This window comes from Pantoea sp. At-9b, assembly GCF_000175935.2.
Taxonomy (GTDB): Bacteria; Pseudomonadota; Gammaproteobacteria; order Enterobacterales; family Enterobacteriaceae; genus Pantoea.
Genome location: NC_014837.1, coordinates 230,687 through 346,029, shown reverse-complemented (window position 1 = coordinate 346,029; position 115,343 = coordinate 230,687). Strand labels below are relative to the sequence as shown.

88 protein-coding genes, 7 tRNA genes, 6 rRNA genes and 2 riboswitches (2 of these 103 running past the window's edge) are annotated in these 115,343 nt (G+C 55.0%); of the genes, 32 read left to right on the top strand and 69 right to left on the bottom strand.

The annotated features are described in order from the left end of the window. Both ubiA and ubiC read right to left on the bottom strand, forming a co-directional pair. Window positions 1–105, bottom strand: partial view of a 4-hydroxybenzoate octaprenyltransferase gene (gene ubiA, locus PAT9B_RS01505; RefSeq protein ID WP_190274650.1) — the beginning only. It extends 762 nt beyond the left edge of the window; only the first 105 of its 867 coding nucleotides appear in the window; it begins with the start codon at window positions 103–105; the stop codon falls past the left edge of the window. A 29-nt stretch (window positions 106–134) separates the two neighbouring features. Beyond that, on the bottom strand, window positions 135–647 hold the full coding sequence (gene ubiC, locus PAT9B_RS01500; protein WP_013507482.1) for a chorismate lyase: 513 nt from the start codon (window positions 645–647) through the stop codon (window positions 135–137). A 147-nt stretch (window positions 648–794) separates the two neighbouring features. On the opposite strand from ubiC, the gene PAT9B_RS01495 reads away from it, so the two are divergent. Continuing rightward, window positions 795–2,831, top strand: a complete 2,037-nt coding sequence (locus PAT9B_RS01495) for a prolyl oligopeptidase family protein (protein ID WP_013507481.1) — start codon at window positions 795–797, stop codon at window positions 2,829–2,831. Window positions 2,832–2,920: 89 nt separating this feature from the next. Here PAT9B_RS01495 and psiE read toward each other — a convergent pair whose 3' ends face one another. Beyond that, a complete protein-coding gene (gene psiE / locus PAT9B_RS01490) occupies window positions 2,921–3,331 on the bottom strand; it encodes a phosphate-starvation-inducible protein PsiE (protein WP_013507480.1) in 411 nt (136 codons plus the stop codon). A gap of 70 nt (window positions 3,332–3,401) precedes the next feature. Continuing rightward, window positions 3,402–4,100 carry a UTRA domain-containing protein gene (locus tag PAT9B_RS01485; protein WP_013507479.1) on the bottom strand — a complete coding sequence of 233 codons (699 nt, stop codon included), beginning with the start codon at window positions 4,098–4,100 and terminating at the stop codon, window positions 3,402–3,404. A gap of 225 nt (window positions 4,101–4,325) precedes the next feature. Between PAT9B_RS01485 and PAT9B_RS01480 the strand changes: the two genes are divergently transcribed. The 6 genes from PAT9B_RS01480 to PAT9B_RS01455 all read left to right on the top strand — a co-directional run bounded on the left by PAT9B_RS01480 (window position 4,326) and on the right by PAT9B_RS01455 (window position 10,575). After that, complete coding sequence (locus PAT9B_RS01480) at window positions 4,326–5,387, top strand: ABC transporter substrate-binding protein (protein ID WP_013507478.1); 1,062 nt, start codon at window positions 4,326–4,328, stop codon at window positions 5,385–5,387. A 10-nt stretch (window positions 5,388–5,397) separates the two neighbouring features. After that, window positions 5,398–6,216: an alkaline phosphatase family protein gene (locus PAT9B_RS01475; protein ID WP_013507477.1), complete on the top strand. Its 819-nt coding sequence runs from the start codon at window positions 5,398–5,400 to the stop codon at window positions 6,214–6,216. Next, window positions 6,206–7,051: an ABC transporter permease subunit gene (locus PAT9B_RS01470; protein ID WP_013507476.1), complete on the top strand. Its 846-nt coding sequence runs from the start codon at window positions 6,206–6,208 to the stop codon at window positions 7,049–7,051. The genes PAT9B_RS01475 and PAT9B_RS01470 overlap by 11 nt, the downstream gene beginning before the upstream one ends. Window positions 7,052–7,061: 10 nt before the next feature. Then, window positions 7,062–7,847 carry an ABC transporter permease gene (locus PAT9B_RS01465; protein ID WP_013507475.1) on the top strand — a complete coding sequence of 262 codons (786 nt, stop codon included), beginning with the start codon at window positions 7,062–7,064 and terminating at the stop codon, window positions 7,845–7,847. Between the two features lie 2 nt (window positions 7,848–7,849). Next, window positions 7,850–8,842, top strand: a complete 993-nt coding sequence (locus PAT9B_RS01460) for an ABC transporter ATP-binding protein (RefSeq protein WP_013507474.1) — start codon at window positions 7,850–7,852, stop codon at window positions 8,840–8,842. 107 nt (window positions 8,843–8,949) lie between these two features. Further along, window positions 8,950–10,575 carry a Na/Pi cotransporter family protein gene (locus tag PAT9B_RS01455; protein ID WP_013507473.1) on the top strand — a complete coding sequence of 542 codons (1,626 nt, stop codon included), beginning with the start codon at window positions 8,950–8,952 and terminating at the stop codon, window positions 10,573–10,575. 103 nt (window positions 10,576–10,678) lie between these two features. On the opposite strand, the gene gntU is transcribed toward PAT9B_RS01455, so the two are convergent. The 3 genes from gntU to gntR form a co-directional block, all read right to left on the bottom strand. Beyond that, complete coding sequence (gene gntU / locus PAT9B_RS01450) at window positions 10,679–12,019, bottom strand: gluconate transporter (protein WP_013507472.1); 1,341 nt, start codon at window positions 12,017–12,019, stop codon at window positions 10,679–10,681. 2 nt (window positions 12,020–12,021) lie between these two features. Further along, on the bottom strand, window positions 12,022–12,558 hold the full coding sequence (gntK, locus tag PAT9B_RS01445; protein ID WP_013507471.1) for a gluconokinase: 537 nt from the start codon (window positions 12,556–12,558) through the stop codon (window positions 12,022–12,024). Window positions 12,559–12,697: 139 nt separating this feature from the next. Further along, a complete protein-coding gene (gntR, locus tag PAT9B_RS01440) occupies window positions 12,698–13,693 on the bottom strand; it encodes a gluconate operon transcriptional repressor GntR (RefSeq protein ID WP_013507470.1) in 996 nt (331 codons plus the stop codon). Between the two features lie 331 nt (window positions 13,694–14,024). On the opposite strand from gntR, the gene PAT9B_RS01435 reads away from it, so the two are divergent. Next, window positions 14,025–14,516 carry a GNAT family N-acetyltransferase gene (locus PAT9B_RS01435; RefSeq protein WP_013507469.1) on the top strand — a complete coding sequence of 164 codons (492 nt, stop codon included), beginning with the start codon at window positions 14,025–14,027 and terminating at the stop codon, window positions 14,514–14,516. A gap of 728 nt (window positions 14,517–15,244) precedes the next feature. On the opposite strand, the gene ggt is transcribed toward PAT9B_RS01435, so the two are convergent. Further along, on the bottom strand, window positions 15,245–16,996 hold the full coding sequence (gene ggt / locus PAT9B_RS01430) for a gamma-glutamyltransferase (protein WP_013507467.1): 1,752 nt from the start codon (window positions 16,994–16,996) through the stop codon (window positions 15,245–15,247). Between the two features lie 190 nt (window positions 16,997–17,186). On the opposite strand from ggt, the gene PAT9B_RS01425 reads away from it, so the two are divergent. Further along, window positions 17,187–17,462 carry a DUF2756 domain-containing protein gene (locus PAT9B_RS01425; RefSeq protein WP_013507466.1) on the top strand — a complete coding sequence of 92 codons (276 nt, stop codon included), beginning with the start codon at window positions 17,187–17,189 and terminating at the stop codon, window positions 17,460–17,462. On the opposite strand, the gene ugpQ is transcribed toward PAT9B_RS01425, so the two are convergent. From ugpQ to PAT9B_RS01375, 10 genes are all read right to left on the bottom strand, one after another. Continuing rightward, a complete protein-coding gene (gene ugpQ, locus PAT9B_RS01420) occupies window positions 17,459–18,202 on the bottom strand; it encodes a glycerophosphodiester phosphodiesterase (RefSeq protein WP_013507465.1) in 744 nt (247 codons plus the stop codon). The two genes, PAT9B_RS01425 and ugpQ, sit on opposite strands and share 4 nt — an antisense overlap. Beyond that, on the bottom strand, window positions 18,199–19,272 hold the full coding sequence (locus tag PAT9B_RS01415) for a sn-glycerol-3-phosphate import ATP-binding protein UgpC (RefSeq protein ID WP_013507464.1): 1,074 nt from the start codon (window positions 19,270–19,272) through the stop codon (window positions 18,199–18,201). The genes ugpQ and PAT9B_RS01415 overlap by 4 nt, the downstream gene beginning before the upstream one ends. A gap of 1 nt (window position 19,273) precedes the next feature. Continuing rightward, window positions 19,274–20,119, bottom strand: a complete 846-nt coding sequence (gene ugpE, locus PAT9B_RS01410) for a sn-glycerol-3-phosphate ABC transporter permease UgpE (RefSeq protein ID WP_013507463.1) — start codon at window positions 20,117–20,119, stop codon at window positions 19,274–19,276. After that, window positions 20,116–21,006 carry a sn-glycerol-3-phosphate ABC transporter permease UgpA gene (ugpA, locus tag PAT9B_RS01405; RefSeq protein WP_013507462.1) on the bottom strand — a complete coding sequence of 297 codons (891 nt, stop codon included), beginning with the start codon at window positions 21,004–21,006 and terminating at the stop codon, window positions 20,116–20,118. The genes ugpE and ugpA overlap by 4 nt, the downstream gene beginning before the upstream one ends. A gap of 60 nt (window positions 21,007–21,066) precedes the next feature. After that, complete coding sequence (ugpB, locus tag PAT9B_RS01400) at window positions 21,067–22,383, bottom strand: sn-glycerol-3-phosphate ABC transporter substrate-binding protein UgpB (RefSeq protein ID WP_013507461.1); 1,317 nt, start codon at window positions 22,381–22,383, stop codon at window positions 21,067–21,069. A gap of 290 nt (window positions 22,384–22,673) precedes the next feature. After that, a complete protein-coding gene (gene livF, locus PAT9B_RS01395; protein WP_013507460.1) occupies window positions 22,674–23,387 on the bottom strand; it encodes a high-affinity branched-chain amino acid ABC transporter ATP-binding protein LivF in 714 nt (237 codons plus the stop codon). Window position 23,388: 1 nt separating this feature from the next. Then, window positions 23,389–24,156 carry a high-affinity branched-chain amino acid ABC transporter ATP-binding protein LivG gene (gene livG / locus PAT9B_RS01390; RefSeq protein WP_013507459.1) on the bottom strand — a complete coding sequence of 256 codons (768 nt, stop codon included), beginning with the start codon at window positions 24,154–24,156 and terminating at the stop codon, window positions 23,389–23,391. Beyond that, window positions 24,153–25,424 carry a high-affinity branched-chain amino acid ABC transporter permease LivM gene (locus tag PAT9B_RS01385; protein WP_013507458.1) on the bottom strand — a complete coding sequence of 424 codons (1,272 nt, stop codon included), beginning with the start codon at window positions 25,422–25,424 and terminating at the stop codon, window positions 24,153–24,155. Before PAT9B_RS01385 ends, livG begins: the two co-directional genes overlap by 4 nt. Next, window positions 25,421–26,347, bottom strand: a complete 927-nt coding sequence (gene livH, locus PAT9B_RS01380; protein ID WP_013507457.1) for a high-affinity branched-chain amino acid ABC transporter permease LivH — start codon at window positions 26,345–26,347, stop codon at window positions 25,421–25,423. The genes PAT9B_RS01385 and livH overlap by 4 nt, the downstream gene beginning before the upstream one ends. Before the next feature lie 119 nt (window positions 26,348–26,466). Then, window positions 26,467–27,594 (bottom strand): branched-chain amino acid ABC transporter substrate-binding protein, encoded by a 1,128-nt coding sequence (locus PAT9B_RS01375; RefSeq protein ID WP_013507456.1) that lies wholly within the window; start codon window positions 27,592–27,594, stop codon window positions 26,467–26,469. Between the two features lie 404 nt (window positions 27,595–27,998). Between PAT9B_RS01375 and panM the strand changes: the two genes are divergently transcribed. Then, entirely contained in the window at window positions 27,999–28,385 is a 387-nt protein-coding gene (gene panM / locus PAT9B_RS01370) for an aspartate 1-decarboxylase autocleavage activator PanM (RefSeq protein ID WP_013507455.1), read from the top strand. A 54-nt stretch (window positions 28,386–28,439) separates the two neighbouring features. Here the strand turns inward: panM and rpoH are convergent, their stop codons facing one another. The 4 genes from rpoH to ftsY all read right to left on the bottom strand — a co-directional run bounded on the left by rpoH (window position 28,440) and on the right by ftsY (window position 32,557). Further along, window positions 28,440–29,297, bottom strand: a complete 858-nt coding sequence (gene rpoH / locus PAT9B_RS01365; protein ID WP_013507454.1) for an RNA polymerase sigma factor RpoH — start codon at window positions 29,295–29,297, stop codon at window positions 28,440–28,442. A 248-nt stretch (window positions 29,298–29,545) separates the two neighbouring features. Continuing rightward, on the bottom strand, window positions 29,546–30,529 hold the full coding sequence (gene ftsX / locus PAT9B_RS01360) for a permease-like cell division protein FtsX (RefSeq protein WP_013507453.1): 984 nt from the start codon (window positions 30,527–30,529) through the stop codon (window positions 29,546–29,548). Further along, window positions 30,519–31,187 (bottom strand): cell division ATP-binding protein FtsE, encoded by a 669-nt coding sequence (gene ftsE / locus PAT9B_RS01355; protein WP_013507452.1) that lies wholly within the window; start codon window positions 31,185–31,187, stop codon window positions 30,519–30,521. The genes ftsX and ftsE overlap by 11 nt, the downstream gene beginning before the upstream one ends. 5 nt (window positions 31,188–31,192) lie before the next feature. Then, a complete protein-coding gene (ftsY, locus tag PAT9B_RS01350) occupies window positions 31,193–32,557 on the bottom strand; it encodes a signal recognition particle-docking protein FtsY (protein ID WP_013507451.1) in 1,365 nt (454 codons plus the stop codon). 230 nt (window positions 32,558–32,787) lie between these two features. Between ftsY and rsmD the strand changes: the two genes are divergently transcribed. Together rsmD and PAT9B_RS01340 are read left to right on the top strand one after the other, a co-directional pair. Next, window positions 32,788–33,378 (top strand): 16S rRNA (guanine(966)-N(2))-methyltransferase, encoded by a 591-nt coding sequence (gene rsmD / locus PAT9B_RS01345; protein ID WP_013507450.1) that lies wholly within the window; start codon window positions 32,788–32,790, stop codon window positions 33,376–33,378. Further along, window positions 33,378–33,647: a DUF1145 family protein gene (locus PAT9B_RS01340; protein WP_013507449.1), complete on the top strand. Its 270-nt coding sequence runs from the start codon at window positions 33,378–33,380 to the stop codon at window positions 33,645–33,647. Before rsmD ends, PAT9B_RS01340 begins: the two co-directional genes overlap by 1 nt. A 13-nt stretch (window positions 33,648–33,660) precedes the next feature. Here the strand turns inward: PAT9B_RS01340 and PAT9B_RS01335 are convergent, their stop codons facing one another. After that, window positions 33,661–34,017 carry a DUF2500 domain-containing protein gene (locus PAT9B_RS01335; protein ID WP_013507448.1) on the bottom strand — a complete coding sequence of 119 codons (357 nt, stop codon included), beginning with the start codon at window positions 34,015–34,017 and terminating at the stop codon, window positions 33,661–33,663. A gap of 164 nt (window positions 34,018–34,181) precedes the next feature. Between PAT9B_RS01335 and PAT9B_RS01330 the strand changes: the two genes are divergently transcribed. Beyond that, entirely contained in the window at window positions 34,182–34,811 is a 630-nt protein-coding gene (locus PAT9B_RS01330; protein ID WP_013507447.1) for a lysoplasmalogenase, read from the top strand. Between the two features lie 94 nt (window positions 34,812–34,905). After that, entirely contained in the window at window positions 34,906–37,170 is a 2,265-nt protein-coding gene (locus PAT9B_RS01325) for a zinc/cadmium/mercury/lead-transporting ATPase (RefSeq protein WP_013507446.1), read from the top strand. A gap of 17 nt (window positions 37,171–37,187) precedes the next feature. On the opposite strand, the gene tusA is transcribed toward PAT9B_RS01325, so the two are convergent. Next, window positions 37,188–37,439 (bottom strand): sulfurtransferase TusA, encoded by a 252-nt coding sequence (gene tusA, locus PAT9B_RS01320; protein WP_013507445.1) that lies wholly within the window; start codon window positions 37,437–37,439, stop codon window positions 37,188–37,190. Between the two features lie 193 nt (window positions 37,440–37,632). On the opposite strand from tusA, the gene PAT9B_RS01315 reads away from it, so the two are divergent. Then, entirely contained in the window at window positions 37,633–38,298 is a 666-nt protein-coding gene (locus PAT9B_RS01315) for a 7-cyano-7-deazaguanine/7-aminomethyl-7-deazaguanine transporter (RefSeq protein ID WP_013507444.1), read from the top strand. 117 nt (window positions 38,299–38,415) lie between these two features. Then, window positions 38,416–38,973, top strand: coding sequence for a DcrB family lipoprotein (locus tag PAT9B_RS01310; protein ID WP_013507443.1), 558 nt, complete (start codon window positions 38,416–38,418; stop codon window positions 38,971–38,973). Window positions 38,974–39,043: 70 nt separating this feature from the next. Here PAT9B_RS01310 and glgP read toward each other — a convergent pair whose 3' ends face one another. The 6 genes from glgP to asd form a co-directional block, all read right to left on the bottom strand. Beyond that, window positions 39,044–41,491, bottom strand: coding sequence for a glycogen phosphorylase (gene glgP / locus PAT9B_RS01305; RefSeq protein ID WP_013507442.1), 2,448 nt, complete (start codon window positions 41,489–41,491; stop codon window positions 39,044–39,046). Window positions 41,492–41,512: 21 nt separating this feature from the next. Next, window positions 41,513–42,946, bottom strand: coding sequence for a glycogen synthase GlgA (glgA, locus tag PAT9B_RS01300; protein WP_013507441.1), 1,434 nt, complete (start codon window positions 42,944–42,946; stop codon window positions 41,513–41,515). A gap of 61 nt (window positions 42,947–43,007) precedes the next feature. Continuing rightward, window positions 43,008–44,303: a glucose-1-phosphate adenylyltransferase gene (gene glgC, locus PAT9B_RS01295; RefSeq protein WP_013507440.1), complete on the bottom strand. Its 1,296-nt coding sequence runs from the start codon at window positions 44,301–44,303 to the stop codon at window positions 43,008–43,010. Between the two features lie 10 nt (window positions 44,304–44,313). Then, on the bottom strand, window positions 44,314–46,293 hold the full coding sequence (gene glgX / locus PAT9B_RS01290; RefSeq protein ID WP_013507439.1) for a glycogen debranching protein GlgX: 1,980 nt from the start codon (window positions 46,291–46,293) through the stop codon (window positions 44,314–44,316). Continuing rightward, on the bottom strand, window positions 46,293–48,476 hold the full coding sequence (gene glgB, locus PAT9B_RS01285) for a 1,4-alpha-glucan branching enzyme (protein ID WP_013507438.1): 2,184 nt from the start codon (window positions 48,474–48,476) through the stop codon (window positions 46,293–46,295). Before glgB ends, glgX begins: the two co-directional genes overlap by 1 nt. Before the next feature lie 353 nt (window positions 48,477–48,829). Beyond that, window positions 48,830–49,939, bottom strand: coding sequence for an aspartate-semialdehyde dehydrogenase (gene asd, locus PAT9B_RS01280; RefSeq protein WP_013507437.1), 1,110 nt, complete (start codon window positions 49,937–49,939; stop codon window positions 48,830–48,832). 212 nt (window positions 49,940–50,151) lie between these two features. Between asd and PAT9B_RS01275 the strand changes: the two genes are divergently transcribed. Then, the gene (locus PAT9B_RS01275) at window positions 50,152–50,745 is read left to right on the top strand and encodes a YhgN family NAAT transporter (RefSeq protein ID WP_013507436.1); all 594 of its coding nucleotides are present in this window, start codon (window positions 50,152–50,154) and stop codon (window positions 50,743–50,745) included. A gap of 84 nt (window positions 50,746–50,829) precedes the next feature. Here the strand turns inward: PAT9B_RS01275 and panS are convergent, their stop codons facing one another. The 3 genes from panS to lysC form a co-directional block, all read right to left on the bottom strand. Further along, on the bottom strand, window positions 50,830–51,747 hold the full coding sequence (panS, locus tag PAT9B_RS01270) for a ketopantoate/pantoate/pantothenate transporter PanS (protein ID WP_013507435.1): 918 nt from the start codon (window positions 51,745–51,747) through the stop codon (window positions 50,830–50,832). Window positions 51,748–51,925: 178 nt separating this feature from the next. After that, window positions 51,926–52,618 (bottom strand): aquaporin Z, encoded by a 693-nt coding sequence (gene aqpZ, locus PAT9B_RS01265; protein ID WP_013507434.1) that lies wholly within the window; start codon window positions 52,616–52,618, stop codon window positions 51,926–51,928. Window positions 52,619–52,879: 261 nt separating this feature from the next. Further along, window positions 52,880–54,235 (bottom strand): lysine-sensitive aspartokinase 3, encoded by a 1,356-nt coding sequence (gene lysC, locus PAT9B_RS01260; RefSeq protein WP_013507433.1) that lies wholly within the window; start codon window positions 54,233–54,235, stop codon window positions 52,880–52,882. Window positions 54,236–54,348: 113 nt separating this feature from the next. Then, window positions 54,349–54,543: riboswitch (Lysine riboswitch) on the bottom strand. 418 nt (window positions 54,544–54,961) lie between these two features. On the opposite strand from lysC, the gene pgi reads away from it, so the two are divergent. From pgi to PAT9B_RS01235, 5 genes are all read left to right on the top strand, one after another. Next, the gene (gene pgi, locus PAT9B_RS01255; protein ID WP_013507432.1) at window positions 54,962–56,608 is read left to right on the top strand and encodes a glucose-6-phosphate isomerase; all 1,647 of its coding nucleotides are present in this window, start codon (window positions 54,962–54,964) and stop codon (window positions 56,606–56,608) included. A gap of 515 nt (window positions 56,609–57,123) precedes the next feature. After that, window positions 57,124–57,372 carry an exopolysaccharide production protein YjbE gene (gene yjbE, locus PAT9B_RS01250; RefSeq protein WP_013507431.1) on the top strand — a complete coding sequence of 83 codons (249 nt, stop codon included), beginning with the start codon at window positions 57,124–57,126 and terminating at the stop codon, window positions 57,370–57,372. A gap of 75 nt (window positions 57,373–57,447) precedes the next feature. Then, complete coding sequence (locus tag PAT9B_RS01245) at window positions 57,448–58,095, top strand: YjbF family lipoprotein (RefSeq protein WP_013507430.1); 648 nt, start codon at window positions 57,448–57,450, stop codon at window positions 58,093–58,095. Beyond that, window positions 58,092–58,829, top strand: coding sequence for a capsule biosynthesis GfcC D2 domain-containing protein (locus PAT9B_RS01240; RefSeq protein WP_013507429.1), 738 nt, complete (start codon window positions 58,092–58,094; stop codon window positions 58,827–58,829). The genes PAT9B_RS01245 and PAT9B_RS01240 overlap by 4 nt, the downstream gene beginning before the upstream one ends. After that, window positions 58,829–60,919 carry a YjbH domain-containing protein gene (locus tag PAT9B_RS01235; protein WP_013507428.1) on the top strand — a complete coding sequence of 697 codons (2,091 nt, stop codon included), beginning with the start codon at window positions 58,829–58,831 and terminating at the stop codon, window positions 60,917–60,919. The genes PAT9B_RS01240 and PAT9B_RS01235 overlap by 1 nt, the downstream gene beginning before the upstream one ends. A gap of 103 nt (window positions 60,920–61,022) precedes the next feature. Here the strand turns inward: PAT9B_RS01235 and metH are convergent, their stop codons facing one another. Continuing rightward, window positions 61,023–64,754 (bottom strand): methionine synthase, encoded by a 3,732-nt coding sequence (metH, locus tag PAT9B_RS01230; RefSeq protein WP_013507427.1) that lies wholly within the window; start codon window positions 64,752–64,754, stop codon window positions 61,023–61,025. A 149-nt stretch (window positions 64,755–64,903) separates the two neighbouring features. On the opposite strand from metH, the gene iclR reads away from it, so the two are divergent. Then, window positions 64,904–65,734: a glyoxylate bypass operon transcriptional repressor IclR gene (gene iclR, locus PAT9B_RS01225; protein WP_013507426.1), complete on the top strand. Its 831-nt coding sequence runs from the start codon at window positions 64,904–64,906 to the stop codon at window positions 65,732–65,734. Here iclR and aceK read toward each other — a convergent pair. From aceK to metA, 4 genes are all read right to left on the bottom strand, one after another. After that, entirely contained in the window at window positions 65,731–67,464 is a 1,734-nt protein-coding gene (gene aceK / locus PAT9B_RS01220; protein ID WP_013507425.1) for a bifunctional isocitrate dehydrogenase kinase/phosphatase, read from the bottom strand. The two genes, iclR and aceK, sit on opposite strands and share 4 nt — an antisense overlap. A 48-nt stretch (window positions 67,465–67,512) precedes the next feature. Beyond that, window positions 67,513–68,817: an isocitrate lyase gene (gene aceA, locus PAT9B_RS01215; protein ID WP_013507424.1), complete on the bottom strand. Its 1,305-nt coding sequence runs from the start codon at window positions 68,815–68,817 to the stop codon at window positions 67,513–67,515. A gap of 16 nt (window positions 68,818–68,833) precedes the next feature. Further along, the gene (gene aceB / locus PAT9B_RS01210; protein WP_013507423.1) at window positions 68,834–70,432 is read right to left on the bottom strand and encodes a malate synthase A; all 1,599 of its coding nucleotides are present in this window, start codon (window positions 70,430–70,432) and stop codon (window positions 68,834–68,836) included. A gap of 265 nt (window positions 70,433–70,697) precedes the next feature. Next, complete coding sequence (gene metA / locus PAT9B_RS01205; RefSeq protein WP_013507422.1) at window positions 70,698–71,627, bottom strand: homoserine O-succinyltransferase; 930 nt, start codon at window positions 71,625–71,627, stop codon at window positions 70,698–70,700. Window positions 71,628–72,135: 508 nt separating this feature from the next. Here metA and PAT9B_RS01200 point away from each other — a divergent pair. Next, window positions 72,136–73,458, top strand: a complete 1,323-nt coding sequence (locus PAT9B_RS01200) for a carbohydrate porin (protein WP_013507421.1) — start codon at window positions 72,136–72,138, stop codon at window positions 73,456–73,458. Window positions 73,459–73,556: 98 nt separating this feature from the next. On the opposite strand, the gene rrf (PAT9B_RS01195) is transcribed toward PAT9B_RS01200, so the two are convergent. From rrf (PAT9B_RS01195) to PAT9B_RS01175, 5 genes are all read right to left on the bottom strand, one after another. Further along, window positions 73,557–73,672: ribosomal RNA gene (gene rrf / locus PAT9B_RS01195) — 5S ribosomal RNA — on the bottom strand. Window positions 73,673–73,816: 144 nt separating this feature from the next. Beyond that, window positions 73,817–76,719 (bottom strand): 23S ribosomal RNA (locus PAT9B_RS01190). 194 nt (window positions 76,720–76,913) lie between these two features. Further along, window positions 76,914–76,989 (bottom strand) — tRNA-Ala (locus PAT9B_RS01185). A 144-nt stretch (window positions 76,990–77,133) separates the two neighbouring features. Beyond that, window positions 77,134–77,210 (bottom strand) — tRNA-Ile (locus PAT9B_RS01180). Window positions 77,211–77,284: 74 nt separating this feature from the next. Continuing rightward, window positions 77,285–78,827, bottom strand: a 16S ribosomal RNA gene (locus PAT9B_RS01175). The 16S, 23S and 5S rRNA genes sit together here with 2 tRNA genes alongside, the layout of an rRNA operon. Before the next feature lie 602 nt (window positions 78,828–79,429). Here PAT9B_RS01175 and purH point away from each other — a divergent pair. Continuing rightward, the gene (gene purH / locus PAT9B_RS01170; protein ID WP_013507419.1) at window positions 79,430–81,019 is read left to right on the top strand and encodes a bifunctional phosphoribosylaminoimidazolecarboxamide formyltransferase/IMP cyclohydrolase; all 1,590 of its coding nucleotides are present in this window, start codon (window positions 79,430–79,432) and stop codon (window positions 81,017–81,019) included. 18 nt (window positions 81,020–81,037) lie between these two features. Beyond that, the gene (purD, locus tag PAT9B_RS01165; protein WP_013507418.1) at window positions 81,038–82,318 is read left to right on the top strand and encodes a phosphoribosylamine--glycine ligase; all 1,281 of its coding nucleotides are present in this window, start codon (window positions 81,038–81,040) and stop codon (window positions 82,316–82,318) included. Between the two features lie 39 nt (window positions 82,319–82,357). Here purD and PAT9B_RS01160 read toward each other — a convergent pair whose 3' ends face one another. The 6 genes from PAT9B_RS01160 to nudC all read right to left on the bottom strand — a co-directional run bounded on the left by PAT9B_RS01160 (window position 82,358) and on the right by nudC (window position 86,756). Beyond that, window positions 82,358–83,023 (bottom strand): DUF1481 domain-containing protein, encoded by a 666-nt coding sequence (locus PAT9B_RS01160; protein WP_013507417.1) that lies wholly within the window; start codon window positions 83,021–83,023, stop codon window positions 82,358–82,360. A gap of 67 nt (window positions 83,024–83,090) precedes the next feature. Further along, window positions 83,091–83,363: a nucleoid-associated protein HU-alpha gene (gene hupA / locus PAT9B_RS01155; protein WP_013507416.1), complete on the bottom strand. Its 273-nt coding sequence runs from the start codon at window positions 83,361–83,363 to the stop codon at window positions 83,091–83,093. Between the two features lie 188 nt (window positions 83,364–83,551). Beyond that, on the bottom strand, window positions 83,552–84,142 hold the full coding sequence (locus tag PAT9B_RS01150; protein ID WP_013507415.1) for a YjaG family protein: 591 nt from the start codon (window positions 84,140–84,142) through the stop codon (window positions 83,552–83,554). Between the two features lie 62 nt (window positions 84,143–84,204). Next, window positions 84,205–84,873, bottom strand: coding sequence for a deoxyribonuclease V (nfi, locus tag PAT9B_RS01145; RefSeq protein WP_013507414.1), 669 nt, complete (start codon window positions 84,871–84,873; stop codon window positions 84,205–84,207). A 2-nt stretch (window positions 84,874–84,875) separates the two neighbouring features. Then, window positions 84,876–85,943 (bottom strand): uroporphyrinogen decarboxylase, encoded by a 1,068-nt coding sequence (gene hemE, locus PAT9B_RS01140; RefSeq protein WP_013507413.1) that lies wholly within the window; start codon window positions 85,941–85,943, stop codon window positions 84,876–84,878. A 39-nt stretch (window positions 85,944–85,982) separates the two neighbouring features. Further along, on the bottom strand, window positions 85,983–86,756 hold the full coding sequence (nudC, locus tag PAT9B_RS01135; protein ID WP_013507412.1) for an NAD(+) diphosphatase: 774 nt from the start codon (window positions 86,754–86,756) through the stop codon (window positions 85,983–85,985). Between the two features lie 63 nt (window positions 86,757–86,819). On the opposite strand from nudC, the gene PAT9B_RS01130 reads away from it, so the two are divergent. From PAT9B_RS01130 to thiE, 3 genes are all read left to right on the top strand, one after another. After that, on the top strand, window positions 86,820–87,326 hold the full coding sequence (locus PAT9B_RS01130; RefSeq protein ID WP_013507411.1) for an Rsd/AlgQ family anti-sigma factor: 507 nt from the start codon (window positions 86,820–86,822) through the stop codon (window positions 87,324–87,326). Between the two features lie 88 nt (window positions 87,327–87,414). Further along, window positions 87,415–87,515: riboswitch (TPP riboswitch) on the top strand. Between the two features lie 77 nt (window positions 87,516–87,592). Then, on the top strand, window positions 87,593–89,518 hold the full coding sequence (gene thiC, locus PAT9B_RS01125) for a phosphomethylpyrimidine synthase ThiC (protein ID WP_013507410.1): 1,926 nt from the start codon (window positions 87,593–87,595) through the stop codon (window positions 89,516–89,518). Beyond that, complete coding sequence (gene thiE, locus PAT9B_RS01120; protein WP_013507409.1) at window positions 89,515–90,150, top strand: thiamine phosphate synthase; 636 nt, start codon at window positions 89,515–89,517, stop codon at window positions 90,148–90,150. Before thiC ends, thiE begins: the two co-directional genes overlap by 4 nt. Before the next feature lie 23 nt (window positions 90,151–90,173). Here thiE and PAT9B_RS01115 read toward each other — a convergent pair whose 3' ends face one another. Next, the gene (locus PAT9B_RS01115; protein ID WP_013507408.1) at window positions 90,174–91,616 is read right to left on the bottom strand and encodes a PLP-dependent aminotransferase family protein; all 1,443 of its coding nucleotides are present in this window, start codon (window positions 91,614–91,616) and stop codon (window positions 90,174–90,176) included. Window positions 91,617–91,790: 174 nt separating this feature from the next. Between PAT9B_RS01115 and PAT9B_RS01110 the strand changes: the two genes are divergently transcribed. Continuing rightward, complete coding sequence (locus PAT9B_RS01110; RefSeq protein WP_013507407.1) at window positions 91,791–91,979, top strand: DUF1127 domain-containing protein; 189 nt, start codon at window positions 91,791–91,793, stop codon at window positions 91,977–91,979. A 61-nt stretch (window positions 91,980–92,040) separates the two neighbouring features. On the opposite strand, the gene rpoC is transcribed toward PAT9B_RS01110, so the two are convergent. From rpoC to PAT9B_RS01045, 13 genes are all read right to left on the bottom strand, one after another. After that, window positions 92,041–96,264, bottom strand: a complete 4,224-nt coding sequence (rpoC, locus tag PAT9B_RS01105) for a DNA-directed RNA polymerase subunit beta' (protein ID WP_013507406.1) — start codon at window positions 96,262–96,264, stop codon at window positions 92,041–92,043. Between the two features lie 81 nt (window positions 96,265–96,345). Next, complete coding sequence (rpoB, locus tag PAT9B_RS01100) at window positions 96,346–100,374, bottom strand: DNA-directed RNA polymerase subunit beta (RefSeq protein WP_013507405.1); 4,029 nt, start codon at window positions 100,372–100,374, stop codon at window positions 96,346–96,348. Window positions 100,375–100,702: 328 nt separating this feature from the next. Beyond that, window positions 100,703–101,065, bottom strand: a complete 363-nt coding sequence (rplL, locus tag PAT9B_RS01095; protein ID WP_013507404.1) for a 50S ribosomal protein L7/L12 — start codon at window positions 101,063–101,065, stop codon at window positions 100,703–100,705. Window positions 101,066–101,125: 60 nt separating this feature from the next. Next, the gene (rplJ, locus tag PAT9B_RS01090; protein ID WP_013507403.1) at window positions 101,126–101,623 is read right to left on the bottom strand and encodes a 50S ribosomal protein L10; all 498 of its coding nucleotides are present in this window, start codon (window positions 101,621–101,623) and stop codon (window positions 101,126–101,128) included. A gap of 352 nt (window positions 101,624–101,975) precedes the next feature. Further along, a complete protein-coding gene (rplA, locus tag PAT9B_RS01085; RefSeq protein WP_013507402.1) occupies window positions 101,976–102,680 on the bottom strand; it encodes a 50S ribosomal protein L1 in 705 nt (234 codons plus the stop codon). A gap of 3 nt (window positions 102,681–102,683) precedes the next feature. Next, window positions 102,684–103,112: a 50S ribosomal protein L11 gene (gene rplK, locus PAT9B_RS01080; RefSeq protein WP_013507401.1), complete on the bottom strand. Its 429-nt coding sequence runs from the start codon at window positions 103,110–103,112 to the stop codon at window positions 102,684–102,686. Between the two features lie 145 nt (window positions 103,113–103,257). Further along, window positions 103,258–103,803: a transcription termination/antitermination protein NusG gene (nusG, locus tag PAT9B_RS01075; RefSeq protein WP_013507400.1), complete on the bottom strand. Its 546-nt coding sequence runs from the start codon at window positions 103,801–103,803 to the stop codon at window positions 103,258–103,260. 1 nt (window position 103,804) lies between these two features. Next, complete coding sequence (gene secE / locus PAT9B_RS01070) at window positions 103,805–104,188, bottom strand: preprotein translocase subunit SecE (RefSeq protein WP_013507399.1); 384 nt, start codon at window positions 104,186–104,188, stop codon at window positions 103,805–103,807. A gap of 228 nt (window positions 104,189–104,416) precedes the next feature. Further along, the gene (gene tuf / locus PAT9B_RS01065; protein WP_013507398.1) at window positions 104,417–105,601 is read right to left on the bottom strand and encodes an elongation factor Tu; all 1,185 of its coding nucleotides are present in this window, start codon (window positions 105,599–105,601) and stop codon (window positions 104,417–104,419) included. Window positions 105,602–105,708: 107 nt separating this feature from the next. Beyond that, window positions 105,709–105,784: transfer RNA gene (locus PAT9B_RS01060), tRNA-Thr, on the bottom strand. 5 nt (window positions 105,785–105,789) lie between these two features. After that, window positions 105,790–105,864, bottom strand: a tRNA-Gly gene (locus tag PAT9B_RS01055). 187 nt (window positions 105,865–106,051) lie between these two features. After that, window positions 106,052–106,136, bottom strand: a tRNA-Tyr gene (locus PAT9B_RS01050). A gap of 7 nt (window positions 106,137–106,143) precedes the next feature. Next, a tRNA-Thr gene (locus tag PAT9B_RS01045) sits at window positions 106,144–106,219 on the bottom strand. Window positions 106,220–106,547: 328 nt separating this feature from the next. Here PAT9B_RS01045 and PAT9B_RS01040 point away from each other — a divergent pair. Together PAT9B_RS01040 and coaA are read left to right on the top strand one after the other, a co-directional pair. Beyond that, on the top strand, window positions 106,548–107,105 hold the full coding sequence (locus PAT9B_RS01040; RefSeq protein ID WP_013507397.1) for a GNAT family N-acetyltransferase: 558 nt from the start codon (window positions 106,548–106,550) through the stop codon (window positions 107,103–107,105). 203 nt (window positions 107,106–107,308) lie between these two features. After that, complete coding sequence (gene coaA / locus PAT9B_RS01035; protein WP_041525719.1) at window positions 107,309–108,259, top strand: type I pantothenate kinase; 951 nt, start codon at window positions 107,309–107,311, stop codon at window positions 108,257–108,259. Window positions 108,260–108,340: 81 nt separating this feature from the next. On the opposite strand, the gene birA is transcribed toward coaA, so the two are convergent. The 6 genes from birA to PAT9B_RS01005 form a co-directional block, all read right to left on the bottom strand. Then, the gene (gene birA / locus PAT9B_RS01030; RefSeq protein ID WP_013507395.1) at window positions 108,341–109,303 is read right to left on the bottom strand and encodes a bifunctional biotin--[acetyl-CoA-carboxylase] ligase/biotin operon repressor BirA; all 963 of its coding nucleotides are present in this window, start codon (window positions 109,301–109,303) and stop codon (window positions 108,341–108,343) included. Next, entirely contained in the window at window positions 109,300–110,337 is a 1,038-nt protein-coding gene (gene murB / locus PAT9B_RS01025) for a UDP-N-acetylmuramate dehydrogenase (RefSeq protein WP_013507394.1), read from the bottom strand. Before murB ends, birA begins: the two co-directional genes overlap by 4 nt. 202 nt (window positions 110,338–110,539) lie before the next feature. Then, window positions 110,540–110,655: ribosomal RNA gene (gene rrf, locus PAT9B_RS01020) — 5S ribosomal RNA — on the bottom strand. Between the two features lie 221 nt (window positions 110,656–110,876). Further along, a 23S ribosomal RNA gene (locus tag PAT9B_RS01015) occupies window positions 110,877–113,778 on the bottom strand. Between the two features lie 214 nt (window positions 113,779–113,992). Continuing rightward, window positions 113,993–114,067: transfer RNA gene (locus PAT9B_RS01010), tRNA-Glu, on the bottom strand. 90 nt (window positions 114,068–114,157) lie between these two features. Next, window positions 114,158–115,343 (bottom strand): 16S ribosomal RNA (locus PAT9B_RS01005); it runs 356 nt beyond the window's last position.

The window sequence follows — 115,343 nt, the reverse complement described above, 5'->3', positions numbered from 1 at the left end:
CATGCCTGATAACCACAACGCCCACAGCGTGGGCCACAACAGCAGTAACGTGCCAATCGGTTTATCAATACGCATCAGGCGGCTGTAGGCCTGTAATTTATTCATTCCCAGGGTCTTTTGCACAATCCTTATCCTTAATCCAGCGCGCGATAGAGCGGTGACGCCGGTAAAAACAGTTCAGTTAACAACAGCGGCTTACCGGAGAGACGTAAACGCGAGCGGCGTCCCCACAACGCGCCCACCTGACCGGGATCGATAAAATCACGTGTCAGGGTGGAGTCGGCAAACAGATAGCGTCCGAGCGGGCGTGTGCCAAGCTGCTGGAGCATCTGCTCCGGGCCATTAAGCGTGCTTTCCGGCACCAGGGTACGGCCAGCCAGCCAGGGCACATTATCGCCACATAGCAAAATTTCCCGCAGCCAGAAGCGCTGATCGGCAGGTAATAACTCGCCTTCTTCTTCCAGTTCACTGGCATCGACAAAGGCTTCGCGTACCAGTTGTACCGTGACGTGCTGGCAATGCTGCTCAAAGCGCCGCGTCATTGAGTCTTCCTCCAGCAGCCAGTCGAGCAGTGGCGCGGAAAGTAACGGGGAGGAAGCGGGCAGCCAGTGTAGCGCGCGCAATTGCGCCAGCGCATCCTGAGACATAAAAACTCTCCACAGAAAAAAGTGTCCCAGTGTAACGCACCGCCGCCGTTGCGCGAATAACGAAGCGTTGCCGCAAATGCGTTGTAAGTTAATTCCCTGTAAAACCGTTATGCTTGCTGCTGTTCACCAGTCCACTAAGGATATGACATGACATCCCTACAACATCAGGATCTGTTAAACGCGCTGGAACAACCACTTAACGAACAGGCACTCAGTTGGGTCGCCACTCAAAACAGCCTTACCACCGCCCAATTCGCCCAGGGCAGCCGCTTCCAACAGGCAAAGCAGACAACGCTGCATTGGCTGAACGACAAATCCAACATTCCGTGGGTGACCCACTATCGCGATAGCCTGTATAACTTCTGGCAGGATGAGCATCATCCGCGCGGTATCTGGCGGCGCACGAACGCGGTCTCTTATCAAAGCGCCGAACCCGAATGGGAAACTGTGCTGGATCTGGATCAACTCAATCAGCTGGAAGGCAGCCACTGGAGTTTCCACGGTGCGCAGCCACTCTACCCCGACTATACGCGCGCGCTGATTTATCTCTCCAGCGGAGGGGATGCCTGCGAGATTCGCGAGTATGATCTGGTCGGCAAAGCCTTTATCACTGATGGCTTTTTTCTGCCTGTCAGCAAAAGCCGGGTGAGTTGGGTCGATGAAAACACCTTGTTACTCAGCCTGGATGCCGGTGGCGATACCTTGACTGCCTCCGGCTATCCCCGCTGTGTGCACCGCTGGCAGCGCGGCACCTCGCCCGCATCAGCGCCGTTAATTTACGCGGGCGAGGTTGATGATCTCTCGGTTTCGGCCTGGCGAATTCACACCCCAGGTTTTGAGAAAGAGTTGGTGTACCGCGGGATCGATTTTTACCGCCATCAAACCTGGTTGCTGCGCGATCGGGATCAGCTTGAACACATCGCCATCCCGGACGATGCCACTGCCGGTTTTTTCAAAGAGTGGCTACTGATCACCCTGACCACCCAGTGGCAGATAGCGGATGAGGTCCACCCGGCAGGTGCGCTGCTGGCGATTAACCTTGAGGATTTTCAACAGGGAAAACGCCACTTCACCACCCTGTTTACGCCAGATGCCCACACCTCGCTACAAAGTTACTCCGCCACGCGTGATTATCTGCTGCTGGATAAGATCCACGATGTGGTGGAAACCGTCAGCGTGATGACGGTGGCAGAGGGTCAATGGCGGCAGGTTGAAGATATCACCCTCGCGGATGCCACCAATGTGTTCGCGCATGGGCTGGAGAGTGAAAGCAACCGCTACGCGCTGATCAGTCACGGCTTTTTACAACCACGGCGTCTGAGCTACGGTGATTTTGATCGGCACACGCGGGTTGAAGTGAAGCAGGACCCGGCCAGCTTTGACGCTACAGAGTTTGCCGTGACGCAGCATTTTGCGCGATCGCTGGATGGCACCCCCATTCCGTATTTCCAGGTTAGTGCCAAAAATCTGCCGCTGACCGGCGATCACCCGACATTGCTCAATGGCTACGGCGGCTTTGAAGTCTCTCTGACGCCAACGTACCTTGGCGCGAAAGGGGCCACCTGGCTGCAAAAAGGCGGTGTTTACGTCGTGGCAAACATTCGCGGCGGTGGTGAATATGGTCCGCAGTGGCACCAGGCGGCGTTAAAAGAGCATCGCCATCGTGCTTATGAGGATTTCGCCGCCGTCGCTGCCGATCTGGTTACACGCGGCATCACGTGTCCGGCACGCCTCGCGGCACGCGGTGGCAGCAATGGTGGATTGCTGATTGGCAATATGTTGACGAACTATCCCGCACACTTCGGTGCGCTGGTGTGCGAAGTCCCGCTGCTGGATATGGCGAACTATCACCGTTGGTTGGCAGGGGCATCGTGGATCGCTGAATATGGCGATCCTGAAAAGCCGGAAGAGTGGCAATGGCTGCAACACTATTCCCCTTTCGACAACGTACAGGCGGATAAAATCTACCCACCGACCTTGTTCACCACCGGAACCCGCGACGATCGCGTCAGCCCGGCACACGCACGCAAAATGGTAGCGCGCATGCAGCAGCAAGGACATCAGCAGGTCTGGCTGTATGAAGAAACCGAGGCCGGACACGGCAACGCGCCGGAGAAAGGTCAGATTGCATTCAAATCGGCGTTGGTGGAGGAGTTTTTGTGGCAAATGCTAATGGGTAACTAATGGATGCGTAGCGGCGCGATTTATCGCGCAATTTCGTGCGCGCTGCAGGAAAAGCCCGCGCGATAAGTCGCGCCGCTACGAACGTGAAATTACTCGCGTTTCAATCTGTTGCTGTTCGCCAACCACAGCGTCACCACCAGAATAAGAATGGCAGCCGAGTAGCACAGCGTGTCGAACGGGTTTTTGTGGTCGACAATGATCAACCGAATAATCGCGGTGATGCCGATATAGACGAAATAGCGCAGTGGGAAATGATAGCCCGACTGGAAATATTTCACGATCAGCGCGATAAATTCGAAATAGAGAAAGTAGATCACAATCCCTTCGATCAGCAGAAATGATGATGCCTGTTCGCCGGTGCTAAACAACACATTGGCCAGATGAATGGTTTCCTTGCCAAGAAACACCACCAGAATGATCGCCAGGATCACCAACCCGAGGTTCAGCACCCATTGCAGAGCCGTGGCAATCAGTTGCCCCGCCGCTGATTTTTCAGTCATTTTTGCGCCTTAATAAAACGAGTTATCTCTGGCGCTATCATGCGGTAGTGTGATCAAAATCACAATATGGTCAGACATCGACATCCACGCACAGCGCGTCATAGCGCCAGTATTCACAGTCACAGTCGATGACGCGTTTGTGCTGATCACGGTTGGTGCGGGTGATCAATAATCCGGGGGTACCGCTGGCCACATTCAATGCCGGCGCGGCACGCGCCGGTAATGGCCCCGGCAGAATGGTAAATCGAGCGCCGCCGTAACGAATGCCATAACGCTGGTTATAGAGGTCGGTCAGAGAGCGAGTGAGATCCTCGTCGAGCAGGCCCGGAAAATAGTGTGGGTTAAGATAGTGCTCCACATACAACACGGCGCGCCCATCAATACGGCGCAGACGACGAATCAGGTAAACCTCATCACCTTCGGCCAGTTGCAGTTGCTGCGCCACCGATGATTGCACCGGTGCCTTGCGCGCTTCAATCACCTCGGTGCTGGCGATACGCCCTTGCTGGGCCGCCATGGCGTGGAAATGGCTGTGGTGCAGCGGGTTATACACCAGTCTCGGCGGGGCGAGAAACCAACCACGGCGCAGTTCACGATAAATAACGCCCTGCGCTTCCAGCAACCCCAGCGCTTCGCGTAGGGTGATGCGCGTAGTGGAATATTGTTCGCTCAGGCTACGTTCAGCCGGTAAGCGCCCGCTGGCGAACTCTCCTGCATCAATACGACTGTGCAGCGCGGCTGCGATTACGTCCGCCGTTTTCGACGACATCTTTAAAGCCTCATTTTGGGGCGAAGCTGCACTATGACAGTTCGATGACAATCTGGTGACACGCTTACCGTGGCACGATTCCGTCGCAGCATGACATGTGGATCAGCGCGCCACACCACATTTTACCGCCTCAGTCATAAAACCTTCATATGCAAAGGCTACATTGGCTCGGTTCTTGCTGGACTAGACCAAGATGTCCCTCAACTTACACCGGGAGCAACTGAGATGAAAGCGTTAATCGCCTCTGTAGTAGCCAGTGCTGTACTGCTTGCGTTGCCAGCCGCGCAGGCTGCCGACAACGACCTCGCCGCGCTGGAAAAAGCCGCGCGCAGCGAAGGTCAAATCAACAGCGTCGGTATGCCAGATAGCTGGGCTAACTGGAAAGATACCTGGAATGACATCAGCAGCAAATATGGCCTGAAACACAGCGATACCGATATGTCATCGGCGCAGGAGCTGGCGAAATTTGCCGCAGAGAAAGAGAACGCCAGCGCCGATATCGGTGACGTGGGTGCCGCATTTGGACCGGTGGCCGTCGCGAAGGGGCTGGCACAGCCTTACAAACCGACACACTGGGATCAGGTGCCGGACTGGGCAAAAGATAAAGAAGGTAACTGGATGCTGGCCTATACCGGCACCATCGCGTTCCTCGTCGACAAACAGCAGATCAAAGATATCCCGCATAGTTGGGCCGATCTGAAAAAAGGTAAGTATGTGGTCACTATCGGTGACGTTGGCGTAGCTGCTCAGGCGGCTAACGGCGTACTGGCGGCCAACTACGCGCTGGGCGGTGATGAGAAGAACCTGAAACCGGCACTGAACTTTTTTGCTGACCTCGCCAAACAAGGCCGTCTGGGCGTGACCGATCCGGTGATTGCCAACATTGAGAAAGGCGAAATCCAGCTGGCAGTGGTGTGGGACTTCAACGGTCTGAACTACCGCGATCAGATCGACAAAAGCCGCTATGAAGTGGTGATCCCTTCTGACGGTTCCGTAACGTCCGGCTACAGCACCATCATCAACAAATACGCCAAGCACCCGAACGCCGCCAAACTGGCACGCGAATATATCTTCTCTGATGCCGGTCAGACTAACCTGGCGAAAGGCTACGCTCGTCCGATTCGTGCCAAATACCTCACGCTGCCAGCTGACGTGCAGGCCAAATTGCTGCCGGAATCTGAGTATAAAAATGCCCGTCCGATTAAAGACCAGGCTGCCTGGGATAAATCGTCAAAAGCACTGCCGCGTCTGTGGCAGGAGAACGTGATCATCAATATGCAGCAGTAAGGAGAAGGGGATGAAAACAATCCTGGTGGTACTGGATGGGCTGAGCAATCAGGTGGCGCAGCATGCAATGGGTTACCTGTTTGCCGAATGCGCGCAGGGCAATGGCCAATATTACACCCTGACCTGCGAGCTGCCGTCGCTGTCGCGTCCGCTGTATGAATGCATTCTCACCGGCATCCCGCCGGTGCGCAGCGGCATTATTCATAATGGCGTCAGCCGATTGAGCAACGAGCGCAGCATCTTCCATTATGCCCGCGCCGCCGGTTTAACCACCGCCGCTGCGGCCTACCACTGGGTGAGTGAGCTGTATAATCAGACCCCGTTCAACGCAGCGCGCGACCGGCATACGGTCGCGCCTGACCTGCCCATCCAATACGGGCACTTTTACTGGGACGACGGCTACCCGGATTCCCACCTGTTTGAAGACGCGGAAAGCCTGCGTCTGCGTCACGACCCGGACTTTCTGCTGATCCACCCGATGAATATTGACGATGCCGGGCATAAACATAGCCTGTCATCGCCGCAATACCGCAACCGCGCGCGCATGGCCGATGGGTATCTGTCGCACTGGATGCCGGGCTGGCTGGCGGCGGGTTATCAGGTGATTGTCACCGCCGACCATGGCATGAACGACGATCGCTCACACGGTGGGATTCTGCCGGAGGAGACCAACGTGCCGCTGTTTGTGTTTGGTGCAGGCTTTTCGAAACAGCCGGATCTGCAACCACAACAGACCGAGTTGTGCGGCATCGTCTGCACCCTGTTGGGCGTTGAGCATGACAAACCGGTGTGCCGTGAGCTGCTGGCGGAGCCGCGTCATGAAGGGTAAAAGCATCGCGCTGCTGTTGTTGCTGCCGTTTGCCCTGTTCTGGGTGGCGTTCCAGCTCGCACCGTTGTTATGGATCGCCATCAACAGCTTCTGGAGCGACATGAACGAAAGCTGGGGACTGGATAACTACACCGATATCCTGACCTCGCCGTTCTATTTGCAGGCATTTCGCCTGTCGCTGGATATCTCCATCTGGTCGAGCATCTATGGCCTGCTCATCGCGCTGGTCGCCGGATATTCACTGCATCAGATGGGCAGCGGACGCTTTCAGCGTTTTTTGATGTCATTCACCAATATGACCAGTAACTTCGCCGGCGTGCCGCTGGCGTTTGCCTTTGTCATTTTGCTGGGGCTGAACGGCTGCCTGACGTTGCTGCTGCGCCATTACAATTTGCTGGAAAGCTTCAAACTGTTCTCGCGCGACGGCATGGTGATTGTTTACACCTGGTTCCAGATCCCGCTCGGCATTCTGCTGCTCTATCCCGCCTTTGATGGTCTGCGCCAGGACTGGCAGGAATCCGCCGCGCTGCTCGGAGCCAGCCGCTGGCGTTACTGGTGGCATATCGGACTGCCAATCTTGTTCCCGGCACTGCTCGGCACCTTTGTCATTCTGCTGGCAAATGCCTTGGGCGCTTACGCCACTATCTATGCGCTCACCACCGGTAACTTTAACGTGGTGCCGGTACGTATTGCCGCACTGGTGTCGGGCGATATTTCGCTTGATCCCAATACCGGTGGCGCACTGGCGATGCTGCTGGTGCTGTTGATGGCGGTGATTACCGTGGTGCAGCAGTATCTGGTGCGCCGCAGTTATCTCAACGCCAAACCGTCCTGAGGAGCGGCCCATGTCTCGCGTCGAAAAACTTTACCATCGCCTGATAGTTTGGCTGCTGCTGGTGATTCTGGCGGCACCGCTGCTGGCAACGCTGTTGTATGCGCTCTCCTCCGACTGGAGCAACACCATTCTGCCGCAGGGCTACACGCTGAAATGGTTCTTTGAACTGTGGAGCGACAGCCGCTTCCTGACCGCGCTGGGTCATTCGTTACTGATTTGCTTTGGTGCGCTGCTGTTCTCGTTAGTGCTGGTGCTGCCTGCGATGTTTGTGATCGCTTACTACTTTCCAAAGCTGGACGCGGTAATGAACGTGCTGATTCTGATGCCGTTCGCCGTACCGCCAGTGGTGTCATCGGTCGGTCTGTTGCAGCTCTACTCCTCATCACCGCTGATGCTAACCGGCACACCGTGGATTCTGATTGGCTGCTACTTCACCATCGCGCTGCCTTTTATCTATCGCGCCATCTCCAACAATATGCAGGCCATCAACCTGAAAGAGTTGATTGATGCCGCGCATCTGCTGGGGGCCAGTACCTGGCAGGCGGCGTTGTTTGTGGTGCTGCCCAATCTGCGCAAAGGGGTATTTATCGCCGTGCTGCTCTCCTTCTCTTTCCTGATAGGTGAGTTTGTATTCGCTAACCTGCTGGTCGGCACCCGCTATGAAACTTTGCAGGTTTATCTCTACAACATGCGCAACGGCAGCGGCCATTTCACCAGCGCGCTGGTGATCTCCTATTTTGTTGTCGTCCTGCTGGTCACCTGGCTGGCGAACGCCCTCAATCCTGAACGAGGCTGACCATGAGTTACCTGAATGTTACACAGCTAAATAAAAGCTACGGCCCGACCACCATTTTCGAAAACATCGATTTCAGCGCCGATGAGGGTGAGTTTGTCACCCTGCTCGGCCCGAGCGGCTGTGGCAAATCGACGCTGTTGCGTTGTATTGCCGGGCTGACCTCCGTCGACAGCGGCAAAATTTTGTTGCAGGGTCAGGATATCGTGCCGCTGCCGCCGCAGAAGCGCACCATCGGTATGGTGTTTCAGAGCTACGCGCTGTTCCCGAATATGACGGTGGAAAAGAATGTCGCGTTTGGCCTAAAAATGCAGAAAATGGCCGCGAGTGAGATCCAGAAACGGGTGATGGAAGCCCTGGCGCTGGTGGAGCTGACCGACTTCGCCCGCCGCTATCCCCATCAGCTCTCAGGCGGCCAGTGTCAGCGCGTGGCGCTGGCGCGTTCGCTGGTGACACGTCCACGCCTGCTGCTGCTGGATGAACCGCTGTCGGCGCTGGATGCACGTATTCGCCGCCATCTACGCGAGCAAATCCGTAATATTCAGCAAGAACTGAAACTCACCACCATCTTCGTGACCCACGACCAGGAAGAGGCGTTAACCCTGTCCGATCGCATTGTGTTGATGAACCGTGGAAAAATCGTGCAAAACGGCAATGCTGAAGCGCTGTATACTCAACCGGCCGATCTGTTTGCCGCCGGTTTTATCGGTAACTACAACCTGCTGAGCGCCGAACAGGCAACACAGCTGACCGGCCAGACGTTTACCGGTCAGGTGGCCATTCGCCCGGAATCGATTTTAATTGGTGCGCCCGAGTCGGGGATTGCGGCCACCATCCTCAGCCATAGCCTGTTGGGCAACGTGATCCGTTATCGTGTGCTGGCGCACAATGTGGAACTTTCAGTCGATGTTCTGAACCGCAGTGTGGCAGATTTACACCCCGCCGGAATGCAGATTGGACTACAGTTAGAGATGTCGACGTTGCGCCAGGTCGCTTAAATTACAGGAAAAATCAGCAGTGCAGCGCGGCGATATCTTGCACAGGTTGCGCTCTCCGTCAGGCTGGCAATCTGCTTTAAAGCCTGACGGTAAAGGAGCCTGCTTACGTGTTAACCCTGCTAAATCTGTTGTCTGCCGTGGCCCTGCTGGTGTGGGGCACACACATTGTTCGTACCGGCATTATGCGTGTGTATGGTGCCGATCTGCGCCGGGTGCTGAGCCGTAGCGTCGAGAAAAAGCCCATGGCGTTTCTCGCCGGGATTGGCGTCACCGCCCTGGTGCAAAGCAGCAATGCCACCACCATGCTGGTTACCTCATTCGTGGCGCAGAACCTTGTCAGCCTGACGCCCGCCTTAGTGGTGGTGCTGGGCGCTGACGTCGGTACGGCCGTGATGGCGCGTATCCTGACCTTCGATCTCTCGTGGTTATCGCCACTGTTTATCCTGTTTGGCGTGATCTTTTTCCTCGGTCGTAAACAAACCCGCCTCGGTCAGTTAGGACGCGCCAGTATCGGCCTCGGTCTGATCCTGCTGGCGCTGCAATTGATTGTCGCGGCCGCGCGCCCGATTACCCAGGCGGCCGGGGTACAGGTGCTATTTGCTACCCTGACCGGCGATGTCATGCTGGATGCCCTGATTGGCGCAGTGTTTGCCATCATCAGTTATTCCAGCCTGGCGGCGGTGCTGATTACCGCCACGCTGACGGCAACCGGGGTGATCTCGTTTAAAGTCGCGCTCTGTCTGGTGATTGGTGCCAACCTCGGCAGCGGCCTGCTGGCGATGATTAATGCCAGCGGATCTAACGCGGCCGGTAAACGTGTCGCGCTGGGCAGCCTGTTATTCAAACTGATTGGCAGCATCATTATTCTGCCGTTCGTTAATCCGGTGGCCGATTTGCTGGATAAGCTGCCGGTAAACGACGAAGAGTTGGTGATCTTCTTCCATGTGTTTTACAACCTGATTCGCTGTCTGGCGATGGTGCCCTTCGCCGATCTCATGGCACGTCTGTGTAACCGGATGATCAGCGACGATACCGAACTCGATACCGTTCTGAAGCCGAAACACCTCGACAGCAGCGCGCTGGACACCCCGGCACTGGCGCTGGTCAATGCCGCGCGTGAAACGCTGCGTATTGGCGATGTGGTCGAGCAGATGGTCGAAACCTTCAGCAAGGTGGTGCACGGCGAGTTGCGCGAGGAGCGCGCGGTGCGGCGGCTGGATGATGATGTCGATGTGTTGTACACCGCCATCAAACTCTATCTGGCGCGCATGCAGAAGGAGGATTTAGCGGAAGAGGATTCGCGCCGCTGGGCTGAGATCATCGAAATGGCGCTCAACCTGGAACAGGCGGGCGACATCATCGAACGCATGAGCGCTGACGTGGCCGACAAAGCGCTGGCCGCTCGTCGTGCCTTCTCACAGGAAGGGCTGGAGGAGCTGGAGACCTTACAGGAGCAACTGCTGAATAACCTGCGCCTGAGTCTGTCGGTGTTTTTATCCCACGATGTCGCCAGCGCCAAACGCCTGCGCCGTTCCAAACATCGCTTCCGTATTCTGATTCGCCGTTTCTCCCACGCGCACGTTGAACGTCTGCATCGCCAAAACGTGCAGAGTATCGAGACCAGTTCACTGCATCTGGGATTGCTGGGAGATATGAAGCGTCTGAATTCGCTGTTCTGTGCCGTGGCATATACGGTGCTGGAACAGCCGGATGACGACCGGGATGATGAATAACCAATAAAGCACATTCCGTAGCGGCGCGATTTATCGCGCGGATTTTTCCCGCATCGCGCACGGAACTGCGCGATAAATCGCGCCGCTACGGTTTAGTGGAATATTAAGACAACAAACTGAAGGCAATCATCCCGACAATCGCTCCGGTGGTGCCGAGGATGGTTTCCATCAGCGTCCAGGTCTTCAGGGTTTCGCCTTCCGTTGCGCCGGTAAAGCGGCCAAATAGCCAGAAACCTGCGTCATTCACGTGACTGATAATGATGGAACCCCCGCCGATACAAATCGACAGTGCCGCCAGCTGCGCGCCACTGTAGTGCAGCGGTTCAATCACCGGCATCACCAGTCCCACCGTGGTCAGACACGCGACCGTGGCTGACCCCTGAATCACGCGCACCGCGCCGGAGAGGATAAAACAGGCCAGCGCAATCGGCAGACCGGCACCAATCAACGCGTGTCCCAGCACCGGACCGACACCGGAATCCACCAGCACCTGCTTAAACACCCCACCTGCACCGATCACCAGCAGAATAATCCCCGCCGGTTGCAGCGCGCTGCCGCAGACCTGCATCACCTTCTCTTTATCCATGCCCTGACGGTACGCCAGACCATAAATCGCGACCAGACAGGCCAGCAGAATCGCGGTGAACGGATGGCCGATAAACTCCAGCCATTCATACAACCGCGAATCCGGCGTGGTAAAGCGAGCACCGATGGTTTTCAACCCCACCAGCAAGAGCGGGAACAGGATCAGCGCCAGGCTGAAGCCAAACGACGGCAGTTTGCCCTCTTCCACATCCGGCTGATGATCTTCCGGCGGGGCGCTAAACGTCACGCGTTTGGCGATCAGGTTGCCAAACAGCGGGCCGGCGATAATCATGCCCGGGATTGCCGCGCACAGACCCAGCAAAATCATCCAGCCGAAATCGGCGTGCATTTGCGATGCCAGCAACATCGGGGCTGGCCCCGGCAGCAGGAACGCGGCGGAAGCGGCCACCCCGGCAAACAACGGGATCACCAGTTTCACCAGGTTATCGCCGGTGCGACGCGCCACGGCAAAGGCAATGCTGATCAGCAACACCACCGCCACCTCAAAGAACAGCGGCAGCGCGCAGATCAACCCGGCAATGCCCATCGCGTAATGCGCGCGGCTTTCCCCGAAGGTTTTCAGCATGCGGATAGCAATCTGATCGACCGCGCCGGTTTCATGCAGGATTTTGCCGAACATCGCGCCCAGCGCCACCACAATGGCGAGGAAACCGAGCGTACCGCCCATGCCTTTCTGCATGGTGTCAGCAATTTTGTCGAGCGGCATACCGGAGAACAACCCGGCACCAATGGAGACTAACATCAGGGCGACAAAGGCGTGCATACGCGCTTTCATCACCAAAAACAGCAGCAGCAGGACAGAGCCTGCTGCGGTTAACACCAGCGTTGCGGTACTCATGACTAACCCTTGTTGATTGCTCCCTCGATGGTCGCAACCGTGGCCGCAACTACCTCATCCAGTGAATGATTAATATCAACCACCAGTACATCGGGTTCATTCGCGCCGGGTTCTTCCAGCGTTTCAAACTGCGTCACCAACATCTGCGTTTTGAAGAAGTGGCCCTTGCGTGCTTTCAGGCGCGATTCGATGGTCTCGAAATCACCTTTCATGTAGATGAATTTCAGGTTCTGGTTGCCCTGACGCAGGATGTCGCGATAGGACTTTTTCAGCGCCGAGCAGACGATGATGGAGATTGCCTGGGTACGTTGCATGGCAAATGCGGCATCGTTCAGCGCCTGTAACCACGGACGACGATCGTTATCATCCAGCGGATGGCCTTCGGCCATTTTCATGATGTTGCTGCGCGGATGCAGGAAATCACCGTCGAGAAAGGCGGTGTTGAGTTGGTGTGACACCTGATTGGCGACGGCAGACTTTCCGCTGCCGGACACACCCATCAGGATAAACACATGGTGCGACGGGGATGGCGTTGTCATTGTTTTGCGCTCCGGCAGTTAATCTGCCAATGTTACCGATAACAAATTCGATCATCATTGTCGGCACCCGATCACAGGCTGGCAACCCTTTTACCGGGAAAAGCACGAAAGTGTGAACTGACTCAAAAAATCGCCAGAATCAGATGCTGCCGCCTTCGGCAATTTCAAACCCGACATCCAGGGGTACGGTAACGGAACGATCGCCGCCAATCCGCGCCAGCAACATCGCCGCCGATTCCCGCCCCATGCGTTCACGCGGGGTCAGTACCGTCGCCAGGCGAGGATTCACCACCTGGGTGATGTCGTGACCGTGGAAACCGGCAATCGCCATTTGGTCCGGTACGCGCAACCCCTGACGCTGGCACTCAAACATGGCACCGACCGCAAGGTCATCGTTGGTACAGAACAAACTGTCGGTTTGCGGGTAGCATCGTTGCGCCTCACGTAACAGCAAGGCACCGGCGCTAAAAGACGAGGCATCTTCCATCATCACGCTATGCGGCGTCAGCCCGGCTTCACGCATCGCCTGCTCGTAGCCCTGCTGTTTCTGGAGGGTACGTTCATCAAGGCGCGCGCCGAGGTAGACGGTGTGGCGATGGCCTTTTTTCAGGATAGCATGGGTCATCTGACGCGCCGCTTCGACGTTATTAAAGCCCACCGCCATATCGAGACAAGGTGAGACCGAGTCCATCATTTCAATCACCGGGATGCCGGCAACTTCCAGCATCCGCAGCGTGCCCGGCGTATGGGTGCGTTCCGTCAGGATCACCCCATCGATGTTCCAGCCCAACAGCGAACGCAGCTGAAGCTCCTCTTTCTGCGCGTTATAGCCGAAGTGTGCCACCAGCGTCTGATAACCCGCCTCATCGGTGACGGTTTCAATCCCGCGCAGCACGTCGGCAAATACCTGGTTAGTCAGTGATGGCAGCAAAACGCCGATCGCACGACTGGTGGCGTTAGAGAGCATGTCTGGCGCGCGATTGGGGATATAACCCAGCTCATCCAGCGCAATGGCGATTTTGTCACGCAGCGCAGCGGAAACCTGCTCGGGATTGCGCAGGTAGCGGCTGACGGTCATTTTGGTGATGCCGACGCGATCGGCAACGTCCTGTAGTACCGGTCTTTTTTTCTTCATCGTAAGCGCCTGAGGTCAGAGATACGCTGAGTCTATCATTAAATTGTCATGCGATTGTAAACGGGGCGCGGGAAGCGGGATCGTTGCCGAATGTCGGAGAAAAAGGCAAAAAAAAAAGCCAGCACCCGAGCTGGCTAAGAAACACTGGAAGCAATGTGAGCAATGTCGTGCTTTCCCGGTTTGTCAGGAGGACGTCCCGGGACCGCATCGCAATAATAATCATTATCATTCGCGTCTGTAAAGTCCTTTCGCGAATTATTTTCCATTGACCAACAATTAAAAATCCTTGATGTTAAAGGGGATTTTTCTATTTTGCACAAGGAGCCGCACCATGAGTCTGATCACTGTCCGTCACACCACCCCCGCTGATGCCGCCGCGCTGTTCCAGCTTTACAGCCACGCAGAGACCCAGGCGGATACCCTGCACCTGCCGTTGCAATCACCGGCGCTGTGGCAGGAGCGACTGCAAAACATTCGCCCGGGGGAGCAACGTCTGGTGGCGTGCATTGAGGGACAGGTGGTGGGACAACTCACCGTCAGCGTGCTGGAGGTGATGCGCCGCCGCCATACTGCGACTATCGGGATGGGGGTTGATCCGGCGTTTCACCGCCGTGGTGTCGGTTCCGCGCTGATGGCGGCGATGGTGGATCTGTGTGACAACTGGTTGCAGGTGACGCGCATTGAGTTGACGGTGTTTACCGACAATAAAGCCGCGATTGGTTTGTATCAGAAGTTCGGTTTTGCGGTTGAGGGCACTGCGCGCCGCCATGCGATGCGTAATGGTGAGTGGGTGGATACCCATTATATGGCGCGGCTGAAATAGGGGGGTTCCGGCCATTGCAGCGGGCTGGCTCTGAGAAGGTTCCGTCCGCTGGTGCGGGCTGACATCGAGAAGGTTCCGCCCGCCAAACATTAGGGAGTTTCAGTTGTAACGTGCAGGCGGACGGGCAAAGGTCCGAGGGCGCGGACCTTTGCAATCCGCGCCTTGCGGCGTCCTCGCGCAGCGCATAGCGCTGTCCCCTCGCTTATCACTCAGGCCATACGGACCGCGCGGATTCGCCATCCATGGCTCATTCCGCTCTCTCGCCGCATCCATGCGGCTCGTCCTGGCCTTCCCTCTGCGCTCGGCGCTGCGGATGCCGCCCACCCCACCGCCTGAAAGACCGCAAGAAAAAACAAAAAATAAAAAATAAAAAATAAAAAATAAAAAATAAAAATCAAAAGCGAAAAGAAGAAAACAGATAAGTAAAAGACGTGCAGCGAGGGTGGGGCGCCATCCGGACTCGCTGAGCGAATGAGCGCTGCCAGGATGAGCCGCATGGATGCGGCGAAAGGCGGCGTTGAGCAGGAGCGAATCGACGCCGGTCCGTCGGCAGCGTGAAAGAGCGAAGGCACCGCGTAGCGGCGAGGGAGGCTGGCGCGAGGCCCGGGATTGCAAAGGGTGCGGCCAGGCACCCTTTGCTCGGTCGCCGCACCGGCGAACTGAAACTACATCAGCCCGAGGCGAACGAAACCACCGCGGAGCGAACGAAACCACGCCAGTGCAAACCTTTAATACCCCGCGCTCAAATCATCCACCGAACGCGGATCGGATGCACCATAACGCGTCCCATCCGGCCCAATCATAATGCTCTGGGTGCTGCCCATCGCCGGAAGCACCTTCACATGCTGACCTTTGCTCTCCAGCAGCCGCAAAGTATCCGGGCTGAACCCCTTCTCCACGCGTAACTGGTCCGGCAGCCACTGATGATGGAAACGCGGTGCATTGGTCGCTTCGGCGACGTTCATACCAAAATCGATACTGTTGACCACCATCTGTAACACCGTAGTGATAATACGGCTGCCGCCAGGGCTGCCGGTTACCAGCCAGGTTTTGCCATCCTTCACCACAATGGTCGGAGACATTGAGGACAAGGGACGCTTGGCGGGTTGTACCGCATTGGCTTCACCACCCACTAAACCATAAACGTTTGGCGTACCCGGTTTGGCGGAAAAGTCATCCATCTCGTTGTTCATCAGGATGCCACTCTGCCCGGCCACAATGCCGCTGCCAAAATAGGTATTCAGCGTGTAGGTCACCGCCACCGCGTTGCCGTCTTTGTCCACCACCGAGAAATGGGTGGTTTGATTGCTTTCATACGGCTCCAGCTTGCCCGGTTTGATCTCGCTCGACGGACGCGCCTTGTTGACGTCAATCTGCTGCGCCAGCGATTTCGCGTAGGCTTTGCTGGTTAACGCCTGCTGCGGCACCTTAATGAAATCCGGGTCACCGAGGTATTCCGAACGGTCGGCATAGGCGTATTTTTCCGCCTCGGCCATCACCTGCATCGCATCGGCACTACCGAAACCCATCTTCGCCAGGTCAAAGTTTTCCAGAATATTGAGGATCTCAATGATATGAATCCCGCCTGATGAGGGCGGTGGCATCGAGAAGACCTGATAGCCACGATAGCTGCCGCTGACCGGTTTGCGTTCGACGGCGCGATAGGCCGCCAGATCGGCTTTGCCTATCAGGCCGCCATGTTGTGCCATCTCCCCGGCAATGTCGTCGGCAATTTTGCCTTTATAAAAGGCATCCGGCCCCTGCTGCGCAATCAGTTGCAGGCTGTGCGCGAGGTTTTTCTGCACCAGACGGTCACCCTGCTGATAAGGCTGTCCGTCGGCTTTGTAGAAGATGGCACGGCTGTTGTCGTGATTGATCAGGTTTTCTTTGCCATAGGTGGCGAGGTCATCGGCCAACGCATCGTTAACGATGATGCCGTTACGCGCCAGTTTGATCGCCGGGGCCAGCAAGGTGCTCAGCGGCAGGGTGCCATATTTATGGGCTGCCAGCGCAAAACCGGCCACCGTGCCAGGCGTACCTGATGCCAGATGGGAAGTCAGTGACAACTTACTGTCGGCATTGCCTTGTTTATCGAGGAACATATCACGCGAGGCTCGCGCCGGAGCCATTTCGCGGAAATCGATGGCCGTGGTCTGGCCGGAGGCGGTACGCAGCAGCATAAATCCGCCACCGCCGAGATTTCCGGCCTGTGGATGGGTCACCGCCAGCGCGAAACCCACCGCTACCGCAGCATCCACCGCATTACCACCCTGTTTGAGAATGTCCACGCCAACTGCAGTGGCCGTGGCATCCACCGAGGCCACCATGCCATGTTTCGCCTTCACCGGATGGAAGGTATCGCTATCCACGCCATAAGAGACGGGCGGTGCGCTATTTGGTGCCGCCTGCGCCCCCTGCACCACGGTAAAACTCATCAACAACGCCCAGCCGAGCTGACGTACACTGCCTTGTATCCTCATGCCACTACCATCCTTTTCAGTTGTTTATAATTGTTTACATTGATGCAAGTGTTTACAAACACTGAAAAAGATTAGCAGCTAACTCAAATTAGGTGCACTCCTGGATTGGCCCTTTTTAATATCGCATAAACTTATGACAGCCGCAGTTACACCTGACACACAGCATCGCGGCATCTATGGAGGAGTGACCATGAAAAAATGGCTGATTGTTTTCGCTGCCCTGCTGCCGTTAAGCAGCATGGCGAATATGCTGAATAACACCAACGAACCCTTTAAACCGGGTTACAACCCAAGCCAGCAACGGATGCAGACGCAGATGCAAATCCAGCAGCAGCAGGAGAAACTAAAGCTGCAACAGGATCAGCAGCAGCAGAAACAGGATTTACAGCGCAAAATGCAGGAACATCGCGATAGCGCCCAGCAGCGCATTATCAAAACGCAGCCGGGCCAGCAGAACAGCAATTAACGGAAGTCAGGTCCGATAATGTCGATGCGGTCGGTACAGATCGCATCGACACCCCAACTCAGCAACTCGCGCGCCCGTTCGGGCTGATTCACGGTGTACACCAGAATATGCAGCCCCGCCGCTTTCAGCAGCGCGGTACGTCCGGCATCCAGCAATTTGTGGTTGAGATGGATGGAGACACAATCAAGGCTTGCTGTCAGCGCTTGCCAGTCATCATGCCAGCTATCCAGCAGCAAGCCGCGTGGCAGTTCTGGCACCGCCTGCATGGCGGCTTCCAACGCCGGATACGAGAAAGAAGAGAGCAGCGGTGCCGTTTGTCCCTGCCATAATTCACGTGCCGCTAACGCCACATCGCGCCCCGTCTCCACCTCTTTGCCGGTGGTCGGTTTGATCTCAATATTCGCCATCATCTGATGCTGGCGGCAACGCGCCGCGACATCGCTCAGCAGCGCCAGGGGCTCACCGGAAAATTTATTGCTAAACCAGCTACCGGCATCCAGTTGTGCCAGCTTCTCCCACGGCAGATCCCCCGCCACGCCCCAGCCGTTGCTGGTGCGATCGAGGGTGTCATCATGCAGCAGGAAAATTTGCCGATCGTCGGAGAGTTTGGCGTCAAACTCAATCATTTGGTGGCGATAATGCGCGCCCATATCTATGGCGGCGAGGGTGTTTTCCGGGGCCAGTTTACCGCCGCCACGATGGGCGACGATGGGCGGATACGGCCAGTTGTGCTTACTCATTCCAGGCGTTTTCCATGCGTTGAATCGAAGAAATGTAACGCCTCCGACGGCAGATGCAGCCATAAGCTGCTGCCCGCCTGCGGGCGTTCGCTGTGCGGCAAACGTACCACCAATCGCGCGTCACCGATACGACCATGCGCCAGATTATCAGCACCGAGCATTTCGAGGGTCTCGACCACCAGCGGAATACCGCCCGCCTCGCGGCTGCTTAACTGAATATGTTCCGGGCGGATACCCAGCGTCAGCGGTCGATTCGCCCACTTCGCCTTACTTTCCCCCAACGGCAAGGCATGCAGAGCGTCGAGGGTAAAGCGGGTGCCATCGCTGTTGATCTGCCCAGGTAACAGGTTCATCGCGGGAGCACCAATAAAGGCGGCGACAAACTGGCTGGCCGGACGTTCATACACCTCAACCGGCGTACCCACCTGTTCAACAATACCTTTGTTCATCACCATCACGCGCTGTGCCAGCGTCATCGCTTCCACCTGGTCGTGCGTCACGTACAGGCTGGTGGTTTGCAGACGGCGGTGCAGCTGTTGCAGCTCCAGCCGCATCTGCACACGCAGGCGGGCATCAAGGTTTGACAGCGGTTCATCAAATAAGAACACCGCCGGTTCACGCACGATGGCGCGTCCCATCGCCACACGCTGGCGCTGGCCGCCGGACAACTCTCGCGGGCGGCGGGTCAGCAGATGGTCCAGTTCGAGGCTGCGTGCCGCCTCCAGTACACGCTGACGGATCTGCTCTTTACCCATGCCGCGAATTTTCAGGCCATAGGCCATGTTCTCTTCCACCGTCATATGCGGGTAGAGCGCGTAGTTCTGGAACACCATGGCAATGCCGCGATCTTTCGGTTCCAGATCGGTTACGCGTTTGTCATCGATATAGATATCGCCGGAGCTGACGCGCTCCAGCCCGGCCACCATGCGCAGCAACGTGGATTTACCGCAGCCAGAAGGCCCGACCATCACCATAAACTCGCCATCGTTGATGGTGATATTCAGCGGCTGAATGATCTGATTTTTGCCGTCATACGATTTGGTGACGGTCTGAAGGGTTACGCCTGCCATTTTATTTTTCACTCTCCACCAGGCCACGCACAAAGGCACGCTGCATGACTAAAACCACCACCACCGGTGGGATCAGGGTTAATAACATTGCCGCCATCACTTCGTTCCACTGCGTCGGGCCGCCGCTGGTATTGATCATACTTCGCACGCCAGCCACGGCGGTGCCGAGGCTGGCGTCATTGATGATCAGCAGCGGCCACAGATACTGGTTCCAGCCGTAGATAAAGGTGATGACAAACAGCGCTGCCAGATTGGTTTTCGACAGTGGCAGCACGATGTCCCAGAAGAAGCGCAGCGGACTGGCACCGTCGATACGTGCCGCTTCAATCAGTTCATCCGGCAGCGACATAAAGAACTGGCGAAACAGGAAGGTGGCGGTCGCCGAGGCCATCAGCGGCAACGTCAGGCCGCTGTAGCTGTCGAGCATGTGCAACGTCGAGATCACCTCGACCGTCGGGAAAATACGCACTTCCACCGGCAGCATCAGGGTGATGAAGATCAGCCAGAAAAACAGCGAGCGCAGCGGAAAGCGGAACCACACCAGCGCAAACGCCGACAGCATCGAGACGGCGATTTTGCCCACCGTGATACTCAGCGCCATCACCAGGCTGTTGAACAGCATCAGACCAAAGGCCGGGCCGCTGCCATTAACGCCCTGCGTCCAGATGCGCGCGATGTTATCCCACAGATGGGTGCCGGGGATCAGCGTCATCGGCACCTGATACACCGCGTTGTTGTCCAGCGTCGCCGCGACAAAGGCGACATACAACGGGAACAGGATAGTCAGCACGCCCAGCACCAGCAGCGTGTGGCTGAAAATATCCAGCCCGCGTCGGTTCTCAATCATTGGTATTGCACCTTACGCTCGACAAAGCGGAATTGCAGGATAGTCAGGCCGATCACCAGCAACATCAGCACCACCGATTGCGCCGCTGACGAGGAGAGATCCAGCCCGGTAAAACCTTCGCGATAAATTTTGTAGATAAGCGTGGTGGTCGCCTGTACCGGGCCGCCACCGGTGGCAGCATCGATCACCGGGAAGGTGTCGAAAAAGGCGTATACCAGGTTGACCACCAGCAGGAAGAAACTCACCGGGGTGATCAACGGCAGCGACAGGTTAAAGAAGCGACGCACCGGTCCGGCACCATCAATCGCCGCCGCTTCCACCAGCGATTTCGGGATGGATTGCAGCGCCGCGAAGAAAAACAGGAAGTTGTAGCTCATCTGCTGCCAAATCGATGCCAGCACAATCAGGAACATCGCCTGACCGCTGTTTTGCGCGTAGTTCCAGTTGTAACCAATCTGGTTAAGGAGATGGCTGAACAGACCGAGTCCGGGGTTAAACAGGAACATCCACAGTACCGCCGCCACGACCGGTGCGACCGCATACGGCAACAGCAGTAAGGTCTGGTAGAGCTTTTTCAAGCGCACCACATAATCCACCAGCGCCGCCAGCAGCAAAGAAAACAACATGCCGCACACCGTCACCAGCGTACTGAATTCAATGGTGGTCCAGAACGAGGCCAGGTAGTACTCATCGCTGAACAGCCGTCTGAAGTTATCCAGCCCAACAAAGGTGCTGGAGATACCAAAAGGATCAAGACTTTGCAGTGAGTACCAAAGCGCTTCACCGGCAGGCCACAGAAAAAAGATGGCGGTAATCACCAGCTGTGGCAGTACCAGCAAATAAGGCAGCAGACGGGAGCGGAAAACCGGGCGTGATGATGAGGACATAACGGACTCGTTCAGGCAAAAAGATCGGGGCAGACACGCGGTCTGCCCCGTTATGGCGGGTTACTTCACCTGCTGCTCAAAACGGCGCAGCAGTTCGTTTCCGCGTTTTACTGAGTTATCCAGCGCTGCCTGCGGCGACTGTTTCCCCGTCCACACGCTTTCCAGCTCCTCGTCCACGATGGTACGAATCTGCGGCATATTGCCCAGACGCATCCCTTTGGTGAACGGCAGCGGATCTTTGTTCAGCATCTGGCGAGTGGCGATATCTGCACCCGGGTTCTTGTCGTAGAAGCCCTGCTGTTTGGTCAGCTCATACGCTGCCGTGGTGATCGGCAGATAACCGGTCTTCTGGTGCCACTCTGCGGCGATTGCCGGCTGCGCCAGGAACTGCATAAACTCCGCTACACCTTTGTAGGTGTTAGCATCTTTGCCCTTCATCACCCACAGGCTGGCACCACCGATAATGGCGTTCTGCGGTGCATTCGGCACGGTGGCGTCATACGGCATCATGCCGACACCAAAGTTGAATTTGGCGTAGTGTTTGATATCCGCCAGTGAGCCGGAAGATGCGGTGGTGATGCCGCAATCGCCGTTGTAGAACTTAGCGGTGGATTCATCTTTGCGGCCAAAGTAGGTGAAATCACCCTTCTTGTTCATATCTTCCAGCATCTGGATATGACGAACCTGCACCGGCTTGTTGAACTCCAGCTCCGCATCGGTGCCGTCAAAGCCGTTGTTTTTGGTCGCCACCGGCAAGGCGTGCCAGGCGCTGAAGTTTTCAATCTGAATCCAACCCTGCCAGCCGCTGGCGTAACCACAGGTCAGGCCCGCTTTACGCAGTGCGTCGGCGTCTTTCGCCAATTCCTGCCAAGTTTTCGGTGGCTGATCCGGGTTCAGACCGGCTTTTTTGAAGGCGTCTTTGTTGTAGTACAGCACCGGGGTGGAGCTGTTGAACGGCTGAGAGATTAAATGGCCGCTGGAGTCGCTGTAGTAACCCGCGACAGTCGGGACGAACTGTTTTTCATCAAACGCGATACCGGCGTCCTGGAACACCTGATGCACCGGCACAATGGCTTTGGACGCCATCATGGTCGCGGTACCCACTTCATACACCTGCAAAATGGCCGGTGCCTTACCGGTACGCACAGCGGCAATCCCCGCCGCCAGGCTCTGTTCATAGTTGCCTTTGTAGACCGGGACAATTTTGTAGTCTGGGTGAGCCTGGTTAAAACGTTGTGCCAGAGAATCGACTTCTTTGCCTAACTCGCCTTCCATGGAGTGCCAGAAAGGAATTTCGGTCGCAGCCAGTGCATTACCACTGAGTGCCAGACCGAGCAGTGCACTCATCAGGCGGGGACGAAGCGTAAAAGCGGACATAATGTTTTCCTGTGCATGTAGGTACGCGCGAAATCACGCATTTTTTGTTCGCGAAGTAACATGACACGGGAAAATGACGGAAAAATAACAGGTTAATGACGGGAATGTGACAGGGGGTGAGTGCAGCTTGTTGCCCTCATCCCGGCCTTCTCCCGCAAGCGGGAGAAGGAGACGTGCAATAGATAAGTTTGGCTCGATCTCTTCCCTCTCCCGCAAGCGGGAGAGGGAGACATGCAATATCCCGATCGATTCCCTCTCCCGCTTGCGGGAGAGGGTTAGGGTGAGGGCACTCAAGCCCCTAAATACGCACTCCGCACCGCTTCGTTGGACAACAACGCTTCACCGCTGTCCTCCAGCACCACATGCCCGTTCTCCAGCACGTAGCCGCGGTCGGCCAGTTTCAGCGCCTGGTTGGCGTTTTGCTCCACCAGGAAGATGGTCATCCCTTCTTTACGCAATTGCTCGATGGTGTCGAAAATCTGCTGAATGATAATCGGCGCCAGACCGAGCGACGGCTCGTCCAGCAACAGCAGGCGCGGCTGGCTCATCAACGCACGGCCAATCGCCAGCATCTGCTGTTCACCACCGGACATGGTGCCGGCGCGCTGCACTTTACGCTCCGCCAGACGCGGGAACAGATCATAAACGCGTTCAATGCGCTCCTGATACTGGCTACGGCTGGCAAAAAAGCCGCCCATCGCCAGGTTCTCTTCCACGGTCATGCGCGAAAACACCCGACGCCCTTCCGGCACAATGGCGATCGCCTCACGCATGATGCGTGCGGTTTGCCAGTCGGTAATGGTTTTGCCATCAAACGTAATGGTGCCTGCCGTCGCACGTGGCTCACCGCACAGCGTACCGAGCAGCGTCGTTTTGCCTGCACCGTTGGCACCAATCAGGGTGACAATCTCCCCCTGATTGATATACAGGCTAACGTTGTGCAGCGCCTGGATTTTACCGTAATGGGCGCTGACGCTTTCAATGGTTAACATCGGGTTGGCCATGTTACGCCTCTCCTAAATAGGCACGGATCACGTCCGGGTTGTTACGAATCTCTTCCGGCGTGCCGTTGGCCAGCGGCGTTCCCTGATTGACCACATAGATGCGGTCAGAAATGCCCATCACCAGCTTCATATCATGTTCGATCAACAGCACCGACACCTTGTGCGTACCGCGCAGTTCGGCAATCAGTTCGTCCAGTTCATGCGTTTCTTTCGGGTTCAGACCGGCAGCCGGTTCATCCAACATCAGGATTTCCGGGCGCGTGACCATGCAGCGCGCAATCTCCAGACGACGTTGCTGACCATAAGCGAGGTTACCCGCCTGACGGTTCGCCAGCTCCAGCAGGCCGATACGCTCCAGCCAGGTGGCGGCACGATCCAGCGCTTCGCTTTCGCCTTTGCGGAACGCCGGGGTCTTAAATAACCCGGAGAACACGCCACTTTTCAGATGCTGATGTTGCGCTACCAGCAGGTTTTCAATCACCGTCATCTCACGGAACAGGCGCACGTGCTGGAAGGTACGCACAATGCCCATCCGCGCAATTTTCTGCCCCGGTAACCCGGCCAGATTCTGATCGCGCAGTTTGATGCTGCCGCCGGTAGGTTTGTAGAAACCGGTCAGGCAGTTGAACACCGTGGTTTTACCCGCGCCGTTCGGGCCAATCAGCGAGACGATTTCCTGCTCGCGCAGTTCCAGCGCCACGTTGTTGACCGCCAGCAGGCCACCAAAACGCATCATCAGGCCTTCTACGGCTAATAAAGGCTGACTCATGCCTGCTCTCCTGCTTTACCCTGTTTCAGTTTCAGCTGCGGACGTTTCATCGGCAGCAGCCCCTGCGGTCGCCAAATCATCATCAGCACCATTAAGCCACCCAGCACCAGCATGCTGTATTCGTTGAGGTCACGCATCAGCTCACGCGATACCACCAACAACACGGCGGCGAGGATGACCGCAAACTGCGATCCCATACCGCCCAGCACCACGATCGCCAGCACAAACGCCGACTCGACAAAGGTGAAGGATTCCGGGCTGACAAAGCCCTGACGCGCGGCAAACAACGTACCGGCAAAACCCGCAAAAGCAGCGCTGATGGTAAACGCCGTCAGCTTGATACGCGTCGGGCTGAGGCCGAGCGAACGGCAAGCGATTTCATCTTCACGCAGCGCTTCCCAGGCACGACCCAGCGGCATGCGCAGCAAGCGGTTGATGATAATCAGCGTCAGCACCACCAGCAGCAGCGCGACCAGGTAGAGGAAAATCACGCGGTCATTGGGATCGTATTTCATGCCGAACACCTCGTGGAAGGTGCCCCAGCCGCCCTCACTGACCTTACGCCCGAACTCCAGGCCGAAGAAGGTCGGTTTCGGGATCTGCGCGATACCGTTTGGACCGCCGGTAATCGCGGTGTTATTCAGCAGCAGGATACGGACGATTTCGCCAAAGCCGAGGGTAACAATCGCCAGATAGTCACCGCGCAAGCGCAACACCGGGAAGCCAAGCAACAAACCAAACGCCCCGGCCACCAGTCCCGCCAGCGGCAGGCTCTGCCAGAAACCAAAACCGTAATAGTGATTCAGCAAAGCAAAGGTATAGGCACCAATGGCGTAGAAGCCGCCATAGCCCAGCACCAACAGCCCCGACAACCCCACCACTACGTTCAGACCGAGGCCCAACATCACGTAGATCAGCGTCAGCGTGGCGATATCGACGCTGCCGCGCGAAACCAGGAACGGCCAAATCACCGCCGCCACAATCATCAACACCATGAGCAGCTTCTGCTTCGGTGTCGAACCATCAAAGCCCGGCAGCACCAGGCCATTGCCGCTGCGTTTGAATTTGCCGTGGAATAACGGGCGCAGCAACTGGAACAGAAATACCACGCCGCAACCGACAAAAATCCAGTTCCAGCGTACCGTCCCGGCATTCGATACCACCAGTTTGGTGCCATCAAGATCAAGGCGCATGCCCATAAAGAAGGTGGCAAGCACCAGCAACATCACCGTAGAGATAACGGCGTTAACCAGTCCGAGGCGCTTCATACTTTTTCCACCTCCGGACGGCCAAGGATACCGGTTGGCATCACCAGCAGCACCACAATCAGCAGCGCAAAGGAGACCACATCTTTATATTCGGTGGAGAGATAGGCAGAAGTCAGCGCTTCAGCAATACCCAGCACCAGGCCGCCAATCATCGCGCCTGGAATGCTGCCGATACCGCCCAGCACTGCGGCAGTAAAGGCTTTCATCCCGGCCATAAAGCCGATAAACGGGTTGATAGAGCCGTAGAACTGCCCGAGCAGCACGCCCGCTACCGCCGCCATCGCCGCACCAATCACAAAGGTCAGGGAAATCACGCGATCGGTATTGATACCCAGCAGGCTGGCCATTTTCAGGTCTTCTGCACAGGCACGGCAGGCACGTCCCATCCGTGAATAACGGATAAATACCGTCAGGGCCAACATGGCGATAAAGGTCACTACCCAGATCATTAACTGCATGGTGGAGAGCGTGGCAGCAAAGCCGTTGCTTTCACCTAACGTCCATTGCCCGGTGATCAGGCTCGGCAGCGCGAGGTCGCGCGAACCTTGCGTCAGGCTGACGTAGTTTTGCAGGAAGATCGACATCCCGATGGCGGAGATCAGCGCGATCAGGCGCTTGGAGGAACGCACGGGCTTATACGCCACACGTTCGATGCTCCAGCCGTAGGCGCTGGAGATAATGATCGCCATGACAAAACCGGCGGCAATCATCAGCCAGGTGGTGTCGATGCCCATCATCATCAGCGCGGCGATGACGATAAAGGAGACATAGCTACCGATCATGTACACCTCGCCGTGGGCGAAGTTGATCATGCCGATAATGCCGTAAACCATCGTGTACCCAATGGCGATCAGCGCGTAGGTGCTGCCCAGGGTCACTCCGTTGAACATCTGCTGGAGGAAATAGAGGAACTGCTCGGACATAACAAGTACCTTAGAAACACGTCCGTGATGGTAAATCGTTACCGCGACTGGCGGTAAATTAACCGGTTTGATTAAGGGCGGCCTGAAGGCCGCCCCTGCGATCGTGCTGGATGCAACGATTACTTGATCGCGGTTGATGAGCCGTCTTTATGCCATTTGAAGATGCCGAACTCGAAGCCTTTCAGGTCACCTTTCTGGTCCCAGCTCAGGTTGCCCATCACCGTCGGCACTGGCGCGCCTTCTTTCAGGTTCTTCGCGATCGCGTCAGGCTCGTCGCTCTTGCTACGCTCGATACCGGCCACCAGCGACTGAATCGCGGCATAAGTGGTCCAGACAAACGGACCGGTCGGATCTTTGCGGTTCGGTGCGGTATTGGCTTTGATGGCGTCCACAATCGCTTTGTTGTCCGGCAACTGGTCGTAGCGCTTCGGCAGCGTCACGTACAGACCTTCAGAAGCATCACCGGCAATGTTAGACAGTGAGGCATTGCCCACCCCTTCCGGTCCCATAAAGCCAGCATTCAGACCTGCTGCTTTGGCCTGACGCAGAATCTGGCCCAGCTCCGGGTAGTAACCACCGTAGTAAACGAAGTCGACGTTATCTTTCTTCAGACGGGCAATCAGGGTAGAGAAATCTTTATCGCCAGCGGTGATGCCTTCGAACAGCACCACGTTGCCGCCTTTGGCTTTCAGGGTTTTCTGCACGGATTCCGCCAGACCCTGGCCGTACTGCTGCTTGTCATGCACCACAGCGATACGTTTTGGTTTGATGGTGTCGAGGATGTAGTTTGCTGCCGTCGGGCCTTGATCGGAATCCAGGCCGGTGGTGCGCAGCACGTCAGCATAACCACGCGCGGTCAGTTCCGGTGCAGTCGCTGCCGGGGTAATCATCAGCACGCCTTCGTCGTTATAGATGTCAGACGCTGGCTGGGTAGAAGAGGAGCACAGGTGGCCGATAACGTATTTGATGCCGTCGTTCACAACTTTGTTGGCAACCGCTACCGCTTGTTTCGGGTCGCAGGCGTCGTCGTATTCTACGCCGACCAGTTTATCGCCGTTGACACCGCCTTTCGCGTTGATGTCCTTAATGGCCTGTGCCGCACCGGTAAATTGCATGTCGCCGTATTGGGCTACCGGGCCGGTTGCTGCGCCGACGATGGCAATTTTGATGTCTTTTGCCAGCGCCGCATGGCTCATCGCCAGCGCCACGCAGCCCGCCAATAATGCGCGTCCTTTACTCATTTTCATGCGAACTTCCCCATCTGTTGTGTCGTGTCTGTTGTGGTTTGGATTATTTTCTGCCAGTGAAAGAGGAAAACTGATTCTGGAATAATGAGTTAGCGCACTTTTCTGGCATTTATTGGTAATAAGGCTTTATTTTTCAGGTTATTAAACAGGAAGTTTCTTCTGTAAATCAACTGACATATTCAGTTATAGCCGGGTTGAACAGCAGAATCGTCTGGTTGTTATGGCCGTATTTTCGCCGACTTGCCAGCTAATTATGCTGGCTATTTAATCAACCATCGCCCTGTTCAACTATTATCCTGGCAAACAGGCTGTTGTTTGACCTATTTTCATCAAAAAAAAGTGACAGCGCTCTGACTGTCTAAATTCGCTACACTATGCCCTTTGCACTAGTACAGGTACGGGGAATGAAGCTCACTATTCAGCGCTTAACATCGTTGACGACGCAGGATCGAATCGACCTGACCAAAGTCTGGCCGGAGATCGATATTTCGCAACTGGAATCCCGGCTAAGCGAAACGCAGCGCATGTATGCCGCACGCTTTAATGATCGTCTGCTGGCAGCACTGCAACTGACCATTCAGGGCGTGCAGGGAAAAATTACGCATCTTCAGGTACGGGAAGTGACGCGCCGACGTGGTGTGGGGAAATATTTGCTGGAGGAGACGCTGGCACAGAACAGCGCACTGGCAGCGTGGTGGGTGGCCGATGATGGCGACGATGATCAGGCCGTGCGGGCGGCGTTTATGCAGGCTTGCGGCTTCCGCGCTCAGGCCGATGGCTGGACGCGCTAAATCGCAGGCATAAAAAAGGCGACTCGCTGAGTCGCCCTTTCTGACAGTGCCTTATCAGGCTTCAATCGCCATACGTAATTTCTTCATGGCGTTCTTTTCCAGCTGGCGTACACGCTCTGCGGAAACACCGTATTGATCGGCCAGTTCCTGCAACGTGGTTTTGTTCTCTTCATCCAGCCAGCGCGCACGGATGATGTGCTGACTACGCTCGTCCAGGCCCTGCATCGCGTCGGTCAGTTTGTCGGCGGCGTGTGCATCCCAGTTGTCCTCTTCAATACCGTCGGCAAAGTCAGAGGTTTTATCCTGCAGATACAGCACCGGAGCCATGGTCTTGCTTTCGCCGTTTTCGTCGTCAGCCGACATGTCGAAAGTCATATCCTGTGCCGCCATGCGCGATTCCATTTCACGCACATCTTTGCTGCTCACGCCCAGCTCGCGCGCTACCATCTCGACTTCATCCTGGTTAAACCAGCCCAGACGCTGCTTGGTTTTACGCAGGTTAAAGAACAGCTTACGCTGTGCTTTCGTGGTAGCGACCTTCACGATACGCCAGTTACGCAGTACGTATTCGTGAATCTCAGCTTTAATCCAGTGCACGGCAAACGACACCAGACGCACACCAACTTCAGGATTGAAGCGACGCACCGCCTTCATCAGGCCGATGTTCCCTTCCTGAATCAGGTCTGCCTGTGGCAAGCCGTAACCGGAATAGTTACGAGCGATATGAACAACAAAGCGCAGATGAGACAGGATCAGCGTCTTAGCCGCATCCAGATCGCCCTGGTAATGCAGCCGTTCAGCCAGCGCTTTTTCCTCTTCTGCCGACAGCATCGGCCAGACGTTGGCAGCCCGAATATACGATTCCAGGTTACCAAGAGGAGCAATAGCTAAAGTTTGCATTTCTTTGGTCATTCAAACCCTCACAAATTCAGTGGAATATTGCTGCACGTTCCCATGAGCAAACGATACATTACGTCAACGTTGCTGGAAATCTGAAAGCAATCTGTGCTACCCGAACTTAGAGATCCAAGTTATCCACAAGTTCCATTGTAACAGTGAATATTTTACACACAGATGACAGGAAGGGAAGCGGAGAAAAATCCTCTGCACCCGTTTGTCGGCAGCAGAGGACTATTATACCAAAAAAATGTGTCAGGCGTTTACTGGGGCGTAAATCGGCGTAAATGTTGTACCGTCGCCAGCCAGGCAGCAATCCAGCCGATGATGGCGGCAATCAACAGCAACAACAGCGCTTCATCCCAGGAAAAGCCTTCCAGATCAAAGCTGGTGCCAAACACCTGCGCCACCTGGGCGACCACCGATTGCAGACGCAGCACCAGCACCTCAGACAGGATCAGTGACAGCACCGCACCGCTGAAGCCCAGCATTGCTCCGCCATACAGGAACGGACGCAGAATAAAGCCGTCAGTGGCCCCCAGCAATTTCTGCACGTTGATGGTGTCACGGCGTGCAAAGATACTGAGGCGGACGCTGTTACCTATCACCAGGAATACCGCAACGACCATCAGCAAGCCAATGATCTCGGCAATTTGTCCCACCAGCCCGGACAACGCCGCCAGACGGGCAAACCAGCTATCGTCCATACGGACTTCATCCACGCCCTGCACTTTCGACACGCGATCACGCAGGCTCGCCAGCGTATCGGCACTCTGGAAATTCAGCTTCGGCGTGATAATCGCCACCGCCGGTAGCGGATTCTGCTCCAGCATATCCATCGCGCCGCCAAAACCAGACCAGTTGCGGAACTCGTTAAGCGCCTCTTCTCGCGTCAGATAATCGACATTTTTCACGCCATCCAACTGTTTCAGTTGCGTAGTAACGTTCTCTGCCGCCGTGTCATCCAGCGTTTTGGAGAGATACACCGTCAGCTGCGGTGCCGGATACCACTGGGTCGCCGCCTGACTGACGTTTTTCCACACCATATAGCAGACGCTGGGCAGCGTCAGCGAGATAGCAATCACCATCACCGTCAGCAACGTCGCCAACGGCTGACGCCACATGTCGGACAGCGTGCCGCGCAGCGCATAGCGCCACTGCTCCTGCCAGCCGCCCTTCAGCGCTTTGCTTTTCGAAGGCTGTTTCGCTTTCGGCGCGGGTGCGCGCTTATTGCGTTTATTGACCATCATGGCCTCCGTGCAGGCGTCCCTGATTGAGCGTCATCATGCGATAGTTACGACGGGCGATCAGGCCCATATCGTGGGTAGCCATCAGCACCGTCACACCCACGCGGTTAAACTCTTCAAACAGGCGCAGAATATCTTCCGACAGCGCTTCATCAAGGTTACCGGTCGGTTCATCCGCCAGCAGCACGGCGGGTTTATTCACCACTGCACGCGCAATGCCGACGCGCTGCTGTTCACCGCCAGAGAGCTGAATCGGGAAACTTTTCGCTTTGTCGAGCAGGCCTACTTTATCCAGCGCCGCCGAGACGCGACGACGAATATCCTCACCGCTGGCTCCCGAGATAATCAGCGGGATCGCCACGTTGTCATACACCGAACGATCCATCAGCAGGTGGTGATCCTGGAAGATCATGCCAATCTGACGACGCAAAAAGGGCACTTCGCTATTCCGCAGCCGGGAGATGTCGTGCCCACTGAACCAGATTTTCCCGGCGCTCGGGCGCTCAATACCACAAATCAGTTTCAGTAAGGTACTTTTCCCCGCGCCAGAGTGGCCGGTCAGAAACGCCATTTCGCCGGGGCGCAGATGAAAATCCACCCCCTGGAGCGCCTGACGTCCGCCCAGATATGCCTTACTGACCTCTTCAAAGCGAATCATCCCAATTAGTCCTCTCGGGCAAACAGTGCCTCAATAAAGTCTGCGGCCTTAAACGGCCGTAAATCCTCGATGCCTTCCCCGACACCGATATAACGAATCGGAATGCCAAACTGATCGGCAACCGAGAAGATCACACCACCTTTCGCGGTGCCATCCAGTTTTGTCAGGGTGATGCCGGTCAGGCCCACCGCTTCATGGAACAGTTTCGCCTGGCTGATGGCGTTCTGCCCGGTGCTGGCATCGATGGTCAGCATCACTTCATGCGGCGCATCTTCATCCAGTTTCTTCATCACGCGGGTGATTTTCTTCAGTTCTTCCATCAGGTGCGATTTGTTTTGCAGACGTCCGGCGGTATCGGCGATCAACACATCGACGTTACGCGCTTTCGCAGCCTGGATGGCGTCAAAAATCACTGACGCGGAATCCGCACCGGTATGCTGCGCGATAACCGGGATGTTGTTGCGCTGACCCCAGACCTGCAATTGCTCTACCGCAGCCGCACGGAAGGTATCGCCCGCCGCCAGCATCACGGATTTGCCTTCGGCCTGATACTGGCGCGCCAGCTTGCCGATGGTGGTGGTTTTACCGACCCCGTTGACCCCAACCATCAGGATAACAAACGGTGTTTTTCCGGAGACATCCAGCGGCGCATCCACTTTGTCGAGAATCCCGGCCATCTCGGTTTTCAACAGGCCATACAGCGCTTCCGCATCACGCAGTTGTTTGCGGTCTGCCTGCTGCGTCAGATTCGTGATGATGCGACGCGTGGTTTCAACCCCAACGTCCGCAATCAGCAACTGCTCTTCCAGTTCCTCAAACAGATCGTCATCGATTTTTTTGCCGCGGAACAGACTGATAAAGCCAGAACCCAGATTGGCACGGGTTTTTACCAGGCTGCGTTTCAGACGGGCAAAGAAGCCCTCTTTGGTGGGGCGCTCCTGCTCCTGCGCCACCATTGGGGCGGCGGCCAGTGGCAGATCGCTGACGGTATCCTCAACGACCTCCGGCTCCGCTTCGGGTGCGTCTTCTGCCAACGCCAACGCTTCCAGCTCTTCATCGCTGAGCGGGCTGTCTTCTTCGTCCTGCGTGGCTTCGGCTACCGGCTCAAGCTCCGGTTGCTGCTGCGTTTCTGGCAGGGCTTCTTCTGCGACAACAACCTCCGGCGCGGCAACCGGCTGCTCAGCCACCTGCTCGGTGACGGCAACGGTTTCTTCCGCCTGCGCTTCGGCGCGATCTAACGCGCTCTCTTCAACGGCTGGCTCCTGCGCCACCTCAGCGGGTTGTTGCTGCTCTTCGGCAGGCTGTTGCGTCTCTTCTTCTTTGCCAAAGCCTAGCCAGGAAAAAAAGCCGCGTTTTTTCTCTTTTGCCATTGTGTAACCACACTCCTCGATGGCTTATTCCCGGTAGCACGCTGTTCCCAGGGGATAAAAAAATTCAATTTGAAGGCTTCAGCCGCGAAAAAATCAGTGCATTACGCGCGCCATACCAACTCACTAGTCTAACACTTTCCAGCCAGCGCACCACAGCACCCTTTTTTACGTTTCTTCTGCCTTCCACGCCCGTTAAACTACGCAACAAATTATGACGAGTTGTGAGCAAAATGAGTAAATCCCCCCGCAGCAGCGGCGCTGCTGGTCAGATCCGCATCATTGGCGGTCAATGGCGCGGCCGTAAATTGCCGGTGCCCGACAGCGCTGGCCTACGTCCGACCACCGATCGGGTACGCGAAACCTTGTTTAACTGGCTGGCCCCGGATATTCAGCAGGCACGCTGCCTGGATTGCTTTGCCGGTAGCGGCGCGCTCGGCCTCGAAGCGCTGTCGCGCTTTGCCGCCTCTGCTACCCTGTTGGAACTGGAGCGCCCGGTCGCCCAGCAATTAATGCAAAACCTGCAAACGCTGCGTGCCAGCCATGGCAAGGTGGTGCAGACCAATACGCTGCAATGGCTGAGCCAGCCGGGCGAACCCTTTGACGTAGTGTTTGTCGATCCGCCGTTCCGCAAGGGGCTGTTGCAGGAGACGCTGGCGCTGCTGGAGCAAAACGGCTGGCTGGCGGCGGAAGCGCTGATCTACGTCGAAAGCGAAGTGGAACAGGGTGTACCGCCGGTGCCTGCGAGTTGGGATTTGTACCGCGAGAAAATTGCCGGACAGGTGGCTTATCGTTTATATCAACGCCAACAAGGAGATGCGTGATGTGGCTTAATCTGGGACGTTTATTAATGATCTGCGTCTGGGCCTTTTTGTTGTTAAATCTGGTCCAGCCGTTCCCCACCCCGCTACGCTATTTCGTGCATGTAGCGTTGTTCTTTATGGTGATTATGCATGGTTTGCAGCTGGTATTGCTGCGCGCCACGCAGCCAAAGGAAGCGCCAAAATTGGGACGTGCCACGCAATTAAAGATTTTCTTCTTTGGCGTGTTTGAACTGCTGGCGTGGCAAAAGAAACATTATCCCAAAGGATAATGTTTCTGCATGATCACTGTGCCGGGGTAAAACTGACAAAGCGGCTGCCCTGCATTTTCAGCTCGCCTTTCACCCCTTTATCCATCTGATGATAATCCCCGGCATTGATCACCAGCTTAAAATCTCCCGCCCCATTCAGCGGATGGAACCAGGCTTCATAACGCATATCTTCTCCGGCAATCACTTCACGCTGGCGCGAACGGCGATTGGGTGACGGATATTCTCGCTTGGTTTTGATTTCGACGCTCAGGGTTTGGATCGGGGAGGCATCGTTCACCGCCGTTTCACGGCGTTGCTTGATAAACTGACGGGTCGCCAAAACAGCAATAATCGCCAGTACGATAAAAAAGAGTAGCGGTGGTTTGCTCATGTTTTCTCTCGTGCTTTGCGTTAATGTCGGAAAGGTTAAGAGGGCCAAGCATACAACCAGAGTTGCCCGATTGTCACATTCACCGCCGGTAACTTACACTGGGATCGCGTTTTTGGGAAAATTCATCAGACTGGCGGACATCACGTCCAGAAAAGGGAGAAAACATGCTTTGGTCTTTCCTTGCCGTACTTTTTTCCGGTTGGCTCTATGTCGATGCAACTTACCGCGGCCCGCAGTGGCAGCGTTGGTTATTTAAACCCGTCACCCTGTTGCTGCTGGTGGCCTGGGCCTGGCAAGCGCCTACCTTTAACCCCACCGATTACCTGATTCTCGCAGGCCTGGTTGCCACACTGGTTGGCGATGCGTTGACGCTGCTGCCACGCCAGCAGATGCTGTATGCGCTGGGTGCTTTCTTTCTCTCGCATCTGCTCTACACCATCAGCTTTGCCGCACACATGACGGTCAGCTTCTTCTGGCCGGTGCCGCTCACGCTATTGATCATCGGCGTGATATTGATTGGCATCATCTGGACCAAGCTGGAAGAGTTACGCTGGCCGGTGTGTACCTTTATCGGCATGACGCTGGTGATGACCTGGATGGCGGCTGAAAACTACTTCTTCCGTCCGACGGATTACAGCTTCTCGCTGCTGGTCGGTGCCGGGCTGCTGCTGCTGGCAAATATCGTCTGGTTTATCACCCACTATCGCCGTCGTTTCCGCGCCGATAGCGCCATCGTTGCGGCCTGCTACTTTGCCGGTCATTTTATGATCGTGCGCTCTTTGTGGCTCAATTGAAGAAAAAGTCATCTTCCGCGCTTGACTCTGGAGTGCACTCCAGAGTGTAGCATCAGGGTACGGACCTTCGTCCGTCCCTGAATCCGGAGGTTACATGCATCAACATACCCACGCCTGCCGTTGTGGCAAAAGCCATAACAAACCGCAGCCGCTTTGCGGCATCAGCCGTGCACGCCCGGTGACGCTACAGATTTCCGCCGCACAGCCGGTGACGCCAGACAGCAACTGTAGCTGCTGCGATAACGGCAGTCCCGGCGGTGGCGACACCGACGAAGAGAGCGACAGGCCCGGCCCCAGCGCCCATCAATTCCGCTGGCAAATTGCCGGGATGGATTGCCCGAGCTGTGCACGCAAAATCGAAACCGCCGTACAAAAACTGCCACAGGTACGCAACGCCCGTGTCATCTTCGCCAGTGAGAAATTGGTGGTCGATGCCGAAAACGATATCCGTCCGGCGATTGAACAGGCGGTCAAAAGCGCCGGTTTCAGCCTGATCGCCGCCGATGTGCAAACCCAGCCCGCTCGCTTGCGGGAAAACGCCGGTTTGCTGCTGCTGGCACTGTTGATGCTTGCCAGCTGGCTGCTCAGCCTGACGTCCCCGCTGTGGGGCGATCGCTTGTTTGTCATCACCACCTTAGTCGGCCTGCTGCCGGTTGCCCGCAGCGCCTGGCGTCTGCTGCGCAGCGGTTCCCCTTTCAGCATCGAAACCCTGATGACGCTCGCCGCTGGCGGTGCGCTGGTGATTGGTGCACATGCCGAAGCCGCGATGGTTTTGCTGCTGTTTCAACTGGGCGAACGTCTGGAAGCCTATGCCGCCACGCGCGCCCGTCGCGGTGTGACCGCGCTGATGGCGTTGCGCCCCGATACCGCCACCCGCGTGCGCGGCGCACTGCGTGAGCAGGTGGCGCTGGCGGAGTTACGTCCCGGAGATGTGATTGAAGTCGCGGCGGGTGGCCGTTTGCCTGCCGATGGCGAGTTACTTGCCAGCGCCGCCAGCTTTGACGAAAGCGCATTAACTGGCGAATCAGTGCCGGTAGCACGCCAGCCTGGCGAGACGGTTATGGCCGGAGCCACCAGCGTCGATCGTCTGGTCAGGTTGCAGGTGATTTCTGAACCCGGCCACAGCGCCATCGACCGTATCCTGCAACTGATTGAGGAAGCGGAAAGCCATCGCGCACCGGTCGAGCGTTTTATCGATCGCTTCAGCCGTCTCTATACCCCGGCAATTATGCTGTTGGCATTGCTGGTGATGACGCTGCCGCCGCTGATCGCGGGCGCTGACTGGCTGCCGTGGATTTACAAAGGTTTGACGCTGCTGCTGATTGGTTGCCCGTGTGCGCTGGTGATTTCCACCCCGGCAGCGATTACCTCTGGTTTGGCGGCCGCAGCACGCCAGGGGGCGTTGATTAAAGGCGGTGCCGCACTGGAACGGCTCAGCCGCGTCAGCATGATGGCGTTCGATAAAACCGGCACCCTGACCGAAGGCAAGCCGCAGGTCTCCGATGTGCTGGCGTTTGGAGACGCACAGCCGGAAAGGTTGCTGGCGCTCAGTGCCGCGATTGAACAGGGTTCCAGCCATCCGCTGGCGCTGGCTATCGTCGCAGAAGCCACCCGGCAGCAGCTTTCCCTGCCGGTGGCATGTGATCAGCGCACGCTAACCGGTAGCGGCATCGAAGCGCAGATTGCGGGCATCCACTATCAGTTGCTGGCCCCGCGTGAAGTGAAAAACCTGCTGGAGGATCAGCTGCAAACCATCGCGCAGCTTGAGAACGGTGGCAAAACGGTGGTGGTCCTGTTACAGGACGCCCGTCCGCTTGGCGTGTTGGCGTTGCAGGATCAGTTACGTCGCGAAGCGGCCAGCGCGCTGGCAGAACTGCAACAACTCGGCATCCGCAGTCTGATGCTGACCGGTGATAACCCGCGCGCCGCCGCCGCGATTGCTGCGGAATTGCAGATTGATTATCGCGCCAGCCTGCTGCCTGCCGCTAAGGTCGCCGCGGTGCGTGAACTGGATGCACAGCAATCGCTGGCGATGATTGGCGATGGCATCAACGATGCGCCAGCGATGAAAGCAGCCACGCTGGGCATTGCAATGGGCAGCGGCACTGATGTGGCGCTGGAAGCAGCCGATGCGGCACTGACGCAAAACCGGCTGGCGATTCTGCCGCGTACCGTGGCGCTGGCACGCCGCACCCGCCGTATCATCCGCCAGAATATCGCGCTGGCGCTGGGGCTGAAGGCGTTATTCCTGGCCACCACGCTGCTCGGCTTTACCGGGTTATGGCTGGCGGTATTGGCGGATTCCGGTGCTACTGCGCTGGTCACCGCCAACGCGCTGCGACTGCTGCGTTCACGTTAAACAAGACGCGGATGCCTTCAGGCATCTGCGCCTTTCTGGATCAGGTACTGATACGGCAGACTGTCCGTCTGCTGCGCCAGCAAGGTATGTTCCATAAAGCGGCAAAAGCCGGGGATATCACGCGTGGTCGCCGGATCGTCAGCAATAATCAGCAGGGTTTCGCCCGCCTGCATCTGGCGCACGGTTTTACGCACCATCATCACCGGCTCCGGGCAGCGCAGGCCAAGGGCATCAAGGGTATGGTCCGGCGCGGAAAAGGGATCGCTCATGATTCTCTGTCTGTTTGCAAGGGAGGGCGCTCATTCTAGCGCGCTCAATCATCCGCGCAAGGCGATAACGATTGCGTTAATATTAACCATTGCATAAATCGCACAACGCGATAAGATGCCGCCGATTTTTTATTAACCACCGCAAAAAACTGCGGTACTGGGTTCCCTCACCCCAACACTAAAAAGGCTAAACATGATCGCTTTTTCTCCGCGTCAGCGCATGCATGCGCTGTTCTGGCTGTCTTTGTTTCATTTGCTGGTGATCACCTCCAGTAACTATCTGGTGCAGCTACCGGTGGCCATTTTTGGCTTCCACACCACCTGGGGTGCCTTCAGCTTTCCGTTTATTTTCCTCGCCACCGATCTCACCGTGCGTATTTTCGGCGCGCCGCTGGCCCGTCGTATTATTCTGGCGGTGATGGTGCCGGCGTTGTTTATCTCTTACATCGTTTCCTGCGTGTTTTATCAGGGCGAATGGCAGGGCTGGGCGTCACTGGAGCAGGTGAACCTGTTCGTGGCCCGTATCGCCAGCGCCAGCTTTATGGCCTATGCGTTAGGGCAGATTCTGGATGTACACGTGTTTAACCGTCTGCGCCGCCTGCCACAGTGGTGGATTGCGCCGGCTGCGGCGATGTTCCTCGGCAATATCAGCGATACCCTGGCGTTCTTCTTTATCGCTTTCTACAAAAGCCCGGACCCGTTTATGGCCCAGCACTGGGTGGAAATCGCGCTGGTGGATTACAGCTTCAAAGTGATGATCTGCATGCTCTTCTTCCTGCCGGCCTATGGCGTGCTGCTCAATGCGACGCTGAAGCGTCTGGCTGAGCGTTCGGCCCAACGTCAGCTCAATTTCGGTTAATTCTACGTAGTGCCCGCGTTGCACCCACGCTAAGATTTCCTGACAAACCGGCGGTTGCTTTTGACCGCCGATTCCGATTTGATAATCGCGGACTGGAATCTTGTTATAGGGAAAAGAATGCGTAACTTAGTGAAATATGCGGGCATTGGCCTGCTGGTGCTTGGCCTCGCGGCCTGTGACCAGAAAAAGGATGACGCGGCAACGGCTGACAACGGCAGCGCTGCCAGCCAGTCAACCCAGACGGTAAGTCTGCTGGACGGAAAACTGAGCTTCACCCTGCCTGCGGGCATGGCGGATAAGAGCGGTAAGCTTGGTACCGAATCCGCCAATATGCATGTCTATGCCGATCAGACCGGCGCGCGCGCAATTATCGTGATTGCCGGTGACCCGACCAATGAAGCGCTGGATGCGCTGTCACAGCGTCTGGAACAGCAGCAACGCAACCGCGACCCGCAGTTGCAGGTGGTATCGAACAAAGCGGTAACGCTGAGCGATCAACCGGCTCAGCAGCTGGATACCGTGATTTCTGCCAACCACCAGACCTCCTGGTCTTCGGTGATTCTGGCGAAAGTTGACGGCAAACTGCTGACTCTGCAAATCACCCTGCCAGCGGATAATCAGCAGCAGGCCCAGAGCGATGCAGATGCCATCGTGAAAAGCATTACGCTGAAATAGTTTTTGCGGCCTGTGGCCCTCGCCCCGGCCCTCTCCCGCAAGACGGGAGAGGGTGGCGTCCAGCGTTCCGTTACAATCTCACCGGCGAAATATGCCAGATCTCATCGGCGTACTCCTGAATGGTCCGATCCGCAGAGAAGTAGCCCATATTGGCGATGTTCAACGCCGCACGTCGCTGCCACTCATCCGGCTGACGATACAGTTTGTCCACCTTGTCCTGGGTATCCACATAACTGCGATAATCCGCCAACAATTGATAGTGGTCGCCAAAGTTCACCAGCGCATCAAACAGATTACGATAGCGGCCCGGGTCCTGTGGGCTGAACAGCCCGCTGGCAATTTGCGTCAGCGCCTGATGCAACTCCTCATCTTCTTCATAGTATTTACGTGGGTTGTAGCCATCTTTCCGCAATTGCTCAACCTGCGGCGTGGTGTTACCGAAGATAAAGATATTCTCCGCCCCCACATGCTCACGCATCTCGACGTTAGCACCATCCAGCGTACCAATGGTTAACGCCCCGTTGAGCGCAAACTTCATGTTGCTGGTGCCGGAAGCCTCCGTCCCCGCCGTGGAAATCTGCTCGGAGAGATCCGCCGCCGGAATAATGATCTGCGCCAGGCTAACGCCGTAGTTGGGGATAAACACCACCTTCAATTTGTTCTTCACGTCGGGATCATTGTTGATCACCTTCGCCACATCGTTGATCAGATGGATAATGTGCTTGGCCATGTAATAGGCCGAGGCAGCCTTACCGGCGAAAATATTCACGCGCGGCACCCAGTCGGCGGTGGGATCCGCCTTGATACGGTTGTAGCGGGTGATCACGTGCAGAACATTGAGCAGTTGGCGTTTGTACTCGTGGATACGCTTGATCTGCACATCAAACAACGCATGCGGGTCCAGCACGATATCAAGGTTTTTCGCCACCCAATCTGCCAGACGCTTTTTGTTGGCAAACTTGGCATCGGCGATCTGCTCGATAAACGCCGGGAAATCGATTTGCGGCGTCAGGTCACTCAGCTGGCTGAGATCGGTGCGCCAGGTGCGACCTATTGCCTCATCCAGCACCTCCGAGAGCGCCGGGTTAGCCAGCGCCAGCCAGCGGCGCGGCGTCACACCATTGGTTTTATTACAGAAGCGGCCTGGGAACAGGCGTGCAAAATCGGCAAACAGCGACTGCACCATCAGGTTGGAGTGCAGTTCAGACACGCCGTTGACCTTATGGCTGACCACTACCGCCAGCCACGCCATGCGTATCTTACGACCATTGTTCTCATCAATGATTGAGATACGCGACATCAGATCCCAGTCATCCGGGTAGTATTCCTGAATGGTTTTCAGGAAGTAGTCGTTGATTTCAAACACGATACTGAGATGGCGCGGCAGGATCTTGCCGATCATATCCACCGGCCAGGTTTCCAGCGCTTCGCTCATCAGCGTGTGGTTGGTGTAGGAGAACACCTGGCAGGTCACCTCAAACGCATCGTCCCAGGTAAATTTCTGCTCATCAATCAACAAACGCATCAGCTCTGGGATCGCCAGCACCGGATGGGTATCGTTGAGGTGGATGGCGATTTTGTCTGCCAGATTGTCCCAGGTCTGGTGCATCTGCCAGTGGCGGTTAAGGATGTCCTGTACCGTTGAGGAAACGAGGAAATATTCCTGGCGCAGACGCAGTTCGCGGCCCGAATAGGTGGAGTCATCGGGATAAAGCACACGCGATACGTTTTCCGAGTGGTTTTTATCTTCCACTGCGGCAAAGTAATCGCCCTGATTAAACTTACCAAGGTTGATTTCGTTACTGGCCTGCGCGCCCCACAACCGCAGCGTGTTGGTGGCATCGGTGTCAAAACCAGGCACGATCTGATCGTAAGCAATCGCCAGGATCTCTTCGGTTTCGATCCAGCGCACCCGGCTACCTTCGTGCTGCAAACGCCCGCCGAAGCGTACCTTGTAGCGGGTGTTAAATCGCTGGAATTCCCACGGGTTGCCGTATTCCAACCAGTAGTCCGGCGATTCGCGCTGTTGTCCGTCGACAATGTTCTGCTTGAACATGCCGTAGTCGTAACGAATGCCGTAGCCACGTCCCGGCAGGCCGAGGGTCGCCAGTGAATCGAGGAAACAGGCGGCAAGACGTCCCAGGCCACCGTTGCCGAGGCCGGGATCGTTCTCTTCTTCCATCAGTTCGCTGAGATCCAGTCCCATCTCGTCCAGCGCCTGATTGAGATCGTCATAAATCCCCATCGCCAACAGCGCATTGCCGAGGGTGCGGCCCATCAGAAACTCCATCGACAGGTAATACACCTGGCGTACATCCTGCGACAGTTGCGCGCGGCTGGAACGCAACCAGCGCTCCACCATACGATCGCGCACCGCCAGCAGCGCGGCGTTCAACCACTCATGCTTATTGGCGATCGAGGGGTCTTTGCCGATGGTGAACATCAGTTTATAGGCTATCGAGTGCTTCAGCGCATCAACCGTCAGGGTGGGTGAGGCATAGGTGAAAGGTGCGTTCATATCAAGTATCCCAATCTCTCATTACAGCAAACGTTGATAAAGATCGCGGTAGGCTTGTGCTGCCACCTGCCAACTAAAATCCATCCCCATCGCCTGACGCTGAACATAACGCCAGAGGGAAGGGCGGGACCAGAGTACAAAGGCACGCCGGATCGCTCTGAGCAACGACCAGGCATTACTGTCTTCAAAGCTGAAACCACTGGCGATACCATCGGCCAGGTTCTCCAGCGAACTGTCATTCACCGTATCCGCCAGACCGCCAGTACGACGTACCAGCGGCAGGGTGCCGTACTTCAGGCCATAAAGTTGTGTCAGGCCGCACGGTTCAAAACGGCTGGGCACCAGAATCACATCCGCACCCCCGACGATGCGGTGCGAGAACGCCTCGTGGTAACCGATCTGCACGCCGACGCTACCGGGATGCTCGGCAGCCGCCGCGAGAAATCCCTGCTGTAATTCGGCATCCCCCTGCCCCAGCAACACCAGCTGGCCGCCCTGCGCCAGCAATCCCGGCAAGGCTTCCAGCACCAAATCCAGCCCTTTTTGTCGGGTTAAGCGGCTGATCACGCAAAACACCGGCACTTTGTCATCCACCTTCAGGCCCATGGCAATTTGTAGCTGGCGCTTGTTCTCGGCTTTGCTCTCCAGCGTGTCCCGGTCGTAACGCGCGGTCAGCAGCAGATCATGTGCCGGGTCCCAAATCGCCGGGTCCACACCGTTCAGCACGCCACTTAACCGCCCTTCACGCAGCCGCTGTGTCAACAGCGCTTCCATGCCATAACCAAACTCCGGGCGGGTGATCTCCAGCGCGTAAGTCGGGCTGACCGCCGTAATATGATCGGCATAAAACAGGCCAGCCTTGAGATAAGAAATCTGGCCGTAGAACTCCAACCCATGCATGTTGAAGAAGGCGCGCGGTAGCTGAAGCTCCTCCATATGGCGCGCGGAGAACAGCCCCTGATACGCCAGGTTATGCACGGTAAACACCGATTTTGCCGGGCGGCCACGTGCCTCCAGATAGGCACAGGTCAACCCGGCATGCCAGTCATGCGCATGCACGATATCTGGCCGCCAAAAGGTATCCAGTCCGCAGGCGAGTTCACAGCCCATCCAGCCGAGCAGCGCAAAGCGCAGATAGTTATCGACGTAGGCAAACTGTGATTCGTCGTGGTACGGGCTGCCGGGACGTTCATACAATCCCGGCGCATCAATTAAATAAATGCCAACACCGTTAAAATGTCCAAAAAGTAAGCGAACAAACCCGGCAAAGGTTGGCAGCTCCGCCACCACTTCCGTATCCGGAATCCCTCTACGCAGGTCAGGATACGCGGGCAGCAACACACGCGTATCCGTACCACCGGCAATCTGTGCCTGCGGTAATGCGCCGACAACATCAGCCAACCCGCCGGTTTTCAACAGCGGGAATAGTTCTGAACAGACATGTAAAACCTGCATCCTGGACCCCTTTTGTGTTATCGCTCGCGTTCCACGCGTCGATTGTCTGTGTGCTTTTTCGTCATCGGGCGGCGGCACTCGCCAGTTTGGCTAACATGGTGCGCGTCACCAGCACGATGCCCTCTTCTGAACGGTAAAAACGGCGGCTGTCTTCATCGGGGTTTTCGCCAATCACAATGCCTTCCGGCAACACGCAGGCGCGATCGATCACGCAGCGGCGCAGACGACAGGAGCGGCCAACCACCACATCAGGCAGCAGTACCGAAGAATCGATGTTGCAAAAAGAGTTCACACGCACGCGCGGGAACAGCACCGAGTTCACCACCACCGAGCCGGAGATGATGCAGCCGCCGGAGACCAGCGAGTTCATCGTCATGCCGTGGCTGCCGGAACGATCCTGCACAAACTTCGCCGGTGGTAACGGCTCCATATGGGTTCGAATCGGCCAGGTGTGGTCATACATGTCCAGTTCCGGTGTGACGGAGGCCAAATCCAGATTGGCGCGCCAGTAGGCTTCGAGCGTCCCGACATCGCGCCAATAGGGTTCGGCGGCTTCGTCGCTTTGCACGCAGGACAGGGTGAAGGAGTGCGCGTAGGCGTCGCCGCTGGCCACAATTTTCGGCAGCAAATCTTTACCGAAATCGTGATTGGACTCAGGTAACTCAGCGTCTTCTTCCAGCAGCTGGTAGAGATAATCCGCGTTAAACACATAAATCCCCATGCTGGCCAGCGCTCTGCTGTCGTCACCCGGCATTGAGGGCGGTTTAGGCGGTTTTTCAACAAAATCGATCACGGTATTTTCGGCATCCACCGCCATCACGCCAAAAGCGGTCGCTTCCTCCAGTGGTACCGGTAAACAGGCGATGGTGCATTTGGCACCACGATCGACGTGGTCCAGTAGCATGCGCGAGTAATCCATTTTGTAGATATGATCCCCGGCGAGGATCACGATGTACTGGGCGTTATAACGACGAATGATGTCGAGGTTTTGTGTCACCGCATCCGCTGTACCGCGATACCAATGCTCGGTAGAGAAGCGCTGTTGTGCAGGCAGCAGATCGACAAACTCGTTCATCTCTTCGTTGAAAATCGACCAGCCACGCTGGATATGCTGCACCAGCGTGTGGGACTGATATTGCGTAATCACGCCAATGCGCCGGATACCCGAGTTGAGGCAATTGGAGAGCGCAAAGTCGATGATGCGGAACTTACCGCCAAAGTGCACCGCCGGTTTGGCGCGTTTGGCGGTCAGGTCTTTCAGGCGTGTGCCACGTCCTCCGGCGAGGATCAGGGCTACCGTCTGCGTAGGGAGCTGGCGCGCCAGCATCAGATGATCTGTTCTATCTAAATTTACCATGTCTGACTCCTTATGATTGTTTCAGGAACACACACACACCGTGTGCGGGCCCGTGCCAGACAGTTGTCAAAATGGGGTTATCTTCCCCGGCGAAAGGAGGAATGGCACGCCACTCTCCGTCTGGTAAGGCGAGGTCACTCACCGCATCCGTGGCGTTAATTGTTATTAACCAGCGGCCGGAGAGCAGGATCTGCATTCTGTGCGTCCCCTGTTCCCACTCCTCACTCTCCAGTGGTTTGCCGCTGGCATTGAACCACCGCACGTTGTTATCGCCCTCCTGCCACCAGCGGTCTGCGGTGAGCGCGGGGATGCGCTGACGCAGCTGGATTAACGCAGCAGTGAAGTCGACCAGTCCAGAATCATCCTGTTGCCAGTCAAGCCACGTGAGCGGGTTGTCCTGACAATACGCATTATTGTTGCCATGCTGGCTGTGACCACGTTCATCACCCGCCAACAGCATCGGCGTGCCCTGCGCCAACAGCAGCGTGGCGAGTAACGCGTGCACACTGAGCCGTCGCCGTTCGACAATATCGAAGCTGACATGCAACCCTTCATGGCCATGGTTATCGCTGAAGTTGCTGTTGCTGCCGTCGCGATTGTCTTCGCCGTTAGCCTGATTGTGTTTATGGTTGAAGCTCACCACATCACGCAGCGTAAAGCCGTCGTGCGCGGTGATCAGATTGATACTGGCGTGCGGCAGACGTGGCGCACGCTGAAAAACATCGCTGGAGGCAGCAAAGCGTCGGGCAAAGTCACCGTTGCTCAGCTCACCATGTAACCAGTAGCGCCGCGTTGCATCACGAAAGTGGTCATTCCACTCGGCAAACGTGGGCGGATAGTTACCGACCTGATAGCCGCCGGGACCGACATCCCAGGGTTCGGCGATCAGTTTTACTTTTGACAACAACGGGCAGGCTTTGATGGCAGCAAACAGCGGCGCATCCTGGCGAAACTCCGGCGTGCGGCCCAGCACCGAGGCGAGGTCAAAGCGAAAGCCGTCGACATGGCAATCGCGCACCCAATGGCGCAGCCCTTCCAGCACCCATTCCATCACCTGGGTATCGCTGAGATTCAGCGTATTACCGCAGCCGGTCCAGTTATGGTATTCGCCCTGCTCGTTAAGCCAGTAATAACTGGCATTATCAATGCCACGCATTGAAATCACCGGGCCGATCGCATCCAGTTCGGCGGTGTGGTTAAACACCACATCGAGGATCACCTCAATCCCCGCCGCATGCAGCCTTTTGACCGCCTGCTGAAACTCCTGCAACGGCGTCAGGCCGTCTTCGCCGGAGGCATAGCGCGGGTCCACCGCCCAAAGCGCCACTGGGTTATAGCCCCAGTAATTGCTCAGCCCCAGCCGCAGCAGACGCGGCTCGCTGGCAAAATGGGCAATCGGCAACAACTCCAGCGCGGTGACACCAAGATGGCGCAGATACTTCACCATAACAGGATGACCCAGCGCCGCATAAGTCCCGCGCAATCTTTCCGGAATTTCCGGATGTAACATGGTCAGCCCACGGACATGCGCTTCATAAATCACCGTTTTGCCCCACGGCGTCCGCGGAGGGCGATCCTCATCCCAGGCAAAATCCTCGGCGATGACCAGGGATTTGGGCGCAATGGCGGCATTATCCTGTTTATCCGGCGCGGTACTGCCGTTGAAAAAGCGTGGGTCGTCCGGCACATCGCCAACTACCGCTCTGGCACAGGGGTCAACCAGCAGTTTCTTCGGGTTAAAGCGATGTCCCTCGGCGGGTAGCCATGGGCCATGCACCCGGTAACCGTAACGCTGGCCCGGCTTCAGCCCGGGAAAATAGCCGTGCCAGATATCGCCACTGCGTTGTGGCAGCGGGAAGCGCCGTTCAACCCCATGCTGGTCAAACAGGCACAGCTCCACTTTTTCCGCATGACGGGAAAACAGCGTGAAGTTAACCCCATGACCATCATAATTTGCGCCCAGCGGTGCGGGCTGCCCGCTCTCCAGCATTATTCTCCCTCCCGCACCAACCAAACCGTCGCCAGCGGCGGCAGGGATAGACTGAGGGATTGCCCCCGACCGTGACTCGGGATGTCATCGGTATGTACCTGATGATTCCGCAGGTCGCTGCCGTGGTAGTCATGCTGGTCGGTATTCAGCACTTCTTGCCAGCGCCCCGCCTGATTGACGCCAAAGCGGTAATGGTGACGCGGCACCGGGGTGAAGTTGCTGACCACAATCACCTCATTGCCCGCGCGATCGCGCCGCACAAAGGCAAAGACAGAGTTTTCATGATCATCAACCACCAGCCATTCAAACCCCTGCGGGTCGAAATCCAGCTGATACAGCGGTGAATAGTGGCGGTAGGTATGGTTGAGATCGCGTACCAGCCGTTGTACGCCGTGATGCCAGTTATCCGCGCCTTCCAGCAGATGCCAGTCGAGGCTGGTGTCGTGGTTCCACTCTTTACCCTGCGCAAATTCACCGCCCATAAACAGCAGTTTCTTGCCGGGGAAGGCCCACATCCAACCGTAATAGGCACGCAGGTTGGCGAATTTCTGCCAAGGATCGCCCGGCATACGGTCGAGAATCGAGCGTTTGCCGTGTACCACTTCGTCATGTGACAGCGGCAATACGAAGTTTTCCGTGTAGTTGTAGAGCATGCCGAAGGTCATCAGCTGATGATGGTAGCGGCGATGCACCGGATCGTGTTTCATGTAATCCAGCGTGTCGTGCATCCAGCCCAGATTCCATTTGAACCAGAAGCCCAGCCCCCCCGCTTCCGGTGGGCGCGAGACGCCGGGATAGTCGGTTGATTCTTCCGCCACGGTGATGCTGCCAGGCGCTGCGCGCCCCAGCGTGCGGTTGGTGTAACGCAGGAAAGAGATAGCCTCAAGGTTATCGCGGCCCCCGTATTGATTGGGTATCCACTCCCCTTCAGCCCGGCTGTAATCGCGGTAGATCATTGATGCCACCGCATCCACGCGCAGCCCATCGATACCGAAACGCTCCAGCCAGTACAGCGCATTGCCGGAGAGGTAATTACTCACTTCACGGCGACCAAAGTTGTAGATCAGCGTGTTCCAGTCCTGATGGTAGCCTTCCCGTGGATCGCTGTGTTCATACAGCTCGGTGCCATCAAATTTCGCCAGCCCGAAGTCATCGCTGGGAAAATGGCCCGGTACCCAATCCAGCAGCACGTTGATACCGGCTGCATGCGCACTGGCAACGAATTCGCGGAACTCATCGCGGGTGCCAAAGCGACGGGTCGGCGCATACATGCCGAGCGGCTGATACCCCCAACTACCGTCAAACGGGTGCTCATTAATCGGCAACAGCTCAATATGGGTAAAACCCATCTCTTTGACATACGAGATCAACTGCTCCGACAGTTCCTTGTAGCTGAGCCAGAAGTTGTTCTCGGTATGTCGCCGCCAGGAACCGAGATGCACTTCGTAAATCGATATCGGCGCATCAAAGGCATTCGCCGCTTTACGCTCTGGTGTCATCTCGGTTTTCGGTGGCAGGCCACAGATCATTGAGGCGGTCTGCGGGCGCATCTGCGCTTCAAAGGCAAAGGGATCGGCTTTGATACGCAGATGGCCGAACGCATCAATGATTTCGAATTTGTACAGCTGGCCGTTGAAGGCTCCGGGGACAAACAACTCCCAGATGCCAAGCTCACGACGGAAGCGCATCGGATGGCGGCGTCCATCCCAATAGTTAAATTCCCCCACCACCGACACCCGGCGGGCATTGGGTGCCCAGACGGAGAAACGCGTCCCGCTGACGCCATCAAGGGTCATGCCATGCGCGCCCAACGTTTCATACGGACGTAAATGGGTGCCCTCGGCCAGCAACCAGGCATCCATCTCCTCCAGCAACGGCCCGAAACGGTAGGCATCATCAATCAGATTCTGCTGGCCATGCCAGTTAACCGCCAGTTGATAGCGAAACAGGTTTTTGCGGCGGGGGATCACGCCACTGAAGAAGCCGCGTGAGTCAAAACATTCCAACTGAGCGCATTTACGCCCGGTGTTGGTTTCAATCACCCACACCTCTGACGCGTCGGGCAGCAAGGCCCGGACCTCCAGACCTTCTGCGGTCTGGTGCATTCCCAGCAGGGAAAAGGGATCGGAATAATTACCCGCAAACAGGGCATTGATCGCCTGGCGATCGGGAAGCTCTGACATGATTTCTTCCTGTGACATTTGGCAGGCGAACTGCGTCAGACGTGAAAGCCTTATCAGATGCGCTGCTCTTCATTGAGCCATGAGTACACAGCAAGGAAGGAGACCGTCCGTGGAAAAAATCTTTGCTATGTACAACAACCATTCAGTACGGAAAGCAAAAAAACCAACTACCGGCACATCATTGTTAAATCATAGCTTGGGGCTGGCAGAAGCCAGGGAGGATCGCAAAAAATTATTTTTGGGAGAGCAAAAAAGGGAAGCCGATCACTTGTCAGGCGAAATTTTGGTTAAGTGTTGCAGCCTGAAATGCAAAAAAGGCCGGGAAAATCCCGGCCCGCGTTTTAACGTGCTGCTTAATCCACCAGCAGACGCAGCATGCGACGCAGCGGTTCCGCCGCGCCCCACAATAGCTGGTCACCCACGGTGAAGGCGGAGAGATACTCCGGCCCCATATTCAGTTTGCGCAGACGACCCACCGGTGTCTTCAGCGTGCCGGTTACCGCCGCAGGCGTCAGTTCACGCATGGTGATTTCGCGGTCGTTCGGCACCACTTTGACCCACTCGTTATGGGCAGCCAACAGCTGTTCAATCTCAGCCAACGGCACGTCTTTTTTCAGTTTCAGGGTAAATGCCTGGCTGTGGCAGCGCAGCGCGCCGACACGGACGCACAGACCATCCACCGGGATAACGTTTTGCGTGCCAAGAATTTTGTTAGTCTCAGCCTGACCTTTCCACTCTTCACGGCTCTGACCATTGTCGAGCTGCTTGTCGATCCATGGGATCAAACTGCCTGCCAGTGGCACGCCAAAGTTATCGGTCGGCAGGGTGCCAGAACGGGTGAAATCCGTCACGCTACGCTCGATGTCGAGAATCGCCGACGCCGGATTCTGCAACGATTTCGCCACGTGGTCGTGCAGCATACCCATCTGCGTCAGCAGTTCGCGCATATGACGCGCTCCGCCACCAGAAGCCGCCTGATAAGTCGCGACCGAGGTCCACTCCACCAGATCGTTGGTAAACAGGCCACCCAGCGACATCAGCATCAGGCTGACAGTACAGTTACCGCCGACAAAGGTTTTGATGCCGCTGTCGAGGCCCTGACGAATCACCTTGTGGTTGACCGGGTCCAGAATAATGATGGCATCATCTTTCATGCGCAGCGTGGAAGCGGCGTCAATCCAGTAACCCTGCCAGCCGCTGGCACGCAGCTTCGGGTAGACTTCACTGGTGTAATCGCCGCCCTGGCAGGTGATAATGATGTCGAGCGCCTTCAGCGCATCAATATCAAAAGCATCCTGAAGCGCACCGGTCGACTTACCACCGAAGGTCGGTGCCGCCTGGCCCAGTTGCGAAGTGGAGAAGAAGACCGGATTGATCACATCAAAATCACGTTCTTCGCTCATGCGGGACATCAGCACGGAGCCGACCATACCACGCCAACCAATAAAACCTACATTCTTCATTTTCTGTCCGTCTCGGGCGCTTCTTGAGAGGCCCTGTCTGGTGCGAGGGAAAAAACCAGCCGGATTAACCTGCCGGTCTGCGTAATAATCAGGTTTACCTATGACCCTCAACTCTACAAAATGCTGCACTTCTGGCAAGTGAATTAATTCGATTGCGCTAAGTTTTTCAGCAGCGCAACTAATAACGGCGTAAAGGGATGGTTTAACACAACATGACTGAAATGATTTCCGCCACCATATTATTACTGCTGATCATGGACCCGCTGGGTAACCTGCCGATATTTATGTCGGTTTTGAAGCATCTGGAGCCGAAACGTCGGCGGATGGTGTTAATCCGTGAAATGTTGATTGCGCTGGTGTTAATGCTGCTGTTTTTATTCGCCGGAGAACGCATTCTGGCGTTTCTGAATCTGCGTACCGAGACGGTATCGATTTCCGGCGGCATCATTTTGTTCCTGATCGCCATCCGCATGATTTTCCCGTCGACAGAGAGCAGCAGTACCGGTTTACCCGCCGGGGAAGAGCCCTTTCTGGTGCCGTTGGCGATCCCGCTGGTGGCCGGGCCATCGTTGTTGGCAACCCTGATGCTACTGTCGCACCAATACCCCAATCAGATGACCTGGCTGGTCGGTGCGCTGTTGATTGCCTGGGGCGTCACGGTGGTGATTTTGCTGTTGTCCGGGCTGTTCCTGCGCCTGCTGGGCGATAAAGGGGTCAATGCGCTGGAACGTCTGATGGGGTTGATTTTGATTATGCTGGCAACGCAGATGTTTCTGGATGGGATTCGCGTTTACCTGAAGCTTTAACGTAGCGGCGCGATTTATCGCGCGGTTCCGTGCGCGATGCAGGAAAAACCTGCGCGATAAATCGCGCCGCTACGGATGTCTGGCTTATTTCTTGTTGATCGGTTTGCCCGACCAATAGCCCGCCAGCAAGGAACCCGACAGGTTGTGCCATACCGAGAACAACGCGCCTGGCAACGCGGCCAGCGGTGAGAAGTAGAGTTTGCCCAGCGTTGCCGCCAGACCGGAGTTCTGCATGCCAACTTCCAGCGCCAGGGTGCGACAGGTGGATTCATCGAAGCCAAACAACTTGCCGCCCCAATAGCCGCCGAGCAGACCGATAGCGTTGTGCAAAATCACCGCCACAATCACCACCAGCCCCACCGAACCGATAAAGCCCTGGCTACCCGCCACCACCGCACTGATGATCAGCAGAATACATACCATGGAAAACGCCGGCAGATAGGGCTCCACACGACGCACCACGCTATTCATCGAATGGTGGATAATCAGACCGAGACCAATCGGGATCACCACGATTTTTACGATACTGAGCAGCATCCCCACCACATCCACCTGGATATGGGTGTCGACATAGAAGCGCGTCAACAGCGGGGTGGCAAATACACCGACCAGAGCGGAGACGGAGGAGATGGTCACCGACAAGGCTACATCACCCTTCGCCAGATAGATCATGACGTTAGATGCGGTGCCACTGGCAACGCTACCCACCAGAATCATGCCTGCGGCCAGATCCGGCGGCATCTGGAACAGTTTTGCCAGACCCCACGCGGCCAGCGGCATCACCAGATAGTGCAGAAACGTACCGGCGATAACCGGAGCCGGACGCACCAGCACGCGTTTAAAATCGTCAATGTTTAACGTCACACCCATGCCAAACATAATGAGCATCAGCAGCCAGGTCACCCACGGGCCAATGCCGAGGAAGGTGGACGGAGAATAATAGGCAGCGACCGAGAGCAGTACAGCCCACAGTGGGAACAGGCGGGTAATTTTGCCGAGCATGGACGAACTTCCTTATGCAGGTTTTATTATGTCATTGCGGAGTATGGCCACAGATAAAGTGCCGGGCAGGAAACGACTGCCTCGACGGACGCGCGATCATAACATTTCGTTATCGTGAGGTAAGGCGGGAAATGAAAATGCGGATCGGCTGCTGCCGATCCGGGTGAATTAGCCGAAATTACTCTGCTTTTTCCAGTAAAAAGCGGTAGATCGCACCACCAATTGCACCGCCGATGATGGGCATCAGCCAGAACATCCACAGTTGTGACAGCGCCCAGCCGCCCTGGAACAATGCCACGCCAGTGCTGCGCGCCGGATTGACCGAGGTATTGGTCACCGGAATGCTGACCAGATGGATCAGCGTCAGCGCCAGACCGATGGCGATCGGCGCGAAGCCCGCAGGCGCGCGCTTATCGGTAGCCCCCATGATCACCACCAGGAACACTGCGCTGAGTACCGTTTCGCTAATCATCCCCGACAGCAGGTTGAAACCACCGGGTGAGTGCTCGCCATAACCGTTGGAGGCAAACCCACTGGCCGCGACATCAAAATCGGCTTTGCCACTGGCGATCAGATACAACACCGCTGCCGCCGCGATGGCACCCAGCAACTGCGAGACGATATAGGGCACCACCAGACTGGCCGGAAACCGCCCGCCAATCATCACACCAACGGTCACCGCCGGGTTAAAATGGCCACCCGAAATATGCCCGACGGCAAAGGCCATCACCAGTACCGTCAAACCAAATGCCAGCGCCACCCCGGCAAACCCAATCCCCAGTTGTGGAAATGCCGCGGCCAACACCGCACTGCCACAACCCCCTAACACCAGAACAAAAGTACCGAAGAACTCTGCAACGAACTTTTGCATCGCGATTCCCTCAATAAGATTGATGATTTAGCGTCAGAATTGTCATTCGCGGTTGCTGAAGCGCAACCGTTCACAGTGAGCGTAGTGGGCTTTTTACACAAATCCAGAGCAAAACAGGCGCTTGCCGTGCGGGTTGAAGCGAAGCGGGAGAAAAACCTGGTACGGATACTGACAGAAGGAGGGACGTAATCAATTGTTTAGGTTAATTAATAAATAAAAAAGCCGGACCTTGTCCGGCTTGATAAATACTTAAAAATTCTTTTAACAGCCAAAAAGATTTTTATGCAGCGCACGTACCACTTCTTCTGCGTCGCCACCCGGCACCAGGAAGCACAGGTTGTAGCTGCTGGCTCCATAGCAGATCATACGCAGGTTAAACGGCTCCAGAGCGCCAAACACTTCTTTACCCACACCGCAGGCTTTCGACAGGTTGTTACCGATAATGGCCACCAGTGCGAGATTCTCTTCCACTTCGACGCGGCACAGAGAAGACAGCTCGGTCAGCAGCGCCTGAGTCAGCAGGCTGTCGCCGGTGGAGGTCGATCCGGTAGTATCCAGCGTCAGCGCCACGCTCACTTCAGAGGTGGTGATCAGGTCGACGGAGATACTGTGGCGCGCCAGAATCGCAAACACTTCAGCAAGGAAGCCGCGTGCATGCAGCATGTTCAGGCTGTGCAGCGTCAGCAGGGTCTGCTTACGACGCAGCGCCAGCGCGCGGAACAGCGGCGGGTTATGCGTCTCGTTGCACACACGCGTACCGCCTGCCGCCGGATCTTTACTGGAGCCAACGAATACCGGGATATCACTGCGCACGGCCGGCAGCAGCGTGGCCGGATGCAGCACCTTGGCGCCAAAGGTTGCCATTTCGGCGGCTTCTTCGAAGGTGATTTCATCAATACGCTTGGCAGCAGGCACCACGCGCGGATCGGTGGTGTAGATACCCGGCACGTCAGTCCAGATATCGACGCGCACCGCCTGTAACGCTTCACCCAGCAGCGCAGCGGTATAGTCGCTACCGCCACGGCCCAGCGTGGTGGTGCGGCCTTTGCTTTCGCTGCCGATAAAGCCCTGGGTCACTACCAGCGCCTGCGCGGTACGCGGGGCCAGCAGGACCGCGGATTGTTCTTTCAATGCCGCGACATCCGGCTCAGCACGGCCAAATCGGTCGCTGGTACGCATCACTTTGCGCACATCAAACCACTCGGCGTTGATTTGGCGCTCGCGCAGAATTTCCACGAACAGCAGCGTCGACATCAACTCGCCGTGACTGACCAGTTCATCGGTCAGCGCATTTGAGGTTGCCAGCGCCGCCGCTTCCGACAACATACCGATATTTTCCAGCATGCGATCAATCTCTTCACGGATCACATCCGGTGATTGCAGACGATCGATGATGGCATATTGAATACGACGGATTTCATCCAGCAGAGTCGCGCGTTGCGCCTGTTCTTTGCCTTCAGAGAGGGAGACCAGCAAGTTGGTGACACCAGCCGAGGCGGACAGAACCACCAGACGGGTATTGGCATCGGACAGCACCACGTTGGCGCTGCGGTTCATAGCATCAAAATCGGCAACGCTGGTGCCGCCAAATTTCGCCACGATCAGAGTTTGAGACATGTAACGAACCTCGTGTCAGGTTATCTTTCTCCCGCGTTGTTGGGACGGGAGACATTCTATCAGCCTTGGCACAAGAGAAGAGCAGAAATGGGCAGACAAGATCATGAGACGAGTCACCCAGAAGCGCTTCACCTTGCGAAACGTCCGACTGTGGACGTTTCTGGTGACAACCCAGAGGATTCAGCCCCTGCAGCCGACAGCACAACACACCGCGTGTTGCCCCACCTCGGCGTCGCACCCCCTGATGTGTTATCCCCGGATACGGTTCCTCCAACACACTGCCTGGGCGACGCGCCTCTTCTGGCTTACACCCGGAGGCGTAAGTAGCGCGCACATAAATATAGGTTAATTGTTCCGCTGTCAACGCCTGATGTTTGAGGATTTTTCACATTCACGCTGTGTCGTGCGCATCGCAGAACAAACAGCCGGGTTAACTCCCGCCTAAAGTAGTGGCTGGTGGCAGGCAATCCGGCCATTTCCTGATTCGGCACAGGGAATCCACAGCGGATTTTGCTGAAAATGCACCGGAATCATCGCAGCAACCCTGCCGGATGCGATCCGGCAACGGCGCGCGAAATCACAATTTTTTTCCTTTCAGTAGCAACTGTGGTCATACTGAAACCCGTCGCGGCAGCAGAAGTCGCCGCCAGAATGCTAAGCAAGCCGGGCCAGCTGGATGCGCCCGGTTGGAATGACAGTTCTTTTTATTTCAACAAGAGTGTTGCCATGAAAAATATCAATCCGACACAAACCGCAGCCTGGAAAGCGCTGCAGCAGCATTTTGACCAGATGAAATCGGTGCAGATCGCCGACCTGTTCGCTCAGGATGCCGATCGTTTTGCGAAATTCTCTGCCACCTTTGATGATCAGATGTTGGTGGATTTCTCAAAAAACCGTATTACCCAGGAAACCCTCGACAAATTGCAGGCGCTGGCAAAAGAAACCGATCTGGCGGGCGCAATCAAATCCATGTTCTCTGGTGAGAAGATCAACCGCACCGAAGACCGCGCCGTGCTGCACGTCGCCCTGCGTAACCGCAGCAACACGCCGATTGTGGTCGATGGCAAAGATGTGATGCCGGAAGTGAATGCAGTACTGGCGAAGATGAAAGGCTTCTCTGAGCGCATCATCAGCGGTGAATGGAAAGGTTATACCGGCAAAGCCATCACTGACGTGGTGAACATCGGTATCGGCGGTTCTGACCTGGGTCCGTTCATGGTGACCGAAGCACTGCGCCCATACAAAAACCACCTGAACATGCACTTTGTTTCCAACGTCGATGGCACCCATATTGCCGAAACGCTGAAAGATCTCAGCCCGGAAACCACGCTGTTCCTCGTTGCCTCCAAAACCTTCACCACGCAGGAAACCATGACCAACGCCCACAGCGCGCGCGACTGGTTCCTGAAAGCCGCTGGCGATCAGCAGCATGTGGCGAAACACTTCGCCGCGCTCTCAACCAACGGCAAAGCCGTGGGTGAGTTCGGTATTGATACCGCCAATATGTTCGAGTTCTGGGACTGGGTCGGCGGCCGTTATTCTCTGTGGTCGGCGATTGGCCTGTCGATCATCCTGTCCATCGGCTTCGACAACTTCGAGCAGTTGCTGAGTGGCGCGCACGCCATGGACAAACACTTCTCCACCACGCCAGCCGAGCAGAACCTACCGGTATTGCTGGCGTTGATCGGTATCTGGTACAACAACTTCTTTGGTGCCGAAACCGAAGCCATTCTGCCATACGACCAGTACATGCATCGCTTTGCTGCCTACTTCCAGCAGGGCAACATGGAGTCCAACGGTAAATACGTGGATCGCGACGGTAACGCGGTGGATTACCAGACTGGCCCCATCATCTGGGGTGAGCCGGGCACCAATGGTCAGCACGCCTTCTATCAGCTGATCCATCAGGGCACCAAACTGATTCCGTGTGATTTTATCGCCCCGGCGCAGACCCATAACGCCCTGACCGACCATCATCCGAAGCTGCTGTCTAACTTCTTCGCCCAGACCGAAGCGCTGGCATTTGGTAAGTCACGCGCTGTGGTTGAGAAAGAGTTTACCGATGCGGGTAAATCCGCCGAGTCGGTCGCACACATCGTACCGTTCAAAGTGTTTGAAGGTAACCGCCCCACCAACTCCATCCTGCTGCGCGAAATCACCCCGTTCAGCCTCGGTGCGTTGATTGCGCTGTATGAACACAAAATCTTCACGCAGGGCGCAATTCTCAACATCTTCACCTTTGACCAATGGGGCGTTGAACTGGGTAAACAGCTGGCAAACCGTATTCTGCCAGAACTGGAAAATGACGCGAAAATTGCCAGCCACGACAGTTCCACCAATGGCTTAATTAATCGCTACAAATCCTGGCGTTAATCTTTTTCCCGGGTTTTATCATAAGGCGGCAATATGGCCGCCTTTTTTACGTCTAATATGCAATAACCCGGCAAAATTTGTTATTTAATGGACTATGATTGGTTAGATAATTCTTAAAATGACTTAGGCAAATTCCGAAGATTTTGTGTGCAAATTGAACTAACCTCTAAAAAACATGGATCTATTTAGGTCAGGATTTATCTCTATCATCATGATTAATAGATTCTTTTTATTTATTCATATTAAGGGAATTCCGAATATTCCGATTCCGTACCAATTCTTAATGCAAAAGTGAAAAATCCTGCCTGCAATCACACAACCATGCAGTTATTCCAGTTCAAATAAAAACTCCAATAAAAAAAAGCAACTATCGCTATTTTGCCTTATTTATCACCAGAAACGCCTGCTATTTTCCTTTACTTCCCCTCACGCTGAACTCTGGTAATTTGTTGCCCTATACTGAACGCGCCCTAAAAGGGTAAATCCTTCATTCATATAGATGCAGGAAAGCTGTTATGAAAAAACTTATGGTTGCCGGTGCAGCCTTACTTTACGTTGCCGTTTCTTCCGCTGCGATTGCCGCACCGGAAGACGCTGGTGCCGCAGCAGGTGCGCAGGCGGGTGCTATGTCCGCTGGTGCATCAACCGCTGTGGGTATCGGTGCACTCGGTGCGTTGGTAGGTCTCGGCATTGCCGCTTCTGGCGGTGGTGACGGTGCAAATACCGGTACAACAACCACGACCACAACGGGTACCACTCGTTGATGTAGCACCTTTAAACATAACCACACATTCGTGTGGTTATTTTTTGCATTGATTCGCTTTAATCAGGGACACACAGTGCGCCGACTTCCTTTGCTGCTTCTCTGCCTGCTATTGCAGGCCTGTACTCAAACGCAAAAAGGTCTGGAACAGACCGTCATGCTTGCTATCAGCGGACCGGATGATGTCACGGTGACCAATGAGCAGGTTGCCAGTCTGCCCTACGCCAGCCTCTACGCCCGCATCAACGAAGGCCAGCGCATCTTTGTGGTGCTGGGTTACAACGAAAACGGCCAACAGAAATGGATAACCCAGGACAGAGCGATGCTGGTGATGCAGCACGGACGCCTGGTGAAAACCCTTGGCCTGATCGACAACCTGATTGATGTCAGCAATCTGGCGCAGGACCCGCTGGCCGATCCGCTGCACCTGCAAAACGGTGCCAGCTGGACCCGCTTGGTGCAGTGGCGTGAGAAGGAGAAGCTGCGCGCCGCTACCGCTGTCTCCCAATTTCAGCGCGGTGATGATGAAGTGCTGAATATCGCGGGTGAGCGCGTTCCCTGCCGGGTATGGCATGAAACGGTGCGCATCGACAGCATCGGTCGTGAGTGGCAGAACACCTTCTGGCTCGATAACCGCGACGGCACCGTGCTGCAGGCCACGCAGATGCTGGCAGCAGGCGAATTCCCGATTGAAACCACCATTCTGAAACCGGCGAAATCATGAAAAAAATAACGTCTTTGCTGGCGGGACTGGCGCTGTTCACTGCGGGCAACGCGCTGGCCGATAGCCAGGTTATCGTCCACGACGGACCACATCGCGCCACCTTACAGGTTGACCATGCGCAAAACCTCAGCCAACTGTTGAGCAACCCGGCGATCCACACCTGGTGGCCCGGTACGGTGATCGCCGAACACGCTGCCACGGCAGTGGCAAAACAGCAGCAACAACAGTTGCTGGCCGATTTGCGCGCCTGGCAGGCGGATAACAGCGGAGAGCGTGCCGCCGCCATTGGCGCGGTTATCCAACAGTTAGCCGCTACCCCGGTGACGGGGCGTCAGTTTACCTCGCTCGATCCCGACTGGGTACGCCTCCGGCCAGAAGCCAATCGTATCCTGCAGGGCAGTTATGACCTCTACACGCTGGCCGCGCCAACTCAGGTGCTGGTGCTCGGGGCGCTGGAGCATCCCGGCAAAGTGAGCTGGCAACCCGGCCGCACGGTGCGTAGCTATCTGGCCGATCACGATCGTCTTTCCGGTGGTGAGCGCAGCTTCGCCACGGTGATTGCCCCTTCTGGCGAGACACAGCAAGTGCCGATTGCGTACTGGAATCATCGTCATGTGGAAGTGGAGCCTGGCAGCATTATCTGGCTCGGTTTTTCATCGTGGAGCCTGCCCTGGGGCCAGAGCGACCTGAATGACCGCATGATTTCTGTTCTGACTCACCGGATTCCAGACTGATGAAAAAACATTACCTTCTCAGCCTGCTGGCTGTTGCTGTTTCCGCTGCCTGTAACGTCCAGGCGGCAAGCTATGACGACCCGATTGGCCCGTCACAATCTGACTTCGGCGGTGTCGGCCTGTTACAGGTGCCGACCGCACGCATGTCGCGTGATGGCGAGTTCAGCCTCAACTATCGCAACAACGACCAGTACCGCTACTATTCGGCGTCACTGCAACTGTTCCCGTGGCTCGAAAGCACCGTGCGCTATACCGACGTGCGTACCCGTCTCTACAGCGGCAGCGAGAGTTTCAGTGGTAACCAGAGCTATAAAGACAAAGCCTTCGACCTGAAACTGCGGCTATGGCAAGAGAGTTACTGGCTGCCGGAAGTGTCGCTCGGCACACGCGATTTGGGCGGCACCGGCCTGTTTGACAGCGAATATCTGGTGGGCACCAAAGCCTGGGGGCCGTTCGATTTCACCTTCGGCATCGGCTGGGGTTATCTCGGCAACAGTGGCAGCATCAAAAACCCGTTCTGTTCATACAGCGCCAGCTTCTGTAGCCGTAGCAGCGGTGGCGAAACCGGTTCAATCAACGGTTCACAGATGTTCCACGGCCCGGCCGCGCTGTTTGGCGGTATCGAATATCAAACACCGTGGCAGCCACTGCGCCTGAAAGTCGAATATGAGGGTAACAACTACCAGGATGACTTTGCCGGTCGTCTGGAGCAGCGCAGTAAAGTTAACGTCGGGGCGATTTATCGTGTCACTGACTGGGCGGATATCAACGCCAGTTACGAACGCGGCAATACCTTTATGTTTGGCTTCACCATTCGCACTAACTTTAACGACCTGCGCCAGCCGCATATCGACAGCGCCAAACCAGACTATCATCCGCAGCCACAGGGCGAGTTGTTGCAGTCGACCGTGGTGGCAAACCAGCTGACCGATCTGAAATACAACGCCGGTCTCAATGGCCCGCAGATTCAGACCAAAGGCGATACGCTGTATGTCTCTGGCGAGCAGACCAAATACCGTGACACCACCGAAGGTGTCGATCGTGCGAACCGCATCATCATGAATAATCTGCCGGCAGGCATTAAGACCATCGATGTGACCGAATCGCGCTTTAATATGCCTCAGGTGACCACCCGTACCGATGTCGCCAGCTTGCACAACGATCTCGCCGGGTACCCGTTGGGCCAGGAGCAGCCGTTACAACAGCAGCGGATTGATCCGGTCGATCCGGGTGAAACCGAGCAGGGTTACTTCATCCGAAAAGATCGGCTGAACTATAGCCTGTCGCCGGTGCTGAATCAGTCGGTCGGTGGACCTGAAAGTTTCTATATGTACCAGGTCGGCGTGATGGGTAACGTTGATTACTGGCTGACGGATCATCTGCTGGTCGGCGGCAGCCTGTTTGGCAACATCGCCAACAACTACGATAAGTTTAATTACAATGGCTTATCGGCCAGCAACGGCCTGCCACGCGTGCGTACCCATATTCGCCAGTACGTTGAGAACAACGTTTATATCAATGACCTGCAAGCCAACTACATGCATTACCTTGGCAATGGTTTCTACGGCCAGGTGTACGGCGGTTATCTGGAAACCATGTATGGCGGTGTCGGTGGCGAGATGTTGTACCGTCCGGTCGACAGCAACTGGGCGTTTGGCGTTGATGCTAACTACGTCAAGCAGCGCGACTGGAACAACATGATGAAGTTCACCGACTACAAAGCGCCAGTCGGAAATCTGACGGCTTACTGGCGTCCGTGGTTTATGGAGAACGTGTTGGTGAAAGCCAGTGTCGGGCAGTATCTGGCGAAGGATAAAGGCGTGACGGTGGACATGTCGAAGCAATTCGACAGCGGTGTGATCGTTGGCTTCTACGCCACCAAAACCAACGTTTCAGCGGAAGAGTATGGCGAAGGCAGTTTCACCAAAGGCTTCTATATCTCGATTCCGATGGACCTGTTTACCGTGACGCCAACCCGCGGTCGTGCGCAGGTGAACTGGGTACCGTTGACGCGTGATGGTGGTCAGATGCTGGGACGTAAATACCAGCTGTATGATATGACCGCTGATCGTGACGCGCGTTTTAATTAACCGCCATAAAAATGGGCGACCCTCTGGTCGCCCAATATGCGCGATAAATCGCGCCGCTACGGTTCATTACATGTTTGTAGCGGCGTGATTCATCGCGCAAAGACTAGTCCGCGTCGTAGCCGAGGTTCGGGGCTAACCAGCGCTCGACTTCACTGATGCTCATTCCTTTACGCGCCGCATAATCTTCCACCTGGTCGCGCTGAATCTGTGCCACGGCAAAATAACGGCTATCAGGATGGCTGAAATACCAGCCCGATACTGACGCCCCCGGCCACATGGCGAAGGACTCCGTCAGTTTCATGCCGGTATGGGTTTCCACATCCAGCAGTTGCCAGATTTGCGCTTTCTCAGTGTGCTCAGGGCAGGCTGGATAACCCGGTGCCGGACGAATACCCTGATAATTCTCACGAATCAGTTCGTCATTGCTGAGATTTTCATGAGCAGCAAAGCCCCAGATCACCTTACGCACCCGCTCATGTAAATACTCCGCGAACGCTTCCGCTAAACGATCCGCCACCGCCTTGATCATGATTTTGTTGTAGTCATCATGCTGCTGGTCGTATGCCTCCGCCAGCGCATCTTCCTCCAAGCCACCGGTCACCGCGAAAGCGCCCAGATAATCTGCTTTGCCGCTCGACTTCGGCGCAACGAAGTCGGCGAGGCAATAGTTAGCAAAGTCGGTTTTTTCCGTCTGCTGGCGTAAGTGATGGCTCACACACAACACCTGGTTGCGGTTTTCATCGGTGTAAATCTCGATATCATCGCCGACCCGGTTGGCCGGGAAAATCCCCACCACGCCGCGCGGCTGTAGCGTGCCTTGTTGACCCAGCATATCGAGCATGGCGTTAGCGTCGTGGAACAGACGCTGCGCCTCTTCGCCCACCACTTCATCTTGCAGAATGCGCGGATATTTTCCGGCCAGCGACCAGGTCATAAAGAACGGTGTCCAGTCGATGTAGTTACGCAGCGTTTCGATGCTGGCTTCCACCGCCGTGACGCCGAGACGATGCGCCACCGGCGGCGTATAACTTGCCCAGTCAAAGGCGAAATCATTGTCACGCGCGGTTTGCAGACTGACCGGCGGGGTGCGCGGCTTCTTACGCGCATGCTGAATACGCACAGTGTCGTATTCTTTACGCGTTCGGGCGACAAAATCCTCCTTCAGCGTCGGTGACAGCAGCGAAGAGACGACACCCACCGTGCGCGAGGCGTTCTGCACGTACACCGTCGGGCCGCTGTAGTTCTGTTCGATTTTCACCGCCGTATGCGCCTTGGAGGTGGTCGCGCCGCCAATCAGCAGCGGCAGGGTAAAGCCCTGACGCTCCATCTCTTTCGCCACGTTGACCATCTCATCCAGCGACGGGGTGATCAGCCCGGAGAGACCAATGATGTCGGCCTTCTGCTCAATCGCCGTTTTCAGAATTTTGTCGCTCGGCACCATCACACCGAGGTCGATGATTTCGTAGTTGTTACATTGCAGCACCACGCCAACGATGTTTTTGCCGATGTCGTGCACATCCCCCTTCACCGTCGCCAGCACAATTTTGCCGTTGCTGCTGCCCGCTTCTTTGCTCGCCTGGATAAAGGGTTCAAGGTAAGCCACGGCCTGCTTCATGACGCGCGCGGATTTCACCACCTGCGGCAGGAACATCTTCCCTTCGCCAAACAGATCGCCCACCACGTTCATGCCAGACATCAGCGGCCCTTCAATCACCTCAATCGGACGGGCAGATGCCTGACGCGCCTCTTCGGTGTCTTGCTCGATAAACTCGGTGATACCTTTCACCAGTGAATATTCGAGGCGTTTGACCACATCCCAGCTGCGCCATTCCGCCTGCTGTTTTTCCTGCTCGCCATCGCCCTTGGCACCACGGTATTTCTCTGCCAGCTCCAGCAGGCGCTCAGTGCCATCGTCACGGCGGTTGAGGATCACATCCTCCACCGCATCGCGCAGTTCAGCGGGCAAATCGTCATAAATCGCCAGCTGACCGGCGTTAACGATGCCCATGTCCATCCCGTTGCGAATCGCGTAGTAGAGGAACACCGCATGAATCGCTTCGCGCACCGGTTCGTTACCCCGGAAGGAGAACGACACGTTGGAGACGCCGCCGGAAATCATCGCATGTGGCAGTTCGCGCTTGATATCTTCACACGCACCGATAAAGTCCATCGCGTAGTTGTTGTGCTCTTCAATACCGGTAGCAACGGCAAAAATGTTCGGGTCGAAGATGATATCTTCTGGCGGGAAGCCCACTTCTTCGGTGAGGATCTGGTAGGCACGACGGCAGATTTCAATTTTGCGCGCACGCGTGTCCGCCTGACCCACTTCGTCAAACGCCATCACCACCATCGCCGCACCGTAACGACGCACTTTACGCGCGTGATCGATAAAGGGTTCAATCCCCTCCTTCATCGAAATCGAGTTGACGATGCCTTTGCCCTGGATGCATTGCAGCCCTTTCTCAATCACCTCCCATTTGGAGGAATCGATCATGATCGGCACACGAGCGATATCCGGTTCACCGGCAATCAGGTTGAGGAAGCGCACCATTGCCGCTTCTGCATCCAACATGCCTTCGTCCATGTTGATATCGATGATTTGCGCGCCGCTTTCTACCTGCTGACGCGCCACATCCAACGCTTCGTTGTATTTCTCTTCTTTAATCAGTCGCTTAAACTTCGCCGAACCGGTCACGTTGGTACGCTCACCGACGTTGACGAACAGCGAGTCGGCACTGATGTTGAGCGGCTCCAGCCCGGACAAGCGGCACGCCACCGGAATCTCCGGCAGTTGGCGTGGGGCTACGCCGTCGACGACTGCCGCCATCGCCGCGATATGCTCCGGCGTGGTACCGCAACAGCCGCCGATAATATTCAGAAAGCCGGATCGCGCCCATTCGCCAATCTGTTGTGCCATGGTGGCGGCATCGAGATCGTACTCACCAAAAGCGTTGGGCAGACCAGCGTTAGGGTGTGCAGTGACATAACCTTCGGCAATGCGCGACAGTTCGGCAACGTATTGGCGCAGTTCATCCGGCCCCAGCGCGCAGTTCAAGCCAAAGGAGAGTGGCTCGGCGTGGCGCAGCGAGTTGTAGAAGGCTTCGGTGGTCTGACCGGAGAGAGTACGCCCCGAGGCATCGGTGATGGTGCCGGAGATCATCAGCGGCAGCTTCACCCCCATCGCCTCCATCTCGGCCTGTACCGCGTAGATCGCCGCTTTGGCGTTAAGGGTATCGAACACCGTTTCGATCATGATCAGGTCAGAACCGCCTTTAATCAGCGCATGAGTGGATTCGCGATAGGCGTCCACCAGCTGATTAAAGGTGATGTTACGGAAAGCGGGATCGTTGACGTCAGGTGAGATGGAGCAGGTACGGTTGGTCGGGCCAAGCACCCCGGCCACGTAGCGTGGACGCTCAGGGGTTTTCGCGCTCCATTCGTCGGCACAAGCACGCGCCAGTTTCGCCGCCTCGAAGTTAATCTCCGCCGACAGCGCTTCCATCTCGTAATCCGCCATCGCGATGGTAGTGGAGTTGAAGGTATTGGTTTCCAGAATATCAGCACCCGCCGCGAGGTAGGCATGATGGATCTCGCGGATCACCTCGGGTTTGGACAGCACCAACAGATCGTTGTTACCTTTCAGATCGCATGGCCAGTCGACAAAACGGCTGCCACGAAAATCCTGTTCGTCCAGTTTATAACTCTGGATCATGGTGCCCATGCCACCATCCAGAATCATGATGCGTCGCGCGAGCTGCTGATGCAGCGCTTCTATTCTGTTGCTCACTCTTGCCCCGTCCACGTCATTACGTTGGCTGAAATGCCAGCCAGACATACTGGCATAACTTTCCGGTGGGTAAAAGTTATGACAGTTGAGACATTTTCAGGCTGTGACTTTACAGATCCGACCAGTAAGTCAACGTTTGCATTCACCTGGCGAAAAACGAAAATGGTTTCCATATCTGAAGCAATTCTGGAGAAGACATGGCTACCCCCGTTCCCGCCAAACGCGGCAAAAAACCCCGTAGCGCTGCGGTCAGCGCGGCCCCTGCTGGCGGCCAGGTTCAATCCCTGACGCGCGGCCTGCGTTTGCTGGAACTGATTGCAGAATCACACGGCAGCGTGCCGCTGACCGAACTGGCGCAACAGGCTGGCCTGCCCAACTCCACCACCCATCGCCTGCTGACCACCATGCAGCAGCAGGGTTTCGTCCATCAGGTGGGCGATCTCGGCTTCTGGGCAATTGGTTCGCATGCGTTTGTCGTCGGCAGCAGCTTCCTGCAAAGTCGTAATCTGTTGGCGATTGTCCATCCCATTCTGCGCAAGTTAATGGAAGATGCCGGAGAGACGGTCAATCTCGCGGTGCTGGATCTCAGCGATTATCAGGCAGTGATTATCGACCAGGTACAGTGCACCCAGCTGATGCGCATGTCCGCACCGATTGGCGGTAAGTTGCCAATGCACGCGTCCGGCGCAGGCAAAGCCTTCCTCGCGCATCTGAGCGATGAGCAGGTGACGGCGCTGCTGCATCAAAAAGGGCTGCACTACTACACCCCCAAAACTCTGATGTCGCCGCACAGCCTGAAGGAAAATCTCGCGCTGATTCGCAAGGTGGGCTTTTCGCACGATGATGAAGAGCACGCACTGGGCCTGCGCTGCGTCGCGGCAACCATTTATGATGAACATGGCGACCCCTTCGCGGCGATCTCCATTTCCGGCCCGATTGCCCGCATGACCGATGACCGTATCACCGAACTGGGTGCGCTGGTGATCCGTGCCGCGAAACAGGTCACCCAGGCTTACGCCGGACGCTAAGCGGGGACCAACGCATAACGCACGCTGAAGCGCTGTGCTGTCCGCCACGCCATCACTTCTTCAATGTGTCCCTGACGAATGCGCGCCTGCTGGGCGCGCCACCAGCCGGGATCGAACAGCTCCGGATGCAATGCCAGCAGCAACTTTCCGGTAGCCGGCTCGCTGCACAACGCATAGCGAAAGGTTTCCGGGAACACATCATCCGCTCCGACGCTGTACCACGGCTCGGCCTGGAGTTCATCCTCCTCGTACCGCGCTGGCGGTACATCGCGAAACTGTAGCTCAGTCATCGGGCGGATTTCATCGTAGTCGTAAAACACCACCCGGCCATGGCGCGTCATACCAAAGTTTTTAAATAACATGTCGCCGGGAAAAATGTTTGCTGCTGCCAGCTGACGGATAGCATCACCATACTCTTCGACGGCGTGACGACGCTGCGTTGCATCGGCCTGGGCCAGCCACAGGTTCAGCGGCTGCATACGGCGCTCCAACCACAGATGGCGAATAATCACCACGTCATCTTCAATGCAGATTTTTTCCGGGATATCGCGCTCAAATTCAGCCAGCAGCGCCGCCGGGACGCGGGCGCGCGGCAACGCGAAGTGTTCAAACTCTTGGGTATCCGCCATGCGCCCTACACGATCATGCTCCTTGACCCGTTGATAGCAGTCACGCACCTGCGCTTCCGTGACCTCCTTCTGCGGAGCGAAGCGATCTTTAATCACCTTAAAGACCCGATCAAAACCCGGCAGCGTGAAAACCAGCATCACCATGCCGCGCACGCCGGGCGCAATGGTGAAATCTTCCTCACTGTGCGCCAGGTAGTGCAGATATTCACGATAGCATTCGGTTTTGCCATGTTTCTGGCAGCCAATCGCCATATAGCGTTCGGCGATGGTTTTACCGGGCAGAATGGGAGCCAGCCATGCCACCAGCGCAGCGGGCACTGGCGCATAAACCATAAAGTAGGCACGAGCGAAACCGAACACGATGCTGGCATCGTTGCTGTCAGTCAGGCAGGTATCAATCCACAGCCGTCCGGCTTCATCACGCTGAATAGGTAACAGGCACGGGAAAGTGGCATCTGCCAGTCGCAGGCGTGCCACTATCCATGCCGTTTTATTGCGGTAAAACAGCTCGCTGGCAACATCCAGCGTCGCCGTCGCCAGTTGCAGCGCGCTGAATTGTTCGTGCAGATGCCGCACCACCCAATTGATATCCCGCGCCTGATCCTGCCACGGCAGACGCAGCGGGATATCGTTGAGGATCTGGCGCAGCGTCTCCTGCCAGCTGTGCTGTGGCCGATACAGGCGTGAGAGTGGACGCGGTGCTTCCGGTGCCGGGGCAAAGGGTTGCGAAGGAAAGATAAACAGCCGCTCTGGCGACAGATGACTATGGCCCTGCAAGCGGCAATACACCGAGTTAAAGAAGCTTTCGGCAATCTCATGGCGCGGATAACCCGGTAGCAGCGTTTCGTAGTGGCTTTTCACCCGCAGCCAGAAGGCGTCATCCCAGTCTGCCGCCCCGTTAATGATGCGCAGCTGGTTCGCTACCAACCCAACATGGTGATCATAAAGGTGAATACGCGCTTTCATCGCCTGCTGCACGGCGTGCCAGTCGGCCTGTTCAAAGCGCTGCTGAGCACCGGCGGTGATGTCGAGAAAGCGGCCATACTGCGCGTCAAAACCTTGCAGAATGGTATGGGCGATCAGGGATTCTCTCGGCGGCATGGGCAGGTCTCCCGGCAATATGGCCCCTCCATGGGCCGGGGTCACAACTCAGAACTGCGCGGCTTCAGTGGAACCGGTCAGCGCGGTCACTGACGACTGGCCACCCTGGATGACCGTGGTGATGCGGTCGAAATAGCCGGTACCCACCTCCTGCTGATGGGACGAGAAGGTGTAGCCCTTCTCACGCGCTGCAAATTCGGGCTGCTGCACTTTCTCCACGTAGTGACGCATCCCCTCGCCCTGCGCATAAGCGTGCGCCAGGTCGAACATGTTGAACCACATGCTGTGAATACCCGCCAGGGTAATGAACTGGAAGCGGTAACCCATCTCGCTCAACGCCTGTTGGAAGCGGGCGATGGTGTGATCATCGAGGTTTTTCTTCCAGTTAAACGACGGCGAACAGTTGTAGGCCAGCAATTTGCCGGGGTAGCGGGCGTGGATGGCATCGGCAAAGCGCTGCGCCAGCGCCAGATCCGGCGTTGACGTTTCGCACCACAGCACATCCGCGTAAGGGGCGTAAGCCAGACCACGACTGATTGCCTGCTCGATCCCGGCGCGGGTGCGGAAGAACCCTTCCGCGGTACGTTCGCCGGTGATAAAGGCGCGATCGTACTCATCACAGTCCGAGGTGATCAGGTCAGCGGCATCGGCGTCGGTGCGGGCAATCAGCACCGTCGGGACATCCATGACATCCGCCGCCAGTCGTGCCGCCACCAGTTTTTGAATCGCCTCCTGAGTGGGCACCAGCACTTTGCCGCCCATATGGCCACATTTCTTCACTGCCGCCAGCTGATCTTCAAAATGCACTGCCGCCGCACCGGCCTGTATCATCGACTTCATCAACTCAAACGCGTTGAGTACCCCGCCAAACCCAGCTTCGGCATCCGCCACAATCGGCAGGTAGTAATCAATGAACCCTTCGACGTCCGGCGACATCCCGCTGGCCCACTGAATCTGATCGGCCCGCTGGAAGCTCTGGTTGATCCGCTCCACCACCGCCGGTACCGAGTTCACCGGATAGAGCGACTGGTCCGGGTACATTTGCCCGGCAAGGTTGGCATCCGCCGCCACCTGCCAGCCCGAGAGGTAAATCGCCTCAATACCCGCCTTCGCCTGCTGTACCGCCTGACCACCGGTCAAGGCTCCCAGGCTATTGATATAACCTTTCTGCGATTCGCCATGCAGCAGCGACCACAGCTTTTGCGCACCGCGTTCGGCCAAGGTGCAGGCCGGATTCACCGAACCCCGTAAATTCACCACATCCTGCGCGCTATAGGGACGGGTAATGCCCTGCCAGCGCGCGTCGCGCCAGGTGGTTTCCAGCTGTTTGATTTGTTGTGCACGAGTCGTCATGGCAATGTCTCCTGGGTCATGGCAGCAGGCGGTAACCTGGCAGGGTGAGGAAAGGAACCAGTTCATCATCGGTGGTGATTTGCGCCATCAGCGCAGCCGCATCAGCAAAACGTCCGTTACGGAAACGTTCTTCGCCGAGGCTGTGCTGTAACGCATGCAGTTCTTCGTCTAACAGTTGTTCAAACAACGCAGACGTCACCAGCTGACCATCGCTGAGGATTTGCTTGTGGTGAATCCATTGCCAGATCGAGGTACGGGCAATTTCTGCGGTGGCGGCGTCTTCCATCAGGCCATCAATAGGCACACAGCCGTTGCCGCTGATCCACGACTCCAGATATTGCAGTGCTACCCGGATGTTAGCGCGCATGCCCGCTTCGGTACGTTTGCCACGACAGGGAAGCAACAGACGCTCGGCGGTGATCGGGTTGTCCTGCTCGCGGCTGACATGCAACTGGTTAGGCCGATCGCCGAGTTGTCGATCAAATTCCGCCATCGCGATATCCGCCAATCCAGGATGGGCGACCCAGGTGCCGTCGTGGCCGTTCGCCGCCTCGCGGGCCTTATCTTCCTGTACCTTCTGCCGCACCCAGACATTGCGTTCTTCGTCTTTGCTCGGGATTAGCGCCGACATGCCGCCCATCGCCAACGCGCCCCGGCGATGACAGGTTTTGATCAGCAGCCGCGAATAGGCATCAAGGAAAGGCTGATCCATGCTGATTTGCTGACGATCCGGCAGGATGCGTTCGCCATGCTGTCCGAGGGTTTTGATGTAGCTGAAAATGTAATCCCAACGGCCGCAGTTCAGACCGACCACGTGATCGCGCAGTTCCCACAGGATCTCATCCATCTGGAACACCGCCGGGAGTGTCTCGATCAATACCGTGGCTTTGATGGTGCCGCGTGGCAGATCGAAACGATCCTCACTGAAACGGAAGATTTCACGCCACCATGCCACTTCCGAGGCATGCTCGGTTTTCGGCAGATAGAACCACGGCCCATGGCCTTTCTCCAGCAGCGCGTCAACGTTGTGAAACAGATACAACGCAAAATCGAACAACCCGCCAGGGATGGCACGGTCACGCCATTCCACATGTTTCTCGTCCAGATGCAGGCCACGCACGCGGCACATCAGCAACGCCGGATCGGAACGTAACTGGTAGATCTTGCCCGCTTCACTGGTGAAACTCAGCGTGCCTCTCACCGCATCACGTAGCGCCAACTGACCATCGACCAGTTTTTGCCAGGTGGGTGCCAGCGAATCCTCAAAGTCCGCCATGAAAACTTTTACGTTGGCGTTCAAGGCGTTGATCACCATTTTGCGATCCGGTGGACCGGTGATCTCAACACGACGATCGCGCAGTAGCTCGGGAATCGGACGTACCTGCCATGCACTTTCACGAATGGAAGACGTTTCCAAATCAAAGCCTGGTAAAGCACCTTGATCATAACGTTGCTGTCGCTGTTGGCGGGCTTTCAACAGGCGATCGCGTTCCGGGGCAAAACGCGCCACCAGGGAGTGCAGGAAGTCGATCGCTTCCGGGGTAAGCAGCTGCTTTTCCGCGTGGGTAAAGGGCTGGCTGAAGGTTAGCGTACTGCTGATAACCGAGTCTGTCATGCGGGCTGCCTCCTGTGTTGATCCCTGATTGCGTTGCGGGATCGGGCTGTAGGGTGATTTTTAACCGGCAAGATCAGAGCATAATGATTTTTATTTTATTTTCAAAAACTATTTCCATTTTTATCTTTAATGTGACTTATCATTTTGATTTTAATGTAATTTAAAGGCGCGAATTAAAGGCAATAACTTCCACATAAACTCACAGGTAAAAAAAATGCCGTGGTTACACGAGGCAACCACGGCATGGTCAAACGGGTTAGAACGGTTATTCGAGTGTCGGATTCATATGTCGTAGATCAAACGGCGTGATCTGGTAAACGTAATAGTTCAGCCAATTAGAGAACAACAGGTTGCCGTGACTACGCCAGGTGGCGCGCGGCGGCAACTCCGGGTTGTCATGAGGGAAATAGTTAAAAGGCACTTCGGGATTCAGTCCGGCATCGTAGTCACGATGGTATTCCCCTGATAGCGTCAGTGCATCGTATTCCGGATGACCGGTGACAAATGCCAGACGTTTATCTTTGCTCGCCATCAGATAAGCCCCGGTGCTCTCCGATTCGGCAAACAGCTCCAGATCGGTGTAATCACGGATCAGTTGGCTGGGAAAGTCGGCATAGCGCGAATGCGGAGCGAGGAAGTTGTCATCAAAACCACGTGTCAGCAATGCATGCGGATGCAGGATCTGGTGCTCATACACGCCAGACAGTTTGTGCTGGCGCGTTTGTTTGGGGATACCATAGAGAATATTCAGCGCGGCCTGTACCGCCCAGCAGACAAACAGTGTCGAGGTGACATGCTCTTTTGCCCAGTGCAGCACACGCTGAATCTGCGGCCAGTACGCCACATCATTGAAATCCACCAGACCAAGCGGCGCGCCGGTGACAATCAGGCCATCGAAGTTATCATCCTGAATATCTTCAAAATTACAGTAGAAATTATTCAGGTGCTCGGTCGGTGTATTACGTGACTCACGGCTGTCGATCCGCAGCAGCTGAATATCAATCTGCAATGGCGAGTTGGAGAGCAGACGCAGGAACTGGTTTTCGGTCTCAATTTTTTTTGGCATCAGATTGAGGACCAGCACTTTCAGCGGACGGATCTCCTGAACACTGGCGCGCGACGAGGTCATCACAAAGACATTCTCGTTGCGCAAGAAATTCACTGCCGGTAACTCGTCGGGGACCCTGATTGGCATAACCTGCTCACCTCTTACAACCGTATAAACGTTTAGACATCCAGATGCCTGACATTAGCCTGGTGTATCGTGAATGTCGAGTCTTCATGCGATTTATGAAAATGTTTCAGCTTAATGTGTCTTAAGGATGTGGTGAGTGAATAACCAATATCGCTGTTAAATTAAATCCCCCAGAATTTAATTAAACCGAGGATGGGAGAGGATAATATTCAATCCATATTTATTTGGTTTATAAAACAGACTATTTTGGTTGGGTAAATACTATTATTTTCGATAAGTGCAAAATTTAAAAATCGAAAAAATAAAATATAAAATCAAATAAATTCAATTATTTATAAATTTTATTGTTTTCAATCAAAACCACATAATAAATATTTATAAAATTAAACCCTCACCCAGTGTATAAGTCACTCCTGTTATAAAAACAGACCACACTATTAATCCCTGATTTGAAATATTCCTTTATTTAACTTTTTGGCTCGGAAATTATATCTGTAAGGTTTTTACTATGCATAAACTAAAAATCACCGGCCTGATCTTGCCAGGCATACTGGTTATGGCGTCACCCTGTGGATTTGCGGCTGCCGCGCCCTTCTCCAGCGATTCACCGTGGATGCTGGGCGATTGGGATGGCGAGCGCACTACCCTGCAACAACAGGGCATTGATTTTAATGTTAATTACGTCATGGAGAGTGCAGCCAATCTGGCAGGTGGCTATCAATCCGCCACCACCGCACGTTATACCGATCAATGGTTGTTTAGCACCCATCTTGATCTGGAAAAACTGCTGGGTTGGCAGGACACCGATTTCCAGGCCACGGTGACGGATCGTAACGGACAAAACCTGTCTGAGCAGGTGGCAAACCCGAAAGCGCCGATGCTTTCTTCTGTCCAGGAGGTCTACGGTCGCGGTCAGACATGGCGACTGACGCAGTTTTGGTTACGTAGCGGTTTTCTCAACGATCATATCAATCTGAAGTTTGGTCGTGCGACGGTAGGGGAGGATTTTGGCACCATTGAGTCGCATTTCCAGAACCTGGCGCTCGGGCCGGGTATCCCCGGTAAATCACGTAGCGATCGCTGGATGAACTGGCCGGTATCCCAGTGGATGGGACGTTTACAGCTGAATATCACGCCGGATGTCTATGTTAAGGTCGGGTTTTATAATCAGAACGATGATAACGATAACCGTGGCAGCGGCTTTCACTTCTCGGTCAATCACTCCGACGGTAATCTGATCCCGGTAGAAATTGGCTGGCAGCCAAAGCTTGGGGCTGATGCGCTACAGGGGAATTATCGTCTGGGTGCTTACTACTCTTCGGCTCAGGGTGGGGTTTATCACAGTTGGCAGCATGGTCAATATGGCGACACTGCGCATGGCTATGGTGCCTATGCCATTGTTCAACAGCAATTATTTGCCCAGCAGCACGACAATCATCGCGGCTTGTCTCTGACACTCAGCCAGGTGATGCATGACAAGCGCACCTCAAAACTCGATTACACCCAAACTGTCGCCTTAAGCTGGAAAGGGCTTTTTGCTGCGCGACCACAGGATGAGATTGGCTTAGGTATGGCGCGTTTACATGTGAATTCGGCCTACAGCCGCATGCTTGAACGGGAAAATGAAGAGAATGGTGCGCAGAGCGTGAATGATGCCACTTATCTGCCGGTGATTAGAGGTTCTGAATACGACTATGAACTTTACTATTCCTGGAACGTCAGCCAGTGGCTTACATTCCGTCCAAATCTGCAGTACGTTGCCGCGCCCGGTGCAGACAGCAGCGTGAAAGATGCCTTTGTTGGGGGTATTACGGCGAGTTTGACGTTCTAACAGTGAACCTATAATGGCGCGATTTATCGTGCCATTACGAAACTTGCAGACGTAAAAAAGCCCTGAACTTTCGTTCAGGGCTTCTTCACTTAATTGATGCCTGGCAGTTCCCTACTCTCGCATGGGGAGACCCCACACTACCATCGGCGCTACGGCGTTTCACTTCTGAGTTCGGCATGGGGTCAGGTGGGACCACCGCGCTACAGCCGCCAGGCAAATTCTTTGTGCTCTGTCCTGTGTCTTTTGCACTGCTTCTGCGCAAAATCCTTCGGACTTGACTCCGAGGACACAACGTAATCCGTTTGAACAATGCTGAAAATTCTTTGCGTCTCTCAACTCAAAACGCCTCTGGCGTTGTAAGGTTAAGCCTCACGGGTCATTAGTACCGGTTAGCTCAATGCATCGCTGCACTTACACATCCGGCCTATCAACGTCGTCGTCTTCAACGTCCCTTCAGGACCCTCAAGGGGTCAGGGAGAACTCATCTCGGGGCAAGTTTCGTGCTTAGATGCTTTCAGCACTTATCTTTTCCGCACTTAGCTACCGGGCAATGCCATTGGCATGACAACCCGAACACCAGTGGTGCGTTCACTCCGGTCCTCTCGTACTAGGAGCAACCCCCCTCAATTCTCCAGCGCCCACGGCAGATAGGGACCGAACTGTCTCACGACGTTCTAAACCCAGCTCGCGTACCACTTTAAACGGCGAACAGCCGTACCCTTGGGACCTACTTCAGCCCCAGGATGTGATGAGCCGACATCGAGGTGCCAAACACCGCCGTCGATATGAACTCTTGGGCGGTATCAGCCTGTTATCCCCGGAGTACCTTTTATCCGTTGAGCGATGGCCCTTCCATTCAGAACCACCGGATCACTATGACCTGCTTTCGCACCTGCTCGAGCCGTCACTCTCGCAGTCAAGCTGGCTTATGCCATTGCACTAACCTCCTGATGTCCGACCAGGATTAGCCAACCTTCGTGCTCCTCCGTTACACTTTGGGAGGAGACCGCCCCAGTCAAACTACCCACCAGACACTGTCCGCAGCCCGGATTACGGGCCTACGTTAGAACATCAAACATTAAAGGGTGGTATTTCAAGGTTGGCTCCACGCAGACTGGCGTCCACGCTTCAAAGCCTCCCACCTATCCTACACATCAAGGCTCAATGTTCAGTGTCAAGCTATAGTAAAGGTTCACGGGGTCTTTCCGTCTTGCCGCGGGTACACTGCATCTTCACAGCGATTTCAATTTCACTGAGTCTCGGGTGGAGACAGCCTGGCCATCATTACGCCATTCGTGCAGGTCGGAACTTACCCGACAAGGAATTTCGCTACCTTAGGACCGTTATAGTTACGGCCGCCGTTTACCGGGGCTTCGATCAAGAGCTTCTCCTTACGGATAACCCCATCAATTAACCTTCCGGCACCGGGCAGGCGTCACACCGTATACGTCCACTTTCGTGTTTGCACAGTGCTGTGTTTTTAATAAACAGTTGCAGCCAGCTGGTATCTTCGACTGGCTTCAGCTCCGGGAGCAAGTCCCTTCACCTAATGCCAGCGTGCCTTCTCCCGAAGTTACGGCACCATTTTGCCTAGTTCCTTCACCCGAGTTCTCTCAAGCGCCTTGGTATTCTCTACCTGACCACCTGTGTCGGTTTGGGGTACGATTTCGTGTTACCTGGAGCTTAGAGGCTTTTCCTGGAAGCAGGGCATCAGTTACTTCACCACCGTAGTGGCTCGTCATCACGCCTCAGCATAAAGCGCACCGGATTTGCCTGGTACACATGCCTACACGCTTAAACCGGGACAACCGTCGCCCGGATAACCTAGCCTTCTCCGTCCCCCCTTCGCAGTAACACCAAGTACAGGAATATTAACCTGTTTCCCATCGACTACGCTTTTCAGCCTCGCCTTAGGGGTCGACTCACCCTGCCCCGATTAACGTTGGACAGGAACCCTTGGTCTTCCGGCGAGCGGGCTTTTCACCCGCTTTATCGTTACTTATGTCAGCATTCGCACTTCTGATACCTCCAGCAGACCTCACAGTCCACCTTCAACGGCTTACAGAACGCTCCCCTACCCAACAACACATAGTGTCGCTGCCGCAGCTTCGGTGCATGGTTTAGCCCCGTTACATCTTCCGCGCAGGCCGACTCGACCAGTGAGCTATTACGCTTTCTTTAAATGATGGCTGCTTCTAAGCCAACATCCTGGCTGTCTGGGCCTTCCCACATCGTTTCCCACTTAACCATGACTTTGGGACCTTAGCTGGCGGTCTGGGTTGTTTCCCTCTTCACGACGGACGTTAGCACCCGCCGTGTGTCTCCCGTGATAACATTCTCCGGTATTCGTAGTTTGCATCGGGTTGGTAAGCCGGGATGGCCCCCTAGCCGAAACAGTGCTCTACCCCCGGAGATGAATTCACGAGGCGCTACCTAAATAGCTTTCGGGGAGAACCAGCTATCTCCCGGTTTGATTGGCCTTTCACCCCCAGCCACAAGTCATCCGCTAATTTTTCAACATTAGTCGGTTCGGTCCTCCAGTTAGTGTTACCCAACCTTCAACCTGCCCATGGCTAGATCACCGGGTTTCGGGTCTATACCCTGCAACTTAACGCCCAGTTAAGACTCGGTTTCCCTGCGGCTCCCCTATACGGTTAACCTTGCTACAGAATATAAGTCGCTGACCCATTATACAAAAGGTACGCAGTCACACCCCGAAGGATGCTCCCACTGCTTGTACGTACACGGTTTCAGGTTCTGTTTCACTCCCCTCGCCGGGGTTCTTTTCGCCTTTCCCTCACGGTACTGGTTCACTATCGGTCAGTCAGGAGTATTTAGCCTTGGAGGATGGTCCCCCCATATTCAGACAGGATACCACGTGTCCCGCCCTACTCATCGAACTCACAGCAAGTGTATCTTCGTGTACGGGAGTATCACCCTGTACCCTGCGACTTTCCAGACGCTTCCACTGACACACAAACTGATTCAGGTTCTGGGCTGTTCCCCGTTCGCTCGCCGCTACTGGGGGAATCTCGGTTGATTTCTTTTCCTCGGGGTACTTAGATGTTTCAGTTCCCCCGGTTCGCCTCGTTAACCTATGTATTCAGTTAACGATAGTGCACAAGTGCACTGGGTTTCCCCATTCGGACATCGTCGGCTGTAGCGGTTCATATCACCTTACCGACGCTTTTCGCAGATTAGCACGTCCTTCATCGCCTCTGACTGCCAGGGCATCCACCGTGTACGCTTAGTCGCTTAACCTCACAACCCACAGACGTTTTCACGCATGCAGACTGCAAGCATTTGAGAGACTCGAACACATCGTTTTCATTTCTTATTACGGAGAAATGAAACAACGTGTCGTTTCAAATTTTCAGCTTGTTCCGGATTGTTAAAGAGCAAATACTTCGCAGCACACCGTTTCCGGTACGCTCTGAAGTATTGAAGTACTGTAATGGTGGAGCTAAGCGGGATCGAACCGCTGACCTCCTGCGTGCAAGGCAGGCGCTCTCCCAGCTGAGCTATAGCCCCATACAGTTACTGCAGAGACCACTACTACCACTCAACCGAGTTAACATTCTTACATGAAGAATGTAATTTCTTCTCAGGCAAGGCATGCGGAAGGGAAGTTTACTCAGGTAAACGACCGCGCATAACGCAGCATGAGGAGAAATTTGGTAGGCCTGAGTGGACTTGAACCACCGACCTCACCCTTATCAGGGGTGCGCTCTAACCACCTGAGCTACAAGCCTGTAGAGGTTTTTTCTGCTCGTTACTTTTTCATCAGACAATCTGTGTGAGCACTTCGAAGGAAGGTATCTTCAGGTAAGGAGGTGATCCAACCGCAGGTTCCCCTACGGTTACCTTGTTACGACTTCACCCCAGTCATGAATCACAAAGTGGTAAGCGCCCTCCCGAAGGTTAAGCTACCTACTTCTTTTGCAACCCACTCCCATGGTGTGACGGGCGGTGTGTACAAGGCCCGGGAACGTATTCACCGTAGCATTCTGATCTACGATTACTAGCGATTCCGACTTCATGGAGTCGAGTTGCAGACTCCAATCCGGACTACGACGCACTTTATGAGGTCCGCTTGCTCTCGCGAGGTCGCTTCTCTTTGTATGCGCCATTGTAGCACGTGTGTAGCCCTGGCCGTAAGGGCCATGATGACTTGACGTCATCCCCACCTTCCTCCGGTTTATCACCGGCAGTCTCCTTTGAGTTCCCGACCGAATCGCTGGCAACAAAGGATAAGGGTTGCGCTCGTTGCGGGACTTAACCCAACATTTCACAACACGAGCTGACGACAGCCATGCAGCACCTGTCTCACGGTTCCCGAAGGCACTAAGGCATCTCTGCCGAATTCCGTGGATGTCAAGGCCAGGTAAGGTTCTTCGCGTTGCATCGAATTAAACCACATGCTCCACCGCTTGTGCGGGCCCCCGTCAATTCATTTGAGTTTTAACCTTGCGGCCGTACTCCCCAGGCGGTCGACTTAACGCGTTAGCTCCGGAAGCCACGCCTCAAGGGCACAACCTCCAAGTCGACATCGTTTACAGCGTGGACTACCAGGGTATCTAATCCTGTTTGCTCCCCACGCTTTCGCACCTGAGCGTCAGTCTTTGTCCAGGGGGCCGCCTTCGCCACCGGTATTCCTCCAGATCTCTACGCATTTCACCGCTACACCTGGAATTCTACCCCCCTCTACAAGACTCTAGCCTGCCAGTTTCGAATGCAGTTCCCAGGTTAAGCCCGGGGATTTCACATCCGACTTGACAGACCGCCTGCGTGCGCTTTACGCCCAGTAATTCCGATTAACGCTTGCACCCTCCGTATTACCGCGGCTGCTGGCACGGAGTTAGCCGGTGCTTCTTCTGCGGGTAACGTCAATTGCTGAAGTTATTAACTCCAACACCTTCCTCCCCGCTGAAAGTACTTTACAACCCGAAGGCCTTCTTCATACACGCGGCATGGCTGCATCAGGCTTGCGCCCATTGTGCAATATTCCCCACTGCTGCCTCCCGTAGGAGTCTGGACCGTGTCTCAGTTCCAGTGTGGCTGGTCATCCTCTCAGACCAGCTAGGGATCGTCGCCTAGGTGAGCCGTTACCCCACCTACTAGCTAATCCCATCTGGGGTTCATCCGATGGTGTGAGGCCCGAAGGTCCCCCACTTTGGTCTTGCGACGTTATGCGGTATTAGCTACCGTTTCCAGTAGTTATCCCCCTCCATCGGGCAGATCCCCAGACATTACTCACCCGTCCGCCACTCGTCACCCAAGGAGCAAGCTCCTCTGTGCTACCGTTCGACTTGCATGTGTTAGGCCTGCCGCCAGCGTTCAATCTGAGCCATGATCAAACTCTTCAATTTAAAGTTTGATGCTCAAAGAATTAAACTTCGTAATGAATTACGTGTTCACTCTTGAGACTTGATATTTTTTAAGTCCGTAGACTTTTGATATCAATCCTGCGAGTGCCCACACAGATTGTCTGATAAATTGTTAAAGAGCAGTGCGAACAGCGGGTTAACCGTCTGTCGCGAGGTGGCGTATATTACGCTTTCCTCTTTCAGAGTCAATCACTTTTTTCAGCGATTTTCTCCGGCGAGAGTTCCTTCAGAACTTCTCTCTCAACACCGCATTTCGTAAACCGTTGTGCCGTGTCGATGGAGGCGCATTATAGGGAGTTGTTCGGCATGCGCAACCGCTAATTTCAATAAAAACAACCGTTCGCTGCATTCCACAGCAAAACCCCGCCTTATACCCACTTACACACAAAGTTATCCACATCCTTTGAGAGAAATGAATTTAGGCGAGCATCGCGCAAACGTTTTCGCTACAATGCCCCGCGACGTGAAGGATGCCCCTTTTGGGGCGTTACCTGAGGCCAACGTTTCTTCTATATAGAAGAAAAACGCTAAGCTTGATGTAACGCTCTTATTTACGCGAAACAAAGCCAAGGGATAAAACCACCATGCAACAACGTCGTCCAGTACGCCGCGCTCTGCTGAGTGTCTCAGACAAAGCCGGTATCCTCGAATTTGCTCAGGCACTCTCCAGCCGTGGTGTTGAGCTGCTCTCCACAGGTGGTACTGCACGCCTGCTGGCAGATGCGGGCCTGCCGGTCACTGAAGTGTCTGACTACACCGGTTTTCCGGAAATGATGGATGGACGCGTCAAAACGCTGCACCCGAAAGTGCATGGCGGCATTCTGGGTCGTCGCGGCCAGGATGATGCCATCATGGCGCAGCACGCTATCAATCCTATCGACATGGTGGTCGTTAACCTCTATCCCTTCGCCCAGACGGTGGCAAAACCGGGCTGTACGCTGGAAGATGCGGTAGAAAACATCGATATCGGCGGCCCCACCATGGTGCGCTCCGCCGCGAAGAACCACAAAGACGTCGCCATTGTGGTTAAGAGCAGCGATTACGACGCTATCATTGCCGAGCTGGACGCCAACGAAAACTCCCTGACGCTGGACACCCGTTTCGACCTGGCGATTAAAGCCTTCGAACACACCGCCGCCTACGACAGCATGATTGCTAACTACTTTGGTAGCCTGGTGCCGGCCTATCACGGCGAGAGCAAAGAGCCTGCCGGTCGTTTCCCGCGCACACTGAATCTGAACTTCATTAAGAAGCAGGATATGCGTTACGGCGAGAACAGCCATCAGGATGCCGCTTTCTATATAGAAGAGAACGTGGCGGAAGCCTCGGTTGCCACAGCGCAGCAAGTGCAGGGTAAAGCGCTGTCCTACAACAACATTGCCGATACCGATGCGGCACTGGAGTGCGTCAAAGAGTTCAGTGAAGCCGCCTGCGTGATTGTGAAACACGCCAACCCGTGCGGTGTGGCCGTGGGCAGTTCGATTCTCGATGCCTATGAGCGCGCATACAAAACCGATCCTACCTCGGCATTTGGCGGCATCATCGCTTTCAACCGTGAACTGGACGAAGCCACCGCGCAAGCCATCATCAGCCGTCAGTTCGTGGAAGTGATCATCGCTCCTTCCGCCTCTGAAGCCGCACTGAAAGTCACCGCCAGCAAACAGAATGTCCGCGTGCTGGTGTGTGGTCAGTGGCAGGATCGCGTTGCCGGTCTGGATTTCAAACGTGTTAACGGTGGTTTGCTGGTGCAGGACCGCGATCTGGGTATGGTCGATGCCAGCCAGCTGCGTGTCGTAAGCAAACGCCAGCCGACGGAACAGGAACTGCGTGATGCCCTGTTCTGCTGGAAAGTGGCGAAATTCGTTAAATCCAACGCCATTGTTTATGCGCGTGACAATATGACCATCGGTATTGGTGCAGGCCAGATGAGCCGCGTCTATTCCGCGAAAATCGCGGGTATCAAGGCGGGCGATGAAGGTCTGGAAGTGCAAGGTTCTGCGATGGCCTCTGATGCCTTCTTCCCGTTCCGCGATGGCATTGATGCTGCGGCTGCCGTCGGTGTCACCTGTGTGATTCAGCCGGGTGGTTCGATTCGCGATGATGAAGTCATTGCCGCCGCCGATGAGCACGGCATCGCGATGATCTTTACCGACATGCGTCATTTCCGCCATTAATCGTTGGGAGCGTTACAGATGAAAATTTTAGTCATTGGCAATGGTGGACGTGAACACGCCCTGGCGTGGAAAGCTGCGCAGTCACCGCTGGCAGAAACCGTATTTGTTGCACCGGGTAACGCAGGTACAGCGCTGGAACCGGCATTGCAAAATGTCGCTATCAGCGCCACCGACGTGCCCGCGCTGCTGGCCTTTGCCCAGCAGGAAAAAATTGACCTGACCATCGTCGGCCCGGAAGCGCCGCTGGTGATTGGTGTCGTTGATGCGTTCCGTGCCGCAGGTCTGAAGATTTTTGGCCCGACGCAGGCAGCCGCACAGCTGGAAGGCTCCAAAGCCTTCACTAAAGATTTCCTCGCACGCCAGCAGATCCCAACCGCTGAATACCAGAACTTTACCGAGGTAGAACCGGCACTGGCGTATCTGCGTGAGAAAGGTGCACCGATCGTCATCAAAGCCGATGGCCTGGCCGCCGGTAAAGGTGTGATCGTAGCGATGACGCTGCAAGAAGCGGAAGACGCAGTACAGGATATGCTGGCAGGCAACGCGTTCGGCGATGCCGGTCACCGTATCGTGATCGAAGAGTTCCTCGATGGCGAAGAAGCCAGCTTTATCGTGATGGTGGATGGCGACAACGTGCTGCCGATGGCCACCAGCCAGGATCACAAGCGTGTCGGTGATGGTGATACCGGCCCGAATACCGGCGGCATGGGTGCCTACTCTCCAGCACCGGTAGTGACCGATGAGATCCACCAGCGGGTGATGGATCAGATCATTTGGCCAACCGTGAACGGGATGAAAGCGGAAGGTAACACCTACACCGGCTTCCTGTATGCCGGTCTGATGATCGATAAAGCCGGTCAACCTAAAGTGATCGAATTCAACTGCCGCTTTGGCGATCCGGAAACGCAACCGATCATGCTGCGTTTGCAGTCCGATCTGGTGGCGCTGTGTCTGGCTGCCTGTGACGGCAAACTGGATCAGCAAACCTCACAATGGGATCCGCGTCCGTCATTGGGTGTGGTGTTGGCGGCCGGCGGCTATCCGGGCGATTACAACACCGGCGACCAGATTCACGGCTTGCCGCTCGAAGAAGTGGCGGATGGTAAGGTGTTCCATGCGGGCACCACGCTGAAAGATGACCTGGTGGTCACCAACGGGGGACGCGTACTCTGTGTCACCGCGCTGGGAGAGGACGTGGCCGCCGCGCAGCAACGTGCGTATGAGCTGGCGAAATCTATCTCCTGGGAAGGCAGCTTCTGCCGTCACGATATCGGTTATCGCGCCATCAACCGTAAGTAATGACAAGGGGCACGCACAGTGCCCCTTCTTCTTTCCCGGTCAGAACTCGCTCTCTTTCGGCTGCCAGCTACACTCATCCGTCGGCGTGATATGCAACAGCTGCACGCCTTCAGGAGCTTCCAGCCAGGCGACCATCAAGGGTGATGATGCACTGCGCTGTTGCTGCGCCAGCGTTGCCAGCATGTTGCTATCGAAAGGCGCATTGACCACCTTCCCTTCACAGTTGCGTACCTGCGTATCGCCCAGCCAGTGGCCTTGGCTCAGCAATACGCGGCCATTCAGTAACGCATTGCTCTGCGCCAACATGCGTTGCGCATCGAAACGGTACAACTCGACGCTGTCGTTACTCACCGCTTCACGACGTCCGGCCAGCTGCCGTTGCATAAAATTGAGGTTACCCTGCTGGTCAAAACGCAGCGTCACGTCATCCGGCTGATTCCCGGCTACCTGACGTTGCACGCTGATAAGATTGTTGTCGAGCCAGCTGTAATCCGTCGTCTCCATCGCATCGCCATTGAAAGGCGTGAAGACAGTACGCATGTGAACCGATTGATGGTCGCCATTTTTGCGCCAGATGCGGACCACGCCACGATCGGCAAGATAGCCGCTGGCGGTAAAGGCAGGAAGATCAGGTGTGGTGCTACAGCCCGTTAGCAGCGCACCACATAGCAGGGCGCAGACGCGCTGATGATAACGTTTCAGCATAGCAGGCCCCGGAAACAAAAAGGGGCGATGTCGCCCCTCTTTTAAAGCTATACCGCGTCGCGGAAACTTATTTAACAGCGTCTTTCAGCGCTTTACCAGAGACGAACGCCGGTACGTTTGCCGCAGCGATTTTGATCTCTTTGCCAGTCTGCGGGTTGCGACCGGTACGCTCAGCGCGGTGGTTCACTTTAAAAGTACCAAAACCAACCAGTTGTACAGCATCACCATCTTTCAGAGACTCAGTGATCGCAGCCAGGGTAGATTCCAGAGCAGTTTTAGCCTGGGTTTTTGACAGGTCTGCTTTTTCCGCGATCACATCAATCAGTTGAGTCTTGTTCATAAGTTATCCTTAAAGTGTATTTATCGCTTGCTAAGCAACGAGTGCGAGGGAAAAGCCATATTCTGGCACTCTTCAGCCTGCACGCACCGATAGCCACAATTTTCAGCCCCCCAAATGTAGACCAGACAGGGGGCTGATGTGAAGCCTCCAGGCGCGCTAATTCGGGCCTGAAGTCACGTTTTCTCGCCTTATTGCTGAAAAATTATACCGATGTTACTGATTCCTGCTTCGCGCAGGTCAGAACGTAACCCTTTAATCAGTTCCAGGTCACGCTCCTCGCACTCTGCCAGCAGGCGAAAAATTTCCCACTGCAAATCCCATTCGTCAATAATCGCCTGGTTTTCGCGCAGCTCTTCATCGCTCATTTCGCGACCAGCCTGGGTCATTTCCAGAATCGCAACGGTGGTAATTGAGGTACGGCTCACCTCTACGGCATGCTCCAGGGTTTCACCACTGAGCTGAGCATGCAGTACTTCACTTAACGCCACGCAGGCATCAATCGCCGGATGCACCCCGTAGATATCAAAATCGTCCCCGTTGGGGATCGCCGCTTCCAGCTTCTCCAGCTGGCTGTCGAAATTGATTTTAGCGTCTTTGACCGTCAGGCTTTCCCAGACCAAATCAAGGATGCGGCGATAAAGCTGCGGATCGGCGAATTCGGTCTGCTGACAGAAGGCCCAATAGTTAGGGAACATACGTTCGCACAGACAGGCCATAAAGGTGACGTGCTGCCAGCTTTCCAGCTTCGCCAGGCGTAAATGGACGGGGTTCTGTAACATCAAACTTGCTCTCAATAGTTTAGCTGGCGGCAGTGTACCGCAAAAGCCGCGCGCAAACAGCGTCAACGCGCATTTTGCCTGCGGAGAAAGGCTGGACGGCCAGAAGCGACTGCATCCGCCCAGCGTGTCGGCTCGGGCAAACGGTAGCCCGCCATGCAGTTTTCCACCCACTGCAACGCACTGTCGGTACTGACACGATGGCCGCTGGAGATAAAAAGTGGATTGCAGCGCGCCTTGCTGCGCCATACCCAGCCCAGTTGCTCACCTTTGTCCAGCAATGGCTGGCGGCTGCCCGGTGCGTCATCCAGTGCCGCAAATTGGCCGCATAAGCGCCGCTTTGCGACACCAATGGTCGGTACATCCACCAGCAAGCCAAAATGCGCCGCCACCCCGAGCCGACGCGGATGCGAAATACCGTGTCCATCCACAAATAACAGATCAGGCTGATGCTGGAGTTGCTGCCAGGCGGCCAGTAAAGCAGGCACTTCACGGAACGATAAAAAACCGGGGATGTAGGGCATGGTGGTACTGATGCGGGCAATTTGATGCTCCACCAGTTGCAACGAGGGGTACTCAAGAATCACCAGCGCGGCACGCGTCACTGCGCCGCCCTGCTCAAATCCTACGTCAGCTCCGGCAATCAAACGGGGCGGCAGCACCTCGAAATCGTCCTGCCGCACCACGTCAGCTGCGCGCTGTTGCTGTTCCGTGCGTAGCGCCGCTAAATCCATTGTTAGCCTTGATGATAAGGGCGTGACAGACGATGCACGGCCTCAACAAAGGCCCCCGCATGTTCTGGCGGCACATCCTGATGGATACCGTGGCCCAGATTGAAGACGTGACCTTCACCCTTGCCGAACCCTTCCAGAATGCTCGCCACTTCCTGTTCAATACGGGCCGGAGGGGCGTAGAGCATGGACGGGTCCATATTGCCCTGCAAGGCCACTTTATGGCCAACACGACGACGGGCATCCGCAATATCGGTGCTCCAGTCGAGACCCAACGCATCACAGCCGGTCTCCGCTATCGCTTCCAGCCATTGTCCGCCACCTTTGGTGAACAAGGTGATGGGCACGCGACGACCTTCGTTCTCGTGCAGTACGCTATCGACGATTTTGTGCATGTAGTAGAGCGAGAACTCACGGTAATCACGTCCGGTCAGCACGCCACCCCAGGTGTCGAACACCATGATCGATTGCGCACCGGCTTTGATCTGCGCGTTCAGATAGAGGATCACGCTATCAGCCAGCTTATCCAGCAACGCATGTAGCGTTTGCGGCTCGGCGTACATCATCTTTTTGATTTTGGTGAAAGCCTTGCTGCTGCCGCCTTCAACCATATAGGTTGCCAGCGTCCACGGGCTACCAGAGAACCCAATCAGCGGCACTTCGCCTTTGAGGTTATGACGAATGGTACGCACCGCATTCATCACGTAACCCAGCTCCTGCTCCGGGTCGGGCACCGGTAGTTTGTCGACATCGGCGCGGCAGGTAATCGGGTGAGAAAAACGTGGGCCTTCACCCGTTTCAAAGTACAGGCCCAACCCCATGGCATCCGGGATGGTGAGGATATCGCTGAAGAGGATAGCCGCATCCAGCGCATAGCGGCGCAGCGGTTGCAGCGTGACTTCGCACGCCAACTCAGCATTTTTACACAGCGACATAAAATCACCGGCCTGAGCGCGTGTGGCTTTATATTCCGGCAGATAACGCCCGGCTTGTCGCATCATCCACACCGGGGTGACATCCACCGGCTGACGTAACAGGGCACGCAAATAACGATCGTTCTTCAGTTCACTCATAATTGGCTCTCTCACTGACAGGACGCCAGTGTAGCATTTTCACATCGCGCTGGCGCGACACTGGGCAACGGTGTCTTCAATCAGACGTCGCGCCACGGTCCCTGGCGGTGGTAATAAGGGTAATGCATCGTAGCGGAACCAACCGGCGTCCAGCAGTTCTTTGCCGTCATGCTGTAGCTCACCGCCCTCGTATTCCGCCATATAGGCCATCATCAGCGAATGCGGGAAGGGCCAGGGTTGTGAGGTGACGTAACGCACGTTTTTCACCCGCACGTTGCTCTCTTCCATCACCTCACGCGCGACCGCCTGTTCGAGGGTTTCCCCCACCTCAACAAAACCGGCCAGTACGGTGTAAACGTTATTACGATGCTTCGCGTGATTCGCCAGCAAAATCTCGTCACCGCGTCGAATCGCCACAATGATGCAGGGCGCGATTTGCGGATAATAACGTTCACGGCAGTGACTACACAGGCAGGCAAACTCGCGTTTGCTCAGATGCATTTCGTGACCGCAATAGCCGCACCAGCGATGCGACCGATAGAACTCCGCCAGTTGCACACCACGTCCGGCGAGCTGGAACAGGCCGACATCTTCGTCGATCAACTGACGTACTGAGCCCATGTTGTCGGATCGTGATTCACGGATCAGCCAGACGTTTTCGCCCTGCCATTCACCAATCACCATGCCACTACTGCCCGCCAGACCATACTGTTCTGCCGTGCCATGCGGCAACTCGCCCTGCGGTAGCCAAAGTTTTTGTTCATGGCTGACAATCCACCAGCCAGCGTCTACGCTTGAGATCTCACGTTGCATTTAAATCGTCATCCTTAGCGTCTATTCGCAGAATGAACCACTATAACCCACATGGAGCCTCGTATGCTTACTCAGTTAGATGACCTGACCGAGCGTGTAGGCAGCGGTAACGAACTGGTCGATTCATGGTTACGCGCGCGTCGTCAGCTGTTGGTTAACTATTATCAGTTGATTGGCATGAAGCCAAAAAAAGATGCGTTAAGCGCTCTCGATGAGCAGGCGCTGGATGCGTTTTGTCACAACCTGGTGGATTATCTTTCGGTTGGTCACTTCAGTATTTATGAGCGGATTATCAATGAGATGCAGGGCGACAGCCCCCTGATTGCTGCCGCACAGATTTATCCGTTACTGGAGGCAAATACCGAACGAATGATGCAGCTGTATGATGGTCATCTGCAACAGGCTATCACCGACGACAACTGTGTCACTTTCCAGCAGGCGCTGTCTGAAGTGGGTGAAGTGCTGGAGTCGCGTTTCACGCTGGAAGACAAGCTGGTGCATCTGGCGTGGGATAATCAGTTGGCGCGCCCGCCGGTAGCGAATGAAAGCATCATCGCGCGTCCCGCGTAGAATCCGGCATTTGTAAAAGACTTGTTATTCGTAAAAAGCCCTTCTATGCTACGAGGGCTTTTTTATTTTACGGTCTAACACCGTAAATATTTTCTTGTCGGAGTGCCCATTTGGGCTGAGACCGTTAATTCGGGATCCGCGGAACCTGATCAGGTTAGTACCTGCGAAGGGAACAAGAGTAAATATCACAGCCGGCACCTGCGCCGTTTCTGTTACTCCTTCCGGACTCCGGACAAGCAACTTCCATCATTTACAGGAAACTTGCTATGTCTGTTGCAAAAACTTCTCGTCGTGAACAACGCGCCCAGGCGCAGGCCTTTATTGATTCATTGCAAGGCACCGCCTTCCCCAATTCTCAACGCATCTGGATCACCGGCAGTCGTGATGATATTCGCGTGCCAATGCGTGAGATTCAGCTCAGCCCTACCCTGATCGGGGGCAGCAAAGATAACCCGCAGTATGAAGCCAATGAAGCGGTGCCGGTGTATGACACGGCGGGCGCTTATGGCGATCCGCATGCCACCATCGACGTCCATCAGGGACTGACCCGGTTGCGCGCCGGCTGGATCGCCGAACGCGATGACAGCGAAACCATCGGCCAGCTCAGCTCCAGCTATACGCAGCAGCGCCTGGCGGATGAGGGGCTGGATCACCTGCGTTTTGAGCATTTACCCCAGCCACGACGCGCCAAAATGGGCCGTCGCGTGACCCAGTTGCATTATGCGCGTCAGGGCATCATTACCCCGGAAATGGTGTTTATTGCGCTGCGTGAAAACATGGGGCGTGAGCGTATCCGGGGCGAAGTGTTGCTACAACAGCATCCGGGCCACAGCTTTGGTGCGCACCTGCCGGAGAATATCACCGCCGAATTTGTGCGCCAGGAAGTTGCCGCAGGGCGTGCCATCATCCCATCCAATATCAATCATCCTGAATCTGAGCCGATGATCATTGGCCGTAACTTTCTGGTTAAAGTGAATGCCAACATCGGCAACTCGGCGGTCAGTTCGTCCATTGAAGAGGAAGTAGAAAAACTGGTGTGGTCAACCCGCTGGGGGGCCGACACGGTGATGGACCTGTCGACGGGCCGTTATATCCACGAAACACGCGAGTGGATTTTGCGTAACAGCCCGGTGCCGATTGGTACGGTCCCCATTTATCAGGCGCTGGAGAAAGTGAACGGCGTGGCGGAAGACCTGAATTGGGAAATTTTCCGTGACACCTTACTGGAGCAGGCCGAACAAGGCGTTGACTACTTCACCATCCATGCCGGTGTGCTGCTGCGTTATGTCCCGATGACGGCAAAGCGTCTGACCGGCATCGTGTCGCGTGGCGGTTCGATCATGGCGAAGTGGTGCCTGTCGCATCATCAGGAAAGCTTCCTGTATCTGCATTTCCGTGAAATCTGTGAGATTTGCGCTGCTTATGATGTTGCGCTGTCGCTGGGTGATGGCCTGCGCCCGGGATCCATTCAGGATGCCAACGATGAAGCGCAGTTTGCGGAACTGCACACGCTGGGTGAATTGACAAAAATTGCCTGGGAGTATGATGTGCAGGTGATGATCGAAGGCCCCGGCCATGTGCCGATGCAGATGATTCGCCGCAACATGACGGAGCAACTGGAACATTGTCACGAAGCCCCGTTCTATACCCTCGGCCCGCTAACCACCGATATCGCCCCCGGCTACGATCATTTCACTTCCGGTATTGGTGCCGCGATGATTGGCTGGTTCGGCTGTGCGATGCTGTGTTACGTCACCCCCAAAGAACATCTGGGTTTGCCCAATAAGGAAGATGTGAAACAGGGGCTGATCACTTATAAAATCGCGGCACATGCTGCCGATCTGGCGAAAGGCCATCCGGGTGCCCAGATCCGTGATAACGCCATGTCGAAAGCACGGTTCGAGTTCCGTTGGGAAGATCAGTTCAACCTGGCGCTGGACCCGCACACTGCCCGCGCTTATCACGATGAAACGCTGCCGCAGGAATCGGGCAAAGTGGCGCATTTTTGCTCCATGTGTGGCCCGAAATTCTGCTCGATGAAAATCACCCAGGAAGTGCGTGAATTTGCCGCCCGCCAGCAGGCTGAAGCCCAGCCGATTGAAATTGGTATGGCGCAGATGTCCGATGCCTTCCGCAGCCGTGGCGGTGAGCTGTATCATGCCGCTGATGCCCTGAAAGAGGAAAATGTATGACCGCCCCCTTCCCCAGTACCGCCCCGCGTTTAGGGCTGTATCCGGTTGTCGATAGCGTTGAGTGGATTGCCCGTTTGCTGGAAGCGGGTGTGCGTACCATTCAGCTGCGTATTAAAGATTGTGAAGACCATGAGGTTGAAGAGGCCGTGCGCGATGCTATCGCACTCGGCAAAAAGTATCGTGCTCGCCTGTTTATCAACGATTACTGGCGCTTAGCGATTCGCTATAACGCGTATGGCGTCCATCTTGGTCAGGAAGATCTTGATGTGGCCGATCTGGAGGCAATCCGCCAGGCGGGTTTACGCCTTGGCTTATCCACCCATGATGATGCGGAACTGGATCGGGCGCTGGCGCTGCACCCCTCCTATATCGCGTTAGGGCATATTTTCCCAACGCAAACCAAAGAGATGCCCTCTGAGCCGCAAGGCATCACCGAGTTGAAACGTCATCTGACCCGTTTGCAGGGCATTTCAACGGTAGCCATTGGCGGGATTTCGCTGGCACGTGCACCTGAGGTGCTGGCAACTGGCGTGGGCAGCATCGCGGTGGTCAGCGCCATCACCCAGGCCCCAGACTGGCTGGCGGCCACGCGTGAATTGCTGGCGCTGGCGGAACCCCCGGTGACAGCGTAGGACACGGCTGATGTAGCGGCGCGTCAGCAACTGGCCTCAGCCTCCGAGCTACAGGCCAGCATCGCCTGTTCGACCGCCGCGCCCACCAGCGCAATCGCCTGTTCGGTGGCATCGGTAATCGGCAACGCATAGTTGAGACGCAGGCAGTTGCGATACTTGCCCGATGCAGAAAACAACGAACCGACTGCCACCTGAATTTTCGACGCGCGTAGCGCCGTATTCAGGCGCACCGCATCGAAGGCTTCCGGCAATTCGATCCACATCAGAAAGCTGCCCTGTGGGCGCGACACACAGATGCCACATGGGAAATAGTGACGCACCCAGCAGCTAAAGGTTTCGTAATTGCGTTGATAAACCTGACGCATACGACGCAGGTGCGGCCCATAATGACCCAGGCGGATAAACTCGGCCACCACATGCTGCGTCATGGTGGCGGAGGAACCGGTACCGATATATTTCATGTGCAGCACCCGTTCACGGTAACGTCCCGGCGCGACCCAGCCAACCCGCAAACCGGGTGAAAGCGTTTTGGAGAACGAGCTGCACAGCAGCACACGTCCATCCATGTCCAGCGACTTAATACTGATGGGACGCGGATATTCCCACGCCAGCTCACCATACACATCATCTTCAATAATCGCCGCATCAAAGCGTTGCGCCAGCGTCAGCAGTGCCCGCTTACGTGCTTCCGGCATGATAAAACCCAGCGGGTTATTGCAGTTTGGTACCACCACCACCGCTTTGATTGGCCACTGCTCGAATGCCAGCTCCAGCGCTTCAAGGCTGATACCCGTCACCGAGTCGGTCGGGATTTCAATGGCGCGAATACCAAAGCCGCGCAAGGTTTGCATGGTGCCGTGGAAAGTGGGTGATTCCACCGCAATGATATCGCCGGGCTGGCAAACGGCACGGATAGACACCGACAAGGCTTCGTGGCATCCGGTGGTCACCACAATGTCATCGGCACTGAGCTGGCAGCCACTATCAATCGACAGACGCGCCACCTGTTCGCGCAGCGCCGTGACACCTAATAAGGTGTCGTAACTCAGCAGGTTGATGTCCTGCTTTTGCGCCATACGACTCTGAATTTTCCACAGCGGTTTTAGCGTGGGCTGCGTCAGGTCCGGGATACCGCTACCTAACTGAATCACGTCCCCCTCAATGCGGCTGCTGAGCAGTTCCAGCACTGACTCCCACTGAGTCACTTCTACCGGGCGTTGCGCAGGACGTGTTAGTGCCGGGACAGGCGGCGTGGCTTTGCGGGTTGCAACAAAATAGCCGGAACGCGGTTGTGGCACGATCAGCTGCTTCTCTTCCAGCAGATGATAAGCCTGCTGGACAGTACTGATACTCACACCGTGTTCAATACTGAGTGTACGCACCGAGGGTAAACGTTCGCCGCTGCGATACAAACCCTGCTCGATGCGGTCTGACAGCAGACAAGCCAAATGTTGATAACGCGTCATCGTATGCCCCTCATGATTCGCCGACGGTAAAAACCAGTACAGATCAGATTAATTTTTACCATTCAGATCGGTCACAGCGCAATCTGTATGTTTAAGAAATGTGTTTTTTGAATCTGTATTGAAATGCAGGGAAAACAGACAATGTTCCTCAGACATCATACCGAGGGCAAAATAATGGAATTCGAACAAAACCGTGCGGCAAAACCCTTCAACGTGACTTTGCTGGATATTTACCGCGCACTGAGGCAACGGGTGAAAAGCTGGTATGCGCGTCGACAAACCCGCCGCATTCTGTCGCACCTGAGCGATACCCAGTTGCGCGATATCGGGCTGACGCGCGGAGATATCGACCGCCGTGACTGATGATACAGACGAAAAAAAACCCTGCCGAAGCAGGGTTTTTTAATGGCTGGCTTACGAACGATTACTCGTCGTCGCTACCGCCGAGACCGGCGTTCAGCAGTTCAGCCAGGCTTGCAGAGGCTTCATCCGCAGTCACCTGCGGTGCAACCGGTGCTTCACCCGCCTGACGGCGACGCATACGATCCTGATGGTAAGCATAACCCGTACCGGCTGGGATCAGACGACCCACGATAACGTTCTCTTTCAGGCCACGCAGTTCGTCGCGCTTGCCTGCTACTGCGGCTTCGGTCAGGACACGTGTCGTTTCCTGGAACGATGCTGCAGAGATGAACGACTCGGTTGCCAGAGACGCTTTGGTAATACCCAGCAGGTCGCGCATGTAGGTGGCACCCAACTTGCCGTTCGCTTCCAGATCACGGTTAGAGATCTTGATGCGAGACACTTCAGCCTGCTCACCTTCCAGGAAGTCGGTGCTTCCGGCGCTGACGATGGTCGCTTTACGCAGCATCTGACGCACGATGACTTCAATGTGCTTATCGTTAATCTTAACGCCTTGCAGACGGTATACTTCCTGCACTTCGTTAGTGATGTAACGGGTAACAGCATGAACGCCACGCAGACGCAGAATGTCATGCGGAGATTCCGGGCCGTCAGATACGACGTCACCACGTTCAACGCGCTCACCTTCAAATACGTTGAGCTGACGCCATTTCGGAATCATCTCTTCGTATGGATCGCTGCCATCAACCGGGGTGATTACCAGGCGACGCTTACCTTTGGTCTCTTTGCCGAAGGAGATGATACCGCTGATCTCCGCCAGGATTGCTGGCTCTTTCGGACGACGCGCTTCGAACAGATCCGCAACGCGTGGCAGACCACCGGTGATGTCCTTGGTACCGCCAGATTCCTGCGGAACACGCGACAGGGTGTCACCCGCGCTGATCTTCACACCATCTTCCAGCTGAACAATCGCTTTGCCCGGCAGGAAGTACTGAGCCGGCATGTCGGTGCCAGGGATCAGAACGTCGTCGCCATTGGCATCAACGATTTTCAGTGCCGGACGCAGATCTTTACCGCCTGAAGTACGCTCAGCAGAGTCCAGAATCACCAGCGATGACAGACCGGTTAACTCGTCAGTCTGACGGGTAATGGTCTGCCCGTCGATCATATCGGTGAAGCGGATGAAACCGTTCACTTCAGTGATGACCGGCATGGTATGCGGATCCCAGTTCGCCACGGTTTCGCCCGCGTTGACCTGCTCACCATCACCTTTCGCCATCACAGCACCGTAAGGGACTTTATAGCTCTCTTTGGTACGACCGAACTCGTCGATCATTTTCAGCTCAACGTTACGCGAAACGATCACCAGCTTACCAGTGGAGTTGGTAACGGTTTTCGCGTTGGTCAGCTTGATAGTACCTTTGTTTTTCACCTGAATGCTGGATTCAGCAGCCGCACGAGATGCCGCACCACCGATGTGGAAGGTACGCATCGTCAGCTGAGTACCCGGCTCACCGATGGACTGTGCTGCGATAACGCCGATGGCCTCACCTTTGTTGATGATGTGACCACGAGCCAGATCGCGACCGTAGCAGTGTGCACACACACCAAAGTCGGTTTCACAGCTAACCACGGAACGTACTTTGATGGCGTCAACAGAGTTCTGCTCAACCACATCACACCAGTGCTCATCAAGCAGGGTGTTACGCGGGATCAGAATGTCTGCGGTGCCCGGCTTGAGCACGTCTTCTGCGGTCACACGACCCAGTACACGCTCACGCAGCGGCTCTTTAACATCGCCACCCTCGATAACCGGGGTCATCATGATACCTTCGAAGGTACCACAATCGTCCTCGGTCACCACCAGGTCCTGGGCCACGTCAACCAGACGACGGGTCAGGTAACCGGAGTTCGCGGTTTTCAGTGCGGTATCCGCCAGACCTTTACGCGCACCGTGGGTTGAGATGAAGTACTGGAGTACGTTCAGACCTTCACGGAAGTTCGCGGTGATCGGCGTTTCGATGATGGAGCCATCCGGCTTCGCCATCAGACCACGCATACCTGCCAGCTGACGAATCTGTGCTGCAGAACCACGCGCACCGGAGTCGGCCATCATGTAGATGCTGTTAAAGGAAACCTGTTTCTCTTCTTCGCCGTGACGGTTGATCACGGTTTCAGTTTGCAGGTTATCCATCATCGCTTTGGAAACGCGTTCGTTAGCAGCGGCCCAGATATCGATGACTTTGTTGTAACGTTCGCCAGCGGTTACCAGACCAGACTGGAACTGCTCCTGGATCTCAGCAACTTCAGCTTCCGCTTCTGCGATGATCTCAGCTTTCTTCGCCGGGATAACCATGTCGTCGATACCAACAGAGGCACCTGAACGGGCTGCATACGCGAAGCCGGTGTACATGGTCTGGTCAGCGAAGATAACGGTCGGCTTCAGGCCCAGAATGCGGTAACAGGTGTTCAGCATTTTGGAGATAGCCTTTTTACCCAGCGCCTGGTTGACGATGGAGTAAGGCAGACCTTTCGGCACGATCATCCACAGGATCGCACGACCAATGGTGGTGTCGATCAGGCTGGTTTTCGCAACGAATTCATCTTGTTCGTTTTTGCTGTACTCGGTGATACGCACTTTCACGCGGGCATGCAGCTCGGCCAGGCCAGCGCGGTAAACACGCTCAGCTTCTTTCGGGCCAGTCAGCACCATGCCTTCGCCTTTGGCGTTCACTTTGTCGCGGGTCATGTAGTACAGACCCAGAACAACGTCCTGAGACGGAACGATGATTGGCTCGCCGTTCGCCGGAGACAGAATGTTGTTGGTAGACATCATCAGCGCACGCGCTTCCAACTGGGCTTCCAGCGTCAGCGGTACGTGAACGGCCATCTGGTCACCATCGAAGTCGGCGTTATAGGCCGCACAAACCAGCGGGTGCAGCTGGATTGCTTTACCTTCGATCAGAACCGGTTCAAACGCCTGGATACCCAGACGGTGCAGGGTTGGTGCACGGTTCAGCAGTACCGGGTGTTCACGAATTACTTCGTCCAGGATATCCCAAACGACGGCTTCTTCGCGCTCAACCATTTTCTTCGCGGCTTTGATGGTGGTGGCGAGGCCACGCAGTTCCAGCTTGCCGTAAATGAACGGTTTGAACAGCTCAAGTGCCATTTTCTTCGGCAGGCCGCACTGATGCAGACGCAGGTATGGACCTACGGTGATTACCGAACGACCAGAGTAGTCAACACGTTTACCCAGCAGGTTCTGACGGAAACGACCCTGCTTACCTTTGATCATGTCTGCCAGTGATTTCAGCGGACGCTTGTTGGAGCCAGTGATGGCGCGACCACGACGGCCGTTATCCAGCAATGCATCAACCGCTTCCTGCAGCATACGTTTTTCGTTACGCACGATGATATCCGGCGCAGCCAGATCCAGCAGGCGTTTCAGACGGTTGTTACGGTTGATCACGCGACGATACAGATCGTTCAGATCCGACGTGGCGAAACGACCACCATCCAGCGGAACCAGCGGACGCAGATCCGGCGGCAGTACCGGCAGCACGGTCAGGATCATCCACTCTGGCTTGTTGCCAGACTGAACGAACGCTTCCAGCAGCTTGATACGCTTGGTCAGCTTCTTACGCTTGGTTTCAGAGTTGGTTTCGTTCAACTCTTCACGCAGTTGCTCGCACTCCTGCTCCAGATCCATGTTTTTCAACAGGGCCTGGATAGCTTCCGCACCCATCTTCGCGTCGAATTCGTCACCGAATTCTTCCAGCGCGTCGAGGTACTGCTCTTCAGTCAGGATCTGACGTTTTTCGAGGTTGGTCATGCCACCTTCGACAACCACATAGGATTCGAAGTACAGCACGCGCTCGATGTCACGCAGCGGCATATCCAGCAGCAAACCGATACGGGACGGCAGTGATTTCAGGAACCAAATGTGTGCAGTCGGCGAAGCCAGTTCGATATGGCCCATACGCTCACGACGCACTTTGGTCTGCGTGACTTCAACGCCACACTTCTCACAAATCACGCCACGGTGTTTCAGGCGCTTGTACTTACCGCACAGGCACTCGTAATCTTTTACCGGTCCGAAAATACGGGCACAGAAAAGACCGTCACGCTCCGGCTTGAAGGTACGGTAGTTAATGGTTTCCGGCTTTTTAACTTCACCAAAAGACCAGGAACGGATCATGTCTGGCGAGGCCAGAGCAATTTTGATCGCATCAAACTCTTCGGTTTTAGTTTGCGCTTTCAGAAACTTAAGTAAGTCTTTCACGGATTAGCTCCCGTCGGAGTGAGACTCTCAGGGATGTTCGACCCCAGCCGAACATCCCATAACCAGTACAAATGCGAGTGCTTACTCGTCTTCCAGCTCGATGTTGATACCCAGCGAGCGAATCTCTTTCAACAGTACGTTGAAGGATTCCGGCATGCCCGGTTCCATCTGATGGTTGCCATCGACGATGTTTTTATACATCTTCGTGCGGCCATTCACGTCATCAGACTTAACGGTCAGCATTTCCTGCAGGGTATAAGCGGCACCGTATGCTTCCAGTGCCCACACTTCCATCTCACCGAAGCGCTGGCCACCGAACTGTGCTTTACCACCCAGCGGCTGCTGAGTAACCAGGCTGTAAGAACCGGTGGAACGGGCGTGCATCTTGTCATCGACCAAGTGGTTCAGTTTCAGCATGTACATGTAACCGACGGTTACCTGACGCTCAAACTGCTCACCGGTACGGCCGTCGAACAGGGTGATCTGACCGGAAGAAGGCAGGCCGCCGAGCTGCAACAGCTCTTTGATTTCGCTCTCTTTCGCACCATCAAACACCGGAGTCGCAATCGGCATACCTTTTTTCAGGTTCTCTGCCAGACGCAGTACTTCGTCGTCACTGAAGGTGTTCAGGTCAACTTTCTGACGCACGTCGGTGCCCAGATCGTAAGCACGCTGGATAAACTCACGCAGTTTGGCGACTTCTTCCTGCTTCTTCAGCATGGCATTGATCTTCTCACCAATACCTTTCGCCGCCATACCCAGGTGGGTTTCCAGGATCTGACCGATGTTCATACGTGACGGTACGCCCAGCGGGTTCAGTACGATGTCAACTGGCGTGCCGTTTTCGTCGTAAGGCATATCTTCGATCGGGTTGATCTTAGAGATAACACCTTTGTTTCCGTGACGACCTGCCATCTTGTCACCAGGCTGGATCTGACGTTTAACGGCCAGATACACTTTAACGATTTTCAGCACGCCCGGTGCCAGATCATCGCCCTGAGTGATCTTGCGACGCTTCGCTTCGAGTTTCTTCTCAAACTCGTGCTTCAGCTCGTCATACTGCTCAGCCAGCTGCTCCAGCGCATTCTGTTTCTCTTCGTCGGTCAGGCCCAGCTCCAGCCAGCGCTCACGCGGCAGCTTGTCCAGCTTCTCAGCCTCAACGCCACCCGAGATCAGTACCGCCTGGATACGACCGAACAGGCCAGCTTCAAGGATCTGCAGTTCTTCAGACAGGTCTTTCTTCGCCTGCTTCAGCTGCATCTCTTCGATTTCCAGCGCACGCTTGTCTTTTTCCACGCCATCGCGGGTAAAGACCTGCACGTCGATAACCGTACCGGAAACGCCATTCGGCACGCGCAGTGACGAGTCTTTCACGTCAGACGCTTTTTCACCGAAGATGGCACGCAGCAGTTTCTCTTCTGGCGTCAGCTGGGTTTCACCTTTCGGCGTTACCTTACCAACCAGAATGTCACCACCGGTCACTTCAGCACCGATGTAAACGATACCGGACTCATCCAGTTTGGAGAGCGCAGCTTCACCCACGTTCGGGATGTCAGCGGTGATCTCTTCTGGCCCCAGTTTGGTGTCACGAGACACACAAGCCAGTTCCTGAATATGGATGGTGGTGAAACGGTCTTCCTGGACAACACGCTCAGAAACGAGGATGGAGTCTTCGAAGTTGTAGCCGTTCCACGGCATGAACGCTACGCGCATGTTCTGGCCCAGCGCCAGCTCACCGAGGTCGGTAGACGGGCCGTCAGCCAGCACGTCGCCGCGCTCAATCGGTTCGCCCAGAGAGACACACGGCATCTGGTTGATGCAGGTGTTCTGGTTCGAACGGGTGTATTTGGTCAGGTTGTAGATGTCGATGCCCGCTTCACCTGGGTACATCTCATCTTCGTTAACCTTGATCACGATACGTGAGGCATCAACGTACTGGATAGTACCGCCACGTTTGGCTACGGCTGTTACACCGGAGTCAACCGCAACCGCACGCTCCATACCGGTACCAACCAGCGGCTTATCAGCACGCAGAGTCGGAACGGCCTGACGTTGCATGTTTGCACCCATCAATGCACGGTTGGCGTCATCGTGTTCCAGGAACGGGATCAGTGACGCACCAACAGAAACAACCTGCTGGGTCGAAACGTCCATATAGTCAACCTGGTCGCGGCTGAACAGGCTTGATTCGCCTTTGCTACGACAGGTAACCAGATCGTCAACGAATGAACCGTCGTCGGCCAAGTTGGTGTTCGCCTGAGCGATAACGAAGTTACCCTCTTCAATTGCAGAGAGGTAATGGATCTCGTCACTCACTTTACCGTCAACAACACGACGGTACGGCGTTTCCAGGAAGCCATATTCGTTAGTCTGTGCGTACACGGACAACGAGTTGATCAGACCGATGTTCGGACCTTCCGGCGTTTCGATTGGACATACGCGACCATAGTGAGTCGGGTGTACGTCACGCACTTCGAAGCCAGCACGTTCACGGGTCAGACCGCCTGGGCCGAGGGCTGAAATACGACGCTTATGCGTAATCTCAGACAGCGGGTTGTTCTGGTCCATAAACTGAGACAGCTGGCTGGAACCGAAGAACTCTTTAACGGCTGCTGAAATTGGCTTGGCGTTGATCATGTCCTGAGGCATCAGGGTGTCGAGATCGCCCAGAGACAGACGCTCTTTCACCGCACGCTCTACACGCACCAGACCAACACGGAACTGGTTTTCTGCCATTTCGCCAACAGAACGGATACGACGGTTGCCGAGGTGGTCGATATCGTCCACTTCGCCTTTACCGTTACGGATATCGATGAGCTTCTTCATCACTTCGATGATGTCAGACTTGCTCAGGATACCGGAACCTTCGATCTCGTCACGCAGCAGAGAACGGTTGAACTTCATGCGGCCAACCGCAGACAGATCATAACGATCTTCAGAGAAGAACAGGTTCTCGAACAGGTTTTCTGCAGCTTCACGCGTCGGCGGCTCGCCAGGACGCATCATGCGGTAGATCTCAACCAGCGCGCTCAGGCGATCATTGGTTGGGTCAACACGCAGCGTCTCAGAAATGTACGGGCCGTGATCCAGATCGTTGGTGAACAGCGTTTCAATGCGCTTGTGACCGGACTGGCTCAGTTTTGCCAGCAGATCCAGTGACAGCTCCATGTTCGCTGCAACGATCAACTCACCGGTGTTCTGATCGATATAGTCTTTCGCTACCACTTTGCCGGCAATGTATTCAACCGGGACTTCGATGTGCTGGATATTGTCTTTTTCCAGCTGGCGGATGTGGCGAGCGGTAATGCGACGACCTTTCTCAACGTACACCGTGCCGTTGGCTTCGATATCGAAGGAGGCGGTTTCACCACGCAGGCGCTCAGGCACCAGTTCCATCTGCAGTTTATTGTCGCGGATTTCGAACACCACTTTTTCGAAGAACAGATCAAGAATCTGCTCCGTGGTGTAATGCAGCGCACGCAGGATGATACTGGCCGGCAGCTTACGGCGACGGTCAATACGGACAAACAGGTTGTCTTTCGGGTCAAACTCGAAGTCGAGCCATGAACCACGGTAAGGGATGATACGTGCGTTATACAGCACTTTACCGGAAGAGTGCGTTTTACCCTTATCGCTGTCAAAGAACACGCCAGGACTACGATGCAGCTGAGAAACGATAACACGCTCAGTACCGTTGATAACAAAGGTACCGTTTTCGGTCATGAGCGGAATTTCGCCCATGTACACTTCTTGTTCTTTAATGTCTTTAACGGTGCCTTCTGGCGCTTCGCGCTCGTAGATCACCAGACGCAGTTTGACGCGCAGCGGTGCAGAGAAAGTCACGCCACGGATCTGACATTCTTTTACGTCAAAGACAGGTTCACCCAGACGGTAGCTGACATACTGCAACTCAGAGTTGCCGCTGTAGCTCGCGATCGGGAATACGGAACGGAAGGCAGCTTCCAATCCATACTGACCTTCTGGATCTTGCTCGATAAACTTCTGGAACGAGTCAAGCTGGATAGAAAGGAGATAAGGTATGTCCAGCACTTGCGGACGTTTACCAAAATCCTTACGAATACGTTTTTTCTCGGTATAGGAGTAAACCATAGGGTTCCTCAGCTAGCTGACAAGTCGACCCACGCTGTCCGTCCTGAAGGGACAGTTCATGCAACACTATTTTGTTTTTCATGCGATGCGCGGCACCCCATGCAATACATCTTTCTATCACTCTTAAATCATTTCATCGCCGTTGTACGGGCAGGGAACCCTCACAGGAAAGCGATATATTAAGGCGTCGATAGAAAAAGATATTGAAGAGAAACAATGGACAAACAGTGCGAAACGCCATCATTCCCCTGTAGCGCAAAAAGGCTGGTGACTAAAAAGTCACCAGCCATCAGTCTGAAACTACTCAGACTGCAACCCGAAGGTTGTCTTACTTAACTTCAACTTCTGCGCCAGCTTCTTTCAGCTGTGCTTCGAGAGCAGCAGCGTCAGCTTTGCTGAGGCCTTCTTTGATCACGCCAGTTGCTTCAACCAGATCTTTGGCTTCTTTCAGGCCCAGACCAGTTGCGGTACGAACGGCTTTGATTACTGCAACTTTGTTCGCGCCAGCAGCTTTCAGGATCACGTCGAATTCAGTTTTCTCTTCAACAGCTTCAGCCGGGCCAGCAGCAACAGCTACAGCAGCAGCAGCAGAAACGCCGAATTTTTCTTCCATAGCAGAAACCAGCTCAACAACTTCCATTACGGACATTGCTGCAACGGCTTCCAGGATTTGGTCTTTAGTGATAGACATAACAATTGTTCCTAAGAATCAGTATAAGTTTATGCGTTAAAGCACGAAGGAAAAGAGGGCTTAAGCCGCTTCTTTTGCGTCGCGTACAGCAGCCAGAGTACGAACCAGTTTGCCTGCAGCGGCTTCTTTCATGGTCGACATCAGACGTGCCAGTGCTTCTTCGTAAGTCGGCAGAGTCGCCAGACGGTCAATATTGGCCGCCGTGATCAGCTCACCTTCAAAGGCTGCAGCTTTGACCTCGAATTTTGCATTCGCTTTCGCGAAATCTTTGAACAGACGAGCAGCAGCGCCCGGGTGTTCCATAGAATATGCAATCAGGGTCGGACCAACAAACGTGTCTTTCAGGCACTCGAACTGAGTACCTTCAACGATGCGGCGCAGCAGGGTGTTGCGAACAACACGCATGTAAACGCCAGCTTCACGACCTGCTTTACGCAGTTCGGTCATTTTATCAACGGTCACGCCGCGGGAATCCGCAACAACCGCTGACAGCGCGCCTTTGGCTACTTCGCTGACTTCAGCAACAATTGCTTGTTTGTCTTGAAGATTTAATGCCATTAGCTTTTGCTCCTGGATTTGACCGGGGAAGGATTTCCCCGGAACTCACTTCACTTATCCACCCGAAGGCAATAAGCGCTATTACACGGTGAGCAGAATCCAGTTAAGAAAAAATTCTTTGTGGTTCTGTCACCGTCTACGCAGGGGATTAAGCGTTTTATCCGGAGATATCGCGCTCCTGCGGTCTTGGACGGAGGCCAGGATAAGGCCTGGCTCCAACCTTAGTGCCTGAATAACAAAGGGATGAACCTCAGCTTTTCAATCACTATGAATCTTGGTTCTGAATTGAGTGTTCAACCAGAACAACGGGCGTAAGATTCTAGATGAATTTTTCGCCCGTTTCAAGCAGCAATTAGTTTGCTGCTGCGTTCAGACCAGCCTGGTCGATGGCAACGCCAGCGCCCATGGTGGTAGACAGGCTAACTTTCTTGATGTACACGCCTTTCGCCTGAGCAGGTTTTGCTTTTTTCAGCGCAACCAGCAGAGATTCCAGGTTTTCTTTCAGTTTGTCAGCGTCGAAGTCCACTTTACCGATGGTGGTGTGAATGATGCCGTTTTTGTCGTTACGGTAACGAACCTGACCTGCTTTCGCGTTTTTAACCGCTTCAGCAACGTTCGGCGTTACAGTACCCACTTTCGGGTTTGGCATCAGACCGCGCGGGCCCAGAACCTGGCCGAGCTGGCCAACAACGCGCATTGCATCCGGAGAAGCAATAACAACGTCAAAGTTCATTTCGCCTTTTTTGATCTGGTCAGCCAGATCTTCCATACCTACCAGCTCTGCGCCAGCTGCTTTAGCAGCTTCAGCGTTTGCGCCCTGGGTAAATACGGCAACGCGTACTGAACGACCAGTACCGTGCGGCAGTACAGTTGCACCACGAACGTTCTGATCAGATTTACGAGCATCGATGCCGAGGTTAACAGCAACGTCCACGCTCTCTACAAACTTAGCAGTAGCCAGTTCTTTCAGCAGAGCAACAGCTTCGTTGATGTCATACTGTTTAGTTGCATCAACTTTGTCACGGATCACGCGCATGCGCTTGGTCAGCTTAGCCATTTCTTAGTCCTCCACTACCAGGCCCATGGAACGAGCAGTACCTTCGATAGAGCGAGTCATCGCTTCTACGTCAGCACCAGTCATGTCCGCAGCTTTGGTTTCTGCGATTTCACGTACCTGAGCACGGGTTACTTTACCGACTTTGTCTTTGTTCGGCTTACCAGAACCAGACTTGATGCCCGCTGCTTTTTTCAGCAGTACGGCAGCCGGAGGTGTTTTGGTAACGAAGGTGAAAGAACGGTCGCTGTATACGGTGATAACAACAGGAGTCGGCAGACCTTTTTCCAGAGATTCGGTCTTCGCGTTAAACGCTTTACAGAATTCCATGATGTTAACGCCCTGCTGACCCAGAGCTGGACCAACCGGTGGGCTCGGGTTAGCCATACCAGCTGCAACCTGCAGCTTGACATAGGCTTGTACTTTCTTAGCCATGATATTTCCTCTATTGGGTTATAGCGCCTGCAAAACAGGCTCCCCGTGATGACAATTCACACGCTGTCGCCAGCGCATAAAAACAAAAGGCGCGAAATTGTAGATAAATTCCGCGCCTGCTGCAACTACAAAAATGTTTCGGACGTTAGCCTTTTTCTACCTGGCTGAAATCCAGCTCGACAGGGGTAGCACGACCGAAGATGGACACAGAAACTTTCAGGCGGCTTTTTTCGTAATCCACCTCTTCCACCACACCGTTGAAGTCGGCAAACGGACCGTCGTTGACGCGTACCATTTCGCCCGGCTCGAACAGCGTTTTTGGACGCGGCTTATCACCCACCTGCTGCAGGCGGTTCATGATCGCATCCACTTCTTTATCGCTGATCGGCGCTGGACGGTCTGATGTACCACCAATGAAGCCCATCACACGCGGTACGCTACGCACCAAGTGCCAGCTGGCATCATTCATTACCATCTGAACCAGTACGTAACCTGGGAAGAATTTGCGCTCGCTTTTACGACGCTGGCCGCCACGGATTTCTACGACTTCTTCAGTCGGCACCATGACTTCGCCAAACAACTCTTCCATGTTGTGCAATTTGATGTGCTCACGCAGCGACTGGGCTACGCGGCCTTCGAAACCGGAAAACGCCTGCACGACGTACCAGCGTTTTTTTGGAGCTTCAGACATCTCAGAACCTCAGGCCAGTGATAAACGATACAAGGCGGACAAGAATACCATCCAGTCCCCACAAAATCAGTGACATCACGGCAGTTACCGCGGCAACGATTAACGTGGTGTGCAGCGTTTCCTGGCGAGTCGGCCAAATGACCTTACGCATCTCGGTTCTTGCTTCACGCGCAAACGCAACTGTCGCTTTGCCTTTCGTGGTCAGCAACGCAACGCCGCCTGCCACTGCAATCAGCACCACTACGGCCAGCGCACGTAACGGCAGTGTCACATCGCGGTAGTAGTAATTACCAACAATAGCGACAACCAGTAATACGGCAACGACCAGCCATTTTACGGTTTCCAGGCCGCGTCCGCTCCCTTGAGCTTCGGTATTCGCACTCATAAACCAACCTGCCACTATAATTCAGAAACTATTCTGCCCCGCATGGCGAGGCATCCAAACCGGGTAAGCTCTTAAGCCCTATCCCGGTATCCTGCACCGCTTAACAGAGCCTGTCTCAGCAATGATTATGACCGAAAATCACTGATGAGCCAGGTTCTATACAACAGCGTGCAAAAAGGGCATCAAATGATGCCCTTTCCGTGTGCATTGCGTCAAATGTTATCGGGATTAAGCGATAACTTTAGCAACAACGCCCGCACCAACGGTACGGCCGCCTTCGCGGATTGCGAAGCGCAGACCTTCGTCCATGGCGATCGGGTGAATCAGGGTTACAACCATTTTGATGTTGTCGCCCGGCATTACCATCTCTACGCCTTCCGGCAGTTCTACTGAACCAGTTACGTCAGTAGTACGGAAGTAGAACTGAGGACGGTAGCCTTTGAAGAACGGAGTATGACGGCCGCCTTCGTCTTTAGACAGTACGTACACTTCTGATTCGAACTGAGTGTGCGGCTTGATGGTGCCCGGCTTAGCCAGTACCTGACCACGCTGGATGTCTTCACGCTTGATACCACGCAGCAGAACACCACAGTTTTCACCCGCCTGACCCTGATCCAGCAGTTTGCGGAACATTTCAACGCCAGTACAGGTTGATTTCGCAGTCGCTTTGATACCAACGATTTCTACTTCGTCGCCAACTTTAACGATACCGCGCTCTACACGACCGGTTACTACAGTACCACGGCCAGAGATTGAGAATACGTCTTCGATCGGCAGCAGGAACGGCAGGTCGATTGCACGAACCGGATCCGGGATGTAAGTATCCAGGTGACCAGCCAGCTCAACGATCTTCGCTTCCCACTCTGCGTCGCCTTCCAGCGCTTTCAGAGCTGAACCACGCACGATCGGCGTGTCGTCGCCCGGGAAGTCGTACTGTGACAGCAGGTCACGAACTTCCATCTCAACCAGTTCCAGCAGCTCTTCGTCATCAACCATGTCACATTTGTTCAGGAACACGATGATGTACGGAACGCCTACCTGACGACCCAGCAGGATGTGCTCACGGGTCTGCGGCATCGGGCCGTCAGTCGCAGCAACAACCAGGATTGCGCCGTCCATCTGAGCAGCACCGGTGATCATGTTTTTCACGTAGTCGGCGTGGCCCGGGCAGTCAACGTGCGCGTAGTGGCGAGTCGGGGTTTCGTATTCAACGTGAGAAGTGTTGATGGTGATACCACGAGCTTTCTCTTCCGGCGCGTTGTCGATCTGGTCGAATGCACGAGCCTGGCCGCCGTAGGTTTTAGCCAGTACGGTGGTGATTGCAGCAGTCAGGGTGGTTTTACCGTGGTCAACGTGACCGATGGTGCCCACGTTTACGTGCAGTTTGTTACGTTGAAATTGCTCTTTAGCCATCGCTTGTCCCTCTAAGACATGGATATATCAAAGATATCGTCACATCAACCAGGCTATGCCTGACTGTTAGTTTTACAGAGAGAGAATCAGGAGAGAGATAAAGGAAGTGGTGCTGATACCCAGAGTCGAACTGGGGACCTCACCCTTACCAAGGGTGCGCTCTACCAACTGAGCCATATCAGCACATCTGGAGCGGGCAGCGGGAATCGAACCCGCATCATCAGCTTGGAAGGCTGAGGTAATAGCCATTATACGATGCCCGCATCCTGGAACTCGGCTACCTGTTCTTTCTGTAGCTTATGAATAATAAAAGAAGACCTTCTATTATTCGAGTTAGCCAGTGTTTCCGACTAACGTTGACTGTGCCAATGCTCAGTCTGAATTCGAAGGTGAGAGAATTGAACTCACCCATCAGACGACTTCATCTGACGCTCAACCAGGAGGTTGAGATGGTGGTGGGAGAAGGATTCGAACCTTCGAAGTCTGTGACGGCAGATTTACAGTCTGCTCCCTTTGGCCGCTCGGGAATCCCACCTACTTGATGGTGCCGGCTACCGGAATCGAACTGGTGACCTACTGATTACAAGTCAGTTGCTCTACCAACTGAGCTAAGCCGGCATCAAGTGACGCGCATTCTAGGAAGAGCGGATGCAGGATGCAACAAAAAAATTGCCAAAATTGCGCTATCGATTACTATTTGTGCAAATCCTCGCAAATCAAGCATAAAATGCAGCAAATTTGTTCAAGGGTGCTGCTTTTTTACCCGCGACAGACGTCCCCTTCCAGATAGATTTTTCTCTAAACCACTGCACAATTCTGAGTCATGCTGCCTTTTGTCTGTGCACGCGAATGTAAATTGCATAATTTTCTTTACTCACACCGCATTTTTTTGCTGGCCCGCAATTTGCTTGATTCAATCAACCAGTCCAAACAAGGAGGATTTCGCATGCAGATTATTTTACTCAATGCCGCCACCTTACCTCGATATCGCCATGCCCTGGCCGCGTTGATGATTGATGCGATCGCACACAATATGACGTCTTCATTTCGGCAATCGAGCGGACTGGAACAACAGCAGATAGCAGAACGTTACTTTCACAGCTTACGTGACCGCCTGGCGCGTCATGAATTGCTGCTGTGGGTTGCATTGAATGATTCAGGGCTTGTCGGCAGCGTGCAGCTCAGTATCTGCCAGCGTCCTGATGGCCAGAACCGCGCTGAGATCCTGCATTTGCTGGTTCATTCCCGTGCCAGGCGTGAGGGGATTGGCTATAAACTGATGCAGGCACTGGAGCAAAAAGCGGAAGCATGCCATCGCGGTCTGCTCTATCTGGATGTTATGGCGGGTTCTCCAGCGGAAGCCTTTTATCAGGCACAGGGGTATCATTATCTTGGCGAGTTGCCGGATTATTCGCTGCGTGCGGATGGGCATCCCCACCCCGGGGCTATCTATTACAAACGCCTGCGAGTGAGCGCACCAGAAACGGCTACGACAACCTACTGAGTGGCAAGAAAAATGTGGGCACGATTACGAAAGCGTGCTCGCGTTTATCATTTTGCTTCTTTTTAAAGTCACACTGGTGTTACCCTCCTGCCCATTGTTCTCGTTAAATTACCCCTGTGACGTGCAACTGAGTTCGACACATCGCTGTATGCCTGATGCTGCAAGGTGTAGATGAGCCAGAATTTGCGGTCAGATGCATGCTTATGAGTAAAAAGACGACGCCACTTACTACACCCTATCTACAGTTCAATCGTCAGCAATGGGCCGCCTTGCGTGATTCCGTGCCAATGACGCTGACTGAGGGTGAAATCGACCGGTTACGCGGCATCAACGAAGATCTCTCGCTGGAAGAGGTCGCAGAGATCTATTTGCCGTTATCACGCCTGTTAAATTTTTATATCAGTTCTAATCTGCGCCGCCAGGCCGTGCTTGAGCAGTTCCTGGGTACCAACGGGCAAAAAATCCCGTATATCATCAGCATTGCCGGTAGTGTCGCGGTGGGCAAAAGCACCACGGCACGCGTGTTGCAGGCATTGCTCAGCCGTTGGCCGGAACATCGCAAGGTAGAATTGATCACCACGGACGGCTTTCTCCACCCAAATGCGGTATTAAAAGAACGCGGGTTGATGAAAAAGAAAGGCTTTCCGCAATCCTACGATATGCATCGGTTGGTCAATTTTGTCTCCGACCTGAAATCCGGTGCCAATCAGGTGACCGCCCCGGTTTACTCACATCTGATTTATGATGTGATTCCGGATGGCGATAAAGTGGTTCAACAGCCCGATATTCTGATTCTTGAAGGTTTAAACGTCCTGCAAAGTGGTATGGATTATCCACACGATCCGCATCATGTATTTGTTTCGGATTTTGTCGACTTCTCCATATATGTGGATGCACCTGAAGATCTACTTGAAAGCTGGTATATCAATCGCTTCCTGAAATTTCGTGAAGGTGCTTTTAGCGATCCAGATTCATATTTCCATCATTATTCTCAACTGCCTGAAGAGGATGCTGTCGGTATCGCCCGCAGCCTGTGGAAAGAGATTAACTGGTTAAATCTTAAAGAAAATATTCTACCAACTCGTGAGCGGGCCAGCCTGATTATGACCAAATCAGCTGATCATGCCGTGCAACATGTACGTCTGAGAAAATAATCATACCAACAATGAAGCCCTGAACTTATCAGGGCTTCATTGTTATGAACGTATTGTCATAAAGCGCTAAATGACTGTGGGTTAATTATCAGGTCGTAATGAAATTTCGCCGCCAACCCAGGCTTTAACTTCACCCTCTTGCTCCAGTAATAACCCACCTTGTTTATCCACACCACGAGCTATGCCATGTACCTCGCGGTCGCCAATCAACAATTTTACCGGTCGATTAATGAAATTATCCAATGCATCCCAACGTTCAATGAAAGGGGCCAGCCCATCACGTTCAAATAACGGCAGCGCTTCCCGTAGGCTGTTAATCAATTGAGCAGATAACTGATTACGATCTATCTGAACACCCGCTTCCTGCAAGTTAATCCAACCCTGATTTATTTGTGATGCGCCTTCAGAACGCATGGCAAGGTTAATCCCCGCGCCAATAACAATCTGAGCCGCATCACCGGTTTTACCCGTCAGTTCCACCAGGATGCCGGCCAGTTTTCGATCGTGCAGATAGAGGTCATTTGGCCATTTGACACGGACATCCTTCGCGCCGAGTGACTGAATAACTTCAGCCATGACGATACCTATCACCAGACTCAGTCCCATCGCCGCAGCTGGCCCCTGCTCCAGACGCCAGTACATCGACATGTACAGATTAGCTCCGAAGGGGGAAAACCACTGCCTGCCACGCCGTCCTCGCCCTGCCTGCTGATACTCAGCAATACAGGCATCACCCGAAACCAGCTGATCCATACGATCGAGTAAATACTGATTCGTGGAGTCGATGACCGGAATGACAGCCAGGTTAGGCTGATCCAGACGCGACAAAATCTCGCTTTCATTCAGGAGTTGAACAGGAGCAGGCAGGCTATAACCTTTCCCGGTGACCGTATAAACGTCCAGTCCCCAGCTTTTCAGCGTTTGTACATGCTTATTGATCGCTGCCCGGCTCATCCCCAGAACTTCGCCCAATTGCTCACCCGAATGGAATTCGCCATCCGCCAGTAAAGCGACCAGTTTTAATGGGACAGTGTGGTCTTTCATGAGATCACCTCAACGGCATTGCATTCGCCTTGTGCACCAATAAAGCGAACTTCCGGCTCCAGCCAGACATTAAATTTTTCACCAACGTGGTTTCGTACTTCGCGTGCCAGTTGCACGATATCTTGCGGTGTCGCCTGATCTTCGTTGATCAATACCAGTGCCTGCTGACGATGCACAGCAGCACCACCAACCCGATACCCCTTCAACTGACACTGATCGATCAACCAGCCTGCAGCCAGCTTTACTTCACCATCGGGTTGAGGATAGAGCGGCAACGTCGGCCATTGTGCACATAACGTGGCGGCCTGGCTGGCGCTAACCAGAGGGTTTTTGAAGAAACTCCCCACATTACCCGTTACGCTGGGATCAGGTAATTTGCTCTGTCGCATCTGGCATACCGCAGTGAACACATCCCATGCGCTGGCCGTTGCAGGGTTGAGCCGTGCCAGGTCGCCGTAACTCAGCACGGGGCGCCATTGTTTTGCCAGACGCAATCCCACAGCCACAATGACGTAGTCATCTTTCATGGCGTGTTTGAAAATACTGTCGCGGTAACCAAATGCACACTCTTCGCGATGCAGGCGCACAATCTTCCCGGTGGACAAATGCACGGCCTCAACGTAATCACAGATGTCTTTGAATTCCACGCCGTAAGCGCCGATGTTTTGGATAGGAGCCGAACCGGCCATACCCGGGATCAGCGCCAGATTCTCCAGCCCCGTGATCCCTTTCTTTAAGGTATGCTCCACCAGTTGATGCCAGTTTTCTCCTGCACCAACATGCAACTGCCACGCTTCTGTATGCTCTTCGATAGCAATCCCTTTGATGGCATTGATAATGACGGTACCGTCAAAATCCTCAAGAAACAGCACATTGCTACCGCCTCCGAGCACCATATAAGGCTGTCCCTGCTGGACACAACTCTGCCATGCATCAATGATGGCCTTTGCAGTATCAGCAATAACGATATTTTTTGCACTGACCTCAAGGCCAAGCGTATTGAAAGCTTTAAGAGAAGTGTTGGGGCTGGACATTTCACGGCCTTAACTGATTAATCTGGCCGTAGTTTACCTGATCAGATCGTGGCGAGTGGGATGTTTTCGTGGTTTTTCATCATCAGCAAGACGATTCTCAAACGTAAAATCATCGCCGTCAGTCGGATCGGGACGTTTTTTTGATTTTTGCAGACGTAAAAAAGCCCTGAACGAAAGTTCAGGGCTTTTTTACTTATTTGATGCCTGGCAGTTCCCTACTCTCGCATGGGGAGACCCCACACTACCATCGGCGCTACGGCGTTTCACTTCTGAGTTCGGCATGGGGTCAGGTGGGACCACCGCGCTACAGCCGCCAGGCAAATTCTTTGTGCTCTGTCCTGTGTCTTTTGCACTGCTGCTGCGTTGGCTGCATTCGCGCTACTCCGTCACATACTCATGTATGCTCCTTCGTATCGTCTCATTTGCCGCCTTGCTTCAGCGCAAAATCCTTCGGACTTGACTCCGAGGACACAACGTAATCCGTTTGAACAATGCTGAAAATTCTTTGCGTCTCTCAACCAAAACGCCTCTGGCGTTGTAAGGTTAAGCCTCACGGGTCATTAGTACCGGTTAGCTCAATGCATCGCTGCACTTACACATCCGGCCTATCAACGTCGTCGTCTTCAACGTCCCTTCAGGACCCTCAAGGAGTCAGGGAGAACTCATCTCGGGGCAAGTTTCGTGCTTAGATGCTTTCAGCACTTATCTTTTCCGCACTTAGCTACCGGGCAATGCCATTGGCATGACAACCCGAACACCAGTGGTGCGTTCACTCCGGTCCTCTCGTACTAGGAGCAACCCCCCTCAATTCTCCAGCGCCCACGGCAGATAGGGACCGAACTGTCTCACGACGTTCTAAACCCAGCTCGCGTACCACTTTAAACGGCGAACAGCCGTACCCTTGGGACCTACTTCAGCCCCAGGATGTGATGAGCCGACATCGAGGTGCCAAACACCGCCGTCGATATGAACTCTTGGGCGGTATCAGCCTGTTATCCCCGGAGTACCTTTTATCCGTTGAGCGATGGCCCTTCCATTCAGAACCACCGGATCACTATGACCTGCTTTCGCACCTGCTCGAGCCGTCACTCTCGCAGTCAAGCTGGCTTATGCCATTGCACTAACCTCCTGATGTCCGACCAGGATTAGCCAACCTTCGTGCTCCTCCGTTACACTTTGGGAGGAGACCGCCCCAGTCAAACTACCCACCAGACACTGTCCGCAGCCCGGATTACGGGCCTACGTTAGAACATCAAACATTAAAGGGTGGTATTTCAAGGTTGGCTCCACGCAGACTGGCGTCCACGCTTCAAAGCCTCCCACCTATCCTACACATCAAGGCTCAATGTTCAGTGTCAAGCTATAGTAAAGGTTCACGGGGTCTTTCCGTCTTGCCGCGGGTACACTGCATCTTCACAGCGATTTCAATTTCACTGAGTCTCGGGTGGAGACAGCCTGGCCATCATTACGCCATTCGTGCAGGTCGGAACTTACCCGACAAGGAATTTCGCTACCTTAGGACCGTTATAGTTACGGCCGCCGTTTACCGGGGCTTCGATCAAGAGCTTCTCCTTACGGATAACCCCATCAATTAACCTTCCGGCACCGGGCAGGCGTCACACCGTATACGTCCACTTTCGTGTTTGCACAGTGCTGTGTTTTTAATAAACAGTTGCAGCCAGCTGGTATCTTCGACTGGCTTCAGCTCCGGGAGCAAGTCCCTTCACCTAATGCCAGCGTGCCTTCTCCCGAAGTTACGGCACCATTTTGCCTAGTTCCTTCACCCGAGTTCTCTCAAGCGCCTTGGTATTCTCTACCTGACCACCTGTGTCGGTTTGGGGTACGATTTCGTGTTACCTGGAGCTTAGAGGCTTTTCCTGGAAGCAGGGCATCAGTTACTTCACCACCGTAGTGGCTCGTCATCACGCCTCAGCATAAAGCGCACCGGATTTGCCTGGTACACATGCCTACACGCTTAAACCGGGACAACCGTCGCCCGGATAACCTAGCCTTCTCCGTCCCCCCTTCGCAGTAACACCAAGTACAGGAATATTAACCTGTTTCCCATCGACTACGCTTTTCAGCCTCGCCTTAGGGGTCGACTCACCCTGCCCCGATTAACGTTGGACAGGAACCCTTGGTCTTCCGGCGAGCGGGCTTTTCACCCGCTTTATCGTTACTTATGTCAGCATTCGCACTTCTGATACCTCCAGCAGACCTCACAGTCCACCTTCAACGGCTTACAGAACGCTCCCCTACCCAACAACACATAGTGTCGCTGCCGCAGCTTCGGTGCATGGTTTAGCCCCGTTACATCTTCCGCGCAGGCCGACTCGACCAGTGAGCTATTACGCTTTCTTTAAATGATGGCTGCTTCTAAGCCAACATCCTGGCTGTCTGGGCCTTCCCACATCGTTTCCCACTTAACCATGACTTTGGGACCTTAGCTGGCGGTCTGGGTTGTTTCCCTCTTCACGACGGACGTTAGCACCCGCCGTGTGTCTCCCGTGATAACATTCTCCGGTATTCGCAGTTTGCATCGGGTTGGTAAGCCGGGATGGCCCCCTAGCCGAAACAGTGCTCTACCCCCGGAGATGAATTCACGAGGCGCTACCTAAATAGCTTTCGGGGAGAACCAGCTATCTCCCGGTTTGATTGGCCTTTCACCCCCAGCCACAAGTCATCCGCTAATTTTTCAACATTAGTCGGTTCGGTCCTCCAGTTAGTGTTACCCAACCTTCAACCTGCCCATGGCTAGATCACCGGGTTTCGGGTCTATACCCTGCAACTTAACGCCCAGTTAAGACTCGGTTTCCCTGCGGCTCCCCTATACGGTTAACCTTGCTACAGAATATAAGTCGCTGACCCATTATACAAAAGGTACGCAGTCACCTAACAAGTAGGCTCCCACTGCTTGTACGTACACGGTTTCAGGTTCTGTTTCACTCCCCTCGCCGGGGTTCTTTTCGCCTTTCCCTCACGGTACTGGTTCACTATCGGTCAGTCAGGAGTATTTAGCCTTGGAGGATGGTCCCCCCATATTCAGACAGGATACCACGTGTCCCGCCCTACTCATCGAACTCACAGCAAGTGTATCTTCGTGTACGGGAGTATCACCCTGTACCCTGCGACTTTCCAGACGCTTCCACTGACACACAAACTGATTCAGGTTCTGGGCTGTTCCCCGTTCGCTCGCCGCTACTGGGGGAATCTCGGTTGATTTCTTTTCCTCGGGGTACTTAGATGTTTCAGTTCCCCCGGTTCGCCTCGTTAACCTATGTATTCAGTTAACGATAGTGCACAAGTGCACTGGGTTTCCCCATTCGGACATCGTCGGCTGTAGCGGTTCATATCACCTTACCGACGCTTTTCGCAGATTAGCACGTCCTTCATCGCCTCTGACTGCCAGGGCATCCACCGTGTACGCTTAGTCGCTTAACCTCACAACCCACAGACGTTTTCACGCATGCAGACTGCAAGCATTTGAGAGACTCGAACACATCGCTTTCATTTCTTATTACGGAGAAATGAAACAACGTGTCGTTTCAAATTTTCAGCTTGTTCCGGATTGTTAAAGAGCAAATATCTCAAACATGACTCGTAAGCCAGTTTTGAGATACTGAGCAGCGACACCTTTCACCTGTCACCAAGCAAGTGGCGTCCCCTAGGGGATTCGAACCCCTGTTGCCGCCGTGAAAGGGCGGAGTCCTAACCGCTAGACGAAGGGGACACATGAAGTGTCACGACTTCGCAGCCGTCTTGCTCATTACGTTTTCATCAGACAATCTGTGTGAGCACTTCGAAGGAAGGTATCTTCAGGTAAGGAGGTGATCCAACCGCAGGTTCCCCTACGGTTACCTTGTTACGACTTCACCCCAGTCATGAATCACAAAGTGGTAAGCGCCCTCCCGAAGGTTAAGCTACCTACTTCTTTTGCAACCCACTCCCATGGTGTGACGGGCGGTGTGTACAAGGCCCGGGAACGTATTCACCGTAGCATTCTGATCTACGATTACTAGCGATTCCGACTTCATGGAGTCGAGTTGCAGACTCCAATCCGGACTACGACGCACTTTATGAGGTCCGCTTGCTCTCGCGAGGTCGCTTCTCTTTGTATGCGCCATTGTAGCACGTGTGTAGCCCTGGCCGTAAGGGCCATGATGACTTGACGTCATCCCCACCTTCCTCCGGTTTATCACCGGCAGTCTCCTTTGAGTTCCCGACCGAATCGCTGGCAACAAAGGATAAGGGTTGCGCTCGTTGCGGGACTTAACCCAACATTTCACAACACGAGCTGACGACAGCCATGCAGCACCTGTCTCAGAGTTCCCGAAGGCACCAAAGCATCTCTGCTAAGTTCTCTGGATGTCAAGGCCAGGTAAGGTTCTTCGCGTTGCATCGAATTAAACCACATGCTCCACCGCTTGTGCGGGCCCCCGTCAATTCATTTGAGTTTTAACCTTGCGGCCGTACTCCCCAGGCGGTCGACTTAACGCGTTAGCTCCGGAAGCCACGCCTCAAGGGCACAACCTCCAAGTCGACATCGTTTACAGCGTGGACTACCAGGGTATCTAATCCTGTTTGCTCCCCACGCTTTCGCACCTGAGCGTCAGTCTCTGTCCAGGGGGCCGCCTTCGCCACCGGTATTCCTCCAGATCTCTACGCATTTCACCGCTACACCTGGAATTCTACCCCCCTCTACAAGACTCTAGCCTGCCAGTTTCGAATGCAGTTCCCAGGTTAAGCCCGGGGATTTCACATCCGACTTGACAGACCGCCTGCGTGCGCTTTACGCCCAGTAATTCCGATTAACGCTTGCACCCTCCGTATTACCGCGGCTGCTGGCACGGAGTTAGCCGGTGCTTCTTCTGCGGGTAACGTCAATTGCTGAAGTTATTAACTCCAACACCTTCCTCCCCGCTGAAAGTACTTTACAACCCGAAGGCCTTCTTCATACACGCGGCATGGCTGCATCAGGCTTGCGCCCATTGTGCAATATTCCCCAC

What these genes read in the sequence shown, in the direction of transcription:
- ubiC (WP_013507482.1), bottom strand. Translation starts at nt 647, where the DNA reads ATGTCTCAGGATGCGCTGGCGCAATTGCGCGCGCTACACTGGCTGCCC.
- PAT9B_RS01495 (WP_013507481.1), top strand. Translation starts at nt 795, where the DNA reads ATGACATCCCTACAACATCAGGATCTGTTAAACGCGCTGGAACAACCA.
- psiE (WP_013507480.1), bottom strand. Translation starts at nt 3,331, where the DNA reads ATGACTGAAAAATCAGCGGCGGGGCAACTGATTGCCACGGCTCTGCAA.
- PAT9B_RS01485 (WP_013507479.1), bottom strand. Translation starts at nt 4,100, where the DNA reads ATGTCGTCGAAAACGGCGGACGTAATCGCAGCCGCGCTGCACAGTCGT.
- PAT9B_RS01480 (WP_013507478.1), top strand. Translation starts at nt 4,326, where the DNA reads ATGAAAGCGTTAATCGCCTCTGTAGTAGCCAGTGCTGTACTGCTTGCG.
- PAT9B_RS01475 (WP_013507477.1), top strand. Translation starts at nt 5,398, where the DNA reads ATGAAAACAATCCTGGTGGTACTGGATGGGCTGAGCAATCAGGTGGCG.
- PAT9B_RS01470 (WP_013507476.1), top strand. Translation starts at nt 6,206, where the DNA reads ATGAAGGGTAAAAGCATCGCGCTGCTGTTGTTGCTGCCGTTTGCCCTG.
- PAT9B_RS01465 (WP_013507475.1), top strand. Translation starts at nt 7,062, where the DNA reads ATGTCTCGCGTCGAAAAACTTTACCATCGCCTGATAGTTTGGCTGCTG.
- PAT9B_RS01460 (WP_013507474.1), top strand. Translation starts at nt 7,850, where the DNA reads ATGAGTTACCTGAATGTTACACAGCTAAATAAAAGCTACGGCCCGACC.
- gntU (WP_013507472.1), bottom strand. Translation starts at nt 12,019, where the DNA reads ATGAGTACCGCAACGCTGGTGTTAACCGCAGCAGGCTCTGTCCTGCTG.
- gntK (WP_013507471.1), bottom strand. Translation starts at nt 12,558, where the DNA reads ATGACAACGCCATCCCCGTCGCACCATGTGTTTATCCTGATGGGTGTG.
- gntR (WP_013507470.1), bottom strand. Translation starts at nt 13,693, where the DNA reads ATGAAGAAAAAAAGACCGGTACTACAGGACGTTGCCGATCGCGTCGGC.
- PAT9B_RS01435 (WP_013507469.1), top strand. Translation starts at nt 14,025, where the DNA reads ATGAGTCTGATCACTGTCCGTCACACCACCCCCGCTGATGCCGCCGCG.
- ggt (WP_013507467.1), bottom strand. Translation starts at nt 16,996, where the DNA reads ATGAGGATACAAGGCAGTGTACGTCAGCTCGGCTGGGCGTTGTTGATG.
- PAT9B_RS01425 (WP_013507466.1), top strand. Translation starts at nt 17,187, where the DNA reads ATGAAAAAATGGCTGATTGTTTTCGCTGCCCTGCTGCCGTTAAGCAGC.
- ugpQ (WP_013507465.1), bottom strand. Translation starts at nt 18,202, where the DNA reads ATGAGTAAGCACAACTGGCCGTATCCGCCCATCGTCGCCCATCGTGGC.
- PAT9B_RS01415 (WP_013507464.1), bottom strand. Translation starts at nt 19,272, where the DNA reads ATGGCAGGCGTAACCCTTCAGACCGTCACCAAATCGTATGACGGCAAA.
- ugpE (WP_013507463.1), bottom strand. Translation starts at nt 20,119, where the DNA reads ATGATTGAGAACCGACGCGGGCTGGATATTTTCAGCCACACGCTGCTG.
- ugpA (WP_013507462.1), bottom strand. Translation starts at nt 21,006, where the DNA reads ATGTCCTCATCATCACGCCCGGTTTTCCGCTCCCGTCTGCTGCCTTAT.
- ugpB (WP_013507461.1), bottom strand. Translation starts at nt 22,383, where the DNA reads ATGTCCGCTTTTACGCTTCGTCCCCGCCTGATGAGTGCACTGCTCGGT.
- livF (WP_013507460.1), bottom strand. Translation starts at nt 23,387, where the DNA reads ATGGCCAACCCGATGTTAACCATTGAAAGCGTCAGCGCCCATTACGGT.
- livG (WP_013507459.1), bottom strand. Translation starts at nt 24,156, where the DNA reads ATGAGTCAGCCTTTATTAGCCGTAGAAGGCCTGATGATGCGTTTTGGT.
- PAT9B_RS01385 (WP_013507458.1), bottom strand. Translation starts at nt 25,424, where the DNA reads ATGAAGCGCCTCGGACTGGTTAACGCCGTTATCTCTACGGTGATGTTG.
- livH (WP_013507457.1), bottom strand. Translation starts at nt 26,347, where the DNA reads ATGTCCGAGCAGTTCCTCTATTTCCTCCAGCAGATGTTCAACGGAGTG.
- PAT9B_RS01375 (WP_013507456.1), bottom strand. Translation starts at nt 27,594, where the DNA reads ATGAAAATGAGTAAAGGACGCGCATTATTGGCGGGCTGCGTGGCGCTG.
- panM (WP_013507455.1), top strand. Translation starts at nt 27,999, where the DNA reads ATGAAGCTCACTATTCAGCGCTTAACATCGTTGACGACGCAGGATCGA.
- rpoH (WP_013507454.1), bottom strand. Translation starts at nt 29,297, where the DNA reads ATGACCAAAGAAATGCAAACTTTAGCTATTGCTCCTCTTGGTAACCTG.
- ftsX (WP_013507453.1), bottom strand. Translation starts at nt 30,529, where the DNA reads ATGGTCAATAAACGCAATAAGCGCGCACCCGCGCCGAAAGCGAAACAG.
- ftsE (WP_013507452.1), bottom strand. Translation starts at nt 31,187, where the DNA reads ATGATTCGCTTTGAAGAGGTCAGTAAGGCATATCTGGGCGGACGTCAG.
- ftsY (WP_013507451.1), bottom strand. Translation starts at nt 32,557, where the DNA reads ATGGCAAAAGAGAAAAAACGCGGCTTTTTTTCCTGGCTAGGCTTTGGC.
- rsmD (WP_013507450.1), top strand. Translation starts at nt 32,788, where the DNA reads ATGAGTAAATCCCCCCGCAGCAGCGGCGCTGCTGGTCAGATCCGCATC.
- PAT9B_RS01340 (WP_013507449.1), top strand. Translation starts at nt 33,378, where the DNA reads ATGTGGCTTAATCTGGGACGTTTATTAATGATCTGCGTCTGGGCCTTT.
- PAT9B_RS01335 (WP_013507448.1), bottom strand. Translation starts at nt 34,017, where the DNA reads ATGAGCAAACCACCGCTACTCTTTTTTATCGTACTGGCGATTATTGCT.
- PAT9B_RS01330 (WP_013507447.1), top strand. Translation starts at nt 34,182, where the DNA reads ATGCTTTGGTCTTTCCTTGCCGTACTTTTTTCCGGTTGGCTCTATGTC.
- PAT9B_RS01325 (WP_013507446.1), top strand. Translation starts at nt 34,906, where the DNA reads ATGCATCAACATACCCACGCCTGCCGTTGTGGCAAAAGCCATAACAAA.
- tusA (WP_013507445.1), bottom strand. Translation starts at nt 37,439, where the DNA reads ATGAGCGATCCCTTTTCCGCGCCGGACCATACCCTTGATGCCCTTGGC.
- PAT9B_RS01315 (WP_013507444.1), top strand. Translation starts at nt 37,633, where the DNA reads ATGATCGCTTTTTCTCCGCGTCAGCGCATGCATGCGCTGTTCTGGCTG.
- PAT9B_RS01310 (WP_013507443.1), top strand. Translation starts at nt 38,416, where the DNA reads ATGCGTAACTTAGTGAAATATGCGGGCATTGGCCTGCTGGTGCTTGGC.
- glgP (WP_013507442.1), bottom strand. Translation starts at nt 41,491, where the DNA reads ATGAACGCACCTTTCACCTATGCCTCACCCACCCTGACGGTTGATGCG.
- glgA (WP_013507441.1), bottom strand. Translation starts at nt 42,946, where the DNA reads ATGCAGGTTTTACATGTCTGTTCAGAACTATTCCCGCTGTTGAAAACC.
- glgC (WP_013507440.1), bottom strand. Translation starts at nt 44,303, where the DNA reads ATGGTAAATTTAGATAGAACAGATCATCTGATGCTGGCGCGCCAGCTC.
- glgX (WP_013507439.1), bottom strand. Translation starts at nt 46,293, where the DNA reads ATGCTGGAGAGCGGGCAGCCCGCACCGCTGGGCGCAAATTATGATGGT.
- glgB (WP_013507438.1), bottom strand. Translation starts at nt 48,476, where the DNA reads ATGTCAGAGCTTCCCGATCGCCAGGCGATCAATGCCCTGTTTGCGGGT.
- asd (WP_013507437.1), bottom strand. Translation starts at nt 49,939, where the DNA reads ATGAAGAATGTAGGTTTTATTGGTTGGCGTGGTATGGTCGGCTCCGTG.
- PAT9B_RS01275 (WP_013507436.1), top strand. Translation starts at nt 50,152, where the DNA reads ATGACTGAAATGATTTCCGCCACCATATTATTACTGCTGATCATGGAC.
- panS (WP_013507435.1), bottom strand. Translation starts at nt 51,747, where the DNA reads ATGCTCGGCAAAATTACCCGCCTGTTCCCACTGTGGGCTGTACTGCTC.
- aqpZ (WP_013507434.1), bottom strand. Translation starts at nt 52,618, where the DNA reads ATGCAAAAGTTCGTTGCAGAGTTCTTCGGTACTTTTGTTCTGGTGTTA.
- lysC (WP_013507433.1), bottom strand. Translation starts at nt 54,235, where the DNA reads ATGTCTCAAACTCTGATCGTGGCGAAATTTGGCGGCACCAGCGTTGCC.
- pgi (WP_013507432.1), top strand. Translation starts at nt 54,962, where the DNA reads ATGAAAAATATCAATCCGACACAAACCGCAGCCTGGAAAGCGCTGCAG.
- yjbE (WP_013507431.1), top strand. Translation starts at nt 57,124, where the DNA reads ATGAAAAAACTTATGGTTGCCGGTGCAGCCTTACTTTACGTTGCCGTT.
- PAT9B_RS01240 (WP_013507429.1), top strand. Translation starts at nt 58,092, where the DNA reads ATGAAAAAAATAACGTCTTTGCTGGCGGGACTGGCGCTGTTCACTGCG.
- PAT9B_RS01235 (WP_013507428.1), top strand. Translation starts at nt 58,829, where the DNA reads ATGAAAAAACATTACCTTCTCAGCCTGCTGGCTGTTGCTGTTTCCGCT.
- metH (WP_013507427.1), bottom strand. Translation starts at nt 64,754, where the DNA reads ATGTCTGGCTGGCATTTCAGCCAACGTAATGACGTGGACGGGGCAAGA.
- iclR (WP_013507426.1), top strand. Translation starts at nt 64,904, where the DNA reads ATGGCTACCCCCGTTCCCGCCAAACGCGGCAAAAAACCCCGTAGCGCT.
- aceK (WP_013507425.1), bottom strand. Translation starts at nt 67,464, where the DNA reads ATGCCGCCGAGAGAATCCCTGATCGCCCATACCATTCTGCAAGGTTTT.
- aceA (WP_013507424.1), bottom strand. Translation starts at nt 68,817, where the DNA reads ATGACGACTCGTGCACAACAAATCAAACAGCTGGAAACCACCTGGCGC.
- aceB (WP_013507423.1), bottom strand. Translation starts at nt 70,432, where the DNA reads ATGACAGACTCGGTTATCAGCAGTACGCTAACCTTCAGCCAGCCCTTT.
- metA (WP_013507422.1), bottom strand. Translation starts at nt 71,627, where the DNA reads ATGCCAATCAGGGTCCCCGACGAGTTACCGGCAGTGAATTTCTTGCGC.
- PAT9B_RS01200 (WP_013507421.1), top strand. Translation starts at nt 72,136, where the DNA reads ATGCATAAACTAAAAATCACCGGCCTGATCTTGCCAGGCATACTGGTT.
- purH (WP_013507419.1), top strand. Translation starts at nt 79,430, where the DNA reads ATGCAACAACGTCGTCCAGTACGCCGCGCTCTGCTGAGTGTCTCAGAC.
- purD (WP_013507418.1), top strand. Translation starts at nt 81,038, where the DNA reads ATGAAAATTTTAGTCATTGGCAATGGTGGACGTGAACACGCCCTGGCG.
- PAT9B_RS01160 (WP_013507417.1), bottom strand. Translation starts at nt 83,023, where the DNA reads ATGCTGAAACGTTATCATCAGCGCGTCTGCGCCCTGCTATGTGGTGCG.
- hupA (WP_013507416.1), bottom strand. Translation starts at nt 83,363, where the DNA reads ATGAACAAGACTCAACTGATTGATGTGATCGCGGAAAAAGCAGACCTG.
- PAT9B_RS01150 (WP_013507415.1), bottom strand. Translation starts at nt 84,142, where the DNA reads ATGTTACAGAACCCCGTCCATTTACGCCTGGCGAAGCTGGAAAGCTGG.
- nfi (WP_013507414.1), bottom strand. Translation starts at nt 84,873, where the DNA reads ATGGATTTAGCGGCGCTACGCACGGAACAGCAACAGCGCGCAGCTGAC.
- hemE (WP_013507413.1), bottom strand. Translation starts at nt 85,943, where the DNA reads ATGAGTGAACTGAAGAACGATCGTTATTTGCGTGCCCTGTTACGTCAG.
- nudC (WP_013507412.1), bottom strand. Translation starts at nt 86,756, where the DNA reads ATGCAACGTGAGATCTCAAGCGTAGACGCTGGCTGGTGGATTGTCAGC.
- PAT9B_RS01130 (WP_013507411.1), top strand. Translation starts at nt 86,820, where the DNA reads ATGCTTACTCAGTTAGATGACCTGACCGAGCGTGTAGGCAGCGGTAAC.
- thiC (WP_013507410.1), top strand. Translation starts at nt 87,593, where the DNA reads ATGTCTGTTGCAAAAACTTCTCGTCGTGAACAACGCGCCCAGGCGCAG.
- thiE (WP_013507409.1), top strand. Translation starts at nt 89,515, where the DNA reads ATGACCGCCCCCTTCCCCAGTACCGCCCCGCGTTTAGGGCTGTATCCG.
- PAT9B_RS01115 (WP_013507408.1), bottom strand. Translation starts at nt 91,616, where the DNA reads ATGACGCGTTATCAACATTTGGCTTGTCTGCTGTCAGACCGCATCGAG.
- PAT9B_RS01110 (WP_013507407.1), top strand. Translation starts at nt 91,791, where the DNA reads ATGGAATTCGAACAAAACCGTGCGGCAAAACCCTTCAACGTGACTTTG.
- rpoB (WP_013507405.1), bottom strand. Translation starts at nt 100,374, where the DNA reads ATGGTTTACTCCTATACCGAGAAAAAACGTATTCGTAAGGATTTTGGT.
- rplL (WP_013507404.1), bottom strand. Translation starts at nt 101,065, where the DNA reads ATGTCTATCACTAAAGACCAAATCCTGGAAGCCGTTGCAGCAATGTCC.
- rplJ (WP_013507403.1), bottom strand. Translation starts at nt 101,623, where the DNA reads ATGGCATTAAATCTTCAAGACAAACAAGCAATTGTTGCTGAAGTCAGC.
- rplA (WP_013507402.1), bottom strand. Translation starts at nt 102,680, where the DNA reads ATGGCTAAGCTGACCAAGCGCATGCGCGTGATCCGTGACAAAGTTGAT.
- rplK (WP_013507401.1), bottom strand. Translation starts at nt 103,112, where the DNA reads ATGGCTAAGAAAGTACAAGCCTATGTCAAGCTGCAGGTTGCAGCTGGT.
- nusG (WP_013507400.1), bottom strand. Translation starts at nt 103,803, where the DNA reads ATGTCTGAAGCTCCAAAAAAACGCTGGTACGTCGTGCAGGCGTTTTCC.
- secE (WP_013507399.1), bottom strand. Translation starts at nt 104,188, where the DNA reads ATGAGTGCGAATACCGAAGCTCAAGGGAGCGGACGCGGCCTGGAAACC.
- tuf (WP_013507398.1), bottom strand. Translation starts at nt 105,601, where the DNA reads ATGGCTAAAGAGCAATTTCAACGTAACAAACTGCACGTAAACGTGGGC.
- PAT9B_RS01040 (WP_013507397.1), top strand. Translation starts at nt 106,548, where the DNA reads ATGCAGATTATTTTACTCAATGCCGCCACCTTACCTCGATATCGCCAT.
- coaA (WP_041525719.1), top strand. Translation starts at nt 107,309, where the DNA reads ATGAGTAAAAAGACGACGCCACTTACTACACCCTATCTACAGTTCAAT.
- birA (WP_013507395.1), bottom strand. Translation starts at nt 109,303, where the DNA reads ATGAAAGACCACACTGTCCCATTAAAACTGGTCGCTTTACTGGCGGAT.
- murB (WP_013507394.1), bottom strand. Translation starts at nt 110,337, where the DNA reads ATGTCCAGCCCCAACACTTCTCTTAAAGCTTTCAATACGCTTGGCCTT.